The organism is Acidovorax sp. Root568 (assembly GCF_001427445.1).
GTDB lineage: Bacteria > Pseudomonadota > Gammaproteobacteria > Burkholderiales > Burkholderiaceae_C > Acidovorax > Acidovorax delafieldii.
The window spans coordinates 223,881-336,300 of sequence record NZ_LMGP01000001.1 but is presented as its reverse complement, the minus strand read 5'-3'; the positions used below and the strand labels follow the sequence as shown (position 1 = coordinate 336,300).

Sequence of the window (112,420 nt, the reverse complement as noted above, 5' to 3'; positions counted from 1 at the left end):
TGGCCAGCAGATCGCCGCGCACGCTGGGCAGCCAGTGGTAGTGGCGCAGCAGGGGGTCGTCGGCCAGGGCATCGACCAGCGCCAGCGCGGCTGCGGGCCCTTCGGCCATGCCCACGGCCACAGCGCGGTTGAGCGCTACGACGGGCGAGGGCGCCACCTGCAGCAATGCGTCGTACAGCGCCACGATGTGGGGCCAGTCCGTGTCTTGCGCCTGCCGGGCGCGTGCGTGGCAGGCCGCGATGGCGCCCTGCAATGCATACGGCCCCCAGGGTTTGCCGGTGCGCGCGAGCTGCTCGGCCTTGTCCAGGGCGGCCAGGCCCCGGCGCACCAGGAGGTGGTCCCAGCGCGCGCGGTCCTGGTCCATGAGCAGCACGGGCTGGCCTTGTGCATCAGTGCGTGCGGGCAGGCGCGAGGCCTGGATTTCGAGCAGGGCCACCAGGCCTTGCACCTCGGGCTCGTCGGGCGCCAGGCTGGCCAGCACCCGCACCAGGCGCTGGGCTTCGCCACACAGCGCGGGGCGCATCCAGTCGTCGCCCGCGGTGGCGGCATAGCCTTCGTTGAAGATGAGGTAGATCACCTCCAGCACCGAGGCCAGGCGCGGCGCGCGCTCGGCCGCGCCGGGCACTTCAAACGGCACCTGCGCGGCCGTGAGGCTGCGCTTGGCACGCACGATGCGCTGGGCCACGGTGGGCTCGGGCACCAGGAAGGCGCGCGCGATCTCGGCCGTGGTGAGGCCGCCCAGCAGCCGCAGCGTGAGCGCCACCCGCGCCTCGGTGGGCAGCACGGGGTGGCAGGCGGTGAAGATGAGGCGCAGCAGGTCGTCGCCAATGTCGTCCTGCTCGGCGTGCATCAGGGTGTCCACCACATCGGGCGCGTATTGCGCTTCGAGCGCTTCGAGGTCATGGCCCAGGACCTCGTGCTCGCGCTGGTGCAGCGCCTGCTGGCGCAGGTGGTCGATGGCGCGGCGCTTGGCGGTCGTCATGAGCCACGCGGCCGGGTTGGCGGGCAGGCCGTCTTTGGGCCAATGCTCCAGCGCTGCCACCAGGGCGTCTTGCGCCAGTTCCTCGGCCCGGCCCACGTCGCGCGTCATGCGCGCCACGCTGGCGATGATGCGCGCGGCCTCGATGCGCCACACCGAGTCGATGCTGCGGTGCAGGGCATCGCGGTCGGGCAGGGCAGAGTGGTTCACGCGATCAAAAGGTGTGAATGAATCCGGCGCATTCATTCACACGTTCTCAGCCCAGCGCCTTGCTGGCATCCACCATGTGCACAAACTCCCAGGTGTGGCCATCGAGGTCGTCAAAGCTGCGCGAGTACATGAAGCCCAGGTCTTGCGCCGGGCGGGGTGTGGTGCCGCCTGCGGCCACGGCCTTGTCCACCAGCGCATCGACCTCTTCGCGACTGCTGCACGAGAAGCACACCAGCACCTCCGACGTGGTACGTGCGTCGGCAATCGTTTTGTCGGTGAAGGTTTGATAGAAGCTCTTGACCAGCAGCATCACGAAGAGGTTCTCGCCCACCACCAGGCAGGCGCCCTGGTCGTTGGTGAACTGGGGGTTGAACTCGTAGCCCAGGGCGCGGAAGAACGCCTGCGAGCGGGCCATGTTCTCGATGGGCAGGTTCACAAAAATCTGTTGGTGCATGACGGGCTCCTGAAGGGTGAGGACGGTAATGGGAAACGGAGGGTTTGGCAAAGGTGGAGGGGCGGTGGACAACATTCACGTTGCGGGCTTCTGGGCCACAGCCTGCAGGTTGGCCAGGCCATCCTCAAAGTCCTGCCCCACCATGCGGTCCATGTTGAACACCAGGTGGGCGATCTTGGCCAGGTAGGGCACGGGGCCCTGCATGGCCCAGGTGACGCGGGTGGCCTCTGTGCCTTCGGGCTGCAGGGTGAATTCCACCTGGTTGTGGGCTTCAAAGGGCTTCACAAAGTCGAGCTTCATGCCCACGCGGCGGGGCGCAGTGGCCTCGACGATCTCCATGCTGCCCACGCCCACCTTCTCGCTCTGCCAGGCGTAGCGAGCACCGGGGCCGCTGGTGGCGGCGCTGTACTGGCCCTGGATGGCCGGGTCTTTGCGTTCATACGGGTTCCAGGTGTTGAACTGGCGCAGGTCGTGGATGAGCCCGTACACCCGCTCGGGCGGCGCCGCAATCACGCGGCTGCGCTCCACGCGGAAGGTGTCGGGGCGGGTGGCGGCAAACGCCAGCAGCAGCGCCAGGGCCGCCAGCAGCACGAGGGCGATGGTCTTGATCATGGGGATGTTGTCCTTCACGCTGGGCATCAGCCGCGCAGGGCTTCGAGGTCGCGGAACTGTTCGACGCCATCCACCCCGGCAAAGTCTTCCATTTCGTAGAGCTGGCGCACTTCGATCTCGGCATCCAGGCCCTCGCCGCGTGGATTGGGAAAACGGCGGGTCCATTCCAGCGCCTCGTCGCGGCTGCGCACCTGGATGAGTGTGTAGCCCGCGATCAGCTCCTTGGTCTCGGTGAACGGGCCGTCGGTGACGGTGCGGGTGCCACTGGCGCCGTAGCCCACGCGCCAGCCTTTGGAGGAGGGCTGCAGGCCACTGGCGTCCAGCAGCACGCCGGCCCGCGCGAGTTCTTCGTGGTAGCGGGCCATCGCAGTCATCAGGGCTGCGGTCGGCTGGCAGCCCTGCTCGGATTCGGCGGTGGCCTGGATGATGATCATGAAGCGCATGGGGTTCTCCTCAGGGTAGTAAAAATGCGGAAGCGCCGACGGTCCTTGCCAGGTGCTTCACAGTGACGACGAATGGGAGCGTCCGAAATCGACATCCGGATGTGCAAGCCCGGGCGAAACGAGGGTTAACACCTATCCCGACCGGTTGGCGCGCGGGGTGGGCGAGGGGCCGCCATAGGGAGACTACTGAGCGCCCGCACTGGGTTTTGCAACCCCTGGTCGATACAATTTGTAAAGACTGATTCATCGATCCCGGGACTTCGCCCCGCATCCTTCCGCCCGCCCGCCAGCGAGGTCCCCACGGGGGGACAACCGCCAGCCACACGCAGTGCCTTTGCCATGAAACGAGGATCGACCTATCGACAGCGGCCATACCGCCCATGGGTGGTATTGGGGCTGTGCGCTGGCATGGCGGCAGCCCACGCGCAGTCCGACATCGCCGCCATGGCCGACCTGCCGCTGGAGCAGCTCATGCAGATGCAGGTCACCACGGCCAGCCGGTATGCACAGACGGCCCTGGAGGCCCCGGCGGCCGTGAGCGTGGTGACCGCCGATGACATCCAGCTGTTTGGCTACCGCACGCTGGCCGATGTGCTGGCCAGCATGCGCGGGCTGTACGTGTCCTACGACCGCAGCTACCACTATCTGGGCACACGGGGTTTTGCCACGCCGGGCGACTACAACACGCGGGTGCTGCTGCTGGTCAACGGCGTACGCTTCAACGACAACCTCTACGACCAGGCGAGCATCGGCACGGACTTTCCCATCGACCTGGACCTGGTGGAACGGGTGGAATTTGTGCCTGGCCCCGGGTCGGCGGTGTATGGGGCCAATGCGTTTTTTGGCGTGGTCAATGTCATCACCTGCGATGGTCGCCAGCTGGGCGGGCCCCAGGTGAGCACCGAGGCCGGCAGCCATGGCTACGCCAAGCTGCGGTTTTCGGTAGGCGCCGTCGATGCGCAGGGAGGCGACTGGCTGATCGCGGCCACACGCTCCACCGCACGCGGGGCCGACCAGTACTACCCCGCGTTCGATGCGCCTGCCAGCCACCAGGGCGTGGCGCACGGCCTGGACTATGACCGCAGCACCCAGCTGTTCGCACGCATGCGACGCGATGGGCTGACGCTGACCCTGGCCCACGGCGAGCGCACCAAGGGCATCCCGACTGCAGCGTTCTCGCAGGTTTTCAACGACCCGCGCTCGCGGTACATCGACACCAGCACGCGCGTGGCCGCCGAATACACCGCGCAATGGCAGCCGACGCTGGCCTTCACTGCGCGCCTGCACGCAGGGCGCTATCAGTACGTGGGCGACTACGTGTACGACTACCCGCCCGTGACGGTGAACCGCGACGTCGGCACCGGCCAGTGGTGGGGCACCGAATGGCAATGGGTGAGCACGGCCTTGGCGCGGCACAAGCTGTCGTGGGGGCTGGACTACCGGCGCGACACCCGCATCGCTCAGCGCAATGACGACCTGGACCCGCCCGCGCAGTACCTTGACACACGCCGCAACGGCAATGTGCTGGGCGTCTATGTACAGGATGAGTTTGCACTGCGCCCCGACCTCACGCTGCACGCCGGCCTGCGCTGGGGGCAGCAGTCGGGCAGCGCAGGCGCCCTGCACCCCCGCCTGGGGCTGGTGTACTGGTGGGACGCGGCCACCGCTGTCAAGCTGCTGCACGGCACGGCCTACCGTCCAGCCAACGCCTATGAACGCGACTACCGCGTGAACCTGCCCGGCGGCGTGGTGGACACCACCAGCATCCGGTCCGAGCGTGTGCGCACCACCGAACTGGCCGTGGAGCATGCCCCGACCGGGGCCACGCGCCTGCTGCTGACGGCGTTCCGGTCGGGGGTGAGCGACCTGATCTCGCTGGACAGCCTGGGCCACTCGGACCGGCTCACCTTCAACAACACCCGCACCGTCAAAGTGCATGGCCTGGAGGCCGAGGCCGAACAACGCTGGGCGGGCGGGCGGCGCCTGCGCGTGGCCTATGGGTGGCAAAAGGCACGGGACCCGTCAACGGACGGAGCGCTGACCAACTCGCCCCGGCACCTGCTCAAGCTCCAGTGGTCCGACGTATTGCACACGCCTGCGAACTGGGGCTGGAACCCGGGCCGCTACGCCATCGAGGCCATCGGCATCGGCCCGCGCAACACCGTGCTCAACGCCCGCCTGCCCGGGCATGTGCTGACCCATCTGACCTATTCCACGCGCATCGCGGATGTGGATGTATCGCTGGGGGTGTACAACCTGTTCAACCGCCGCTACGCAGACCCCGCTTCGTTCGAGGTGCGGGAAGATGCGATCCGGCAGGACGGGCGTACCTACCGCATCAAGCTGACGTACGCGTTCTGAGCCATGGCCTATTTCCTGCGATTGCGCACGCTGCTGGCGATCTGCCTGTGGACGGTGTGTGGCGTGGGCACCAGTGCAGCCCGTGCCAACGAGCCCGTGGCAGACCTGGACCTCAAGGCCGCCTACATCTTCAACTTCATCCAGTTCATCGACTGGCCCGACAGCGATGGCGCGCCCGGCAATGACGTCACGGTGTGCGTGTCTGCCTTCAGCCCGCTCAAGCGCGCCCTGACTGCGCTCGATGGCAAACAGGCCACCAAGGGCCGCACCGTGCGCGTGCGGTTGCTGGATCTGCCGGCGATTCGTGGCTGCCGCGTGCTCATCATCCACAACGCCGAAGTGGAGCCTGTTCTGCGACTGCTGCGTACCCTGCCGCCGTCCCACGGCATCCTCACCGTGTCGGATGAAATCACCTTTGTGAATCCCGAAATCGTCATCGCACTGGCCCAACAGGAAGGGCGTGTGGTGTTCGGCATCAGCCCCGACGCCGCCAACAAGGCCGGCCTCATCATCAGCTCACGGCTGCTGCGGCTGGCCAGGGGAGGCCGGTGAAAACACGCCCCGCTGAAGCCGACACCGCAGCGCCCGCAAGCCCGGCGACACATGCCCTGCTGTCATCGCGCCTGGTGGTCACCGGCATCCTGGCCGCAGGCCTGGCGCTGCTGACCGTGGTGCTGGCGCTCACCGGCGTGGACTACTGGAGCACCCGCGCGTCCATGCTGCAAGACAGCCGGGTGGAAGCCGCCATCGTGGCCGACAACATCTCTGCGGCCGTGGTGTTCCGCGACACCAGCACCGCCAACGAAATGCTGGGCGCGCTGCGGTCATCGTCCATGGTGATCAGCGCCACGGTGTACGACAAGGATGGCGTGCTGTTTGCGCATTACGCACGCGACCGCGACCCGGACTTTCCCACCACGCTGCGTGCCACGGGACTGGACGGCGCCGCAGAGCGTGCTGGCTGGCGCATGCTCGAGATCGCCCGGCCCATCGAGGCGTCTGGCACCACCTGGGGCACGCTGTACATCCGCAAGTCGATGGCGGCGGTGTACATGCGGCTGGGCATCCGGTTTGGCACCGCCTTGTTGATCGCCATTTGCGTGATGGCCATGGCCACCGCCATGGTGCTGCGCAGCCGCGCTGCTGTGCGCGAGGCCGAGAACCGCTTGCACGCGCTGGCCCACACCGACGCCGTCACCGGCACGGGCAACCGGCACGCGTTCAACGAGCGGCTGGCCGCCGAGCTGCAGGGCGCACGCGGTGCGGGCTACCGGGTGGCACTGGTGTACATCGACCTGGACAACTTCAAGACACTCAACGACACCTTCGGCCATGCGGCGGGGGACGGCCTGTTGCGCCAGGTGGCCCGGCGCCTGCAATCCGTGGTGCGCAGCACCGACACCATCTCGCGCCTGGGGGGCGACGAGTTTGCGTTGATCCTGCGGCTGGACATGGATGACGCGGCGCTGGAGAAATACGCGCAGCGCATCGTCAGCGTCTTCCAGGCCGCTTACACCGAGGTCGGCCAGCAGGTCAACGTGACCTGCAGCGCAGGCATTGCCACGTTTCCCGACGATGCGATGGACATGGACGCGCTGGTGAGCAACGCCGACACCGCCATGTACCGCGCCAAGGAGATGGGCAAGAACCGCTGCGTGCGGTTTGATGCGTCGATGAACCTGGCCGTGGTGCGGCGCCAGGCCATTGAACAGGCGCTGCGTGCCGAGCTGGAGCAGGGCACCGGTTTGGCGCTGCACTACCAGCCCCTGTTTGCCGCCAGCGACCGGGCCCTGGTCGGCGCCGAGGCCTTGCTGCGGTGGACGCATGCGGAGCTGGGCTCCGTGTCGCCGCTCGAAGCCGTGTCGGTGGCCGAGGACTGCGGACTCATTGCCCCGCTGGGCTACTGGGTGATGCGCACCGCCTGCCGCGACGCCGCGCAGTGGAAAGGGGGCCCGCCCCTGCGCGTGGCCGTGAACATCTCGGCACGGCAGCTGGGTGACCCACAGTTTCTGGAACGCGTGATGGACATCCTGCGCGAAGAGGGCCTGCCCGCGCACCTGCTGGAAATCGAGTTGACCGAAACCGTGCTGATGGAAAACATGGAGGCCGGCGCCCACACGCTGCACCGGTTGAGCCAGCTGGGCATTCACCTGGCCATCGATGACTTTGGCACCGGCTACTCGTCACTGGCATACCTGCGCCAGTTGCCCATGCGGCGCCTGAAGATCGACCGCAGCTTTGTCAAAGACCTGCCGGGGCAGGAGCACAGCCGTGCCATCGTCACCGCCATCGTGGCGCTGGCGCATGGCCTGGGGCTGCAGGTGACCGCTGAGGGCGTGGAAACCCAGGAGCAGGCCGACTACCTGGTGCGGCAAGGCTGTGATGTGCTGCAGGGCTATGTGTTTGCACGCCCCATGCCTGCGCCGCAGTTTCTGGCGCTGCAGGCAGGCGCTTTGGCTTGATTCAATCCACCGCGCCGTGATAGCAGGGCGCCAGTTCGCGCACCTCCACGGTGGCCCACTCGGCGGCCGGGCATTCGCGGGCAATGGCAACGGCCTCATCGCGCGTGGCGCAGTCGATCAGAAAGAAGCCGCCCACCATTTCCTTGGTCTCGGCAAACGGCCCGTCGGTCAGGCAGGTCTGCCCTTCGCGCACCTGCAGCCGCACGGCCTGCTCGGTCGAGGCCAGCGACTCGCTGGCGCGCAACAGGCCCCGGGCCTGCAGACCGGCACCAAAACGCTGCATGCGGGCATAGGCCTCCTGGCCACCGGCCAGGCCCCGCTCGGCACGCTGGCCGTGGGGTTCCATGATGAGCAACAGGTAAGGCATGGGATCTCCTGAATCGGGGCCAATCGTGCCAGCCGCCATGGGCAGTGGCAGAGCTGGGGGCATTCAAGGGCGTCATGCTACCAGCCTCATTTGCTACATATTTGATAGCTAATTAGGCATATACAACAAGCGCCATAGCAGATTTCATGCAAATGGTTGCGCACCGCAGCATCACTGTGCTATCTTTGGCTTCCTATGCAACGCAGCATGTTCCTATCCACCCTATCGCTAGGCCTAGTGCCTGGCCGGGGTCTGCCTGCGTTCGCCACCGTTGCCGTTTCGCGCAACACCTGATCTCCCCCTGACCCCGGCCCGCGAACCAGCCTTTGCACACGCAAAGGGCTGCAGGGGATGTCATTCGTTTTGATTTCTTTCGATTCCGATTGACCCGTGCACCGTGCCTGATTGGCACACCGCACACACCGTTCGTGGAGCCCCTCATGATTGCCAAGCCCGCCACCAAATACCAACCCATCGCCCCCATTGCGCTCGGCGACCGCCAATGGCCCAACCGCAGCATCACCCAGGCGCCCGTGTGGCTCTCCACCGACCTGCGCGATGGCAACCAGGCCTTGTTCGAGCCCATGAACGGCGAGCGCAAGATGAAGCTCTTTCACGAGCTGGTGCGCATCGGCTTCAAGGAGATCGAAGTCGGCTTTCCGGCCGCGTCGCAAATCGATTTCGACTTTGTGCGCCGCCTCATCGACGAAAACCTCATCCCCGACGACGTGACCATCATGGTGATGACCCAGTCGCGCGAGGACCTGATCGCACGCACCGTGGAGGCCGTGAAAGGCGCACCCCGCGCCATCGTCCACTTGTACAACGCCACCGCGCCCGCGTGGCGCCGCATCGTTTTTGGCATGAACGTGACGCAGGTGATGCAGCTCATCGCGCACCATGTGGGCTACCTCAAGCAGCTCACCGACGCCCAGCCCGAAACGCAGTGGACCCTGCAGTACTCGCCAGAAACCTTCAGTGCCACCGAGCTCAGCGTGTCGCTCAAGGCCTGCCAGACGGCGGTTGCCGCATGGAACGCCGGCCCCGGCCGCTCCATCATCATCAACCTGCCCACCACCGTGGAAAACGCCACGCCCAACGTGTTTGCCGACCAGATCGAGTGGATGGATCGCCACTTGTCGCCACGCGAGCACATCGTCTTGTCGGTGCACCCGCACAACGACCGGGGCACAGGCGTGGCGGCGGCCGAGTTGGCCATGATGGCCGGTGCCGACCGTGTGGAAGGCTGCCTCTTTGGCAACGGTGAGCGCTGCGGCAACGTGGACATCGTGACCTTGGCGCTCAACATGTACACGCAGGGCGTGCATCCGAACCTTGACTTCTCGGACATCACCTCGGTCGCGCGCATTGCCGAAGAATGCACCTCGCTGCCCGTGCATCCACGCCACCCGTATGCGGGCGACCTGGTGTTCACCGCGTTCTCGGGCTCGCACCAGGACGCGATCAAGAAGGGCTTTGCCGCGCAAGACCCGAACGCCTTGTGGGAGGTGCCCTATTTGCCCATCGACCCGGCGGACCTGGGCCGCACCTACGACAGCGTGATCCGGGTGAACAGCCAGTCTGGCAAGGGCGGCATCGCGTTCTTGCTCGAACGTGAACATGGCGTGGTGATGCCGCGCCGCATGCAGGTGGAGTTCAGCGCCGTGGTGCAGCGCCAGACGGACGCGAGCGAAAGCGAGATGACGGGCGATGCGTTGTGGAGCCTGTTCCAGGCCACTTACCTGCAGGCCCCCGTACACCCCACAGTACAGGCCGCCATCACCTGCCACAGCCACCGCATCGATGAAGACGGCCAGGGCATCGAGCTGGACGTGACCATCGACGGCACGCGCCAGACCCTGCGCGGCCAGGGCAACGGACCCATTGCCGCGACGGTGGACGCGCTCGGCCTGCCACTGCGGGTGGACCACTACGAGGAACGCGCCACCGGCACGGGCGCCAACGCGCAGGCGATGGCGATTGTGGAAGCAGCCATGGACGGCGTGGCAGGTTCCACCTTTGGGGCAGGCGCCAGCCACAACATCGTGACTGCCTCGGTGCAAGCGATTGTGAGCGTGGCCAACCGGTTGATGGCGCGGCGGCCTGCGTTGCATCCAGAAGCAACGTCCCTGGCCGAGTGACCGAAACCCGCATGGAAATTCTTACCGCATCGACCCGGGATGCGCCCGCCATCAGCGCACTTGCGTTGTCGGTGGCGCACTTCTTCACGCTGGACAAAGACGGGCGTGGTGCGGAGGCGTTTTTACAGACCCTGCGGCCGGAGGCGGTGGCGCTACGGCTGCAGAGTCCATCGTTCAAGACCTGGGTGGGGTGGACACGCAACAACGCCTTGGCGGGCGTCGTGGTGGTGCGGGAGGACAGCCACCTGTTCCATCTGTTTGTGGCCGAGGCTTTCCAGGGACTTGGCTACGGGCAGCAACTGTGGCAACACGCCCTGTCCCATATCGCTACCGGCCCTGCACCGGGCATCACAGTCAACGCGACACCCTATGCCCGGGGCTTCTATGAACGCATGGGTTTTTTGGCAACGGGTCCCAGGGTAGAGACCCACGGGGTTGCATTCATTCCGATGCGGCGCGCCAGCGATGCATCCAGCATGGCGTACAAACAGGCCGCAGGGAATACCCCGTTCTGACGGGGATCGACAGGGGGTTTTCTCAGGCACTGCCAGCGGCCTGTGCAAGGCTTGGCGCGCAAAGACCTTGGGAAGCCTGGGTAAAGTGCAGGGAGCTGTGCAAGTCCAGTAACCTCGGGCCCATGCGCGCCTTTCACAGCTTGAGCCTTGCTGCCTGCACCGCCGCCCTGCTGGTGCTGGCCGGTTGCAGTACATCGCGGCCTCCGTCCCCCTCGTCGCCACCGCAGGCTTCCACACGCACGGCGCCGCCGCTCACGCCGGAGCAGGCACACGACATCGCCATCCACGCGCTGGGCCTGGTGGGCACGCCGTATCGCTACGGCGGCAACACCCCGGACTCGGGCTTTGATTGCAGCGGCCTGATCGGCTATGTGTACCGCAACCAGGTGGGTACACCACCGCCGCGCACGGTGGCCCAGCTCAACACCTGGGGTTATCCCATCGACGGCAGCGAGCTGCGTGCCGGCGACCTGGTGGTGTTTGGCACGGGCCGCCAGCCCAGCCACGCTGGCATCTATGTGGGCGAAGGGCGGTTCGTGCATGCGCCGTCCACCGGCGGCACGGTGCGGCTGGACCACCTGCAGTCGCGCCACTGGGCGCGGCAGAATGCGGCGTTCCGCAGGCCGTAGCAGCTCCCCCTGAGTCGCCTTCGGCGCCTTCCCCCTGAGGGGGACGACGCACTCGCTGCGGGGCGGCCCTTGCTCTGCGTCACTCGCCTGGGCCGCGCCAGTCGTTCAGGATGCGCGCGGGATGGGCTGTCGCAAGGAAGCCCACCGCGCCGCGCGACAATCGGGGCCACCATGACCCACGCACACCGCTCCGCCACCCCCATCTCCACCCACGACACCACCCGCATTGATGACACGCGCATCAAGGCCGTGCGCCCGCTGATCACACCGGCGCTGCTGCAGGAATGGCTGCCCACGCCCGATGCGGCGCTGACCCTGGTCGAATCCAGCCGCGCTGCCATTTCGCGCATCCTGCATGGGCAGGACGACCGGCTGATCGTGGTGGTGGGGCCTTGCTCCATCCACGACCATGGCCAGGCCATGGACTATGCGCGCCAGCTGAAAGCACAGGCCGATGCACTGCAGGACGACCTGCTCATCGTGATGCGGGTGTACTTTGAAAAGCCGCGCACCACTGTGGGCTGGAAGGGCTACATCAACGACCCGCATCTCGATGGCAGCTTTGCCATCAACGAGGGGCTCGAGCTGGCCCGCCAGCTGCTGCTGGACGTGCTGGCACTGGGCCTGCCCGTGGGCACCGAGTTCCTGGACCTGCTCTCGCCGCAGTTCATCAGCGACCTGGTGAGCTGGGGCGCCATCGGCGCGCGCACGACCGAGAGCCAGAGTCACCGGCAGCTGGCCAGCGGCCTGTCGTGCCCCGTGGGTTTCAAGAACGGCACCGATGGTGGCGTGAAGGTGGCGAGCGATGCCATTCTGGCGGCCAGCGCCGCGCACGCCTTCATGGGCATGACCAAGATGGGCCAGGCCGCGATCTTTGAAACGCGCGGCAACCAGGACTGCCACGTAATCCTGCGCGGCGGCAAGCAGCCCAACTACAGCACCGCCGATGTGGATGCGACCTGCGCCGTGCTCAAGGCCGCCGGCCTGCGCGAGCAGGTGATGATTGACGTGAGCCACGCCAACAGCAGCAAGCAGCACCAGCGCCAGATCACCGTGGCGGCAGAAGTGGCACAGCAGATTGCCGCAGGCGACGCACGCATCACCGGCCTGATGATCGAGAGCCACCTGCAGGAAGGCCGCCAGGACATCGTGCCCGGCCAGCCGCTGGCGCATGGCGTGTCGGTGACGGATGCCTGCATCAGCATGGCGCAAACCGTGCCGGTCCTTGAAGGACTGGCAGCAGCAGTGCGGGCGCGGCGCCAGAAGGCCTGACGCATCCGACGCACCTTGTGCTCGGCTGGCACGCCTGGCGTCAGGCTGCGCTATGAGCCCTGGGGCGGCCTCGCGGCCCCCATGTCGATGTTGCGCGCCGTGGCCAGCAGCGTAGCGCACAGCCGCTGCTGGCCGGCGGCATCCACTGCCCACACGTCGGCGGCACAGACGGTGAGCAGGCGCCCCGCATCCACCACGCGGCCCCGCGCCCGCAGGCACTCGCCCTGGGCAGGGGCCACAATTTTCAAGGTGGTGTCCACCGTGGCATTGGTCCAGCCAGGTGGCAACACGCTGCCTGCTGCCGCCACCGCCGCAAAGTCGGCCACCGCAAACACGGCCGTGGCCTGCAACTGGCCGGGGCGAAAGCTGAAGGCCTCGCTCACCGGTATCTCCACCTCCACCCGGCCGGGCTCGGCATGGACAAAGCGCAGCCCCAGCGTGCGGGCCATGGGCATGGCCAGAACCATGCCTTTCAAGGCTTCCATCGTGGCTTGGGGAGGGTGGGACTCGGTATCGCTGGACTGGGGTGTCGGTGGAACAGTCATGGTGGTTGTCTCCTGGTGAGGGGGTTGTGCGAGGGCTAGGGCTTGCGGGCTGCTGGGCCGCGCACACGCGGCCAGGGTCTGGCGGGCGTGGCGGCTGTGCCCGAGCGGGTTTGCCGTGCCACAGATGGCGACCGTGACGGCTGCTGGCGCAACGGGTTGCGCAACCAGGCCTGGTGCGCCTGCACGGTGGATTTTTGGGACTGCTGCGCAGCGATCTGCTGGTCGATCGCGTCCACACGCGCCTGCAAGGCCTGCACCATGTCGTCAATGCCGAGGGTGCCGGCGCGGTATTCATCCAGGCGAAGGGCAATCTGCGGCAGGCTGAAGCCCAGCTGGCGGGACATGGCGATGAACACCACCTCGCGCCGCATGCGGGCCGGATAGTCGCGGTAGCCGTTGGCCCGGCGGTCGGGGTGGATGAGCCCCAGCCGCTCGTAGTGGCGCAGCGCGTGGACGGACACCGAGGCCTGTTGCGCGAGTTCGGAAATCTGCATGGGGCCACGTTAGCAAGCCTCGTGCTGCGCGAAGGTTGCCTGGGTGACTGCCCGAGGTCAAAACACTGTGTTTTTTGGGACAAACCCCCATAGGCGCACGTCGCAAGCAAGGTCTGTGCGGTGTAGCATTGACCCTCTTTGCCACAGTGCCTGTGGCGCTGTGGTCCCATGCGCGCGTTGCGGCAGCATTGCACGCACCCACCTATTGCCCGATTGCCTTGCCGAAGTTGCTCCGCCCCACTCCTGATGGCCTAGTCGCACTGACCAGGCTGGATGGGTGCGCGCGCAGCGGTGCCACGGTGGATTGACCATGCCACCAGCGCAAGCCACCGCAGAAGCCGCCCGGCTCCAGGCACTGCAGTCTTACGCGATCCTCGACACCCCGACGGAAGACAGCTTTGACCAGCTGGCCACGCTGGCTGCGCGTGTATGCCAGTGCCCCATGGCGGTGGTCAACTTCGTGGACAGCGACCGGCAATGGTTCAAGGCCGCAGTGGGTGTACCTTTCAAGGAGACCGAACGCGCGATTGCGTTCTGCGCGCATGCACTGAGCGGCAGCCGCGAGCCCATGGTAGTCAACGACACCCACAAGCACCCGGTTTTTGCCCACAACCCGCTGGTCACGCAGGACCCCCATGTGCGCTTTTACGCCTGTGTGCCGCTGGTCACCCCAGAGGGGCAGGCGCTGGGCACGCTGGCGGTGCTGGACTCCATTCCCCGGCACATCGAGGCCGAGCAGCTGGAGGGCCTGCGCATACTGGCCGAGCAGGCCATGGTGCAGCTGGAGCTGCGCCGCCAAAAGCAGGTGCTGGCCGACCTGGTGCAGCAGCGCGACAAGATGCATGCCGAACTGCTGGCCCAGAGCGAGACTCTGCGCGTGGCCGGGCAGATGGCCCGCATTGGCGGCTGGATCGTGGAGCTGCCCAGCCTGCAGCTGAACTGGTCGCAGGAGATCGCCGCCGCCTTCGGCATTGCGGGACGCATGGGCTCGGTGGAACAGATCATGGAGCTGTACCTGCCCCCGCACCGGCAGGCCATGCAGGCAGCGTTTGAGAGTTGCATCCGCCACGGCACACCGTTTGACCTGGAGGCCGAACTTGTCACACCGGCGGGTCGTCACTTCTGGGTGCGCACCACCGGGCAGGCGGTGCGCGACGCCGAGGGCCGCATCGTGCGGATTCAGGGGGCGTTTCAGGACATTTCGGCCCAGCACCAGGCCCGGCAGGCCCGCCGTGAAAGCGAAGAGCGCTTTCACCTGGTCTCGCGCGCCACGGCCGACGCGGTGTGGGACTGGAACCTGCACACCGATGCCATGTGGTGGAACGAAGGCATGCAGACCCTGTTCGGTGTGCCACTCGACCAGTTGCCGCCCGACAGCACCTCGTGGACCTTGCGACTGCACCCCGATGACAGCGAAGAAGTGCTCGACGGCATCCATGCCGCCATCGACGGCACGGCCAACCACTGGTCGGACGAATACCGCTTTCGCCGCCAGGACGGCAGCTATGCCTGGGTGCTGGACCGGGGCTTCCTGATCCGCGACCTGCAGGGCAAGGCCGTGCGCATGGTGGGCGGCATGACCGACATCAGCGCGCAAAAGCTGGCCGACCTGGACGCCCAGCGCGACGCACAGAACCATGCCGAGCTGCTGCAGGTGCAGCAGCGCATTTCGTCGCTGGACATGCCGCTGCCCGAGGTGCTGCAGCTGGTGGCCAGCACCGTGCTGCGCCAGACCGAAGCGCGCGGCGCCATGGTGGAGCTGCTGCAAGGCCGCCAGCTGGTGGCGCAGGCGTCAGCCGGCGACCACGTGCGCCCAGTGGGCAACCCGCTGGCAGTGGACCAGAGCCTGCTCTGGCCCGCACTCAGCAAGGGCCAGACCGTGGTGTGCAACGACACCGAGGCAGAGGGCTGGGACATGGCTTCAATGCCCCACCGCCACGGCGTGCGGTCGGTCATGGCGGTGCCGCTGCGCAGTGGCGACGCCATCGTCGGGTCGCTCAAGGTCACATCGGACAAGGTCAATGCATTTTCGCGCCGCGATGTGGCGCACCTGGAGATCCTGACCGAGTCGCTGGGTGCCATGGTGCAGTTGCGGCATGTGGCGGGGCAGCTGCATGCGTCCGAGCAGCAATACCGCATGCTGTTTGACGAGCACCCGCACCCCATGTGGGTGTACGACCGTGAAACCCTGCAGCTGCAGGCCGTGAACCGGTCGATGGAACGCCACTATGGCTACACCGAGTCCGAGCTGCTGACCATGTCGATGCTGGACCTGTGGCCGGCCGACCGGCGCCCCAACGTCGAGGCCAACATCCGCGCCGTTCCGATGGAACAGCGCAACGCGCCGGTCATCAGCCGCCACATCAAGAAGGATGGCAGCTTCATGGATGTGGAGATCACGGCGGGCAGCATCAGCTTCAACGGGCGCCCGGCCCGCCAGGTGCTGGCCACCGACGTGACCGAACGCCTGCGCACCGAGCGCGAGCTGGCGCGCATGGGCCGTGCCCAGCGCCTGCTGAGCGCATGCAACGAAACCCTGGTGCGCGCCACGTCCGAGGCCACACTGCTGCAGGCCATCTGCCAGATTGCGGTGGACATCGGTGGCTACCGCATGGGCTGGGTGGGGTTTGCGCTGGACGACGAGCGCAAATCCATCCGCCCGGTGGCCCATGCGGGCTACAACCAGAACTACCTGGAAAACCTGCAACTGAGCTGGTCGGCCGACGACCCCTATGGCCGGGGCCCGGCGGGCATTGCGGTGCGCACCGGCCAGCCGGTGATCGTGCAGGACATCCGCACCGAAGGCGACTTTGCCGACTGGACCGAGCGCATGCTGGAGCATGGCTTTCACGGGGTGATATGCCTGCCGCTGCGCGAGCATGCGCGCGACCACGCACAGGACCGCAGTTTTGGCCTGTTGTACCTGTACGCACCCGACGTGTTGCAGATCAGCCCCGAAGAAGCCGCGCTGCTGCAGGAGCTGTCCAACGACCTGGCCATCGGCATCACCAGCCTGCGCGCGCACAAGGCGCAGCAGCGGCTGCAGGCTTCGGTGCTCAAGGTGGCGGCGGCCGTGTCGGCCAGCACCGGCACCGAATTTTTTGTGCAGCTGGTGCGCAACATGGCCGATGCGCTGGATGCCCAGGGCGGCTGCGTGGTGCGGCTGCTGCCGCATTCGCAAGACCAGGCGCCCCGGGTGGTCACGCTGGCGGCTGTGCTTGACGGCCAGATGCTACCCAACGACGAATACAGCCTGACCGGCACGCCCAGCCTGTTGCTGATGTCGCAGCGTACCCATGTGGTGACCGACAAGGTGCAACAGCTGTACCCCGAAGCCCCCGTGCTGCGCGCGGTGGGTGCCCAGGCCTATGTGGGCCAGCAGCTGTGCAATGCCGACGGCGAGGTGGTGGGCATCGTCTTTGTGCTGTTCCGCCACGCGATTGCCGACACGGACTTCATCACCTCCACGCTGCAGATCTTTGCCTCGCGCGCGTCGGCCGAGATCGAGCGGCAGCTGGCCGATATCCGCATCCGCCACCAGGCCTCGCTGCTGGACAAGGCCCAGGACGCTATCCTGGTGCGGGACCTGGACCACCGCATCATCTTCTGGAACAAGAGCGCAGAGCGTCTGTACGGCTGGTCGCAGCTGCAGGCGCTGGGGCAGTCCATCGAGACGCTGCTCTACGAAGACCCCACGCACTTCCGGCACGCCACGCAGACGGTGCTGGAGCAGGGCGAGTGGACCGGCGAGATCGTACAGCGCCACCGCGATGGCAGCACCATCGAGGTGGAAGGCCGCTGGACGCTGGTGCGGGGCGATGACGGCCAGCCACAGTCCATCCTGGCCATCAACACCGATATCCGCCAGCGCAAGGCCAGCGAGCGCGAGATCCAGCGCCTGGCGTTCTACGATGCGCTCACCGGCCTGCCCAACCGCATGCTGCTCATGGACCGCATGCACCAGGCCCTGGCCACCGCGCAGCGGCGCCAGCAGGGCGGGGCGTTGCTGTTCATTGACCTCGACAACTTCAAGACCCTGAACGACACCCTGGGCCACGACCAGGGCGACCTGCTGCTGCAACAGGTGGCGCAGCGCCTGAACACCTGCGTGCGCAGCGTGGACACGGTGGCCCGGCTGGGGGGTGACGAGTTTGTGGTCATGCTGGAAGAACTCAGCCCCAAGCCGCACGAGCTCGCGCTGCACGCCCGGGGCGTGGGTGAAAAGATCCTGGCCATGCTGGCCGTGCCCTATGCGCTGCAGGGCTACCAGTACCGCAGCACGCCCAGCATCGGCATTGCGCCGTTCACCGGCGAACACACCACAGTGGGCGAGCTGCTCAAACAGGCCGACCTGGCCATGTACCAGGCCAAGACGGCCGGCCGCAACACTTTGCGCTTTTTTGACCCCGACATGCAGGCCGTGGTCACGGCGCGCGCGGGGCTGGAAACCGACCTGCGCTCCGCGCTGATGCAGGAAGAGTTCCTGCTGCACTTTCAGCCGCAAATCCACCAGTCGGGCCGCTGTGTGGGGGTGGAGGCGCTGGTGCGCTGGGCCCACCCGCAGCGCGGCATGGTGTCGCCCGCGCAGTTCATCCCGCTCGCTGAAGAGACGGGCCTCATCCTGCCGCTGGGCCGCTGGGTGTTACACACCGCATGCAAGCTGCTGGCCAGCTGGCAGAGCGACCCGGCCCTGTCGCACCTGACCATGGCCGTCAACGTGAGTTCGCGCCAGTTCCGCCATGCCAGTTTTGTGGACGACGTGGCCCGCGTACTCGCCATCACCGGCGCGCCCTCGGCCCAGCTCAAGCTGGAGCTGACCGAAAGCCTGCTGGTGGAAGACATGGAGACCACCATCGCCACCATGACCGCGCTGCGGTCGTACGGGGTGGGCTTCTCGCTGGACGACTTTGGCACGGGCTACTCCAGCCTGAGCTACTTGAAGCGCATGCCACTCGATCAGCTCAAGATCGACCAGAGCTTTGTGCGCGACCTGCTGACTGACCCCAACGACGCTGCGATCGTGGACACCATCATCGGCTTGTCGCGCAGCCTGGGGCTGGAAGTGATCGCCGAAGGCGTGGAAACCCCCGAGCAATGCGCGCTGCTGGCCCGCGCGGGCTGCCAGCTCTACCAGGGCTACCTGTTCAGCAAGGCGCTGTCGGTGGACGTTCTGGACAGCTTCCTGCGCACCTCGCAGGCATAAGCGGCGCCCGCCAGGTGTTCCTGGCTCTTGTCCACATCCAAGGCGCCCTTAATTCCTAACTCCCTCCTGAGGGCCCCAGAAGCTCCGTGAGGAACCTGTGGGTACGTTTCGGCCCCCTGGGCCTGCTTTTGCGCCTAAGGCCCTCCACGGCCTTCTGGACGTCTCCAGATCCCCTCGTTCATCCCGGTTGGGGCGGGTACACCCGGTATGTCGGTGCCCCTCCATTCACCCCCGCCGTGTGCGTGGCCCCAGTTGTTCTCTGTCTTCTTCTTATTTCTTTTATAAATACATAGTCGTAGTAGTAGAGGGCGGCCTGGCGTGTGGACAACTGTATTTTTGCCAGCGCTGGCAAGCACTTAGCCCGCTGCCAACCCTGTGCACCCAGCCCTGCTCCCGTTGTCGCCCGAGCGGGGACAAAAGCGGCGCATCGCACTTTTCTGTGGATAAGCCCCCGGTTGTGCCAAAACTATCCCCAGTTTTACGCACCGGGCGCGTGGGCAGCAAGAAGTTCAATCAAAACGACCCGTAGCGCTACGGCCGTATGCCTTTTTTGCTCTCTAATTGATAGCATTGAGGCAGATGTGACGCTCCGCTTCCGGTGCTGCAGGGGCTTGGGGGGCGCCAGTGAGGCGGTCAGAACCTGCCCAGACGATGGTCGATGTAGCGCACAGGACCTTGGCACAGCACATCCCTCGTACCAGGCCGCAAAGCCGTTTCGTGCAGTCAACGACCGCCTGTGGGTTCCCAAGAGGACCTGAGTGATCCGCAGGGCAGGCTGAGCTGTCGTCACCACGGCCTGGTGGTGATGTCCGTGCAGACAGGCCCCCACAAGCAGAACCGCACGTCGCAGGCGTGTGATGGGTACCCCGGAGTTGGAGTTCTGGTTATTCTTTAATAGCTTTATATATAAATAGCAGTAGTAGTAGAGAACGCCTGTTTGTGTGGACAAGCGTCTTTTCTTCAATGCTGGCGCGTACTTGCGTCGCTGCAAAGTGTGTGGGGCGGCTCGCACAAAGTGCGGGGCTCACCGACAACAACTTTCGGGTGTCGGATTTTTGTGTGGATAACTGCCCGGTTGTGCCAGAACTGTGCCCAGAGTTATCCACAGCTGCGTCGCATGCTGCCATTCGCTGCTCCCCATGGGCTGGCCACCACAACAAAAAAACCCGGCGTTCTGTGAAGAACGCCGGGTTGGCGGGTGTGCGCCTTAGCGCCTGTCAGCCTGGCCGGGGGGCCTTATTTGGCCGGAGCGGGGGCCGGACGGCCTTCGCCCCCGCGCATGCCGCCGTGGTGGTCGCCGTGCCCGTGGCGGCCCTCGCCACCCCGCATGCCACCCATGGGGTGGCCCCGGTGGGCCTGGGCGTCAAAGGTCTTTTGCTGCTCGGGCGTCAGCGTCGCATAGAAGGCCTTGGTGGCCTCGCCACGGCGGTCGGCTTCGGCAGCGTGCTGAGCGCGCAGGGCCCGCATGCGGTCGATGCGTTCCGGCGTGGTCAGCTTGTCCATGTCCTGGCGGTCCAGGCGGGCGGGGCGTTCGCCGGGTTGCATGGCGGTGGTGAAGGTGGTCCAAGCGGATTCCTGTGCAGGCGTCAGCTTGAGCTGGGCCTTGAGGTCTGCCAGCCGCTTGGCATGGCGCTGGGCCATGTCGCCATGGTGGCGTTCATGGCGGCCTTCGGCGGCCTTGGCGGGGGCTGTGGGGGATGCCGCAGGCGCAGCTGGGGGCTGCTGGGCCAGCACAGGCAACGCCATGGCGGCGAGCAGGGCGGTGGCGGCAATGCGGTGAGAGATGTGGTGGGAGAAACGGGATGCCATGGTGGGAGTCCTTTCGCGGTGGTGAGCTCGCTGCAACGACCGTTTCAGCGATTGGAGTCCAGTGTCTGCCGCCCACGTATCGCCACGGTGCGCGTTGGGTGAGGCTGTGTAAAGTTGCAGCGAACGCTTGCAAAGTGGCCTCCGAGATAATTTTGAGCAAATAGTCGGCGATGCGCCAGTGGCATATGCCTTGTTTGCTATTGATTGTGTAGCGTTTTTAGTCCCTCAAGGGATGCCTGTGCCCTAGCGGCCCGGCGCCTGGGTGGCGACCGCCGACAATGGCGGGTTCCGTGTCCGTGTCGTTGTCCGCAGCGACCCCAACCAAAGGTTTTCCGTGTTCAAGAACATGATCGTGTACCGCATTGCTCCGCAATGGCAGGTCGAGCTGACGCAAGTAGAGGACGCCCTGGCCAAGGCCCCGTTCCAGGAATGTGGCGCCACGCAAGAGAAGTCGCTGGGCTGGGTGCCCCCCCGGGGTGAACTACATGGCCCCTTGGTCGAATCGGTGGGCGGGCAGTGGATCCTGCGTTTCATGGTCGAGACCAAGGTGTTGCCCGGCAGCGTGCTGGCGCGCAAGGTCAAGGAAAAGGCCGAACGCATCGAAAAGGAAACCGGCCGCAAGCCCGGCAAGAAGGAGAGCAAGGAGCTGAAAGACGAGGCCAAGCTGGACCTGCTGCCCATGGCCTTCACCAAGCAGGGCTCGATGTGGATCTGGATCGATACAGCCTCGCGCCTGCTGGTGCTGGACACGTCAGCCCAAGGCCGTGCCGATGAAGTGGTGACCTTGCTGGTCGAATCGCTGCCGGGTCTGTCGGTGTCGCTGCTCGACACCCAGACCAGCCCTCAGGCCGCCATGGCCCACTGGCTCAAGGAGCAGGAGCCACCCGTGGGCTTCACGGTGGACCGCGAGTGCGAACTCAAAAGCGCCAACGAGGAAAAAGCCGTGGTGCGCTACGCCCGCCACCCATTGGACATCGAGGAGGTGCAGGCCCACATCGACGCCGGCAAGCTGCCCACCAAGCTCGCCCTCACCTGGGACGACCGCGTGAGCTTCATGCTCACCGAAGGCCTGCAGATCAAGAAGGTGTCGTTCCTGGACACGGTGTTTGAAGGCACCAAGGCGGACGAGGGCGGGTTTGACACTGACGTGGCGATTGCCACGGGCGAGCTGGTCAAGCTGATTCCGGACCTGATCGAGGCGCTGGGGGGGGAGACCGAGAGTGGAGTGGCTGGTGCGGCGCAGGCGGTTGCGTCGGAAGGGGAAGCCGTACATGCGCCTCGGGCAGTTGTGCGAACTGCGGCGTCAACACCGTCACGCAAGGGCGGCGGCGTGATAACTGGGCCGGAACAGGCGCCGGTGGATTCAGATCCAGATGCGGCGCCCTTTTGACAAACATCCAGCTGATCCGCCTATCGTTTAGGCCATTGGCGTAGGTATTAATGCCAGAAGATTAATTAAAAATGGATAATTCTCAATATCAGAAAAATTCTTCCATAGAGACGCTAAGAGCTTTAGCTGTCGCTTTGGTTTTTGTGCACCATCTTCACTCGGGCGCTAACATAACCTTCCTGCCTTTTTTTGCACATCTTGGTGGGTGGCTGGGGGTGCAGATATTTTTTGTCATCAGTGGATATTTAATTATTCTCAGTGCTATCCGGTATTCGGCAAGAGATTATTTTATTCACAGATTTTTTAGAATTTATCCGGCGTATATTTTTTGGTTTTTGGTGTTTTCTTTGGTATTCAATCAGTTGACGCTGGAGGGGCTTGATATCAAAGCGCTGTTGGCGCATCTGAGCTTCCTGCAGCACCTGTTTCCTGATTATTACTACAAATACAATGCGCTGTTTGTTAGCTGGACACTGACCATAGAGTTGGCGTGGTATGTCATCGCCTTCCTATGCGCTGCAAATTTCGCGAAGCACCCTTTGAAAATGACATTCCTGTTCATGGCAATTTCATATGGATGGCTTTTTCTGGGATGGTCCGACCTGTCGATCTACAAAGGGCTGGATTCGAACGCCAGGTTCTTCTTCGTTAACAACAGCTTCATCAGCCAGTTGCCGTTTTTCTTCTTCGGTGCCTATATTGCCATCAAGAAGCCGAAGTTCGACAAGGCAGGATTGTTTGCAGTCTTCTTGATCACCGTGGTTTTGTCATCATCCTGGAAGCAGCATTTTCCGGATCCGGTGTTCATCACTGGTTTTGGGGTAACGGCGCTGTTTCTGATACTTAAGGATACAAATTATCAGAATCCGAAATTTGTCAATGTTCTGTCTGATATTTCCTATTCGTTTTACCTGATTCACTATCCAGTTATAGTCTCTGTAGCGCAGGTGGTCGAAAAGAGATCAATGGTGGTAATTATTTCTGTTGTGATTACCGTTGTGCTTGCTTATCTAAGCCATCGATTTATTGAGCAGCCTTTTATAAGAATGGCAAAGCGGCGCACTGAGAAGGTCGCTTAAAAAGAATGTGCAATCAACCCGATTGCACATCAATTTGACGGTATTAGATGTGTATTTACTTTGACGCGGAAGACCCTGATTTCACTGTCTTGTTGATTTCGCGTACAAACAATTTTCTCCAAACATCCCGGGTTTCGTCTTCCACCAACTGTGGCATGAAGCCGAAGGCCAAAGTTCTTTCACCTTTCACCATGATCCCCTGCTCTTTCTGCAGAAGCTCCGTAGCGACCAGCGTGTAGCCAGCGCGCGGAGTAATGGACGCATAGCTGGTGTACAGAGTCTTCGAAGTTTTGAGCCGGTAAACCTTTCCATCGATAAGAAAGATACCCCCCCGCTTTTTCCACTCAACATTGGCAATCCCAAACACCTCATGCATCCAGTCAAAGGTGGGTTTGCCATTTTCGTCAAACTCACCCAGACGCATGTCCTGAATGAGTGCTCCGCCATTTTTCCAGTAAGTGGTGAGTTTGGCCTTGATGCTCTGTGGCATGGCCGCTTGGTGGGGGACCAGGATGGCGTCGAGTTGCTGGATGATGGGGTCGTCCTGCAACAGGTTCTTTTCGCCGATGATGTGAACGTCCATCCCTGGCTCTTGGCTCAGGATTTTGTAGGACGCGAACAGCGCATCGCGGTGGGGGTTTCTGCCAGCGCTTCGTTCTCCGTGCCACACATGGAAGTTGGTGGTGGAGCCGAGGATGCCGATCTTGATTTGCCCGACGGGCTTGCCGGATGTGGCGGGGAGGGGCTTGGGAGTGGAAGCATTGAGCTTGACCATCTCCAGACTGGCCAGCGCGCCGCCATTTGCCTGGTGCTGGAATCCCCCGATCTCATACCCTATCACGTGGGCTTGCGATAGCGACTGGGCAATAGAGCGTCGGATGACGGGCATCAGCTCTTGGGTTTTCTTGGCGGCCTCCCAGCGTTCTGCATAGGCGCCGACCATGACTTTCTTGTAGCCCAGCGAACCCATGTAGTTGGCCAGCGTCGGCAATACGTCGGAATCGGCCACCAGGCCATAGCCATCGTAGAAATTGAAATCGATGACGGCGATGTCGATGCAGGGGGCCAGTTTTTCCACGATGCCGGTGGCGTAGATGGCGTCGTGCGATGTGAAGGTTTCAGCAAAATAGCCGATGGCCTCTGCGCCTTTGCTGCGGATCACGTTGGCATAGGCGCAGGTGGCTTCCTGCAGGCGGGCCTCTCGGAATTCCTTGTGGGCATGCAGCAGTGGCTCTGCCTTCGGCACGCCTGCGGCTATGTTGTTGTTGTAGTTGATGACCGGTTGCTTGGCGTTGTATTTTTTGGCGAACGCTTGCTGTGTGGAGTCTTTGTAGTCTCTCCACTGGTAGCCCATCTGGCCGTACTTGATTTCGTGTTCTTCCTGAAGGCCGATGGCGTAGCCCAGCACCTTGCCTGGGTAGCGTTTGGAAAAATGCTCTACCGTTTGCGCGATGAACGGGTCAGCGTACTTTCTGACCGCAGGATCTGCGAAGTCGGGCTGCCAGCTTGCCTCGCCTGAGAAATTGCGCATGGCCATGTCCGGGTGTGCCGCAACAATCCATCGGGGCACGGTGGACAGGTTGGGGACGATCTGCCCGGTTTCGTCCTTGTAGGGGCGTCCGCCCATGTCTATCACCAGCAGCAGCGACAGTCCGCCCTGGACGATGGCATCCACATAGCGGTGGTAGTGGGCAAAGTCGTACTGTCCCTTGCGGCTCTCGATGTCGGACCAGTTGAGATACACCGTTGCATGGCTCACACCCTGGGCCTTGAGTTCACTGGGCAGGTTCTTGTTCTGGTTCAGGTCCCACGGCATCACGATGATGCTGGACACGGGAGATGCCGGAGCCGCATGGCAGACCGAGGCAACCAGAGAAAACAGGACGGCTGCGGTACGAAGGATTTTTTTCATGGAATCACTGGCGAAAGGACCCGGGCGCTTTGGTGGCCGCGTGGGACCCGGAGAGAGGAGTCCGTCGGTTGAGCCAGGCATTCTGGTCAACCGGGGCGATTTTTCCATTGTTCCATGAACTGCTGGCCGGCCTGGGGCACACACGGCCGCGATGGCTCCCTTGCACAGACCGGTCAGCGGGGGGCTTTCAGTGTGCGGCCCGCACCATGGCGGATAGCCTGTGTACGTAGGGATCGGTGATTCCCAGCACCCCACACTGCCGCACCAGCTGCTCCAGGTAGTCCCGGTTGCTGCCGATGCGCCCGCAGGCGGTGGCAATGATCGCGGCCGTGGCCTGCAGCGACAGATTGGCCCGGTAATGGGTATGGGCCGTGTTGGCGACCAGCACCAGCGCCTGCACCTCGCCCTGGGGCGTTGGCAGGGGCAGCAGTTGCGGGCAGTAAGCGCCGGTGATCATCTCGCGCCGCCACAGCATGCGGGACTCGTCCTCCACCAGCGGCGCCGGGATGCGGAATGCCAGGCCTTCGCAGCCCTTTGGGTCTTCTTCGCCCGTGCGCTGCAAGGTCAGCACCAGGCCCGGGCAATCAGGGGTGCCCCGGCCGATGGTGGTGCTCAGGGCAAAGCGGCGTGCAAAGCCGGGCAGGCAGGCGCGGCGCACTTCGCCAAAGTGAAAACCTGGGTTCCACATCAGCGAGCCATAGGCAAACACCCACAGATCCTGCTGCTCGGAGGTGATGGTGGAAAGCACCTCGCGGCGGGATTGCTCAACCTCGTTATCTGGCAGGCGCCAGTGGGCGGGCAGGCCCTGACAGCGCGCCTGGGCGTCCCACTCGGCCAGCACCTCGTCGGTGAGGCGCAGGCCTGAGGCATGGGCAGGGGTCAGCCGGCCTTGCAGCTCGGGCAGGTGAAGGAAGGCGTTGTCGGGGGTCATGGGGGCAGTTCCGTGCGCTGGTGTTGGGCGTCAGGTGTCTTAACGCCGCGCCAGGTCAAACACCAGCACCTCGGCGTGGTGGCCGTCGTGCAGGGTCAGCGTGTTTTCGCCGTCCAGCAAGGCGCCATCGCCACCAGACAGTGCGATGCCGTTGACCTGCAGCATCCCCCGCGCCACGTGCACATAGGCCAGGCGTTCAGGGTTCAGCGCTTGGGTGGCAGTTTCGCTGCCGTCCAGCAGGCCTGCCCAGATGGAGGCATCGGCGTTCATGGTCACCGAGCCGTCCTCTCCCCGGCGCGAGGCAATGCGCACCAGGCGGCCCCGGCGGTCTGCGGGCGGGAAGTGTTTTTGTGCGTAGCTGGGGCGGATGCCTGTGAACAGGGGCTTGATCCAGATCTGCAGGAAATGGGTGGGCTGGTCGGGCAGCGCATTGAATTCGCTGTGGCGCACGCCCCAGCCGGCGCTCATGCGCTGTACGTCGCCCGGGTGCAGGATGCCGGTAGGGGCCTCCGCCGAATCAGCCCCTGGCGCCCCCGAGGCCGCTGGGCCGCCAGGTTGTTGGCCGGTGCGTTCGTGCAGGTTGTCCTGGTGGGCCAGGGCGCCGTCGAGTACGTAGCTCACGATCTCCATGTCGCGGTGCCCATGCGTGCCAAAGCCTTTGCCGGGCGCCACTGTGTCATCGTTGAGCACCAGCAGGTTGCCATGGCCCTGGTGGCGCAGGTCGAAGTAGTCGCCAAACGAAAAGCTGTGGGCGCTGTGCAGCCAGCCGGTGGAGGACCGGCCCCGTTCGGAGGAGGGGCGGACGGTGATCATGGGGATTTGTCTTTTGCGCACCCAGTGGTGACACTGCGTGAACTGTAGACGGCCTCGGCGCCGGCATAAACCCGGGGCGGGCAAACGGAGTGTTCTGGAATCGTGACCAATGCCTGCGCAGGGCGGCCGTGGCGCAACAGGGGTTGTGGAGAAGGAGTGTCGGACTACCGCCCCACAAACTGCGGGCTCTGGCGCTGGTGAAACGCCTCCACCCCCGCGCGGAAGTCCTCGGTGCCCGCGCAGTGCACAAAGGCGTCTTTTTCAGCGGCCAGTTGCTCGGGCAGCGTGTGGTCCATCGACGCGCGCATCAGGCGCTTCATCGCACCGTAGGCCAGTGTGGGGCCGCTGGCCAAGCGCTGGGCGAGGGCGGTGGTGGCACTGTCCAGCTCGGCGCCGGGCACCACGCGGTTGACGAGGCCCAGGCGCAGCGCATCGTCCGCGGTGAAGGCCTCGCCCAGCAGCGCAATCTCCAGCGCTTGGCGCACGCCCACGATGCGCGGCAGCGCCCACGATGCACCCACGTCGCAGCTGGTGCCGAGGTTGATGTAGGCCAGGTTGAAGCGTGTGCCTTCGGCAGCGATCACGTAGTCGGCCATCAGCACCAGGCTCAAGCCCGCACCGGCGGCCGCGCCGTGCACCTGCGCGATGACCGGCGCGTTCATCTGTGCCAGCAACTGAAGGGCGGCATTGAGCGGTGTGAGGATGTCGATGGCGCCCTGCACCGGGTCGGCGCGCAGCGTGGCCAGGTCGCCCCCGGCCATGAAGCCACGGCCGTTGCCACGCAGCACCACGGCCCGCACGCCGGGGTCGGCAGCGATGGACTGCACGGCGGCGAGGAAGGCATTGGCCATGGGCACGTCGATGGCGTTGAGTGCCTCGGGCCGGTTGAAGCGCAGCGTGGCGACGGCGCCGTGGCGCTCCAGCAGCAGGGGCGGCTGTGGGGCGGGCGCGGACGGTGCGGTAGCGGCTGCTGCAGGGTCTGTGGCGGTATTTTTCATGTCAAATCCGCTTCAAGCGCTAGTGGATATTGCGCTATCAGCTCCTGTTTTGATAGTAAGTGGATTCCAATGCGCCGAGCCCTGGGCTATTGGTACAGCGCCTCGATCTCGGCCGCATAGGTTTTGTAGATGCTTGCGCGGCGCACCTTCATCGTCGCGGTCACCTCGCCGTCGTCGTGGTCCAGCTCCTTGGTCAGCAGGTGGAACTTGCGGATCTGCGAGACCTGTGCGAGGCGCTGGTTGCCCTGGTTGATTTCGGCATCGATGAGGCCACGCACCTCGGGGTGCTCCACCAGCGAGCGAAAGTGCGTGAACGGAATGCGCCGCGCCTCGGCCCATTTGCCCACGGTCTCGTAGTCGATCATCACCAGCGCGCCGACGAACTTGCGCGCCTCGGCCACGATGATGCATTCCTTGATGAAGGGGCTGCCCTTCATCGTGTTCTCGATCTCGGACGGCGTGAGGTTCTTGCCACCCGCCGTGATCATGATGTCCTTGAGGCGGTCCACGATCTGGATCTGGCCTTGCGATTCACGCACCACGTCGCCCGTGTGCAGCCAGCCATCCACGATGCTGCTGGCCGTGGCCTCGGGGTTCTTGTAATAACCCGCAAACACCATGTCGCCTCGCAATTGCAGCTCACCGTTGTCCGCAATGCGGTGCTCCACGCCCTGCGTGGGCACGCCCACGGTGCCCACCACCACATGATCGAGCCGGTGGCCCGTGACCATGCCGGTGGATTCGGTCAGGCCATACACCTCGATGAGCGGCACACCCAGCACGCGAAAGAACCGCACCACGTCGGGCGGAATGGGCGCGGCCCCCGTGAGCGCGACGTGCGCATTGCGCAGGCCGATGAAGTTCTGCAGCGCGCGGAACACCAGCCAGTAGCTGGCGGCAAAAGTCAGCTTGTCGGCAGCGCTCCAGGCACTGCGCGGCTTGTCGGCCAGCGGCTTGCAGGCGTTGTAGGCCTTGTGGAACAGCGCGCGGCGCAAGCCACCGGTCTCTTGCAGCTTGATGTGGATGGCCGCGTGCAGCTTTTCCCAGATGCGCGGCACGCCCAGGAACATGGTGGGCGCGACTTCGCGCAGGTCTTCCTGCACCGTGCGGATGGACTCGCCAAAGTTCACCTGCGAGCCGATGTACACCGGCACAAAGCTGGTCAGCATCTGCTCGGCCACATGGCACAGCGGCAGGTACGACAGGTGGGTGGTGCCTTGCGACAGCTCCAGCCGGTCCACGATGCCCGGCACCACGCCCCGGATGTTGCGGTACGAAATCATCGCGCCCTTGGGCTTGCCGGTGGAGCCTGAGGTGTAGATCATCAGGCCCACATCGTCGAGCCGCTGGCGTGCCAGAGCATCGTCGATGATGGCTTGTTGGCCCGACGCCTCGCCCAGCCGTTCCACCTCGTCAAAGGTGGTAATGAACTGCCGCACCTCGGGCGCAAAGCTGCGCAGGCCCTTGGTCTCCATGACCACGATCTTTTTCAGGCGCGGCAGATCGGGCAGCGCGGCCAGCAGCTTGTCGGTTTGTTCCTGGTCTTCGCAGACCATGATCTCGATGTCAGCATGGCCGACCACATAGGCCACTTCGTTGGTGGGGCTGGTGGGGTACACACCCACGGTCACGGCGCCCACCAGGCCTGCGCCCATCTGTGCCAGCACCCATTCGATGCGGTTCTCGGAGATCACGCCCACATGCCCGCCCGCAGGCAGGCCCAGAGCGCGCAGCCCCAGGCCGAAGTGGCTGGCACGCTGGTGGTACTGCGCCCAGGTGAAGGGCTTCCAGATACCGAAGTCCTTTTGCCGGATGGCAATGCGCTGCGCGTCGGTGCATGCGCGCTCGCGCAGCATCTGGGGCAGGGTGAGGTCGGGGAGTGTGCTCATGACAGCCAGCGTTTGCGACGCTTGTAGTGCTTGATGTCCTTGAAGCTTTTCGCCTCGCCACCACCGCCCATGCCAAGGTAGAACTCGCGCACGTCCGGGTCGTTGGCCAGGCGCTCGGCCGTGCCGTCGATCACGATCTTGCCGTTCTCCATGATGTAGCCCCGGTGCGCCACGGCCAGGGCCACGGTGGCGTTCTGCTCCACCAGCAGCATGCTGGTGCCGCGCTCGGCATTGATGCGCGCGATGATGGTGAAGATGTCTTCGACGAGCTTGGGAGACAAGCCCAGCGAGGGCTCGTCGAGCAGGATGAGCTGGGGCTGCGCAATCAGCGCGCGGCCAATCGCCAGCATCTGCTGCTCGCCACCCGACAGGTACCCGGCCAGGCCCTTGCGCCGCTCATGCAGGCGCGGAAAGTAGCTGTAGACCAGGTCGAAATCGGGCGTTGCACCGCTGCGCCCCGTGAGCGCATAGGTGGCGGCCACCAGGTTCTCTTCGACCGTCAGGTCTTCAAACACGCGGCGGCCTTCCATCACATGGCTCAGACCGTTGCGCACCAGCTGCTGCGGGGCCACGGCGGCCGTGGGCTGGCCATTGAAGTGGATGCTGCCGCTTTCGACCACACCATCCTCCAGTGCCAGCAGGCCCGAGATGGCCTTGAGCGTGGTGCTTTTGCCCGCCCCATTGCTGCCCAGCAGCGCCACGATCTGCCCGCGCGGCACAGCCAGCGACAGGCCGCGCAGGGCCTGCACTACCTTGTTGTAGATGACCTCGATATTGTTGACTTCGAGGACGTGGGCCGGGGTTGGCTGGGTCATGGCGCAGGCAGTGTCAGAGTTTGATCCAGTCCGATGCCGCGACCATCTTCTGCGCCTTCATGTCGGCGCGGTACACACGGCCCACGGGGATCGAATTCCCGCTGATGGTGATTGGCACGCCGATCAGCCCGCCCGTGTCGAAGTCCTTGATGGAGTTGAGCGCGGCCTTCAGGTTGGGGCCTGTGAGGGGCTTGCCAGCGTCCAGCGTGCGCTTGGCTGCCTCGGTGAACAGCATCGCGGCCAGGAAGCCCTGGATGTAGGCCGTGCTCTGGTACTCGGGCCGCAGGGCGCGAATCTTCTCCAGCATGGGCGCCTTCTCGGTGTCGTAGTAGTAGCGATACGGCATTACACCCATGAAGCCGTCGGCGGCTTCGCCCATCTTCATGACGGTGGAGCTGTCCATGGTCCAGAAGGTGCCCATCCACTTGCTGGTCATGCCCTGCTGCTTGCCCTGGGTGATGAACTCGGGGATGGGCGCGAGGATGTAGCCGTGAAAGATGGTGTAGTCCGGGGCTGCGCGGCGCAGCTTGATGACCTCGGTGGACACGTCCACGCTGCCGGCGGGCGTCATGATCTTGATGGGCACTGACAGGCCCAGCTGCTTGGCCATGGCTTCGCTGGACTCGATGGGGTCGCGGCCGAATTCCGAATCGGAGTACACGAAGGCCACCTTGGCACCAGGCTTTTCCTTGGCGATGTGCTTGAGCAGGATGCCGAACATCTCGGTGTAGTCGGGGCCCACGAGGAACTGGTTGGGGTACTTCTTGGGGTCGTTGAGTTCGGTGGCAAACGACGCGCCGGCCATCAGGATGTTGCCGTTGCGGTCCAGCTCGGGGTTGATGGTTTTGGAGAAGCCCGTGGAGTCGCCGTAGTACAGGTTGACCTTGTTCTGGCTGGTGATCTTCTTGAACGCGGCCACCGACACATCGACCTTGTAGCCCGTGTCCTCGGGCACGTACTTGACCTTGCGGCCCTTGATGCCACCCGCGTCGTTGAGCATCTTCACGTAGTCGCCCATGCCCGCGTTGATGCCCACGCCCGCAAACGCGAACACGCCGGTGAGCGGGATGGAGCCGCCGATCACGATCTCTTCGGCGCCTTGGGCCAGCACCGACAGCGGGCTGGTGAGGGCGGCGGCGCCGGCAGCTGCCAGTAGGGTGCGACGGCGTGGGGAGGTGGGGGTGGGCTGCATGCGTGTCTCCTTGGGGGTTAGTTTCTGAAAGGCCAGAGATGGAAGAAACGACGGACGCGCCGCCACACTTCGGCCAGGCCATGGGGCTCGAAGACGAGAAAACCGATGATGAGCAGGCCAAAGATGACCGTGCGCACGGGCGAGAGGAACACGGTGAGTTCGCTGCCGCCGGGCATCAGGTCCACCACGAGCTTGAGCAGCTCGGGCACCATGGTCATGAACACCGCGCCCAGGATGCCGCCCAGGATGGAGCCCATGCCGCCGACGATGATGGCCGCGAGGAAAAAGATGGACATGAGCAGCGGAAAGCTCTCGGGCGTGACCACGCGAAAGAAGTACGCCCACAGCCCGCCCGCTACCCCCGCATAGAACGACGACAGCCCAAACGACAGCAGCTTGTAGCGCAGCAGCGGTATGCCCAGCACCTCGGCCGAGATGTCGCGGTCGCGAATCGCGATGAACGCACGGCCCACGCGCGTGCGAAACAGGTTGGCCGCGCCCAGCAGCATGAGGAGGGTGACCGGCACGATGAGCCAGTACAGGCGGAACGAGGTGTCGAGCGCCATGCCAAACAGCTTGGCGGGCGGCACGCTCAGGCCGCCGGTGCCGCCAGTGAACTTCCAGTTGGCAAAGATGAAGTGCGCGATGAACGATGCGGCAATGGTGGCAATCGCCAGGTACAGCCCTTTCACGCGCAGCGATGGAATGCCCACGACGATGCCGCCCAGCATGGCGACAAAGCCACCGGCCAGCAGGTTGAGCACAAAGGGCGTGCCCACCTTGGTTTCCAGCACGGCCACGGTGTAAGCCCCCAGGCCCATGAAGGCGGCCTGCCCCAGGCTGACCAGCCCCGTGTAGCCCGTGAGGATGTTGAGGCCCGTGGCGCTGGCCACATTGATGCTGACCAAGCAGGCCAGGTAGAGCCAGTAGTCGCTGGCCATGAAGGGGAATAGCACCAACAGCGCAGCGCCCACGGCCAGCCACACTTTTTGCGTGCGCGAGTCGAACAGCGCCGCGTCGGCGATGTAGGTTTCCTTGAGGGTTCCGATGCGCATGGGTCAGGCCTGCCGTCGGGCCGCCCCAAGGGAGGCCTGCGCCCCCTTGGGGGGCAGTGAATATACGAGGTGATGAACGTGGGGGTTCATGTTTTTACAGTCTCTCGATTTCGTGGGTGCCGAACAGGCCGTAAGGCCGCACCAGCAGCACGGCCACCAGCACGATGAACGTGGCCAGCAGCTTGTATTCGCCACCCAGGTAGGCCCCGGCCAGCGCCTCGATCAGGCCGATGAGGATGCCGCCGACGAGCGCGCCCAGCACGCTGTCAAGCCCGCCCACGATGACCACCACCAGCACCGACAGACCGAACACGCCCATGCTGGACGAGATGCCGCCAATCGAGCCAACGATGATCCCGGAGATGGCAGCCAGCATGGCCGAGGCCACCCAGGCCAGCGAGAACACGCGCGGCACGTTGATGCCCACCGAGTACGCGGCGGCCTGGTCGCTGGCCGTGGCGCGCAGGGCCACGCCGCCGCGCCAGAAGCGGAACACCACCAGCACTGCCGCGATGAACACGATGGCGATCACGGCGCCCCAGAACACCTTGGGCGCGAGGAATGCATCGCCCACCATGATGGGCTGCGTGGGCATGAAGTCGGGCAGGCGGCGCTGGTCGGCCGTCCAGATCATCTCGACGAGGCCCACGAGCACCGAAGCCAGGCCCACGGTGACCATGAACACGGAGATCGGTGGCTCGCCCAGCAGCGGGCGGATCATGGTGCGCTCGATCACCGCGCCCAGCAGGCCCGTGCCCAGCACGGCGGCGGGGATGGCGAGCCACAGCGGCAGCGCAAACATTGATGCAAAGGTGAAGAACAGGTAGGCACCCACCATCAGCAGCTCGCCAATGGCAATGTTGACCACGCGGGTGGCCTTGTAGACCATGACGAAAGCCAGTGCGGCCAGTGCGTAGAGACCGCCGCCCGCGATGCCGGTGAGGCTGATTTCAAACAGGTAGGCCCAGTCCATCATGCGGCTCCCTGCGGGTTGGCGGAGTGGCTGCTGGCCCGCAGCCTGGCGCGCAGGTCGCCCACATCGCCAGCGCCCAGGTAGGCGCGGATGACCTCGGGGTCCGCCTGCACCTGCGCGGGCGTGCCCTGTGCGATGACCTGGCCGAAGTTGAGCACCACCACGTGGTCGGACAGGTCCATCACCATGCCCATGTCGTGCTCCACCATCAGCACCGTCACGCCCCACTCCTCGCGCACGTCGAGGATGAAGCGCGCCATGTCTTCGGTCTCTTCGCGGTTCATGCCGGCCACTGGCTCGTCCAGCATCAGGATCTGCGGCTGCATGGCGAGGGCGCGTGCCATCTCCACGCGCTTTTGCAGGCCGTAGGGCAGGGCCGAGACGGGTGCGTGGCGGATGTGGTCGATTTCGAGGAAGTCGATGATGCGCTCCTCGATGTCGCGGCGCAGTTCGGCCTCTTCGCGTCGGGCGCGGCCGAAGTACAGCAGCGCGTCGAGCACGTTGGTTTTGAGGTGCGCGTGGCGGCCCAGCTTGATGTTGTCGAGCACCGTCATGCCGCGAAACAGCGCGATGTTCTGAAAGCTGCGGCCCAGGCCCAGCTTGGCGCGCTGGGGCGCGGGCACGCGGGTGATGTCCTGCCCCTGAAAGCGGATCGAGCCCTGGCTGGGCCGGTAAAAGCCCGAGATGGTGTTGAACAGCGAGGTCTTGCCCGCACCGTTGGGGCCAATGACGGCGGTGATGGAGCCGGGCTGCACGTTAAAGCCTACGCCGGTCAGCGCCTTCACGCCGCCGAACGCCAGGGTCACGCCCTGCACCTGCAGCAGGGGCGTGGCAGCAGCGGGGCCGGAAGGGGTTGTCTCCATTGGCTTTCTAATACGGGTTGACTGCAGCTTTTGACAGAAATTTCGATGGAACCCAGCGCAAATTTCCTACTTGTGCGTAAACTGTTTACTCGCAAGTAGATTCTGGAAGCCGCGACCCTCATCAGCATCCGTACTTTCCCGAGGAACTGCCATCCATGCCCCACGCCAAAGTGGCACCCCGCCGCCGCAGCGCCACCGCCACCGCCGCAGCCCCGTCTTCGCCACCCGCTGCCAAGCGAGCCACGCCGGTCAAAGCGGCCAAGCAGGCCAAGGCCACGCCCGCCCAGGCCGCAGCCGCTTCTCCCTGGCCCCCGGTGTCGCACCGCGAGCGCCAGCGCGAGGCCAAGCGCAATGCCGTGCTGCAGGCGGCGGCCCAGCTGTTCAACGAACGCGGCTTTCACGCCACCTCGCTCGACGACATCGCCGCGCGCCTGAACGTGACCAAGCCCACGCTGTATTACTACGTGAAGAACAAGGACGAGATCCTGCTGCAGTGCGTGAGCAAGGGGCTCACGATGATGCTGGAGGGGATTGACGCCTCGCGCGCTGCGGGCGGCAAGGCCATTGACCAGCTCATGACCTGCATGCAGGTGTACGCGCGCATCGTCACCATGGACTTCGGCATGTGCCTGATCCGCGTGGGGGACGAGCAGCTGCCCCCCGAAAGCCGCAAGGAACTGCGCCGCCTGAAGTCCGCCATCGACCAGGAATTTCGCCGCCTCGTGGCCGAGGGTGTGGCCGAAGGATCGCTGCAGCCCTGCGATCCGAAGATGGCGGCCTTTGTGATTGCCGGAGCGCTCAGCTGGATCGGCCGCTGGTACCAGCCAGATGGCGAATACACGCCCGAGCAGGTGGCGCAGCAGTGCATTGCGACGCTGTGCGATGGGGTGCTGCGGCGGTCTGCGACGGGCATCGCCGATGGTGCTGTTTCAGCGCCAGTCCCCCAACCAAAGCCCGCCAGCGGCAAGGCAAAGACCCGTGCCCAACGCGGTGGAGGCTAGCGTGTTGTATCTACCGATGGATTGAGCGAAATTGGCTTCTGGCGTCGTTGGATAGGCGCTGAAAGCTATCTATCTGTTAGTGTTTTCAGGGTATTGAGCCTGTATCTCCGATGCTTGCTTGACGTGCTCGTTTGGGCTGAGCTTGTCAAATCCTCACGCTGTGCCTTGGCAAGTTCAGCGGGACCGGCTTTCGTCAGCGCATTGCCTTTTTCACGTGATGTGAGCGAGCGGCTTCTTGTGGCTGGCTTGTTTAAACAGGTTGTTTAACTCGCTATCGTGTTCTTTGTGCGGTTTTGGGTTTTATAAGTCGTTGATTTATATGAAATATTCTGCGGCATAAAGCATTGCTTTACCTCTAGGTATTGCCAGTTGGCTTAAAGACGGCTGCATCTGACAGATACCAACGGGCCCAGCGCCGCTGGCCGAGAACATTGATCACCCCTTCATTGCGCAACTCCTCCAGGAGCTTCTGTACGGCCTTCATGGGAAGGGTCGGCAGCACTTGTCTGAACTCGCTCAGTGGCGCACCGGCTTCGCCTTGGTCTTTGAGATGCTGCAGCAGCAAAGCCTTGTTGGTTCCATGATCCAAGCCCCGCTTCCGGGTATAGGTGCCTTTGCTGCCCAGCGACGCATACAAGGCGGCCACAAGGATGTACTTGGCGGTTTTGCCCCTACCGATAGTTTCTACGGCACCCACTTCCGCAAGGGCGGGCAACCGGTCCAGCAGCTGGGGTGCCAAGGGCCGACCCTGTTGCAGGCATTCCAGCGCCAAATAGTCCAATGTCGAAAAGCTGCGCAGCGTCTCCTCTCCCAGCCGCTCCATGAACCGTACAAATGCCGGGTTGCGTACGCCACCCTCCAGCGTCAGCCGCACCTCGTGCGCGGCGGTGCCGGCAAAGCTGGGCAGGGGCTTGCCTTGACGCACAGCACTTTCCATCATTAGGTTCAAGCCCTGGCCGGACCGTTCGATTAGCCCGCAGCGCCCCAGGGCTTCGGCCAGTCGGCGGTTGCGCGGGTATTGCTGGTCGATGATGTTCTCAGGCGTGATGCCAGGCGGCAGGCCGCCGGGGCTCACTACCTCCAATCGCTTGGCAAATTGCCGCACAAAGACCGAGCCGCCCAGGCGGTAGTCGCGGTGGGCCACCGCGTTCAGGATGGCCTCGCGTACAGGCACCTCGTCAAAGGTGGGCAGGTCCATGCGAAAGAAATCGTCCTGGTAACTCTGCCGGTCGTTACGCAGGTTGATCTTTTTCCACAGTGCGTCTTGCCAGGCGAAGAAGCCTGCGCGGTATTCTTCGCGGTCGGCCGCCGGGCCTGCGGATTCCGAAGAGCGGTATTCAAACACCAACTCGGCCTGCGCCAGCCACCGCGTGAGTCCTGTGCGCGTGCCAAACAGGATAAGCGCCGCGTAGCTCACTTGGTCGCCGTCCACCATCAGTTCGGCATCGCGCAGCGTTTGCAGGTCGCTCAGTTCGCGCCTGCGCGTGTCACCGCTCTTTTGGGCCCAGCGTTCCCGGAACAGTGCAATGGACGTCGGCTCCAGGTCGGCCAGCGTGGCACCGGGACAGGGCTGGGCTGAAAAGTCAGGGCCCGTTTCGGCGAACATCTCTCGCAGTTCCTGGCCACTAAGAGCAGCCAGATCGTCGCCCGCACGCTTGAAATAGCGGCCATCGATCTCCCACGCCGTACCCGGCAGGCGTGGTGGAACGTGAACGATTAGTACGCGCCCTTCGGGCAACAGCAGCTCTTCCACTGGAATGCGGTGCCCCAGCCGCTGGTGTAGCCCAGCCTCAGTCCGTTCCGGTGGGTCAAACGCCTGGGTTCCCACGATGCTCCGTGGGCGTTTGTCCGTCACGCCCAGCACGATGGTGCCGCCGCCCTCGTTAGCCATTGCCACGCAGTACTTGAGCAGCTTTTCAAAGTCGTAGCGCTGCTTGGCCTCTTTGAATTCCAGGCGTTGGCCTTCGGGTTCAAGCAGCCATTGTTGAAGCTGGGCGACAGAGGTGGGCATGAGGCAGGCAGTAGCAGGCAGTGGGAACGCCTGAGAGTCTGCCATGCGGAGCCGCCGGGGCCTAGTGTGAGCAGTTTTGGAGCTCTTTGTGTCCCAAGCGCTACCCGATCATGCGCAAGCAGCTATTGATTTGATAGCGTCTTGCGCAAGGCCCGGGGTGTGTGGTGTTCTGCCTGCCCGGAGGCCAGATCGTCCAGGATGGGGCAGTCCGGCCGGTCGTTGCCCTGGCAGCAGGACACCAGCGTTTGCAGGCTGCGCTGCATGGCCTGCATTTGGGCGATGCGTTCGCTCAGGTCGTCGATGTGTTGCTGTGCGATGCGCTTGACTTGGCTGCTGGCGCGGCTGCGGTCGTGCCACAGGCCCAGCAGTTCGGCGATTTCTTCCATCGAAAAGCCGAGGTCGCGGCTGCGGCGGATGAAGTGCAGGGCGTGCACGTCGGCCTCGGTGTACTGGCGGTAGCCGCTGTCGGTGCGCGCCACGCCGTTGATGAGGCCCAGCGATTCGTAGTGCCGCACCATGCGCGCCGAGATGCCTGCGCGCTTGGCAGCGACGCCGATGGGCACGGGCCAGGCGATGGGGCGGGGTGCTGTGGCCTTGGCGCGCGTGGTCGGCGCGGCATCGGGGGAATGGGGCGTGGTCATGGTGTGGCCCTCGCTGGGTGCGTGGTGGCGTGGCGCTCAGGCCGCGACGGTGTAGCCTTCTTCGGCAATGGCGGCGGCCAGGGCCTCGCGGGGGGCGGTGCTGTCCACGTCCACCTTGCCGCTGGCGCGGTCGATGCGCACCTGGGCGTTGGGATCTACCTGCTGCACGGCCTGGGTGACGGCGCGTTCGCAGTGGCCGCAGGTCATGCCCTGCACTTGGAAAGTCGTGGTGGTGGTTGCCATGGGGTGTCCTTGTTGGGTTTGGAAATGTGGCCGTGGATGCGACCGAAGCGAATGTTGAAGCTTGACATCGTGGCAGAGTCAAACACCGTTCAAGACACTCATGATGTGAGGGTTGATCAATATCAATGCTTGACCTTGCCATCACGTCAAGGATCAGCATCCCGGCCATGAACACCATCACCACCCCTTCCAACACCGCGCCCGGGTCTGTGCACTCGCTGGACCTGGGCATTTCTGGCATGACCTGCGCAAGCTGCGTGGGCCGTGTGGAGCGCGCGCTGCGCAAGGTGCCGGGCGTGCAGGAGGCCTCGGTCAATCTGGCGACCGAGTCTGCGCGCATTGCCTTTGTCACGCAGGTGGGCGCTGATGCTGCGGCCATGGAGGCGGTGCTGCGCCGCGCGGTGCGCAATGCGGGCTACGAGCCGCGTGCGGCGGGGCAGGAGGATGCTCCGGAGGACTTGTCGCCCTGGGCCGGCTTTTTACCTGTGGGCATTGGCCTGCTGCTGTCGGCGCCGCTGGTGCTGCCCATGATCGGTGACCTGTTCGGCCAGCACTGGATGCTGCCGGCCTGGGTGCAGTTTGTGCTGGCCACGCCGGTGCAGTTCATCCTGGGGGCACGGTTTTACAAGGCGGGCTGGCATGCGGCCAAGGCGCTGAGCGGCAACATGGACTTGCTGGTGGCGCTGGGCACCAGTGCGGGCTGGGGCCTGTCGATGTGGCTGTGGCTCACGGCGCCCTCAGACCACCCGGGGCATGTGCCGCATCTGTACTTTGAGGCCTCGGCCGTGGTGGTCACGCTGGTGCTGCTGGGCAAGTGGCTGGAGGCGCGCGCCAAGCGCCAGACCACGGCGGCCATCCGTGCGCTGCATGCGCTGCGGCCCGATGTGGTGCATTTGCTGACCAAGCAGGGCGAGGTGGATGTGCCGGTGTCTGAGGTGCTGGTGGGCGACCGGCTGGTGGTGCGGCCGGGTGAACGCATCCCGGTGGATGGCACGGTGCATGAGGGCCACACGCAGGTGGACGAATCGATGTTGACGGGCGAGCCCCTGCCGGTGGCGCGCGATGTGGGTGCAGCGCTCACGGGCGGTTCGATCAACGGCGATGGCCGCATCGTGATGGCGGTGACGGCCGTGGGCGCCGAGACGGTGTTGGCCCAGATCATCCGGCTGGTGGAAGACGCCCAGGCGGCCAAGGCGCCCATCCAGCGGCTGGTGGACCAGGTGTCGGCCATTTTTGTGCCGGTGGTGCTGGTGGTGGCGCTGGTGACCCTGGCGGGCTGGCTGGCCATGGGTGCGGGGCTGGAGGCGGCGCTGATCCACGCCGTGGCCGTGATGGTGATTGCCTGCCCCTGTGCGCTGGGGCTGGCCACGCCCGCGGCCATCATGGCGGGCACGGGCGTGGCGGCTAAACACGGCATCCTGATCAAGGACGTGCAGGCGCTGGAGCTGGCGCACAAGGTGGACACGGTGGCCTTTGACAAGACCGGCACGCTGACCATGGGCCAGCCCCGGCTCACGGCGTTTGAGGTGGTGCCCGGCCTGGATGACAGCGCGGTGATGGCGGCGGTGGCCGCTGTGCAAAGTGGCAGCGAACACCCACTGGCGCGCGCAGTGGTGGCGGCTGCGGGCGAGCGGCAGATCAACGTGGCCACCGCGCAGGACGTGCGCGCCGTGCCCGGGCGCGGCACCGAGGGCGAGGTGGACGGCCAGAGCTACCTGGTGGGCAGCCTGCGCTGGATGCAGGAGCTGGGGGTGGCACTGGGCCCGTTGTCAGACCGCGCGGAGGCGTTGCAGCGCGAAGGCGCCACGGTGTCGGCGGTGGCCCAGCGGGTCACAGACGGGTTGGCATTGCGCGCGGTGATGGCCTTTGGCGACGAACCCAAGCCCGGTGCGCGCGAAGCTTTGGCGGCGCTGAAGGCGCGGGGCATCCGCACGGTGATGGTGTCGGGCGACAACCGGGGCGCGGCCGAGGCCATGGCCCGGCGCCTGGGGCTGGACCCGGCCGCAGGCGAGGTGATGGCCGAGGTGCTGCCGGGCGACAAGGCGGCCAAGGTGGCTGCGTTGCAACAGGGCACTGATGGCAAGCACCATCATGTGGCGATGGTGGGCGACGGCGTTAACGATGCCCCCGCGCTGGCGGCGGCCGATGTGGGCATGGCCATGGGCAACGGGACTGATGTGGCCATGCACGCAGCGGGCATTACGCTGATGCGCGGCGACCCGATGCTGGTGGCGGCGGCGCTGGATATTTCGCACCGCACGGTGATGAAGATCCGCCAGAACCTGTTCTGGGCGTTTGCATACAACGTGGCGGGCATTCCGCTGGCGGCGCTGGGTTACCTGAACCCGGTGGTGGCGGGCGCGGCCATGGCGCTGAGTTCGGTCAGCGTGATGGCGAATGCCCTCTTACTCAAGCGGTGGCGCATGTGATAAATACGTACAGCACGGTCATCGATGTCTGGCAAACTGCAACGATTTGTTGCGAATCCGTCGCCTCGGGGGAGGTGCGGCGACCGCATTGGCATAGCTATATCAAGGACGACAGATCATGAATCTCTTCTCGCTCATGCGGCAGTTCACCATACGTTTGCGCATGCTGGGTGCCATTGGCGTGGTGCTGGGCCTGCTGGGGCTGCTGGGGGGCGCGGGCATGCTGGGCATGTTCCGCATCCACAACATGAGCCAGGACTTCATGGACCACTCGTTCGCCGAGGTGGGTTACATGGCCGAGCTGCGGGGCGAAATGGGTGCCATCCGCCAGTTCGAGAAGGACATGATCATTGGCTACGAGAAGCCCGAAGCCGTGAAGGCCGCGTATGCCAAGTGGGTGGAGAGCCAGGACAAGGCCAAGAAGATTGCCAACAAGTTCCTGGAAGGCGAGGAGGACTCTGACAACCCGGTGGTGCGCAACATCGTCAAGCGCCTGGACAGCTACCGCGAGCTGTTTGCGCACGTGGCGCGCCAGCTGGAGGCGGGTGGCTATGACACCGCCACCATTGCCAACCGCATGAGCGGCAAGGCCGTGGCGGAGTTTGCCGAGGCCGACAAGCTGATGGCCGAGCTGGACTCGGTGCTGCGCGCGGAGGTGGCCAAGTCCGTGGCGCAGCAAAGCGAAGTGTCCAACCAGACCAAGTGGCTGTTTGTGCTGGCGGTACTGATCACCGTGGTGGTGGTGGTACCCACCACGCTGATGAACATGAACTCCATTTGCAAGCCGCTGGAAGACGCACGCAAGATGGCCCAGGCGATTGCGGGCGGCGACCTGTCGCAGCACATTGCTGCCGAGGGCAAGGACGAAGTGGCCGATTTGCAGCGCGCGCTGCGCGACATGCAGCAGGGCCTGAGTGCGCTGGTGGCGCAGGTGCGGGATGCCAGCGGCAACATCGCCACGGCCAGCCAGGAGATCGCCACGGGTAACCAGGACCTGTCGCAGCGCACCGAGCAGACGGCCAGCAACGCGCAGGAGGCCGTGTCCTCGCTGTCGCAGCTCACGTCCACGGTGCAGCAGACGGCATCGTCGTCGCAGATGGCGAACCAGCTGGCCGCGTCGGCCTCGCAGATGGCGACACAGGGTGGTGGCGTGGTGCAGCAGGCCGTGGCCAGCATGCACGAGATTTCGACATCGAGCCGCAAGATCGGCGACATCATCGGCCTGATCGACTCCATTGCCTTCCAGACCAATATCCTGGCGCTGAACGCTGCGGTGGAAGCCGCCCGTGCGGGCGAGCAGGGCCGGGGCTTTGCCGTGGTGGCCAGCGAGGTGCGCAGCCTGGCGCAGCGCAGCGCAGCGGCGGCCAGCGATATCAAGGGCCTGATCCAGAGCAGCGTGACGGCCGTGGACGGCGGCGTGCGCCATGTGGAAGAAGCCGGCACGGCCATGAAGGACATCGTGAGCAGCGTGCAGCGCGTGGGCGACATCATTGGCGAGATCACGGCGGCTGCGTCCGAGCAGTCGGCTGGCATCGGCCAGGTGAACAGTTCGGTGGGCGAGATCGACCGCATGACGCAGCAGAACGCGGCGCTGGTGGAAGAATCCGCCGCCGCTGCCGAGTCGCTGCGCGAGCAGGCCGCGCGCCTGTCGCACGTGGTGCAGCAGTTCCGCCTGGCCGAATCGGCAGCCGGCTACGGCCACGGCGGTGCGGTGGCCGCACCGTATGCAGGGCCGCAAACCCAGGCGCTGGCGACAGGCGCCGCGCAGGCGCGCCTGACGCACTGACCGCACCAGGCCTTTTCTTCCGATGAGCCCCGCAGGCCTGGTCTGCGGGGCTTTTTTTGTGGGCAGAGCTGCCCGGCGGTTTATTGACCTGCGTCATGGGCGCACCCGTGCGCGCGTGGCACCCTTGGGGCCTTGTTGAACCTGGGGAGTGCGCCATGCCGTCGATCAGTCTGCGAACCATTCGCGAAGAGCATGCGTCGCTCGCGGCGGTGCTGCACTCGCTGCGCCTGATGCTGGACCAGGGCCCGGGCGACGAGCCCGCTGCGTTCTTTGACGTGATGCGGGCGATGCTGTTCTACATCGACGAGTTTCCCGAGCGCCAGCACCACCCCAAGGAGTCGCAGTGGCTGTTCCCCAGGGTGGCCGAGCGCTCACCCCAGGCGGCCGAGGCCATCGCCCAGCTGGAGCGTGACCATGAGGGCGGCGAGGCCGCCGTGCGCGAACTGCAGCACCTGCTGCTGGGCTGGGAGCTGATGGGTGACGCGCGCCGCGAGGCGTTTGCGCTGGCGCTGGAGCGCTACATCCGCTTTTATCTGGAGCACATGCGCCTGGAAGAAACCGTGGTGCTGCCCGCCGCCCAGGAGACCCTGCAGCCGGGCGACTGGACCGCCATCGACGCGGCCTTTGCCAGCAACACCAACCCGCTGGCCCCGGGCAAGCCGCGCGACGCGGCCTATGACCGGCTCTTCACCCGCATCGTCATGCGGGCGCCCAGTCCGATCGGGCTCGGCTCACCCTCCTGAGCGACTGCGCCGCTTGGTGCTGACTGCGGCAGGCGACTGCTGGCCCGCGCGGCGCCAGCTGCAGCCGGTGCGGCCCCATGGGGCCGTTCCGGCGCGGTGCGGACTCAGGCGCTGAGCGCCGGGTAGTCCGTGTATCCCTCGGCCCCGCCGCCGTACAGCGTGGCGCGGTTTACCTCGTTGAGCGGTGCGTTGGTTTTCAGGCGCGCCACCAGGTCGGGGTTGGCGATGAAGGGGCGGCCAAAGGCCACGATGTCGGCACCCTTGGCCAGGGCGGCATCGGCCAGCTCGCGGGTGTAGGCGTTGTTGACCATCCACGCACCCTTGCCGCCCGCTGCACGGTAGGTGGCCTTGAGCGCGGCGTAGTCGAAGGGGCGGCCTTCCACCTCGCGCGGGCCGCCGGTGGCGCCTTCGATGACGTGGATGTAGGCCAGGCCCAGCGGGCCTAGGTGGCGCACCACGTGGTCGAACAGCGGCTGCGGATCGGCGTCCACGATGTCGTTGGCGGGCGTGACAGGCGACAGGCGGATGCCGGTGCGGCCGCCGCCGATTTCCTCGACGATGGCGCGGGTCACTTCCAGCAGCAGGCGCGCGCGGTTGGCGATGCTGCCGCCGTAGTCGTCGGTGCGCTGGTTGGCACCGGTCTTCAGGAACTGGTCGATCAGATAGCCGTTGGCCGCGTGGATTTCCACACCGTCAAAACCCGACGCAATGGCGTTGCGCGCGGCGTGGCGGTAGTCCTGCACGATGCCGGGGATCTCTTCGGCGTCGAGTGCGCGGGGCATGGAGGTGGGGGTGAAGGTGGGCACGCCGTCCTTGATGAGCACGGTCTTGGTGTTGGCCTGCACGGCCGAGGGTGCGACGGGTGCGGCGTTGCCGGGTTGCAGGTCGGTGTGCGAGACACGGCCCACATGCCACAGCTGCACCACGATCTTGCCGCCGGCATCGTGCACGGCGCGGGTCACCTTCTTCCAGCCGTCCAGCTGCTCGGTGCCGTACAGGCCGGGCACATCGGCATAGCCCTGGGCTTGCGGGCTGATGGCTGTGGCCTCGGAAATGATGAGACCGGCACTGGCGCGCTGCGCGTAGTAGGTGGCGACCAGGTCGGTCGGGATGGCCTCGGGCGAGCGGTTGCGCGTGAGCGGCGCCATGGCAATGCGGTTGGCCAGCTGGAGGTCGCCCGCGCGGGTGGGTTCAAACAATGAGGTCATGGTGAGTGGTCCTGAAAAGCTCAGTGCAAAAAAAGCAGCAAAGAGCCTGTTGACGATCTCCCAGGGGTCGCGCAGCGGTCTTTGCGGGATGGGATGCAAGGCGCGGTGCGCAGTGGATAGCCCCGCTATCCACAAGCGCCGCAACGCCGCAGACCGCCCGCAAAGGCCACTGCCCGAAGGGTTGGAGCGAAATCGGGTGATTGGACGCCCCAGCTGCTTGCATGGGCATGAGCCCATGCGGCACATCCGAAGCATCCACTCATCCCGATTGCGCTCCAACGCGATCCCCTGCGAGATCGCCAACAGGTTCTTGGAGCTTAATGCTGCAGCGCAAAACGTGCAGCGCACTGGCGTCAACAAGGGCACCGGTTTTGTGTTAACCCATTCGCTCAAGCCCGTCACGTCCGCAGCATCGTGGCCGTTGTATGAGAATGAAAGGCCATGCCCTTGCCACCGCCCCCCGCACCGTTCCCTGTCTCCCCGTTGCGCAGCCTGTGGCTCGCCGTGGCCCTGTCGATGGGCGCCGCCATCTCGCTGGGCATCACGCGGTTTGCCTATGCCCTGTTGCTGCCGCCCATGCGCGAAGACCTGGGCTGGTCGTACACGCTGGCAGGGGGCATGAACACGGCGAACGCGCTGGGCTATCTTATGGGCGCTCTGGCCACGCCCTGGCTGTTGCGGCGCGCGGCCCCGGGCTCAGTGCTGTTGGTGGGCGCCGTGATGGCCACGGTGTTCATGGGCCTGAGCGGGTTTTTCACGCAGGCAGCGCCCTTGCTGGCGCAGCGCCTGCTGGCCGGTGGGGCCAGTGCGCTGGTGTTCATTGCCGGGGGGCTGCTGGCGGCGCGGCTGGGTGCCCAGGTGCCGGGGCGCAGCGGTTTGCTGCTGGGCCTGTACTACGGTGGCACGGGTTGGGGCATCAGCCTGTCGGCTTTGCTGGTGCCCGCCGTGCTGGGTGTGGCGCCCGCGCTGCATGGCTGGACCTGGGCCTGGTGGGCCTTGGCGCTGGCCTGTGTGGCGGCCACGGTGGCATTGCTGTGGCCGGCGCGGGTGTTGAACGGGCTGGCTGCGCCTGTGGCCACCGCATCCGGGACCCCACCGGAGGCATCAGTGCCCGACCGCGTGCGCTGGCGGGCCCTGGCCCCTGCACTGCTGGGTTACGGCCTGTTTGGCGTGGGCTATATCGGCTACATGACCTTTGTGGTGGCGCTGCTGCGCGAGCAGGGCCGGGGTGCGGGCGAGGTGACGCTGTTCTACGCCTTGCTGGGGCTGGCCGTGGTGCTGTCGTCGCGCATCTGGGCCGGGCTGCTGGACCGCAGCCGGGGCGGCGAGGCCCTGGCGCGGCTCAATGCGCTGCTGGGCGTGGCCACCATCCTGCCCGCCATCACGGGCGCGTGGCCCGTGGTGCTGGCCTCGGGGCTGCTGTTTGGCGGGGTGTTTTTGTCGGTGGTGGCATCGACCACGGCGCTGGTGCGGCACAACCTGCCGCAGGCGCTGTGGGCCAGTGGCATCAGCGCGTTCACCATCGTGTTTGCCGCGGGGCAGATCGTGGGGCCCACGGTGGTGGGCTGGATTGCCGATGGCCCTGGAGGCCTGGCGCGCGGGCTGGTGTTCTCGGCCTGCGCGCTGTGGGTGGGGGCGCTGGTAGCGTGGCGGCAGAATCCGCTGTAGCACAACTGGAGTTTTGGCCGCGCGTCGAGCTACGTGCCCCCAATCGATACTGGCGGGGCCTAGGCCAGGAACGCCGAGCAAGGGCCGCCCCGGAGCGAGGGCGTTGTCCCCCTGCCCGCGTAGCGAGAGCGGGGGGAAGGCGCGCAGCGCCTCAGGGGGGTGTCCCTATTTCAGCAGGCCTTCGGCCTTCATGGCCGCCTGCACTGCGGGGCGGGCACCCACGCGTTCACGGTAGGCCGCCAGGTTGGCCAGGCCGGAGATATCGAGCTTGGTGGGCTGGGTCCAGTTGGTCACGGTGAACAGGTAGCCGTCGGCCACGGTGAACTGGTCGCCCATCAGGTACTGCTTGCCGGCGAGCTGGCCATCCACCCACTGCAGGCGTTGCAGCAGGCGCTCGCGCACCATGGGCTTGTACTCTTCGGGGGTGGCGGGGTTGAACAGGGGGCTGAAGCCCTTGTGCAGCTCGGTGCCGATGAAGGTCAGCCACTCTTGCAGGCGGTAGCGCGCCAGGGTGCCGTTGGCAGGGGCGAGCTGCTTGTCGAGCACCTGGTCGGCGATGTATTGCACGATGGCCGGGCCTTCGCGCAGGCGCTCGCCGTTGTCCAGCTCCAGCACGGGCACGTAGCCCAGCGCATTGATGGTGTAGTAGTCGGTGCCGTCCTGCAGCTTGTGGCTCTTGGTGCTGGCCAGCACGGGGGTATAGGCCAGGCCGGCCTCTTGCAAGGCGATGTGGGGGGACAGGGAGCAGGCGCCGGGGGAGTAGTAAAGCTTCATGGATCGGTCCTTGAAAACGGTCGGAAACCGCCGATCCTATGCGCTGCGCCGGATTCTTGCAGGCGCCGGGGCGCAACCCCGGCACCCGCTGCGTGGTGCAGCGGGGAGGGGTCGCGTCAGCTGTCGTATCCAGGCAGGTCGCGCTGCACCTTGCGCAGCAGCGCGGGCCAGGCAAAGGCGCCGCCCAGGCCGCCGGTCTGCACGCGCATGGCCTGGGCCACGCCGCTCACGATCTGCGGGTTCACCTGCGTCAGTTCGCCGCCGGCCTGTGCGTCGATCTGGATGCGGCAGGTGTTCTCGAAGGTGTACATGGACAGGAAGGCGTCGGCAATGGTCTTGCCCACGGTGAGCAGCCCGTGGTTGCGCAGCATGAGGAAGTTGGCTTCGCCCAGGTCGGCCTGCAGGCGCGGCTTTTCTTCGTCGCGGAAGGCCACGCCTTCGTACTCGTGGTACGCCAGCGAGCCCAGTACAAAGGTGCTTTGCTGGCTGATGGGCAGCACGCCGCCCTTTTGCGCGCTGACGGCCACGCCGGCGCGCGTGTGGGTGTGCAGCACGCAGCCCGCCTCAGGCCGGGCCTCGTGCACGGCGCTGTGGATCACGAAGCCGGCAGGGTTCACGGGGAAGGGCGAGTCGTGCAGCTTGTTGCACAACATGTCCACCTTGATCAGGCTCGACGCCGTGATCTCGTCGAACATGAGGCCATAGGGGTTGATGAGGAAATGGTGCTCGCCCGGGCCTGACACCGACTCGGGCAGTTTGGCGCTGATGTGGGTGAAGACCAGGTCGCTCCAGCCGTACAGCGCGACGAGCCGGTAGCACGCGGCCAGGTCGCAGCGCAGCTGCCATTCTTCAGGGCTGACGCTGCCTTGCAGCGAGGGGATGTTGAGCATGGTGGTGTCTCCGCTTTTTGTAGAGGTGGGAAACGCCACTGTAGGACGGTCTTGCCCGAGGGTCTGTCAGGCAGGCTACACCTGACGCACAACGGACGGAATGGTCGCCCCTGTGGTCCAGGAGCAGCCACACTGCAGTCTGACCGCCTGTGCGTTCAGCGTCAGCGCGTCAGTACTGCTGACGCTGCCGAAGTTGCCGCCGCCCGAGCCAGCCCAGTCCCAGCGCCGCCAGAGCCAGCATCCAGGGCTCATTGACAGGAATCCCCGTGGCTAGGGCCGTCACATTGATGTTCAGCGTGATGACCGAGGACAGGCCATTGGCATCTGTGACCTGGATGACCAGCACGTAGCTGCCGGGAGCCGTGGGTGTGCCGACCAGCATGCCGCTGGCGCTGAGCGACATGCCTGGTGGCAGCGTGCCCGAGTTGATGGCAAAGGTGTAGGGACCTGTGCCGCCAGTCACCTGTATCTGTCCGCTGTAGGGAATGTTGACAAGGAGTGCGGGGGGCGGGGTGATGACCAGCGTGCTGGTCACGGCGCCCGTGCCTGTCAGGTCCAGTTCGCGGCCCAGGAAGTCGGACACCGTGATGGTGAAGCTGTAGGCCGCTGCGGTAGTAGGGGTTCCCGTGAGGGCGCCACTGGCCGACAGGCTCAGGCCGACGGGTAGCACACCGGTGCTGACCAGGAACTGGTACGGCGCCACACCATTGCTGCCCACGAAGGTCACGCTATAAGGCACACCCTGCACCGGGACGGGAATGGAGGAGGGCGTGACGTTGATGCTCTGGGCTGCGGCGGTAGCGCTCCACAGCAAGAGGCCTGCGGTCCCTGCTCCTGCCAGGAGTTGTCGGCACCAGGTGGCCGCAGCCCGGGCTGCGCGGGCCATCATTGCGCACCTCCGCGCTTGCGTTGGAGCTGCCGTTCCAGGACTGAGAGGCGTTCCGCCAAGGCCAGGAGTTCCTCATCCTTGGCAGCCAGCTTCTGGTGCAAAGCCTGGACTGTCGCGGCGGCCAGACCCGCGACATCGCTGGGTGCAAGCGTCTGCGGGCTAGCCCCCAGCTGGAAGCGGTGGTGCACGTCTTCGGCCATGGGGCCCAGGTGCAGGCTGGCGTTGAGGTCGCTCAGGTAGCGCCAGGCATACAGCGGCAGCTGCGCCACCTCGCCCAGAATGACATGGACCGGCGCCGCTGTGATGTCGTGCTTGAGCGTGCGGCTGGAGCCCTGGCTGAGCGTACCGGCGATCACCAGGCCGCCGCTCGACTGTACCGACAACGCGTTGCTGCCGCTGCCGCTCGGTGCCAGGCTGACACTGGACGTAGTGGTGTGCTGGGTCCAGTACGCTGAGCCCGTGCCATGCGCCAGGCGCGCTGCGATGGAGCCGTTGTTCTGTAACTCCATCTGCACGCGCGTGGCGGGGGCCGCCGCGCTGTTGTCAATCAGCAAGGTGCCGGTGCCGTCGCTTCGGCGCAGGTTCAGCGACGCCACGGGGCGGGGAGTCCCCAGGCCGACGTTGCCGCTGCCGGCGATGTCAAGGCTGGAGTGCGGTGCCCCAGGCCGGATGCGCAGGGGCAGGCGCGAGCCGCCCGTGACGTCGCGCACGAAGAAATTGGCCTCGTTGCCGGCAATGTCCCAGGTCTGGGCTGTGAAGCCGCTGGTGTTGCTTTGCTCGAGCCGTACCCCTGGGGTATCGGTGGTCAGCATGTGCAGGTCCAGCGCGGGCACGGCCGTTCGGATGCCCACGCGCCCCTGTGGGCTCACGTGAAGACTGTGTGCCGGTGCGCCGGCCATCCAGCGTGCGGGAAGTTTGGCGCCCGTGGCATCCTCGATGGCCATGTAGCTGGCCCCACCACTGGAGGTGTCATTGGCGACCAGGGTCCATCTGTTGTTGGGAAATGGCGTGAGCCGGGTGTCCCAGAAACCGATGCGGGTGTTGTTCTCCTTCAGCCGCAGGGTGTCATCGCCAAAAACCTCGTTGTTGACGCAGTCGAGTCCTGTGCAGACGCTGCCCTGGACGATGTGGTCGTCGGCGACCACTTGGTCCTTGGTGGTCATGCGCGTGCTGGCCCGGATGGCGGCAGGTGCCGTGGTGGTGCTGTCGGCCGCACCGACCTCGCCACGCGGCGGTGCCTGAGGCGGCAGCACGAAAGAGCCACCGGCCACGGTCACGTAGCCGCTGAACTGGGCACCTATGGGGCTGGCTGCGGGCGCTGCTGGAGCTACAGCGGCATCGTCACGCCGCACTGCGTTGGTGGCAGGTGCGAGTGTCAGTTCGTAGACGTAGCGCCCGTCGGGCAGAGGGGTGTCCTGCAGGGAGAACACCAGCGGGCTGCGCAGCACGAAGTCCTGGGGCGTGCCGCCGTCGCGCGCGACGCGCAGCACGGCACGGCCATGGGGCGCGGCGGGTGTCCACTCCAGCCGCTGGGCCAGCAGGCGGACTGTGACAGCGGCGGCGCTGGCGGCGGCCTCCGGTTGTTGTGCCTGCACGCTCTGGCACAGCAGCGACGCTGCGAGTGCCGTGGCCATCATCAGCAGGGCGGCAGTGCGCGGTTGTGGCCGGCTCTGCGAGGGGTTGTGGTGGTGCATGGCTGGCGACCCCTTCAGCGTACGGGCTTGGCGGGGACCGCCATCTGGGCTTCGAGCAGGGAGATGCGGGCCCGGATCGCCGCAATGTCGGCCTCGCGCTCTGTCACCTTGCGAGCCAGCTCCTGCACGGCCCCAAGGGTCACGCCCGCGAGGTCGCCGGGCGCCAGGCTCTTGTCATCCTGGCCGAGCTGGAAGATCTTGCGGAAGTCTTCAGCCATGGGGCCGACGTGGCGTTCCTGTGCGGGGCTCGCGGTGTAGCGCCAGTGGTACAGCGGCAGGCTAAGCACTTTGGCCAGCAGGCTGCTGCCGTTGATGGGCTCGATGCCCGTCTTGAGCGTGCGGCTGGAGCCGGTGCTCAGCGTTCCGGTGATGGCCAGGTTGCCGTTGGCCGCCAGCGTGAGCTGGGGGGTACCCGCGCCCTGTGTGGCCAGTGTGAGCGTGGTGCTGGCTGTCATGTCCCAACCGGTGGCCGCTGCCGTGGTGAAGCGCAGCGTGGCCGGGCCGTTGTTGGTCAGGTTCAGCAGGGTGCGCTGTGCGGCTGTGCCGCTGGTTTCCTGGACCAGGACTTGGGCCGTGCCGTCGGTGCGCAACACATGCAGTGCAGCGGCTGGCGACGCAGTGCCCAGGCCGACATTGCCCGATGCCGCGATGTCCAGGCTGCTGGTGGGTGCTCCAGGGCGTATGCGCAGCGGCAGGCGTGAGCCACCTGTGACGTCGCGCACGAAGAAATTGGCCTCGTTGGAAGCGATATCCCACGTCTGCGCCGTGAAGCCGCCCGCCGAGGACTGCTCCATGCGGACCCCTGGCGTGTCACCCGTCAGGGCATGCACGTCCAGCACCGGCGTGGCGGTGCGCAGGCCCAGGTCGCCGCCGGAGCTGACGTAGAGGCTGTTGGTGGGGGCCCCGGCACTGACGCTGAAAACCTGGTTGCCGGTGGCCGCATCCTCGATGGCGAGGTAGGAGGCGCCGCCCGAGGCAGCGTCGTTGGCCCGGATGCGCCAGTCGTTGGTGGGAAATGGGCTTACGCTCGTATCCTGGAAATGGATGATGGGGTTGGCGCCCTTGAGCCGCACCGTGTCGAAGGCGAAGGACTCGTTGTTCACGCAGTCGAGCCCGACGCAGAGGCTGCTCTGCACGATCAGGTCGTCGGCAACCACCTGGTCCTTGGTGGAGAACGTGGCTGCCGCCTTGGTGCGTGGCGCCGGCACGCTGTATTCGGTGCCGCCCACCTGTAACTGACCCTGGTCCACGACAAAGGAGCCTGACACGATGCGCTGGGACAGCGTGGCCTGGGCCAGGGCGGGGTCCATGAGCGGAGGCGGGTCCAGACTCAGTTCATAAAAGTAGCGTCCGTCGGCCAGGCCCGCGCTGCGGGGTTCCAGCACGATGGGCGCGCGCGCGAACGCCAGATCGGTGGTGCTGCCGTCGGGGCGCGCCAGCCGCAGCTTGGCCGCGCCGTGGGCTGTGCTGGGGGTCCAGGTGATGCGATCGGCCTGGCGGGTGGTGGCGATGGACGGGGCAGCGCTCTGGGCAGCGCAGGTGGTGGCGATCAGGCTCGCCACCAGGGCCATCGAGGCTCGGTGCAGAAGGTTCATGGCGGTGTTCTCGAAAGCGCGGGCGGAGAAGGGCTCCCAGGAGCACCGACACGGTCAGGGTGGCGTGTTCGCCGCGTGCTTGCCGTTGGTTACTCGTAGAAACAAATTGAGTCTGAATGACCAGTGCTGATGCGTCAATCGAGAAATGCGCGAGGGTGATTGTTGTTTTTGTGATACATCATGCGGGCGGGTTGGCGGGTGCGTTCTCGCCGAGCGCGCCGCCGCTTTGCCGCCCTGCCGAGCGCGGTCAGGCTGCTCCTGGAATCGGTGCGCGCATGCCCGCGTTCAGCAGGTTCCAGGCGTTGATGATGGCGATGGCAAAGCCCAGGTCGGAAATCTCGGCGTCGGTGAACAGGGCCTTCAGCTTGGCGTACTCGTCATCGCTCGCGTCGCTGTGGGGGGTGGCGGTGATGATCTCTGCCCAGCGAAACGCAGCGCGTTCGCGCTCGCTGAAGAACGGTGCCTCGCGCCAGCCAGCCACAGCGTTGAGGTGGCGCGGATCGGCGCCGTCCTTGACGAGCGCGCTCCAGTGCATGTCCATGCAGTAGGCGCAGCCGTTGATCTGCGAGATGCGCAGGAACACCAGCTCGGCCAGCCGGGTGCCCAGTGGGCCTTTCTTGATGGTTTCAGAGACGTTGACCAGGCCCATGAAGGCCTTGGACGACAGTTGGTGGTAGGGCAGGCGGGCGCTGTGTTGCGACATGGAAAACTCCTGGTGTGAAAGGGTGTTGATAACGGCGGTGAAAGACGGCGCTCGTGTGTAGCCTTGTGGCCTTGCTACCGTATGGCCACACTGCCGTCTTCCATACCCTTCAAGACGCTGCACCGTGCCAGGTTGTGACAGGTGGCCTGCGTTTTTTCTGCCCTGGCGCACTCGCCGGAGCTGCCCGCGTGATGGTCTGCGCAGACGGCGCTATGCCCGTGTCTTTACAGCGGCAGCATGGCCGGGATGCCGGCCAGCTTGTCCGGGTTGCGCACGGCGTAGATGGCCACGATGCGCTCGCCATCGGTCACAAACGCCTGGGCCGACTCGATGCGCCCGTCCACATAGCGCAGCAGGCCCGGCTCGCCGTTGATGAGCGCCATGCGATACACCACCTGCGTGCCCAGGCGCCGGAACACCGCCCAGTACAGGTTGGTGATGCGAAACGGCCCCACCAGCGGCTTGGGAAACGAGGGCACGATGCCACCGCCATCGCCGATGAGCTGGGCGTCTTCGCTCAGCAGCGCCTCGATGGCGTGGCGGTCCCCGCTCTGGGCGGCATTCATGAAGCGTTGCAGCAGCTGGTGGTGCACCGCCTGCGGCACCTCAAAGCGGGTGCGCGCCTGCTGCACGCGCTCGCTGGCGCGGTGCACCATCTGGCGGCAGCTGGCCTCGGTCTTGCCCAGCTGGGCGGCGATATCGGGGTAGTCGTAGTCGAACACCTGGCGCAGCAAAAAGGCCGCGCGCTCCTCGGGCCCCAGCCGCTCCAGCACATACATGAACGCCACCGACAGCTCGCCCGCCAGTTCCGCCGCCGATTCGGGCGTGTAGGTGTCCAGCTCCACCAGCGGCTCGGGCAGCCACCAGCCCACATAGGCCTCGCGCTCGGCCTTGGCCGCCCGCAGCCGGTCGATGGACAGCCGCGTGACGATGGTCACCAGCCAGGCCTCGGCCGACTGCAGAGTGCTGGCGTCGGTGCGGCTCCAGCGCAGCCAGGCGTCCTGCAGCACATCCTCGGCATCGGCCCGCACGCCCAGCATGCGGTAGGCAATGCCAAAGAGGCGAGGGCGCAGGGTGGTGAAGGGGTCGGTGGTGGTGGTCATGGCAATGGCGGCGGTGGAGTGCTTTCAGTGAAGCACAGACGGCGCACACCTGCAGTTTGTGACAGCCTGGCTTGGAACTATCGTTTTTATAGCTGCTAGTGCATGTGGCACTAGCGCTTGAGTTCACTTTGGGGCTTGAAACGCCTGCAGTGTCCCTCCGTGGCCCCGCGAAACAGACTACGGGCGCGCGGCCGGCTGCGTGAGCGATTCCAGCCGGGACAGGTAGTGCATGGCGTGTGCCTGGCTGCTGCCGCACATCTCGGCAGAGGGCGTCAGCCCCGCGCACACCGCTGGGCGTTCGGGTTGGCCAAAGATGCGGCAGCGCGCATCGTCCGCCAGCTGAATGCACCGCACCCCGGCCGGCTTGCCCAGTGGCATGCCGGGGATGGGCGAGCTGATGGAGGGGGCGGTGCAGCAGGCGCCGCAACCGGGGCGGCAGTCCACGGGCGCGCCGCCTTATTGGCCGCCAGCGGGCTGCAGGCGGCTGGCGCCCCACAGCACCTGGTCCACCACGGCACGCACGCGGTCGCGGTGGGCTGGCTGGACGAGGGCGCCGCTGTCGTCAAACGCGCTGCCTGCCGAGCCCAGGGCAAATGCCTTGGGCGCCAGCCAGCATTCGGCATTGATCAGCAGGGGTGCCAGGTGGCTTTGCGAGCGCAGGCCACCCAGGGCGCCGGGCGAGGCACTCAGCATGCCCACGACCTTGCCGCGAAAACTCTTGCCACCGTCCTGCCAGTCGGGGTTGCCCTTGACGGGGCTGGAGGCCCAGTCGATGGTGTTCTTGAGCAGGGCGGTGTAGCTGCCGTTGTACTCGGGCGAGCAGATGATCCAGGCCGGGTGCTGCCAGAGGATTTCCTTCAGCCGGATCACGTCGGCAGGCGTGCCCTGGGCTTCGAGGTCGGCGTTGTACAGCGGGATGTTGAAGTCCGACAGCTCCATCAGCGTGACGCTGGCCCCTGCATCGCGCGCGATGGCAGCGGTGGCGTGGGCCAGTTTGCGGTTGAAGGATTGCTGGCGGGTGCTGCCCGCGAAGATGAGAAGTTGGGTAGTCATGCGGGCCATTGGAGCACAAAGCCGCGGCAGGAATACTGCAAGCTGCCGCCCTCCGGCGTGTGGGGGCGGGCGTTTGTTTCACGTGAAACACCTGCCCAAGGCCGCAGGCGCTGGTAGCGCTGCGGATGGGTGGCGCTACCGCTGTCACCAGGGCTTTGCACAAAAAGCATGCAAAGGTGGGAAAATCGTGGGTTTCCCCTTGCACCCTTGCCGCCCCGATGGGCTGGTGAATGATGCATCCCGCCCCAGTGCGACCCGCCCTCGTTGGGCCGTCGCAGGAGGGCGGGCGGTTTTGAATGTCGGGCCCCCCGGGCCCCGGAGCACCCCCATGTTGTACCCCCAGGAATTTGATGTGATCGTTGTCGGCGGTGGCCATGCAGGCACCGAGGCCGCGCTGGCCGCTGCCCGTATGGGCAGCAAAACGCTGCTGCTGACCCACAACATTGAGACCTTGGGGCAGATGAGTTGCAACCCCAGCATTGGCGGCATCGGCAAGGGCCACCTGGTGAAAGAGGTGGATGCGCTGGGCGGGGCCATGGCGCTGGCGACGGACGAGGGTGGCATCCAGTTCCGCATCCTCAACAGCTCCAAGGGCCCTGCGGTGCGCGCCACGCGCGCCCAGGCCGACCGCATTCTGTACAAGGCTGCCATCCGCCGCATGCTGGAGAACCAGCCCAACCTGTGGCTGTTCCAGCAGGCGGTGGACGACCTGATGGTGGAAGGCGACCGCGTGGTGGGCGCCGTGACGCAGGTGGGCATCCGCTTCCGCAGCCGCACCGTGGTGCTCACGGCGGGCACCTTTCTGGACGGCAAGATCCATGTGGGTCTGAACAACTACGCCGCGGGCCGGGCAGGGGACCCGCCGGCGGTGTCGCTGTCGGCGCGCCTCAAGGAGCTGAAGCTGCCGCAAGGGCGCCTCAAGACCGGCACGCCGCCCCGGCTGGATGGGCGCAGCATCGACTTCTCGAAGTGCACTGAGCAGCCCGGCGACGGCATGCCCGGAGGCGTGAATGAGGGAACGGTGCCGGTGTTCAGCTTCATGGGTAATGCACAGATGCACCCGCGCCAGATGCCCTGCTGGATCACCCACACCAACGAACGCACGCACGAGATCATCCGCAGTGGCTTTGACCGCAGCCCCATGTTCACCGGCAAGATTGAGGGCGTGGGCCCGCGCTACTGCCCGAGTGTGGAAGACAAGATCAACCGCTTTGCCGACAAGGACAGCCACCAGATCTTTCTGGAGCCCGAAGGCCTGACCACACACGAGTTCTACCCCAACGGCATCTCCACCAGCCTGCCGTTCGACATCCAGTACGACCTGGTGCGCAGCATGCCGGGGCTGGAGAACGCGCACATCCTGCGCCCCGGCTACGCCATCGAATACGACTACTTCGACCCGCGTTCGCTCAAGAGCAGCTTTGAAACCCGCCAGATCCAGGGTCTGTTTTTTGCCGGCCAGATCAATGGCACCACCGGTTATGAAGAGGCGGCGGCCCAGGGCCTGTTTGCCGGCATCAACGCCGCGCTGCAGTGCCGGGGCGATGCGCCCTGGCTGCCCGGCCGCGACGAGGCCTACCTGGGTGTGCTGGTGGACGACCTGATCACCAAGGGCGTGACCGAGCCCTACCGCATGTTCACCAGCCGGGCCGAGTTCCGCCTGCAGCTGCGCGAGGACAATGCGGACATGCGCCTGACGGAAGTAGGGCGCCAGATGGGTCTGGTGGACGATGCGCGCTGGGATGCCTTCAGCCGCAAGCGCGATGCGGTTTCACGTGAAACAGAGCGCTTGAAGGCCACCTGGGTGAACCCGCGCAACCTGCCTGCCGCTGAATCCGAGCGGGTGCTGGGCAAGAGCATCGAGCACGAATACAACCTGTTCGAACTGCTGCGCCGCCCCGATGTGAGCTACGCCAACCTGGTGTCGATGGACGGCGGCAAGTACGCATCGGCCGATGTTTCACGTGAAACCCTGGGTGACCTGAGCGACCCTGTGCTGGAGCAGGTGGAGATTGCCGCCAAGTACGCAGGCTACATCGACCGCCAGAAGGGCGAGGTGGAGCGCGCTGCGCACTTCGAGAAGCTGCGCCTGCCGCCCGACCTGGACTACATGCAGGTCACCGCACTGAGCATCGAGGCGCGCCAGGTGCTCACCCGCCACCGGCCCGAGACCCTGGGCCATGCCTCGCGCATCACGGGCATTACGCCTGCGTCGATCTCGCTGCTGATGGTGCATCTGAAGAAGGGTGGGTTCAAGGAGTTTGCCGTGGCACCCGCCATGCCATCCAAGGCAGAAGGCGAAGTGGCGGCATGACGATGGCGGTGAACAGCAACCACGACAGCCTGCGCCAACAATTGCAAGCCGGGGTCGACGCCCTGGCGCTGGGCCTGAGCGATGCGCAGGTTTCCCTGCTGATGGACTTCCTGGCGCTGCTGCAGAAGTGGAACAAGGTCTACAACCTGACCGCCGTGCGTGACCCGCAGGAGATGATGACGCACCACCTGCTGGACAGCCTGGCCGCCGTGGCGCCGTTGCGGCGGCATGTGGCGGGCCTGCAGCAGGGTGGGGTGGCGGCGGTGAAGCTGCTGGATGTCGGGTCGGGCGGTGGGCTGCCCGGTGTGGTGTTTGCCATCTGCTGCCCGGATGTGGACGTGAGCTGCGTGGACACCGTGGGCAAGAAGGCAGCGTTCATCCAGCAGGCAGCAGTGGCGCTCAAGTTGCGCAACCTGCACGGCGTGCATGCGCGGGTTGAGACGTTGAGCATGCCGTTCGATGTCATCAGCTGCCGTGCGTTTGCCTCGTTGCCAGACTTCGTGACCTGGTCGCGCAGCGCACTGGCCGCGCCCCATGGCGTATGGCTGGCCATGAAGGGCAAACATCCCCAGGAGGAAATCGCCGCCCTGCCTGGGGATGTGGCAGTGTTTCACGTGGAACAGCTCACGGTGCCGGGTCTGGACGCGGAGCGCTGCATCATTTGGATGAAGCCCGCCTGATGGCTCTGTCCTCAGTGCGCCGACTTTTCGGCGGGTGGGGCAGGGGGCTCGCGTAAACTCGGCTCCTCAACCGGGTGCATCTTTCGGTCGCACCCTCCCCGCGCACCAGGAGAAACCATGTTCGGCATCGCAGACTACGGCGCCTTTGTCGCCGCCATCGTGTTGTTCCTGCTCATTCCGGGCCCTGGCAATCTGGCGCTCATCACCTCCACCAGCAAGGGCGGTATTCGCGGCGGCATGGCGGCCACCATGGGCGTGATTGCGGGCGACCAGGTGCTGATGTGGGCGGCAGTGGCCGGTGTGGCTGCGTTGCTCGCCACCTACCCCACCGCCTTCCACGCGGTGCAGTGGCTGGGGGCCGCCTATCTGGCGTGGCTGGGTTTCAAGATGGTCACGGCCAAGCCGGGCGCCCAGCCCATCCTGAACATCGAGCCACGCCACTATTTCAAGCAGGCCGGGCTGATCACCTTGCTCAACCCCAAGGCCATCGTTTTCTATATGGCGTTCTTTCCGCTGTTCGTCGATCCTGCACGCCACCAGGGCATGCTGACCTTTGGCGTGATGGCGGCCACGGTGGCGGCACTGACGTTTCTCTATGGCCTGACTGCCGTGCTGCTCACGCACCACCTCGCCGAGCGCATGCGCGCCAACCCGCGCATCGGCCGCGTGCTGGAGAAAGTGGCAGGCGTCTTCCTGATCGGCTTTGGCATCAAGCTGGCCATCTCCAAATAACACCACACGAACTGCAGCACCCACATGGCCAAGATCTTTTGCGTTGCCAATCAAAAGGGTGGGGTGGGCAAGACCACCACCACCGTCAACCTCGCCGCCGGCCTGGCCAAGATCGGCCAGCGCGTGCTGATGGTGGACCTGGACCCGCAGGGCAACGCCACCATGGGCTCGGGCGTGGACAAGCGCAGCCTCGACCTCACGGTGTACGACGTGCTGCTCGAATCCGCCTCGGTCAAAGAGGCGGCCGTGCTGTCGGACAAATGTGGCTACTGGGTGCTGGGCGCCAACCGCGAACTGGCCGGGGCCGAGGTGGAACTGGTGGCGCTGGAGCACCGCGAAAAGCGCCTCAAATCTGCGCTGGCCGAGGCTGATGGTGACTACGACTTCGTGCTGATCGATTGCCCTCCGTCGCTGTCGATGCTCACCCTCAACGGCCTGTGCAGTGCCCACGGCGTGATCGTGCCCATGCAGTGCGAATACTTCGCGCTGGAAGGGCTCACGGACCTGGTCAACACCATCAAGCAGGTGCACGCCAACCTCAATGCCGACCTGCAGATCATCGGCCTGCTGCGCGTGATGTTCGACCCGCGCATCACGCTGCAGCAGCAGGTGAGCGACCAGCTCAAGGGCCACTTTGGCGACAAGGTGTTCAACAGCGTGATTCCGCGCAACGTACGCCTGGCCGAGGCGCCCAGCTATGGCCTGCCCGGCGTGGTGTTTGACCCGGCCGCCAAGGGCAGCCAAGCCTTTGTGGAGTTTGCGCAGGAGATGGTCGAGCGCGTGCAAACCATGCCTCCAGCAGCCTCTTCCATGGCCAAAATGGCCGCAGGCGCTTGAAGAATATGCGGTAGCAGCTATTAATTTGATAGTAATGAAGGCCTCCAACATCCTGCTGCTGCCTGGCTGGCAGAACTCTGGCCCCGACCACTGGCAAAGCCGCTGGGAGGCCGCGCACGGCTACCAGCGCGTGGAGCAGCACGACTGGATGCGCCCGTTGCGCGGCGACTGGTCTGCGCGCCTCGAAGAAACCGTGGCCGATGCGGATGGCCCCGTGGTGCTGGCGGCGCACAGCCTCGGTTGCATCCTCACCGCCTGGTGGGCGGCGCACACCCGCCACGCGGCCAAGGTGCGCGGCGCGCTGCTGGTGGCGCCGGGCGATGTGGAGCGGCCCGACCTGGCTGCGCAGATCCACGGCTGGGCGCCCATTGCGCGCCAGCCCTTGCCGTTTCCGGCGGTGCTGGTGGGCAGCCGCAACGACCCGTACTGCAGCTTCGAGCGCGCCGAAGGTCTGGCCCAGGCCTGGGGTGCGCGGTGTGTGGACTATGGCGAGCGCGGGCACATCAATGCCGAATCCGGGCTGGGTGACTGGGACGAGGGGCGCGGCTGGCTGATGCAGCTCGCCACCCCGGCATGAGCCGCTGGGCTTTTTGGCGCAAGCGCCCGGATACGGCGGGTGTTGCACAGAGCCAATTACCCACGATGGCGCAGCGTCCTGTGGCGCTCTACTGGCCGCTCGATGCGCTGCAAGTGGTGCTCGCCTGGCTGCTGCCCAGCGGGGCGGTGGTGGTGGGCGCGCTGGGGCAGTTCATGCTGGCCCTGGTGCTGCTGGCCATCGGGTTTGGTGTGTGGCTGCGCCTGTGGCGCAGTCGCAAGCGGCGCCGCGTGGCGAGCCGCTCTGCGCGTTGATGTTTTGAACCCTTGTTGCCGACCCATGACCAAGATCAGCCTGCCCGCCCTTGCCGACCAACTGCCCCGCGCCTGGAACTCCACGGTGGTGGGCCAGGCTGCGGGCGCCAACGTCAAGGTGCTGCGCATGGACGACGCCGCCTACCCCGACGAATCGCACGACTTTGACGAAGCCCTGTTGGTGCTGGACGGCTGCATGCGCCTCGCCCTGCAAGGGCAGGTCACCGAGGTGAACGCGGGCGAGGTGTTCATCGTGCCCGCTGGCGTGCCCCACGCCGTGGCGCCCGGCAGCCACGGCACGCTGGTCATCATCGACCGCTGATTCTTAGCCCTTTCCTTTTCCTTTCGCGAGACGCATTTCATGGTCACCAAAAAACCCAAGGGCCTCGGCCGAGGCCTGGAAGCCCTGCTGGGCCCCAAGGTCGAAGACAAAGTGGAGCAGGCCCAGGCCGCCGAAGCGGGCCTGCCCAGCAGCCTGCCGCTCTCCGAGCTGGTGCCGGGTGTGTACCAGCCGCGCACGCGCATGGACGAGGGCGCGCTGTACGAGTTGGCCGAGTCCATCAAGGTCCAGGGCGTCATGCAGCCCATCCTGGTGCGGCGCCTCACGGGGGGTGAACACGCGGGCAAGTACGAAATCATTGCGGGCGAGCGGCGTTTTCGGGCCTCCCGCCTGGCGGGCCTGGCCGAGGTGCCGGTGCTGGTGCGCGATGTGCCGGACGAGTCGGCCGCCGCCATGGCGCTCATCGAAAACATCCAGCGCGAAGACCTCAACCCGCTGGAAGAAGCCCAGGGCCTGCAGCGCCTGGTCAAGGAGTTTGGACTGACGCACGAGCTGGCTGCCCAGGCCGTGGGCCGCTCGCGCAGCGCCGCCAGCAACCTGCTGCGCCTGTTGAATCTGGCCGAGCCCGTGCAGACCATGCTGATGGCGGGCGACATCGACATGGGCCATGCGCGTGCACTGCTGTCGCTGGACCGCGCCGCGCAGATCACGGCGGGTAACCAGATCGCGGCCAAGAAGCTGTCGGTGCGCGAAGCCGAGGCCCTGGTCAAAAAGATTGGTGCCGAGTTCAGCCTGGTGCCGCAAAAGCCCCAGAAGGAAAAGTCGCGCGACCTCAAGCGCGTGGAAGAAGAACTGTCGGACCTGCTCATGGCCGAGGTCGAAGTGCGCGTCAAGAAACGCGTCAAGCGCAACGGCCGGGTGGAGGACATGGGCGAGCTGGCGATCCAGTTCGGGTCGCTGGAGGCTTTGAACGGTCTGATCGACCGCCTGCGCGGCTGACCCTCTCATCGCTCCGGGGCGCGGGGTTGTTGCGGCGCAAGATGGCGTGAAATAGCGCACACAAACGGTTTCCACAAGTAACTTGCAGGGGCAAAATGCGTCCTTGCGGGGCCTACACTGCGCTGCGTTCAACACACCCGGGTTGACCGCAAGGCCTCTTCACAGGGCGGCGACGACGCTGCTTTGCGGCCCATGATGGTTTGCCGGGTGATCCATGTATCTCCTGGAGCAGACCTGATGACAACCCCTTTGCGCTACCTGACCCCCGCCTGCCTGGCCGCTGGCCTGTGCATTGCCAGCCTGGGCGCCCAGGCCCAAAACACCAAGGCTCCCAAGGTGCAGCTGTGGATGGACCTGTCCACCGGCACCATGGTCGGTATGCCCGAGATGGACAGCCTGCCCGGTGGTGGCGGCATGCTCGGCGGCCTCATGGGGGGCATGGGCGGCGGCGCTGCGCCGGGCATGGGGGGCGGCAGCAACACGTCGTATGGCAACGCCCGCGCCATGTCCATCATGCCGCCGCGCGTCATCGATATCGCCTTGCACAACAGCCTGCGCCCCGGCGTCGAGGCCAGCCAGTCCATCCCGCCCGGCATGCGCATGGGCGAGTCCTTGCCGCTGATCCCGCCGCGTGCCCAGCCCACGCAGACCGAGCCGGGCGAAGTGCCGCGTGAGTACCAGCAACAGCAGCCCAAGGGCCGCATCCTGCTGTACTGGGGCTGCGGTAGCGCGGTGCGTGCGGGCCAGCCCCGCGTGATCGACCTGGCACGTGCCAAGCCCTCCGACTACGCCCAGGCCTTCGCGGGCCGTGCCGTGCCGGACCGGGGCCCGCGCGTGGGCCCGGCCTATGCGCTGTACCCCAACGAACGCAACCAGGTCAGCCTGTCGCGGGACAGCTCGGTGGTGGGCGAGCACCAGGTGCGTGGCGATGGCGTGCCTGCCTCCATGAAATTTACCCTGGGCGCGGCGCAGGACCTGATGCCCGCCATCGACCTGCGCACCACCGGCAAGCCGCAGGACAGCATGGGCACCAGCTGGCAGCCCGTGCGCAACGCGCGTGCCTATTACCTGCATGCCATGTCACAGAGCGGGGACGATCTGATCATGTGGTCCAGCGCCGAGACGCCGGACACCGGCATGGGCCTGTTCGACTACCTCTCGCCCGCCACCATCGACCGCTGGCTCAAGGAGCGCGTGCTGCTACAGCCCGAGACCACCCAATGCGCCATCCCGCAGGGCATCTTTGCGGGTGGCGGGCGCGATGCCACGCCCATGTTGCGCATGATGGCCTATGGTGGCGAGAGCCACATCGTGTACCCACCCCGCCCGGCCGACCCCAAGGCTGCGTGGGAGCCTGAATGGTCGGTGCGCGTGCGCGTGAAGTCGCACACCATGGCCATGCTGGGTGAAGAGATGCAGGGGCGCCGTGGCGGCATGGGCGCGGCACCCGGCGCACCGTCGGGCGGCACAGGCGCTTACTCCAGCGGCATGGGCGGTGCACCCGCAGGCCAGCCACCTGCGGGCGACGGCGGCACGGACGCGGGCAACGTGGTCAATCCCGTCAATCTGCTGCGCGGCATTTTTGGCCGCTGAGAACGGAACCATGCTGGCCCTGCGCATGCCCTGGCCCCTGCCCGCGCTGGCGGCGTGGGCGTGCGCATGGCTGATCTTTGTGGCGCTGCAGCGGGCGGTTCCGCCGGTGGCCGCTTTGCTGGTCGCCTGCCTGCTTGGCACGGCTGCCAGCGTGCTGGGCGACAGCTGGTGGCGGCGCGGGCTGATTGCCGCCGGGTTCCCGTTGTCGCTGGCGCTGCTGGGGGCGGCCAGCCTGCCTACCTGGGCGTGGCTGGTGCCGCTGTCGCTGTTGCTGCTGGTCTACCCGCTCAATGCGTGGCGCGATGCGCCCCTGTTTCCCACGCCGCGCCACGCGCTGCAGTCTCTGGCCGTGCAGGCGCCGCTGCCTTTGGGTGCGCGGGTGCTCGACGCAGGCTGTGGCCTGGGCGATGGCCTCAAGGCCTTGCGCCATGCTTACCCTGCCGCCCAGCTCGACGGGCTGGAGTGGAGCTGGCCGCTGCGCCTGCTGTGCGCCCTGCGCTGCCCCTGGGCGCGGGTGCAGCGTGCCGACATGTGGAAGGCCGACTGGAGCGCCTACCAGATGGTGTACCTGTTCCAGCGGCCCGAGAGCATGGCTCGCGCGGCCGCCAAGGCCCAGGCCGAGCTGGCGACCGGCGCGTGGCTGGTGAGCCTGGAGTTTGCGGTGCCGGGCTGGCTGCCCAGCGCCCAGCTGCGTGCGCCCGGCGGGCGGGTGGTGTGGCTGTACCGCATGCCGCGCCAGCAGCAGGAGGGATGACATGCACACCATGCTCCACTGTGCCGGTCCCTGTGTCCGTCTGCGTCACCGGCCCCACACGGTTACAGAAAAGATACAAGCTTTTGCTACATTGCGCGGCTGGCTACAACCCCATACACAACAACCAAGAAACTCACAGCCAGAGGGGGCCGCACACAGCACGTATCCGCGCCGGGAGGGGGCGCACGGGCTGCCAGCACCCGCCTTGACCGGACTTCCACCACGCACGCCGTATTCACAGCACCCTCCCTCTGGCGGGGCTGTTGCACGGCTGCGCGTGGTAAGCGCGGGGTGTTTCTGGTGAGCAACCGACCGATCTGCAAGGAGCATCCATGACCGCCCACCCACCCCGTTTCCGTCCGCGCCTGCTATGGGCCCTGGCACTGAGCGCGGCCCTCACCGGCTGCGCCACCATGCAGAGCCATGACAAGCTGGCCACCGACATGCAAACCGCCGGGCGCAGTGGCGGCATCCCCGCCGCGCTGGCCAGCCTGGAGAGCACGGCCAAGACTGAAGAAGAAAAAACGGCGCTGCTCTACAACATGGAACGCGGCGAACTGCTGCGCATGGACCGCCGCTACCCCGACAGCACCAACGCCTTCCTGCTGGCTGACAACAAGGTCAAGGAATGGGAAGAAACCGCCAAGACCAACCCCAGCAAACTCATGGGCACCGTGGGCGCGGCGCTGATCAGCGAACGCCTGAAGGTCTACGAAGGCCAGGATTACGAAAAGGTGTGGGTGACCACGCGCCTGGCGCTCAACCGCATGGCCGTGGGTGATTTTGAAAACGCCCGCGTGGACATCAAGCGCACCCACGAGCGCGAAGCCATCATTGCCGAATTCCGCGCCAAGGAAACGCTGGCCGCTGAAGAGGAAGCCAAGTCCAAGGGCGCCACATCGGGTGGCAAGGAGCTGAATGGCTACCCCGTCGAGACCCTCAACGACCCCGAGGTGCTGGCGCTCAAGAACGGCTACTCCAACGCGCTGAGCCACTACCTGGCCGGCTTCCTGTACGAAATGCTCAACGAGCCCGGCCTGGCCGCGCCCGGCTACCGCAAGGCCATCGAGCTCAAGCCCGACACCCCCGTGCTCGAAGAAGGCCTGCGCGGCCTGGACAACCGCACCGGCTTCACTTGGAAGCGCCGCCAGCGCATGACCGATGTGCTCTTCATCGTCGAGGCCGGTGACGCGCCTGCACGCAAGCCCAAGGCCTTCACCATCCCCGTTCCCACCGGCCGTGGCCTGGTCACCGCCAGCATTTCGTACCCCGTGATCGAGCCTTCCAAGGATGCGCCCCTGACGGTGGTGTCGGCCGCTGGTACCGACCTCAAGCTCGAAAAAGTGGTGGACGTGAACGTGATGGCCCGCCGTGCCCTCAAGGACGAAATGCCGGGCATGGTGCTGCGTGGCTTCACCCGCGCCGTGGCCAAGGGCGTGCTGCAGAACGAGCTGCAAAAGCGTGGCGGTCTGATCGGCGGCATCATCGGTGCCGCTGCCTCGGTAGCCACCGAGCAGGCCGACGACCGCCTGTGGCGCATGCTGCCCGGCCGCGTGTATGTGGCCCGTGGCTACTTGCCTCCTGGCGAGCACACCGTCACCATCAATGGCCGCCAGTTGCCACAGCCGATCAAGATCGACGGCCAGTATGCTCTGGTGCCCCTGCGCATGTATGACAACAGCGTGCTGATCGGCGACGTGGCCATGCTGGGCCAGCTGCCCACGGTGGCGGCCGCACCCCAGCCGGCTCCCGCCGCAGCAGCGGCACCCGCGGCCCCGGTGCGCACCACCAACAACAACCGCGCCCGCACCGTGCCCTCGTCCACCGTCAAGCCCACGGCCGCCCAGCCTGCAGCGGCTGCCAAGAACTGACCCCTGTTTCTGACCCCATTCAAGGAGCCTCTGGCATGAGAACCCGTTTTGTCCCCGCCGCGATCCCTGCAGTGCTGTGCGCGGCCCTGATGACCCTGGCTGGCAACGCCAGCGCCCAGTTGCACGATCCCGCCACGCCGCTGGCCGTGGCGGCCAAGGTGGCGCTGCGAGGCGAGGCCAACAGCATCGCCGTGCGCGAGATGCGCATCGTGCGCAAGAACGACATCCTGGTGGTGCAGGCCGACATGGCCAACATGGGCCGCACCGACCGCACCGTGTTCTACCGCTTCAAGTGGCTGGACAACGTGGGCAACCAGGTGGGCGATGGCGAGTCCTGGAAGCAGATGAGCGTGCTGGGCTTGGGCCAGCAGACTGTCAAGAGCGTGGCGCCTACCTCTGCGGCTGTCGATCTGCGCCTGGAAATGAATGTGGAGCCGCGCTGATCGCGCCGCACCAATCCCTGTTTGAGTGAGGAGTAAACCAACATGAACACCAAGAACCGCATCCAGCGCAGCGCGCTGATCCTGGCCTTTGCGGCCAGCACCCTGGCCCTGTCGGCCTGCCAGAACCTGTCGTCCCCCACCGTGCGTTTTGACCGCCAGGTCAACTACGGCGACGCCAAGGCCGTCGAGCTGGTGACCAACGAGTTCGGTTCCACCGACCTGCAGATGATTGCCGAGAAGATGACCGGCGGTTTGCTCGAAACCGGCATCTTCCAGGGCCGCCCCACGGTGACGATCTCCACCGTGAAGAACAAGACCAGCGAGTACATCGACACCACCAACGTGATGAACTCCATCCAGACCGCGCTGGTCAAGTCCGGCAAGGTGCGTTTTGTGCGCTCCATCAACGAGATGCAGGCCGGTGTGGACGAGCTGCAGCGCCAGAACCAGAGCGGCCTGTACAAGCAGGGCACCACCGCCAAGGTCGGTCAGATGACCGCCGCCAAGTACAGCATGGAAGGCGAGCTGACCAGCATCGTCAAGCAGAACAACAGCACCAAGGACGTGTACTACAAGTTCACGCTGAAGCTGTTTGATGTGCAGGAAGGCACGATCGAGTGGCAGGACGAGAAAGAAATCAGAAAGACCAGCAAGCGCTGATCTGCCCCAAGGAGCACACCATGCAACGCAGAATCACCCTCCACACGGCCCTGGCCGTGATCGCGGCCACCACGCTGGCCTGGGGCACGGGCGCGCAGGCGCAGCAGCCCGGCGCCGCGCCCAAGATCGCCGTGACCGACCTGGCCTATGCCCAGCGCGTGTCCGAATACTTCCTGGCCGGCACCTACCAGCGCAGCAGCCAGATGAGCGCCCAGGGCAGCCAGGGCGGCAGCCACAGCCATGGCATGTACGGCGGCGGGGGCTCGTACTCCGGCCAGCAGTCCATGCAGGCGTCCGAGCAGGCCAGCGGCACCTATGTGGCCGGGCGCTACAGCTACATCGAGCAGCGCGAGCTGGGCGGCTATACCAACGACATCAAGGGCGCCATCCTGCAGGGCACGTACTTCCGCCTGGTGCAGGGCAAGGGCTTTGACGCTGGTAAGCCCCAGCCCAGCAAGGCCGAGCAGGTGCTCAACCAGGTGCAGGGCGGCAAGATGGCCACGCCCCAGGCACAGCCCCAGGTCAATGACGTGATCACCCGGATCAAGAAGGGCGAGTTCAACGGCGCCGACTACGTGCTGTTCGGCGTGGTGTCCAGCATCGAGTTCACCGACGCGCTCTCGCCCCTGCAGGGCACCACCAGCGCCACGCGCCAGTACGGCCTGCAGCTGCTGGCCGACTTCTCGCTCATCAACACCAAGACCTACGAGATCAAGGCCGCGTTCTCCGCCCAGGGCGAAGGCAACGACACCAAGATCCTGTCGATCCGTGGCGACATTGCGCCCCCCAACCGGGCCAAGGTGATGCGCGAAACCTCGCTGTCGCTGGCGCAGGACGTGTACCAGCAGCTCGCGGTGCAACTGGGCTACACCGACGCCAACCTGGCGCGCGGCGTGCGCCCACCGGTGGTTTACCAACAAGGCGGCCAGCCCATGCCCGTGCCGCAACCGCAGCAGCCCGAGCAGGTGCTGATCCTCAAGTAGCCGAGATTTTTGACAACCTCTTGAGGATGACGCACTGCTTGGCCCCTGCGCCGCACATTGCTGCGGCAAACAGGGCGCCTCGGTCCGCCCAGGCCAGCCATGTGCTGGCTTTTTTTATGCCTGTGCTGATGGGTATGGCGGGCGTGCTGGCCGGGTGCACGCAACCGCCCCAGACCTTCTATGCGGCTGCGGCCTCTGAATCGCTGGTCCAGGTGTATGGCAACGATCCGTCAGGTGCTGTAGCAGCGCGAACCGTAGCGCCGGACCCGGATGCCATGTCGCCCTCCACTTTCACTTCCCGGCCTCTGCCGGGTGCACAAGGGGCCATGCTGCAGGCACTGCAACGCAACGGGCGCACGCCGCCGCTGCGCTACCGGGTGATCGTGATCCCGGGCTCCGGCTGTGCAGGCATGGGGCCCATTGCGGAGCGCTACTTTGCGGGGTTGCTGCATGCCCAGGTGCTGGTGCTGCACAAGCCCGGCGTAGACCCTCAGACCCGCACGGCATCTGCAGACTGCGGGCCCGACTTTGTGCAGCAAGACCGGTTGTCGGCGTGGGTTGCGCACGCCCGCGTCGCGCTGCAGGCCGATGCCCTGCAGCGCGAACGCGATGGTGCCCCGGCGCTGCCGCAATTGCTGGTGGGCATTTCGGAAGGTGCGGAGCTGTTGACGGCCCTGGCGCCCGAGGTGCCGGGGCTCGCTGGCCTGGTGGTGCTGGCTTCCAGCGGCCTGGACCCGCAGGAAGCGGGCGCGCTGCAGGCGCAACGCCTGGGTGCCCAGGCCGATTGGGATGCGCTGGGACGTTCCCAGCGGGGGCGCATGCCCGACAGCACCGTGCTGCAAGGCCGCAGCCTGGGCTACTGGCGTGACCTGTGGAACTGGCCACTGGCCCTGCCGCTGGTGCAAAGTCCCTGGCCGCTCCTGCAGGTGTGGGGCGGGGACGATGCCCTGGTGCCGCAGGTGGCGTACGAACGCTTTGCGGTGCTGGCATCCGCCCGTACTGAGCCCTATTGTGCGCGGCGCATCGACGGCGCCGACCATGGACTGCAACGCCGCCATGCCAGCGAGGGGACAGAGGATGGTGTGCAGCAGGTGTGGGCCTGGACGGAGCAGTGGGCGCGGGCCCCTACAGCAGGTCTGTGTGCTTCGCTGCTGGGCGCCCAGGGCGTCATCAAGCCTGCGCAGTGACGCCTGCCTCGCCCGGCCAGGTCACCTACCCTGAACGGGCCTGGGACTCTGTCGGCGGTTTCTCAAGGCACGGCGTAGATTTGCCCAAACGTTCCGCGCTCCAGCATCTCGCTGGGTGAGGTGCCATAGCCCGCAAATACCTGCGTGCCGCGCAAGCCCGACACATCGGCAGCTGCCAGGATGGGCACCATGTGGCTGCCCAGCGTGGCGGGGCTGGCTGCGGGCAGGTTCCCGTCCGCTACAGGCACCCAGCCTCCGGGCGACAGCGCAAACAGTCCCGCGCCTGGCACCAGGGCTGCCACGTACAGGCCTCCGGCGCGCCCGGCGTCGGGTGCCGAAACCTGGATCGCCGCCCACAGGTTCAGCTTCTGCAGTGGACCCGATGTGGAAGCTGAAAACACAGGGGTGGCACTGGTGTACGGTACCCGCGCACTGTCGCTGTAAAAGCCGGGTTGGGCCATGACCGGACTGAGGTCCACCGCCTCGAAAGCCGTGTGCGGCACGGACTGGACCTGCGAGATGGTGGCATCGCTCCACAGGCGGCTGGGGTCGCCGGTGATGTACATGTCCGAACCACCATCGGCGATGTACATGCCGTAGGTCTTGAGTGCCTGCAGGATGGCCCGTGCCTGCACGCTGTAGGTCTGAGGCACGGGGTAGTCCGCACGCAGCCGGAACAGCTGGCCCATGGGGGGCTTGCTGGCCGAGGCGTCCCCATTGCGGGTGAGGTGCCGTGCGGGCCAGGTGTAGCTGGTTCGGATCTTGTGACTCTGGATGGTGAAGCGAAGCGCATGGCGGATGTCGCCAGCGCTCGCCTCGTCGGCCTTGAGCAGCAGGGGCAGTATCGGAAACCCGGCCGCGTCTGCTGAAGTCCATCCCGCAGGCCGCAGCGCGTTGGACCGCAAGTCGAAGGCGGCGCTGCCGTAGATGTCCCAGCCCCCATCGGGCCGGGCGTAGCTCAGGTAGCTTTCCCACAGCGTGCAGGTGTCGGTGTCCACGGTCAGGATATGGTGGTCGTTGTAGACCGCCTTGTTGCCGCTGATACCGCCCTCCACCAGGGGCTGCGGCGGAATGGGCAGGCGTGCGGGCTCGCGCAGGCCGGCGCAAGGCCGCGCGAGGCTTCCGTCACCCCGCGCGCAGTCGCTCTCGTCGGGGGCTCCATCGCCATCAAAGTGCACCGTCGGCCACCCGAAGCTGCGGCCTTGGACCACGTTGTACGGGATGCCCCAGTACTCGGGGCTGCGCATGTCCTCGCTCTGGCCCAGGTCCAGGTGCAGGCGTCGTGGGGTACTGCTGATGGTCTGCAGGAAAGCTGCCGACTGAGGGTGCACCGGAAAGTTGTCGATGGGCGTATTGAAGAGGTGGTCTGGCGGTAGCACCGGGCAGTTGCCGATGAGCGGTGGTCCAGCCATGGCCAGCGGCACCAGGGCGGCCGACAGGCAGGCAAGGGTTGCACGTACGAACTTCATAGGGTCTCCGGCCGAGGGGGGAGGGCAACAGCCTCCCGACAGGCGGGTATAGCGCAAACCTCCAGGGGATGCCAGGGCTATCGCGTGACAGCCTGTTACCTGCTGGCCGCAGTCAGGGCCGGGGCCGATACATCCTGAACAGCTGCTCTGGCCCCACAGTGAAATAGTCCGCCGGCCCGCCGCCGCGCAGGATGTGCCCCGCGTTCGCGGTGTCGTACACGCCGTCCTTCAGCAGCGCCTGATCGATGTGCACGGCCACCACCTCGCCCAGCACCAGCCAGGTATCCACCAGGGCCCCGTCCACCCCCTGCAGCTGCAGGATCTGCGTGCTGCGGCATTCAAAGGTGACCGGGCTTTCGGCCACGCGCGGGGGGCGCACGCGGGTGGAGGGCAGGGGGGTCAGACCGGTCAGGTTGAACTCGCTCACTTCAGGTGGCACGGCCGCGCAGCTCTGGTTCATCACCTCGGCCAGGTCGCGGGTGGCGAGGTTCCACACAAACTCGCCCGTGGCCTGCACGTTGCGTACGGTGTCCTTGTAGCCAATGCTGGCAAAGCCCACGATGGGGGGCACGTAGTTGAAGGCGTTGAAAAAGCTGTAGGGCGCGAGGTTGGTCGCTCCCGTGGCGCTTTGCGTGGAGATCCAGCCGATGGGGCGGGGCCCCACGATGGCGTTGAACGGGTCGTGCGGCAGGCCGTGGCCCAGGCGGGGTTCGTAGCTGTGGAAGGTGCGTGGGGGCTGTGGAGTGGTCATGGGGCTCGGCAGGGTGGGGCGAACAAGCGGACACCTTAGCGGCAGACGCGGCGCGCTGCAGTCATCGGGGTATCTGCATGCTCACTTTTTCATAGCTGTCCGGGCATATGGTTCTAGCGCACAGGGGCAACAGGAGGCAGATATCGGCCTACAGAGCTCCCGTATGCCCTGGTTAAGGCTCAGCACGGCGTGGTCATGCCGTAACGCCCGGCAGCCTCGGTAGCACGCACCGCACGGGGCTACGGGACCACGGCTGCCGGCTGCTGCTGCCCCAAAAACCGTCCCGGCGGCTGCCCCACCGACTTGCGCACCATGGCGCTGAAGGCGCTCGCGCTGTAGCCCAGCTCGGCGGCGATCTGGCCCATGGGCATGCGGCCGGCGGCCAGCGACACGGCCTTGGCCAGGATCACCTGCTGGCGCCATTGGGTGAAGGTGCTGCCCAGTTCGGAGCGGAACAGGCGTGCCACCGTGCGGGGGCTGGCGCCCGTGTCCTGCGCCCAGTCGGCCAGGGTGTCGTGGCGCGTGGGGTCGGCCAACACGGCCTCGCACAGGTGGCGCAGGCGCTTGTCCTGGGGCAGGTCCACGCCCAGCTTCACGGCGGCGGCACGGGCCAGTTCGTCGCGCACCAGGGCGCTCAGGTGCTGCTCGCGTCGCAGGTCGGCGGGGCTGATCGCGGCGCCGCCATCGGGTGCGGTGGGCATCTCGCGCACCAGGGCGCGCAGCAGGTCGGACACCTCCAGCACGCGGCACTGGCGCCATGCGTCTTCCTGGTCGCGCGGCACGCCGGGGCCGCAGCGCCCCCGGGGCTGGTGAAAGTACAGCGTGCGCAGGTCGGCGTCTTCCACCATGGTCACGGCATGTTCCACACCGGGCGGAATCCACAGCGCGCGCGAGGGCGGCACGATGTAGGTGCCGTGGTTCACCGTGAGCCTGATCACGCCCGTGGTCGATATTGCCACCTGCGCCCAGGGGTGGCTGTGGGGCATCACCTGCGTGTCGGCGGCCAGCCAGCGCAGCTTGGCGCGCACCGGGCGGGCGGCGGTGGGCACAAACAGCTCGGGCGTGAGCGAGTCCACGTACGACATCCCGCGCGGCTTGCCGGCCTGGGCGCGAGGCACGACCTCGGCGGCGAAGTGTTCCACCACCGGTTCGGTAGGGGTGGGGGGCCTGGTGGGTGGGTTTGGCATGTTTGCGATAGAAATTGGCCGTCTATCGTAAACCTGCCGAGGGCATGCTGCCTAAGATCCAACCCATGACTGCTTCCACCTCCGGCGCTACCGCCACCACTGCCAACCCCGTCCCCCTGCGGCAGGACGCCCGCACCATCGGCCTGATCGGCCTGGCCCACGGCAGCTCGCACTTCTTTCACATGCTGCTGCCGCCGCTGTTTCCGTGGCTGATCGGGGAGTTCGGCTTCAGCTATTCCGAGCTGGGCCTGCTGGTGTCGGTGTTCTTCGTGATCTCGGGCGTGGGCCAGGCGCTGTCGGGTTTCCTGGTGGACCGGGTGGGCGCGCGACCTGTGATGTTTTTTGCGCTGTCCAGCTTTGCCGCGGCGGGGCTGGCGGCGGGCACGGCGCAGGGCTACACGGGCCTGCTGCTCGCGGCGGCTTTGGCGGGGCTGGGCAATGCACCGTTCCACCCGGTGGACTTCACCATCCTCAACAAGCGCGTGTCGCCCCAGCGCCTGGGGCATGGCTTCTCGGTGCACGGCATCAGCGGCAACCTGGGCTGGGCGACGGCCCCGGTGTTCATGGCGGGCATTGCTACCGCTACGGGCTCGTGGCGCACGGCCTGCCTGTGCGGCGCGCTGCTGGCCCTCACGGTGCTGGCCATCATGGTGTGGAACCGCGATGCCATTGATGACCGCCAGGGAGCCTGGGCCCACCAGGCCAAGGGCGGCGCGGCGGCGGCGAAGCCCGAGCACCCCATGGCCTTCCTCAGGCTGCCTTCGGTGTGGCTGTGTTTCTCGTTCTTCTTCTGGAGCACCTGCGCACTCAGCGCCATCCAGAGCTTTGCCAGCCCGGCGCTGCAGTCCATGTACGGCCTGCCGTTGAGCGTGACGGCCATGGTGGTCACGGGCTACATGCTGTGTGGCGCGGCGGGCATGCTGGTGGGCGGCTTTCTGGTGGGGCGTGTGCAGCGGCTGGAGAAGATCATCTCCGTGTGCCTGCTGGGCTCGGCCGCGCTGCTGGTGGTGGTGGCCTCGGGGCTGCTGCCCGGCATGGCGGCGCTGGTGGTGGCCTCGGTGGCGGGGCTGGGCACGGGCCTGGCGGGCCCCTCGCGCGACATGCTGATCAAGCGCGCCGCGCCCCCCGGTGCCACGGGCCGCGTGTATGGCACGGTGTACTCGGGGCTGGACCTGGGCTTTTGCCTGGCGGCACCGGTGTTTGGCGCCATGCTGGACCACGGCATGACGGCGGGCATCTTCTACGGCTCGGCCGTGACGCTGGGCCTGAGCGTGCTGTCGGCCGCGCTCGTGGGGGTGGGCGTGGCAGCACGGGCGGCACGGCCCGTGCCTGCAGCGGCCTGAAGGGTCCACGGGGCGGGGGCTCTGTACGGCGCCCAGCACGCCGCGCGGGCCTGTGTTGCAATCGCGGTCGGTGGCGCCGGGGCCCTGTTTGGCAGGGTTCGCAACGGCGCCCTTTGTTTTCAACGCACTTCCAGGACACCGCCCATGACGAACCCCATGTACAACGCCAGCATCCCCGTCTTTCGCCAGATGCTGGGCTCGCTCCAGGACATCCTGGCCAAGACCGAGGCCCATGCCACGGCCCGCAAGATCGAGCCGGACGCATTGCTGCTGGCCCGCCTGTTCCCTGACATGTTTCCCATGGCCCGCCAGGTGCTGATCGCCTGCGACTTTGCCAAGGGCGTGGCCGCGCGCCTGGCCGGTGTGGAGGTGCCTTCGCTGCCCGACGCCGAGCGCCCCGGTTTTTCCGACCTGACCGAGCGCATCCGCACGGTGCTGGCGTTCATCGAAGGCCTGCCGCAGGCAGCCTTTGCCGAGGCCGCCACGCGCCAGATCACCATCCAGCCCGGCACGCCGCGCGAAAAGCAGTTTGTGGGCGAGCACTACCTGCTGCACTACGGCCTGCCCCAGTTCTTCTTCCACGTGAACGCGACCTACGCCATCGCCCGCCACAACGGCGTGGAACTGGGCAAGCGCGACTACATGGGCAAGTTCTGACCCTGGGCCCTGTCCTGGGGCGCCAAGGTGCCCCGGGTGCTGCCGTGTGGGGCCAGGCATGCAAATATGGGCAAAAAATGGCCCGTAGCGCTAGTGAAACATGCCTGATGTGCTATCAAATTTGTAGTATTGAACACGACGCCTAGTGCGGATAAAAAAGACAACGGAGACCCGACCCATGCCCACCCCCCGTGCCACACCACGCACCCTGCCAGCCTTGGCGCTGGCCGGCGTGACCTGCCTGCTTTCTGCCTGCGCGCCGGTGCCCACACAACCACCAGCTTCGGCGCCGGTGAGTGCCACGGCCGAGGCCGCGCCCACGGCCACCCCGTGCCCCAAGGACCTGGCGCCCATCGCCCGCTGCCTGTCGGGCAAGGACTCGGCCGGTGCGTATTACTTGGTGGCGGTGCCTCAGCAGTGGAACGGCCACCTGGTGCTGCACGCCCACGGCGGCCCGGCCCTGGGCGCGCCGAAGATGGAGCGGTCGGTGGAGGACCTGGAGCGCTGGGCCATCATGGTCCGCGCGGGGTACGCCTGGGCGGGCAGCACCTTCCGCCAGGGCGGTGTGGAGGTGCGTGCCGCGGCTGAGGACACCGAGCGGCTGCGCCAGATCTTCGTGCGCCATGTGGCCCAGCCGCAGCGCACCATCCTGCACGGCCAGTCCTGGGGCGCCAGCGTGGCGGCCAAAGGGGCCGAGATGTTCCAGACCACGGCCGATGGCAAGCGCCCCTACGACGCCGTGCTGCTCACCAGCGGCGTGCTGGCGGGCGGAACGCGCTCTTACGACTTTCGCACCGACCTGCGCGTGGTCTACCAGTACCTGTGCAACAACCACCCCCGGCCCACCGAGGTGCAGTACCCGCTGAACATCGGCTTGCCTGCCGATGCGGCGATGACCCAGGCGGACCTGGCCGCACGCGTGAACGAATGCCTGGCACTGAACAAGCCGGTGGCCGAGCGCACGCCCGAGCAGCAGCGCAAAGTCAAAACCATCGTGGATGTGGTCCGCATCCCGGCCAGCTCCATCCAGGGCCACATGAACTGGGCCACCTTCCACTTCCGCGACGTGGTGCAGCACCGCACGGGCGGCGCCAGTCCGTTTGGCAACCGGGGGGTGTCGTACCGGGGCTCGCCCGACGATGGCGCGCTGAACGCCGCCGTGGTGCGCTACCGTGCAGACCCTGCCGCTGTGGCCCGCTTTGCGCAGGACACTGACCTGACCGGCCGCATCCCCGTGCCCGTGCTCACCGTGAAAGGCGTGGACGACCCAACGGCCTTTGTCGAGCTGGACGCGGCCTTCCGGGCCACCATGGTGCAAGGCGGCAGCGCGGCGCGCCTGGTGCAGACCTTCACCCAGCACAACACCCACAGCTACCTGAGCGACCCCACCTACCCCACGCTCATGACCGCGCTGCTGCGTTGGGTGGACGCGGGTGACAAGCCCACGCCCGAGGGCATTGCGCAGCAGTGCGCAGGCATGGAGGCCACGTTTGGCAAGGGCTGCGCCTTCCTGCCTGGCTATGTGCCGGCGGCGCTGAACACCCGCGTGGCCGATCGCGAGCGGCCTTAGGTTATTTCTGTTGCGGTTCCCGCCGCGCCATGAAAAAAGGCCCCGCAGAGCGGGGCCTTTTTCATTTGCCGCTGCAGCACAGGGCCGCAGCAGCGGTGGGGCCGGACTCAGGCCGCCACGGCCTTGAGGGCTTCGTTCAGCGTCTTGCTGGGGCGCATCACGGCGTCCAGCTTGGCCACGTCGGGCAGGTAGTAGCCGCCGATGTCGGCGGGTGCACCCTGCACGGCAGCCAGTTCGGCCACGATGGTCTGCTCGTTGTCGGCCAGTTGCTTGGCCAGTGGGGCGAACAGTTGGGCAAGTTCGGCATCGGCCGTTTGCGTGGCCAGCTCTTGCGCCCAGTACAGGGCCAGGTAGAACTGGCTGCCACGGTTGTCCAGCTGGCCGGTCTTGGGCGAGGGATTCTTGTTGTTGTCCAGCAGCTTGCCTGTGGCGGCGTCCAGCGTCTGGGCCAGGATCTTGGCCTTGCCGTTGCCGGTCTTCAGGCCCAGGTCTTCCAGCGACACGGCCAGCGCCAGGAACTCACCCAGCGAATCCCAGCGCAGGTGGTTTTCTTCCACCAGCTGCTGCACGTGCTTGGGGGCCGAGCCGCCCGCGCCGGTTTCGTACATGCCGCCGCCGGCCATCAAAGGCACGATGGACAGCATCTTGGCCGAGGTGCCCAGTTCCATGATGGGGAACAGGTCGGTCAGGTAATCGCGCAGGATGTTGCCGGTGGCGCTGATGGTGTCCAGGCCCCGGATCACGCGTTCCAGCGTGTAGCGCATCGCACGCACCTGGCTCATGATCTGGATGTCCAGGCCGGTGGTGTTGTGCTCGTGCAGGTACATCTTGACCTTGGTGATCAGCTGCGCTTCGTGCGGACGGTACGAGTCGAGCCAGAACACCACGGGCATGCCGGAGTTGCGGGCGCGGTTCACGGCCAGCTTCACCCAATCGCGGATCGCGGCGTCCTTCACCTGGCACATGCGCCAGATGTCGCCTTGCTCCACGTTCTGGCTCAGCAGCACTTCGCCGGTGGCCAGGTCGGTGATGTTGGCCACGCCGTCTTCGGGGATCTCGAAGGTCTTGTCGTGGCTGCCGTATTCCTCGGCCTGCTGGGCCATCAGGCCCACGTTGGGCACCGTGCCCATGGTCTTGGGGTCGAACGCGCCGTGCCATTTGCAGAAGTTGATGATCTCCTGGTAGATGCGGGCAAAGGTCGATTCAGGCATCACGGCCTTCACGTCCTTCAGGCGGCCGTTGGCGTCCCACATCTTGCCGCCGTTGCGGATCATGGCGGGCATGGAGGCGTCCACGATGATGTCGTTGGGCGAGTGGAAGTTGGTGATGCCCTTGGCCGAGTCGACCATGGCCAGCTCGGGACGGTGCTCGTGGCAGGCGTGCAGGTCGCGCTTGATCTCGTCGCGCTGGCTTTGCGGCAGGGTCTCGATCTTGGCGTACAGGTCCACCATGCCGTTGTTCACGTTCACGCCCAGCTCTTCAAAGGTCTTGGCGTGCTTGGCGAACGCGTCCTTGTAGAAGATGCGCACGCAGTGGCCGAACACGATGGGGTGGGACACCTTCATCATCGTGGCCTTCACGTGCAGCGAGAACATCACGCCGGTCTTGCGTGCGTCTTCGATTTCCTTCTCGTAGAACTCCAGCAGCGCCTTCTTGCTCATGAACATGCTGTCGATCACTTCGCGGTCGAGCAGGCTGACCTTGGGCTTCAATACGATGGCCTTGCCGCTCTTGGTGATCAGCTCCATCTTCACGTCACGGGCGCGGTCCAGCGTCATGGACTTTTCGCCGTGGTAGAAGTCGCCGGCGTGCATGTGCGACACATGCGAACGCGAGGCCTGGCTCCACTCGGCCATGCTGTGCGGGTTCTTGCGGGCGTATTCCTTCACGGCCTTGGGCGCACGGCGGTCGGAGTTGCCTTCGCGCAGCACGGGGTTCACGGCCGAGCCGGTGCACTTGCTGTAGCGGGCCTTGATTTCCTTTTCCTTGTCGTCCTTGGGCTGGTCTGGGTAGTCGGGCAGGGCGTAGCCCTTGGCCTGCAGCTCGGCGATGGCTGCCTTGAGCTGCGACACGGACGCGGAGATGTTGGGCAGCTTGATGATGTTGGCATCGGGCTGCAGCGTCTTCTTGCCCAGCTCGGCCAGGTTGTTGGGCACGCGCTGTTCTTCGGTCAGGTAGTCGGGGAACTCACCCAGGATGCGCGCTGCCACCGAGATGTCGCTCTCCAGCACGTTGATGCCTGCCGGTGCCGCGAACGTGCGAATGATGGGCAGGAAGGAAGCCGTGGCCAGACGGGGTGCTTCGTCGGTCAGGGTGTAGATGATGGAAGGTTGCTGGGTCGTCATGGCTTGTCTCACGAAACAGAGTAGGTAGATGCCCCTGGCTGCGTCGCAGCGGGGCCAAACGCGGATGCTCTCTGATTCTCCTTGCTCGGGGCTGTCACTGCCCGCTGTTTTTGCAATCGAATCTCACAATGCAAAATTATCATAAGCCCAGGGCACTTTTTTTCACCAAATAGGTGGTAATCACCCTGCGGCCTTCTGCAGTTTGAACCCGTTAGCGCTCGCGCGCCACCCCCCGCAGACCCTAGGAACTCCCCCCAGGAACAGCTACCACGCGGCCAGGCAGGACGGCAAACTGCGTCCAGTGCGCGGGCAGGGTGTCGGGCGCCGTGCCGGTGAAAGCCCCGAAGGCGGGCATGACCAACTGTCCGTCGCCCCAGCCAAAGCAGGGCGCCCGCAGCGCATCGCGCGCCGGGCCCCGCAGCCGCAGCGTGGGGTGCAGATGCCCGGCGAGCACCGTGTGGCCTGCCACAGCCTGAGGGTGGTGGCAGGCCAGCACCGGCGCATCGGCACAGGGCAACCAGGGCTCGTTGACCAGCGCCACTGCCAGCGCGGCCGGCGGGTCGCCCGCATGCAGGTCATGGTTGCCGCGCACCAGGGTCATCGCCACACGGGCATGGCGCTGGCGCCAGGGCAGCAGCTGCTGCCACAGCGCATCGGCCGCGCCGCTGCGCGCGTGCAGGAAGTCACCCAGAAACACCAGGTGATCGGCGCCGGTGGCAGCGAGCACCGCGTCCAGCCGCGCCAGGTTGTCGGCCGTGGTGCCGTGGGGCACGGGCTGGCCCGCGCGGCGGAAAGTGGCCGCCTTGCCGAAATGCACATCCGCCACCAGCACCATGTGCGCGGCGGGCCACCACAGGGCGCGCTGGGGCAGTAGCTGCAGTGCGGTGCCGCAGGGCAGGGCAATGGCGTGCGCACCGATGGGGGGCGTAGGGACAGCCGGCGTGCCGAGGACTGCCGTGTGAAGGGGGAGCGTGGTCATCGTGCTCAGAATCCGTGGCGTCTGCGGGTGCGGCGGGGGGTGTCCCCGCCCGCTGCACGGCGCGCGCGTTGTGTGCGGGCGCCGGAGCTATCGGGCAGGTCCCACGCCATATCTGTGGACTGCACCGCGTGCTGCGCCAGGTGGGTGCCCGTGGTCGCGTCGGCCGCCTGCTCCAGCGCCTGCACCATGCGCGCCAGCCGGTCGGCCAGGGTCTCAGTGCTCAGGCGCTCGCGAAAGCGTTCCACCATCAGCGGCAGGGCAAACGGGGTGGGACGCTCCAGGGCATGAATGGACAGGGTCTGCGCCTGCATGCCGCGCAGCGTGCGGGCCAGTCGCTCCATGTCCAGCTCGTTCGCTAGCAGCTCGGCACGGGCCTGGGCCAGCAGCAGGTTGCCCGGGTCGTACTGGGCAAACACGTCGTAGTACAGCGACGACGAGGCCTGCAACTCGCGGCTGCTGCGCTGCTCGCCCGGGTGGCTCTGAAAGATCAGGCCCGCGATGCGCGCGATCTCGCGAAAGCGCCTGCGCGCCATCTCGGTGGCGTTCAGGCTGGCCAGCACTTCGTCTTCGAGCCCGCGACCGATGGTGGTGTGCGTGCCTTCGCCAATCAGCCGCGGCAGCAGCGTGGCCCAGTCCACCGGCTTGGCCGACAGCAGCTCCAGCCCATAGTCGTTGACCGCGATGGAGAAGGTGTTGGGCACCTGCTGCGATGCGCGCCAGCCCAGCAGCCCGGCCAGGCCCAGGTGCACCAGGCGCCCCGCCAGCGGGTACAGGTACAGGTGCCAGCCCTCGCGCGTGTGCAGGGTTTCGGCCACCAGGCGGCCCGGGGTGGGCAGGGCCGACCAGGCCTGCTGCAGCTCCAGCAATGGCCGGGCGCAGCGCATCTCGGGCGTGGCGAACTGGCCGCGCTCCGCCTGCGCCAGCTGTTCCAGCATCGCATCGGCCAGCGTGTTCGACAGCGGCATGCGCCCGCCGCTCCAGCGCGGCAGCGCAGCGCTGCCCCTGGGGGCGATGCGCACATAGGCCGTCATCTGCTGGGTGCGCACCAGCTCCAGCAGCCGGCCTGCAAACATGAACACATCGCCCTTGCGCAGCCGGGCGATGAAGCTCTCTTCCACCGACCCCAGGCGCCCGCCGCTCACGAACTGCACCTGCATGCTGGCGTCGCTCACGATGGTGCCGATGTTGCTGCGGTGGCGGCGCGCCAGGCGCGCATCGGGCACGCGCCAGATACCTTCGTCGTCGGGCACCACGCGGTGAAAGTCCGGGTAGGTGGCCAGCGATGCGCCGCCCTGGCGCACGAACTGCAGCGCCCATTGCCAGTCGTTGTCGGCCAAGGCAGCGTAGGCGGGTGCGCGGCGCACCTCGGCCAGCAGCGCATCGGGCACAAAGCCGCCGCCCAGCGCCACGGTGACCAGGTGCTGCACCAGCACATCGAGCGGCGCACGCGGCGTGTGCCGGTCTTCAATGCGGCCCTGCGCCAGTGCGTGGCGCGCAGCGGCTGCCTCCACCAGCTCCAGGCTGTGCGTGGGCACCAGCGTGATGCTGGAGCTGCGCCCCGGCGCATGGCCCGAGCGGCCTGCACGCTGCACCAACCGCGCCACGCCCTTGGCCGAACCGATCTGCAGCACCTGCTCCACCGGCAAAAAGTCCACGCCCAGGTCCAGGCTCGATGTGCACACCACGGCCTTGAGCTGCCCGGCCTTGAGGCCTTGCTCCACCCAGTCGCGCACCTCATGCCCGAGCGACCCATGATGCAGCGCAATGGTGCCAGCCCAGTCGGGCCGTGCCTCCAGCAGCGCCTGGTACCAGCGCTCTGCTTGCGACCGGGTGTTGGTGAACACCAAGGTGGACGCCGCCGCTTCGATCGACTGCACCACCTGCGGCAACAGGCTCAGCCCCATGTGGCCCGCCCAGGCAAAGCGGTCGGCCCGCGCGGGCAGCATCACCTGCACCTCCAGCCGTTTGTCGATGAGGCCTTGCACCAGCACGGCGGGCGGTGGCTGTGACCCGTCCAGCACGGGCTGCGGCAGCAAGGTGTGCAGCGCCTCCTCCAGGTTGCCCAGCGTGGCCGACATGCCCCACACCTGCAGCGCCGGGTTCCAGCCCGACAGGCGCGCCAGCGCCAGCTGCACCTGCACGCCGCGCTTGTTGCCCACCAGCTCGTGCCACTCATCCACCACCACCAGGCGCACGCTGGCCAGGCGCTCCCGCGCATCGGCGCGGGCCAGCAGCAGCGACACGCTTTCGGGCGTGGTCACCAGCAGCGTGGGCAGGCGGCGGTCTTGCGCGGCGCGTTCGCCGCTGGCGGTGTCGCCGGTGCGCAGGCCGCTGGTCCAGGTGGGGGCCAGTTCGGTCAGCGGTGTCTGCAGGGCGCGCAGCGAATCGGCAGCGAGTGCACGCATGGGCGTGATCCACAGCACGGTGAGGGGCGGTGCCGCAGCGCGGCGCGTGCGCAGGGCGGTGCGGGCGTTGGATGCTTCTGCAGGCGCAGGTGCAGCATCGGCCTGCGCCAAGTGCTGCAGCGCGCCCAGCCACACCGCATAGGTCTTGCCCGCGCCCGTGGTGGCGTGCAGCAGGCCCGAGCGGCCCTCGCCCATCGCGCGCCACACGTCTTGCTGGAAGCCGAAGGGCTGCCACCCGCGCGCCGCCATCCAGGCGGCTGCGGCACTCGGTGCCACCGGGGGCAGGGGCTTGCGCGGGCGGCGGGTGGTGCTCATGCCGCAACGTCCTGCCCTGGCAGCAGTGCCATCAGCGTTTGCAAGGTATCGGCCTCGGCCACGGGTTTGTCTTGCCGCCAGCGCAGCATGCGCGGAAAGCGCACCGCAATCCCGCTCTTGTGGCGCGGGCTGCGCGCAATGCCTTCGAAGCCCAGCTCAAACACCAGCGTCGCATCCACGCTGCGCACGGGCCCGAAGCTCTCGCGCGTGGTCTTGCGGATGATGGCGTCCACCTGCGCAATCTCGGCATCCGTCAAGCCCGAATAGGCCTTGGCAAAAGGCACCAGCTGCCGGTCTGGGTCGTCCTGCGGCCCGGTCCACACGGCAAAGGTGTAGTCGGTGTAGAGGCTTGCGCGGCGGCCATGCCCACGCTGGGCGTAGATGAGCACCGCATCCACGCTCATGGGGTCGATCTTCCACTTCCACCACACGCCCACATCCTTGGTGCGGCCCACACCGTACTGCGCGCTGCGGTGCTTGAGCATGAAACCCTCGGTGCCCATGCTGCGCGCGGCCTCGCGCTGGCGTGCCAGGTTGTGCCAGTCGGCGCCATGCAGCAAATCGCTCAGGCGCAGGGCCTGGTGCGGTGCGGGTGCGATGGTGGTTTCATCAGGCTGTTGCAGCGTGGCCTCCAGCAGCGCACGGCGGGCCTGCTGCGGCTCTTGGCGCAGGTCCTGCCCGGCGTGTTCGAGCAGGTCGTAGGCCACCAGCACCACGGGCAGCTCGCGCAGCAGCTTGGGGGTCAGCGTCTTGCGGCCCAAGCGTTTTTGCAGGTCGGCAAAGGGGCGGGGCTGGGGCTCATCGGGCAGCCACACCAGGATCTCGCCATCGACCACCGAGCCATTGGGCAGCCGCGCCATCGCAGCCTCGGCCAGTTCAGGGAAGCGGTCGGTCACCAGTTCCTCGCCGCGCGACCAGATCCACACCGCGCCCGCACGCCGCACGATCTGCGCGCGGATGCCGTCCCACTTCCACTCCACCAGCCAGTCGCCGGGCGTGCCCAGCAGTGCGGGCATCTCAGCCACAGGCTGGTTGAACGGGTGGGCCAGTAAGAACGGGTAGGGCTGGCCCGCATCGGCAGCATCCGGCGTATTGGAATCGTCGTCCACCGGCGCGATCAGCGCCTGGTAGTCGCTGGCCTGCGGCTGCCGGCCGATCTGCGTGTAGCCCATCAGCCGGTGCGCGATGCGTTTGGGGTCCAGCGCGCTCACCGTGGCCAGCGCGTGCGTCACCTGCAGGCGCGACACCCCCACGCGGAAGTTGCCGGTGATGAGCTTGAAGTACACAAAGCGCTGCTCAGGTGCCAGCCTGTCCCATTGCGTGCGCAGGCGGGCGTCGGCCTCACCCTGCGGCAGGGTGCGCAGGGGTAGCAGCTGGGCCATCCATTCGGCCAGTGTCAGTTCGGTGGGCTGGGCGGGCGGGGGTAGCAGCAGGGCCAACGTTTCGGCCAGGTCGCCCACGGCCTGGTAGCTTTCTTCAAACAGCCACTCGGGCAGGCCAGCGGCCTCTTGCGCCAGCGCTTTCAGGCGCTTGGTGGGCACCATCTGGCGGGGTTTGCCGCCTGCGAGAAAGTGCGTGGCCCAGGCTGCATCGGCGGGCGGTGCCACGCGCAGGTAAGCCACCAGGGCCGCGAGTTTGGCCGACTGCGCGGTGGTGGCGTCGAGCGCCTGGAACAGCTGGGCAAAGGCCTTCATGCGGCTGCCTCAGGTGTGGGTGTGCTGCCTGGCACCTCAAGCGCCGCCCCTGCATCGTCCTCGTTGTCATCGGCGCCGTATTCGGTGGCGAACACCTGGGCGTCCAGCCCTTGCTCGCACAGCCAGCGCACCATCACGGACGTGCTGCCGTGCGTCACGATGACGCGCTCCGCGCCCGTGGCACCAATGGCTTTTTGCAAGCTGGGCCAGTCGGCGTGGTCGCTCATCACAAAGCCCCGGTCCACCCCCCGGCGTCGGCGTGCGCCGCGCACCAGCATCCAGCCGCTGGCAAACGCGTCGGAGTGTTCTCCAAACCGCTTGAGCCAGGGTGTGCCCGCTGCCGAGGGCGGCGCCAGCACCAGCGCGCGTTTCAGGTCGGCCTTGGTGAGGCCAGGGTCCGTCACGCGCAGCGTGGGCGGCAGGTCCACGCCCGCCGCGCGATACACGGCGTTGAGCGGCTCCACCGCCCCATGCACCACGATGGGCCCCATGCTGGCATCCACCCCGTGCAGCAGCCGCTGCGCCTTGCCGAAGGCGTAGGCATACAGCACGCTGGCCTTGCCCGCCGCTGCATTGGCAGCCCACCAGGCATTGATGTCGGAAAACAGCGCGGGCTGCGACGGCCAGCGGTAGATGGGCAGGCCGAAGGTGGATTCGGTGATGAAGGTGTGGCAGCGCACCGGCTCGAACGGCGGGCAGGTGCCATCGTCTTCCAGCTTGTAGTCGCCCGAGGCCACCCACACCTGGCCGCCTTGTTCGATGCGCACCTGGGCCGACCCCAGCACGTGCCCGGCCGGGTGCAGCGAAATGCGCACGCCATGGTGGTTGATGACCTCGCCGTAAGCCAGCGTCTGCAGCGCGATGTCCGCCCCCAGCCGGTTGCGCAGCGTGCCCGCGCTGTCGTGGTGCGCCAGGTAGTGGGCCGAACCCATGCGCGCATGGTCCGAATGCGCGTGCGTGATCACGGCCCGCTCCACCGGCCGCCAGGGGTCGATGTAGAAGTCGCCGGGTGGGCAGTACAGGCCTTCGGGGCGGTGGACGATCAATTCGTTGCAGGACATGCGTGTGGCATCGTAGGCGGCAAGGCAAAGCCGGTGGGGCTGCCCGGGTTTGCCCGGTGGGGTGTTGCAGGCACTTTTGACGTCCAATCTGCCACAAGCGCCGGTGTTGTGTGTCTCATTTGCTATCAATAATGAAGCATATTGAGCTGTTGGGCCGTGCCGCTGAAGGCGCGTCTCTGCCCATCATCCCGCCATCGGTTGCGCCGTCTGCAGGACTGCGCCGCGTTCTGCGCAAGGTCGGCTGTCTTTACGGCAGAAAACCACGCCCGTACGATGGCGGTCGCCTGCGGCCCAGATCCGCAGCCAGGGACTCATCCATGCACTTGTATCCGTCGTATCGGTCGCTTTTTGTCGTGCTCTACGGCCCGGTTTTGGGCCTCGTGGCCGCATCAGCCGCTGCCCAGGTCTCTCCGGGCGCCGCGCCGCGCACCAACGCCTTCAACGACCCCTTCGTCCAGGTCACCCAAGCCATCCCGCAATGCCCCGTGCCCGAAGGGCCTCTGTACACCGAGGCCGAGGTGCGCGAACTGGCGCATGTGCGCTCTCAGCATGGCGGCAGCTGCCACCGCGTGGGGCGCTGTCGCCTGCCCAACTCCTACCTGTACGACGCCGAGATCATCCCGCGCGTGCAGCGCTACATCCAGCAGGACGGCCGCTTTGACGACACCAGCGTGTGGGTGCTGGGCGAGCGGCGGCTGGTGACGCTCAAGGGCTGCGTGCAGTCGCAAGCGCAGTCTGATGCGCTGGAGAAGGCTGTGTGGCTGGTAGACGATGTGATGGGAGTGATCAACCTGCTGCAGGTGGGGACGGATGCGGCGGCGGCGCGGTACCCGTTGGCTGTGCCGCAAAAGCCGTGACATGCTGGGCCAGTTGGCTGTGCCTATCCCAGGTGCAGTGATTGCGCAATGGTCCTGGCGTCAACGATGAATCGCCAGCACCACACTAGCGCGCCAGGCGCTTTGGCTGGTGCACGTCCTGCTGCATATTGCCGGTTCGTCATGCTTCATTCTTCACGAAGGACTTTTCATGCCATTCAAGTTCTCATTGCCGGTGGTAGCCACCCTGGCCCTGGCAGTTGTTGCATCTCCTGCCGTGTTGGCTAAGCCGTTCAAGTGGTCCGGTTCCAGCGACATCCAGACCATGGACATCCATTCGCAGAACAGCGCGCTGGGCAACGGCATCCATGCGGCGGTGTACGAGTCGCTGGTCATGTTCAACAGCCGCACGCTCAGGGTAGAGCCGCTGCTGGCCACGTCGTGGCAGCAGGTCAGCCCCACGCAGATGCGCTTCAAGCTGCGCCAGGGCGTGAAGTTCAGTGACGGCTCTGCCATGACGGCGGACGACGTCGTGTATTCGCTGCAGCGTGCGATGAGCAAGACCTCCACCTACGCCATCTACACCCAGGGCATGGACCGCATCGCCAAGGTGGACGGCGAGACCCTCGACATCTTCCTGAAGAACCCCAACCCTGTGCTGCTCAACCAGCTGACCGAGCTGCGCGTGATGAGCAAGGCCTGGGCCGAGAAGAACAACTCGGTGGAGCCCAAGGACATCAAGGCCAAGGACGAAACCTATTCGCACCGCAATGCCATGGGCACCGGGCCGTTCGTGCTCAAGGAATGGGTGCCCGACCAGAAGATCGTGTTTGCCGCCAACCCCCACTGGTGGAATGCCGGCAAGGCGGAAGGCAATGTGACCGAGATCACCTATACCCACATCAAGTCCGAAGCCACACGCATTGCCGCGCTGCTCTCGGGTGAGGTGGACATGGTGCGCGACACCAGCATTCAGGACTTGGCCCGCCTGCGTGCCCACCCCAGCCTCAAGGTCATGGAGATGGTGGAGAACCGCACCGTGTACCTGGCCCTGGACCAGTTCCGCGATGAGCTGCCCGGCAGCAACATCAAGGGCAAGAATCCGCTGAAAGACCTGCGCGTGCGCAAGGCGCTGTACCAGGCCATCGATGGCGCAACACTGCAGCGCGTGACCATGCGCGGCATGTCAAAACCCACGGGCGCGATGGTTTCGCCCCTGGTCAACGGGTGGACCGAGGCGGTCGACAAACGTTTGCCCTATGACCCCAATGCCGCCAAAGAACTGCTGACGCAAGCCGGCTACAGCGACGGCTTTGAGGTGGACTTTGCCTGCAGCAACAACGCCATCGTGCAGGACGAGCAACTGTGCCAGGCGATCACCGCCATGTGGTCGCGCATCGGCGTCAAGGCCAAGCTGCGCACCATGCCCGCCGTGAGCTACTACCCTATGGCCCAGCGGCACGAGGCCAGCATCGCGCTGCTGAGCTGGGGCGTGCCGACGTTTGATGCGCTGTACACACTGCAGTCGCTCACCCGCACCAAGACCACGGGGGGCGATGGCAACTACAACCTGGGCCGCTACAGCAACGAGCGCATGGACTACATCGTGGACCGCGTGAAGACCGAGACCGACCTGCCCGTGCGCAACCGGCTGCTCACCGAAGGCCTGCAGCTGCAGAACGACACCGTGGCCCATATCCCCCTGCACAACCAGATGCTGGCTTGGGCCATGAAGAAAAACGTGGAGCTGGTGCAGCGGCCGGACAACCGCATCGATTGGCGGTTGATCAAGGTGAACTGAGTTGCTTCCTGAGGTGCCGGTCAGCGCCTTGCCCCCGGCGCATGTCGGCGTCAGCGCGCAGGTTGCAGCATGATGATCGCCATGCCTGCCAGCGCCACCAGCACGCCCGCTACATCCCATGGCGTGGGGCGGATGCCATCCACCGCCCACAGCCATACCAGTGCCACCCCGATGTAGACCCCGCCGTAGGCTGCATACACGCGGCCTGCGCCTGCGGTATCGTGCAGCGTCAAGAGCCATGCAAACAGGGCCAGGCTCGCTGCAGCAGGCAACAGGAGCCACGCGGGCTTGCCTTGCTTGAGCCAGAGCCAGGGCAGGTAGCAGCCCACGATTTCGGTGAGGGCCGTAGCGATGAAAAGCAGCAGGGTATTCAGCATGGTGCGGGGCCTTGTGCGGCACTGGAGTTCGGGGCATCCGTGTGGGTGGCCAGCCACTGGCGCAGCGCCAGCTCGCCCTTGGGGGTGAAGTGCACCACGCGTGAACCCTGCGCGCGGTGTGCCCATCCCCCTTCGAAGAGGCGCTGCAGCAGCGCCGCGCCCAATGCGCCGCCCAGGTGGTGGCGGCGCTCGCTCCAATCCAGGCAGGGGCGGCACACCATGCGTCGCTGCTGCGCCAGTGTGGATGTGTCGATACCCACGTGCGCAAACCACCGCGCGCCAGCGGGCGTGATGGTCGTCCCCTGGGGCGTGGCCTGCAGCATGCCCTGGCGCACCAGCGCTTCATAAAACTGCACGCCCACCTCGCCCGCCAGGTGGTCGTAGCACATGCGCGCGCGGCGCAGTGCTGGCTCCCGGGGGCTGGCGCGCAGCCGCACGGCACCGGCGCGAAACGCCACGTTCATCAGTGACTCCAGCAAGTGCGCCACATCGCGGTCTGCCAGCCGGAAGTAGCGGTGCCGACCCTGGCTCTCCACGGCGATCAGGCCTGCATCCAGCAGCTTGGCGAGGTGGGCGCTGATGGTCTGCTTGGTCACGCCTGCAATGTCAGCCAGCTCGGTGGCCGTGAGCGCGCGGTCGGCCATCAGGGCGGTGAGGACTTCGGCGCGTGCGCTGTCGCCGATGAGCGCGGCAATGCGCGCGATGTGGGGGCCGTCTTTCATGGTTCGATCTTGGGCGAACCATTGATGGCCGTCAACCGCCTATCGTGAAGCCCTTGTCCACCAACCTCTCCTGAACGCCATGATCACATGCTTCATTCGCTACGAAATCGATCCCTTTCAGCGCGAGCTGTTCGCCGAATACGCACGCCGCTGGGGCCAGATCATTCCCCGCTGCGGTGGCCATCTGCTGGGCTACTTTCTGCCGCATGAAGGCAGCAACTACGAGGCCTGGGGCCTGATCGGCTTTGAGTCACTGGCTGCCTACGAGGCCTACCGTGCGCGGCTGCGCGCAGACCCGGAAGGCCGTGCGAACTTTGCACTGGCGCAGGACGGACACTTCATCCTGAGGGAGGAGCGCACCTTCACCCTGGCCGTGGAAGGCACGCTGGGCCTGCCCGCACGGTGACGCAGCCGCCTGAGCCCGGACCTGGCGCTCCACCTCCTTGCGGAGGCCGACGGGAGTGAGCGTGAAAATGATCAGAACTGCGAGGCTCTGTCATTTCGCGACGTGGTACGTGCTGGCGGGCATGGATGTGACCACATCTGAAAGATGTTGCCCGCAGGACTCAGGGCCATGGGCAAGTTGGGTGTTCTGAACTCATCTCAGACCCATCGGGAGGAAGCGATCTGCCGTGCGAGTGATCACCAGATAGCCGGGAATACTCTTGGCACGGGCTAAACGCACCCTCTCCATAAAGGCTGCAGCCCTGTGCCAGCCGTCGTAGAGAACGATATCGCTGAGCTGCTGCGATGGATTGTCCGAAACCAGTGTTGCGGCGCAGAGGAGATATCCCTTGCTCGCCCCTTCCCCTGGGTCATGGATCAGCCGCTGAATATGGGCGGCTGATTCGCTGTCGTCCTGCGCCGTACCGGCTTGCCAGGATTCGACGGATCTCCCGTCTGCAAGAACGAGATTTCCGATATCGACCGCGTTCATTTCAACCTCAAAGACAGCCTGCGGTTCGCGCAACAGTATTCGCGCTATGTACGGTGATCTGGACAGGAGTGCGAATTCTGTGCACACCATGGGATTTGTGGCGTCAACCTGGATTTTTCCTGCCAGCCGACCTTGGGCCTCGTGCTCTCCCCAACGAGCTAGCGCATTCGTGAGCGTTTGCCGTGACTTGATTTGCATGCATGTCTTCTTATGTCATCACCGACCCCATTGACGGGATGAGTCGGGTGGATGGATGGCCCTTGAGATCGCGGAATTTGTTTGTTGTAGTGGCGCGAAACTGGCTGAGGCCTGGTGGGTGAACTGCCGACGGTAGTTTGCCTCAGCGTCTGCCAGTGCGATGCAGGCGAGGGGTTCGCACATGCGACGTTGTCCGAACCAAGATACCTGTCTCACGGCCTTTGACTTCACCGCCTCATCGCCTTCAACGGGGAGGGGAAAATCCCGCTCGACGGGACAACAGTCACTGTCCCTATGTTGCCGTCGCTTCAGCTGCTGCTGGCTGCTGGAGGCCCCAGAGGCTTCGAGCCCGCCAGCACCGTCATGTGTTGGCGGCACTATCGACGGGGAGGCTATGCCTTGACCGCAATCAACTCCATGCAGACGCGGTAGCGCTGACTGATGCCATAGCGCACGGGTTGGAAGCCCGACTCAGTGAGAAGTGCATAGAGTCTGTCACGTTCAAAATTGTGATAGTGCTCAATTTCTCCCCAGTAAGGGTTCGCGTTGTTTGCATCCAGCGCTTTCCAGACCGGCGACCCCATGTTGGGCAACGAAATTAGCAGGACTCCGCCAGGGTGAAGGAGCCGGTGGGCTGCGTGCAGACCGACCTTGGGAAATGGCATGTGTTCCAGCACGTCCGCCATGCTGATCACACTGGCTGGGTGGGACAACTGGAATTCGGCAACGTCCTGGCAGTGTGCGGCTACACCCCATTTGCGCAACTCGTGCACGGATTGCGATCGCAGGTCCAGGCCCACTGGCTCGAAACCATATTCTTGTGCCGTCAACAGCAGCGACGCATTGCCAAAGCCCACATCCAGCCAGGTACCGTGGGTCTGGTAGGCAAGGACCTTTTCGATCATTTGTGCGGAGACATAGCGTTGCCGCTCCAAGTCGTAGCCCACCACCTGCGACTCATTCGTACCACGAAAAACGATATTCAGTGCTGCATCGGAATAGTAGCCGCTACGGAACACGTGCCGGCAAGCCGCGCACTGACGCCAGTGCATGGTGCGCGAGAGCTCGGGGCTATAACGCGGATGGTGGGAGCAATCAGCACTGCACAGCGGCCCGAATGCTTTGCTTTCGCACAGCGGACAGGCCAGGTAGTCGATCAGTTCACCCGCCATGGCTGCCGGCGGAGGCGTGGCAGGGCGGTATGTGGTCTGCACCGGCACTGCGGGGATGTTGTACTTGATCATCCGGCCATTCTAGGTGCCAGGTGTCGCCATCGCCCAATGCGGCTACAGCGCAAAGATCTTGCCCGGGTTCAGGATGTTCTTCGGGTCCAGCGCCCGCTTGATGGCGCGCATCATATCCACCGCGCCGGTGCCGGTTTCGTCCAGCAAAAAACCCATCTTGTGGATGCCCACGCCGTGCTCACCGGTGCAGGTGCCGCCCATGCTGAGGGCCCGGGCCACCAGGGTGTGGTTCATGGCTTCGGCCTTGGTGCGTTCTTCGGCGCTGTTGGGGTCGATGAGGTAGCCAAAGTGGAAGTTGCCGTCGCCCACGTGGCCGACGAGGAAGTAGGGGATGCCGCTGGCTTCGACCTCGTCCACCGATTCGAGCAGGCAATCGGCCAGGCGGCTGATGGGCACACAGGTGTCGGTGCTGATGGCGCGGCAGCCGGGGCGGCTTTGTACGGCCGCGAAGTAGGCGTTGTGCCGCGCGGTCCACAGGCGCGTGCGCTCTTCGGGCGTGCTGGCCCATTCAAAAGCCTGGCCGCCGAATTCGCTGGCAATGTCCTGCACCATCTCGGCCTGTTCCTTCACGCTGGCGGGTGAGCCGTGGAACTCCATGAGCAGCATGGGTTCTTCGCGCAGATTGAGCTTGCTGTGCGCGTTCACCATGCGCACGGTGTGGTGGTCGATCAGTTCCACGCGGGCGATGGGCACACCTAGCTGGATGGTCTGGATGGTGGTGCGCACGGCAGCCTCGATGCTCGGGAACGAGCAGATGGCCGCGCTCACGGCCTCGGGCAGGGGGTACAGGCGCACGGTGATCTGCGTCATGATGCCCAGCGTGCCTTCGCTGCCCACCAGCAGGCGCGTGAGGTCGTAGCCCGCGCTGCTCTTTTTGGCGCGCGTGCCGGTGTGGATGACCTCGCCGCTGGCGGTCACCACCTCCAGCGCCAGCACGTTCTCGCGCATGGTGCCGTAGCGCACGGCGTTGGTGCCGCTGGCGCGGGTGGCGGCCATGCCGCCAATGCTGGCGTCGGCGCCGGGGTCGATGGGGAAAAACAGGCCGGTGTCCTTGATCGCATCGTTCAGTGCTTTGCGCGTGATGCCGGGCTGCACGGTCACCGTGAGGTCTTCGGCGTTGATGCTGAGCACCTGGTTCATGCGGCTCACGTCGATGCTGATGCCGCCCTGCACGGCCAGCAGGTGGCCTTCAAGCGACGAGCCCGCGCCGTAAGGGATGACGGGCACTTTGTACTGGCTGGCCAGCTTCACCGCGTCGGCCACATCCTGCGTGCTTTCGGCAAACACCACGGCGCTGGGCGGCGGGGCCTGCAACGAGCCCTCGTCGCGCCCGTGCTGCTCGCGCACGGCCTGGGCCAGCGAGCATTGCGCGGCAAAGCGGGCCTGCAGCGCATCGATGAGGGCCTGGGGCACGTCGCGCAGCTTGATTTCGGGCAGCAGGTGGGCGGCAGCGGTGGGGGCGTTCATGGTGTGTGTCTCCGGTGGGTGCGGTCAGTGAGAAGCATTCTAGGTTCGGCCCCGTGGCTGGGCCCTGGGTGATCCACCTTGGGCCCGGGTGGGGATGCGGGTATTCACGGGCTTGCTGGTCAGCGGTGGTGTAAATACATTACGTTCGAAATGTATATTGTGAAAGCGCCATGAACCACCGTGTTTCCCCCAAGGCCGGGACGCGCCGCACCCATGCGGAGCGCAGCGCCGCCACCCGCCAGCACCTGATCGCCACGGCCATCGACGTGATCCAGCACCGCAGCCTGGAGGAGATGTCCATCCACGAGCTGGCCAAGTCGGCGGGCATGACCTCGGGCGCGGTGCAGCACCACTTCGAGTCGAAGGCGGTGCTGATGATGAACGTGCTGAGCGAGCTGATCGAGTCCACCGTGCGCTCGGGCGAACTCTGGCCCAGCGCGGCACTGCAAGCGCGCGAGCGGGCGGCGAAGTTTGTGCAGGCGGTGTGGCGCCTGGTCTACGCGCAGCCGCGCTTCATCGTGGCCTGGAACATCTACTTGGGCTGCCGCAACCAGCCCGAGGTACTGGGCCACATCGCCGAGCTGCGCCAGAGTGTGCAGACGCGCATGCACGAAGGCTTCTTCACGGCCTTCCCCGAGCTGGCGGCAGAACCCGACCGCGATGGACTGCTGGGCCTCGTGCTGTCGTCGCTGCGCGGGCTGGGGCTGCTGCAGCTGTTTGCGCCTGCACCGCCCACCGTGCCCGATACCGTCCAGCAGGCACAACTGGCTTGCCTGGCCGACTGGATTGCCACCCGGTGCGAAGCGGCTGTGCCATCAACGGCCGCCGCTGTGTCCACCAAGACACGCACACGCCGTCGCTGACCCCTTTTGTCTGCCTGCTTGTCGTGCGGCATCTCCCGCCTGCACGCCACGCATCGCGGACATCCATCGAAGAAAACATTACCAGGAGACACACCCATGACCTCAGCTTTTACGCGCGTTCCAAGCATGGTCGCGCTGGCTGCACTCGCCTGCCTGGCCGGTCGCGCCCAGGCGCAGCAGCCTGCTGCCTACCCGGTCAAACCCATCCAGCTCATCGCCCAGCAGCCGCCCGGCAGTGGCTCGGACGCGATGACCCGCGTGTGGGCCGACTGTGCCGCGCGCGAACTGGGTCAGCCCGTCGTGGTGCAGAACAAGCCCGGGGCCAACGGCATCCTGGCTGTCAACTACCTCAAGGCCCAGCCTGCAGATGGCTATAACCTGCTGAGCATCGGCATGTCGCAGATGACCATCACGCCCTACGTCTACAAGCAGCAGCCCTACGATCCGTTGCGCGACTTTGACGGCGTGGCCGTGCTGGGCACGTCGCCGCTGGTGCTGGCCGTGCCCGCAGGGCAGGGTATTGCCAGCCTGGCGGATCTGCAAAAGCTGGCGCGGTCCACGCCGGGCGGGGTCAACTTCGGGTCGCCGGGCAAGGGCAGCCCAGCGCACCTGCTGACCTCGGCGCTGGTGGAGAAGCTGGGTGTGCCCGGCACCCATGTGCCTTTTGTGGGTGAGGGCGCGGGCCTGACCGCGCTCATGGGCCAGCAGATCCACGCGATGACGCTGGTGATTGGCACGGCGGCCGCACAGGTCAAGGCGGGCAAGCTGGTGCCGCTGGCGCTGTTTGGTGCGCAGCGCTCGCCCTTGCTGCCCGAAGTGCCCACCATCGCCGAAGCCTTGCCGGCCGCCAGCGACCTGGCGCGGCCCGCGTGGATCGCCGTGGTGGCCAAGGCCGGCACGCCCCCCGAGTTGCTGAACCGGCTCAATGCGGTCACTGAGAAGTGTCGGGGTGGCGATTCGCAGTACAAGGCTCGCCTTGAAGCCATGAACGTCACGCTCACTGCCACCGCACCTGCCGATGCGCGCACCTGGGCGGCGCGTGATGCGGCCGTGTGGCGCCCGCTGATCGACAAGCTGGGCCTGGCCACGGAATGACGACGGGCACTGCAGAGCCTCAGGTCACGCTGGCCCACGGTGGGCAACTGCGCGGCCTGTGGGAGGAAGGCGTGCGTGTGTTCCGTGGCATGCCGTACGCGCAAGCGCCACGCGGCGCGCTGCGGTTTGCGGCGCCGTTGCCCACATTGCCGTGGTCTGGTGTGCGCGATGCCACCGCGTTTGCGCCCATGGCACCACAGCTGGCCCGCACCGCGCGTGCCGATGCGCCCATGCTGGGGGGCGACGACTGCCTGGCGGTCAATGTGTGGGCGCCAACCGCCGAGCCAGGAGCCCACCTGCCCGTCATGGTCTGGGTGCATGGCGGAGGCTTCTTTCGCGGCGCGGCCAGCGAGTCGCTGTACGACGGGACAGCGCTGGCGCGGCGCGGCGTGGTGCTGGTGTCGGTGCAGTACCGTTTGGGCATTGACGGGTTTTTGCACTTCGAGGGCGAGGAGCACGCTGCGCCCGCCAATCGCGGCCTGCTGGACCTGCTGATGGCACTGCAGTGGGTGCGCGACCATATCCACGCCTGGGGCGGAGATGCAGCGCGCACTACGGCGTTCGGCCAGTCGGCCGGTGCCGGGGCCTTGGCCTGTCTGATGGGCATGCCCGCGTCGCGTGGGTTGTTCCAGCGCGCCATTTTGCAAAGCCCCAGCGTCGCCTGCCAGACCTTGCAGGAGGCCGCTGCGGCGCGCCATGCCGTGGCCGTGCTGGCGGGTGTGAAGTCCACCTTGGCTGCACTGGGCGCGGCGCAGCAGGCTGCTGTGCTGCACGCCGTACACCGGCTGGCCTCCGAGCCCGCCCTGCGGCAACAGCACGGGCTGGGCGGACGCAACTTCTTTCCCTTGCGGCCCGTGGTGGATGGCCAGATGCTCACCGCACCGCCGTTGGAGGCGCTTGCGCAGCAGTGGGCGGCCCAGCCGCCCGACCTGCAGGTGCTGGTGGGCAGCAACGCGCAGGAGATGCGCCTGTACCACGTGCCCGGCGGTGCCATTGACCGGGTGACAGAGGCGCAGGTCCATGCCTTTGCGCAGGACGTGGGCTTGAATGCCTCCGCCGCACAGGCCCTGCGAAACATGCTGCCACCCGCGCAGCAAACGCCTGGCGAGTGGCTGTGTGCGCTGCAATCCGACTACTACTACCGTGTGCCCGCGCAGCGTATTGCCGCGCTGGCCCACCGCTGGGCCCGCAGCGCCCATGGTTATGAATTCACCTGGCCCTCGCCGCAGTGGCGCGGGCGCTTGGGCGCAGCGCATGGGGTGGAGCTGCCGTTTGTGTTCGGCAATCTCCACACGCCCACAGGGCAGGAACTCACGGGGCCGACGCCGCCCGCTGTGCTGGCCGAGGCACTGCAGCAGCGCTGGGTGGCGTTTGCGCGAGATGGCAACCCTGGATGGGCGCCGTATGCCGGTGCACAGCCACCGGTCCAGCATGTGGGCGAAACGCTGTTTTGTGCGCCCCACACGCAGCCGGAGCGGTTTGCGCTGTGGGAGGGAGTTCTGTAGCGACCCTCTCTCAGGGCTCACCCGTCAGGGGTACCACAGCGGCCGTTGGCTCGCTACACTGAGCCAGCGCTTGCGCGCGACTGACCAACTACAGAGAGAGGGATTGCCATGGCTTCAGCCAGTGTGGGAGATTGCCTGTCGGGTGCCTGGGGCACCTTCAAGAAAAACGTCCTCACCCATGTGGTGTGCACCTTGCTGGTGATGGTGGTCGCCGGCATCAGCGCCGGCCTGCTGGCCGGGCCCATGATGGTGGGCTACATGCGCATGATCGAGCGCGAGACGCGCGGCGAAGCGGTGCAGATCGGCGACGTCTTTCGGGGCTTTGATGACTTTGTGCCCGCCTTTGTGGCGGGGCTCATCAGTTCGCTGGTGGTGTCGTTGGGCTTCATGCTGTGTTTCATCCCCGGCTTGCTGGTCATGGCGCTGCCCCCGGTGGCACTGTTCCTCGTAGCGCGCGGCGAGCGCGATGGCGTCGCGGCTTTCAGCCAGGCCTGGACCATCGTGACCAAGAACCTGGGCTCGGCGTTCTTCTGCTCGCTGGTGCTGGGCATTGTGGGCTCGCTGGGTTTCCTGCTGTGCTGGGTGGGTGCGCTGCTGACGCTGCCGCTGTCCACCATCGGCTCCTACTACATGGCACGCCAGCTGGTGGGCGATGAGCCGGTGGCCCTTCCTCCCCTCTGACCCCGGCCCCGCAGTGGTGCCGGTGGGCAGCCCACCCGCCTGGCAGCCTTTGGGCGGGGGCGATCGGCGGCAGCGACTGGCGTTGGGCCTGGGCTGGCCGCTGGCCATGGCGGCCACACCCTGGTGGCTGGGTCAGGGCGGGCTGGGTCTGGGTTGCGGGTTTCTTGCGCTGACGGGCATACCCTGCCCGCTGTGCGGCGGCACTCACGCGTGTGCGGCCCTGGTCCAGGGCGATTGGGCGGCCGCCTGGGCGGCCAACCCGGGTGCGCTGATGTTGCTGCTGTGGCTGCCGCTGCTGGCGGGCCAGGCGGTGGTCGAAGGCGCTCAGGGCCGCCGCCGCGTGGCGCGCTGGCCCTGGTGGCACCCGGCAGTGTTTGCCGTGTTGGGCAGCGGGTTGGTGCTGTCCTGGCTCTCGCGCCTGGTCGGGCTGGTGTAGCCGCCCGGGGTCTTGGTACTTACCTCTTCGTGAGGCAACCGCCTTCTATGGCCGTCTGAGTGCCCTGCGCAGCCGGTGGTCCGCCAACGCCAGCGCCTGCACCACATCCATGCACCAGCATCCCCTTGGGTCAGGTTAGCGCAGCCCCGCGCATCGTTGCGGGGCAGACTGCCCCATGGTGCACAGCCTCCGTGCGCCAGGCTGGTGCATTCAGCTTGTATACCAGTTGGCACGGAACCTGCGATACCGCAGGCAATGACCACCGCCACCGAGATCAGCAACCGCATCATCGAAGCCGTAATGGCCCAAAAGCTCGCGCCCGGCTCCCGCCTGGGCGAGCAGCAGCTGGCCATGCTGTTCGACTGCAGCCGCACCATCGTGCGCGAGGCGCTCACGCGGCTGGCCACACGGGGCATCGTCACCGTCAGTGCCCGGCGCGGCTGGTATGTGATCGAGCCGTCTCAGGACGAAGCGCGCGAGGCCTTTGAGGCGCGCCGCGTGATCGAGCTGGGCCTGCTGCACCAGCTCAAGGTGGTGGACAAGACGGCGCTGCGCCAGCTCAAGAGCCATCTGCAACGCGAAAAAGCCGCGCTGGCGGGCACCGATGTGGGCATGCGCAGCTTCTTGCTGGGGGACTTCCATGTGTGCCTGGCCGAATGCCTGGGCAACAGCCTGCTGGCCGACACGCTGCGCGACTTCACGGCGCGCACCACGCTCATCGCCATGCTCTACCAGTCATCGCACGATGCGGCTCAGAGCTGTGCCGACCATGTGCGCATCGTCGAGGCGCTGGAAGCGGGAGATATTGCCGGCGCCGAGGCACTCATGTCCGAGCACATCGGCACCGTGCAGTCGGCCCTGCGCCTGCAGGCCAGCAGCGACCCGCTGGCCGGGCTGCGCGACGCGCTGGCACCGGTGCGCAAGAGCCCCGCACCAACCACCGCACCAGCCCGCGCGCGCAAGCCCCGCGCCGCCACCAGTTCCATCCCCCCAGCGTCTGACCCAGACGCAACTGCCGACGCATCCACCTACCTAGGAGCCCTGCTATGACCACCGTCCGCACCGTCACTTCGTCCACCCGCCGCCTGACCCTGGGCGTGCTTGCCGCCACCGGCCTCGCAGCGGCCCTGATCGCACCTGCCGCCCACGCGCAGAATGCGCTGGACAACATCCTCAAGGCCAAGGAAATCAAGATCGCCATTCCCACCGACTACCCGCCCTACGGCTTTGTCGGCACGGACCTCAAACCCCAGGGGCTGGACGTGGAGATGGCCAACTACATCGGCACCAAGCTGGGCGTCAAGGTCGAGCTGATTCCCGTGACCAGCGCCAACCGCATCCCGTACCTGCAAACGCAGAAGGCCGACCTCGTGATCTCCACGCTGGGCAAGAACCCCGAGCGCGAGAAAGTGATCGACTTCACTGCGGCCTACGCACCGTTCTTCCAGGCCGTGTTTGCGAGCAAGAGCCTGAACATCAAGAGCTTTGCCGACCTGGCGGGCAAGACGGTGGCCGTGACGCGCGGCGCCATGGAAGACCAGGAGCTGGCCAAGGTCGCGCCTGCCGGCGTGGACGTGAAGCGCTTTGAAGACCACGCCGCCAGCATTGCGGCCTTTGTGTCGGGCCAGACGCAGGCCATTGCGACCAGCGCATCGACGGCGGGCACCATCATGGTCAAGAACCCCAACCTGGCCACCGAATACAAGCTGCTCCTCAAGGACAGCCCGAACTTCATCGGTGTGGCCAAAGGCGAAGACAAGCTGCGCCTGCGCGTGAACGAAATCATTGCCGAGGCCCGCAAGTCGGGCGACATCGACAAGCTGTCCAACAAGTGGCTGGGTCGTCCTGCGGGTGACCTGCCCCTGTGATGCGGCGCACAGGATGAATTGCTGAAACCCAAGGGCCTGCGGCGCGACAAGCGGCGCAGGGCACAAGCATGCTGATTGCGCTCGATTTTTCTGCCGTCCTCGCGTCGTGGCCGTTGCTGGTGCGTGGCGTGGTCTGGACCATAGCCCTCACCATCGTGGGCACCGTGCTGGGCCTGCTGCTGGGCACGGTCTGCGCCTGGGCGCGTGCACGCAATCTGGGCCACCGGCCCACTGCGCTGCGCTGGGCCGTGGCCAGCTATGTGGAGCTGGTGCGCAACACGCCTTTCATCGTGCAGCTGTTCTTCCTGTTCTTCGGGCTGCCCGCGCTGGGGCTCAAGCTCTCGCCCGAGTTCGCGTCGGTGCTGGCCATGGTGATCAACCTGGGCGCGTATTCCGCCGAAATCATCCGCGCAGGCATCGAGGCCACGCCACGCGGCCAGATCGAAGCCGCGCACAGCCTGGCGCTGACGCCGGGCCAGACCTTCCGCCGTGTGGTGCTGCCGCCGGCGCTGCAAAAGGTATGGCCCGCCATGGTCAGCCAGATCATCATCGTGATGCTGGGGTCGGCCGTGTGCGGGCAGATCTCCACACCCGAGCTGAGCTACGCCGCCAACCTCATCTCCAGCAACACCTTCCGCGCCTTCGAGGCCTTCATCCTGGCCACTGCTATGTACCTGGTGCTGTCGATGTTGACTCGTCGTCTGCTGGTGTGGGTGGGGACCCGATTCTTGGTGGGGAGGTAAATCGAGATGGTTGAATTTTCCCTGTGGGACATCCTGCGCAACCTGCTGCTGGCAGCGCGCTGGACGGTGTCCCTGTCCCTCATCGCCTTCATCGGTGGTGGCCTGGTGGGCCTGGTGCTGTTGGTACTGCGCCTGTCCAAAGTGCGTGGCGTGGATCGCGCCGTGGGCGCCTATGTGCAGGTGTTCCAGGGCACGCCGCTGCTGATGCAGCTGTTCCTGGCCTACTTCGGCATTGCGCTGTTCGGTATCAAGACCTCGCCGTGGACGGCCGCTGCGGTGGCGCTCACGCTCTACACCAGTGCCTACCTCACAGAGATCTGGCGCGGCTGTGTGGCCTCCATCCCCAAGGGGCAGTGGGAGGCGGCGCAGAGCCTGGCGCTCAACTTCGGCGAACAGCTGCGCCATGTGGTGCTGCCGCAGGCGCTGCGCATCGCGGTGCCGCCCACGGTGGGCTTTCTGGTGCAGGTGATCAAGGGCACGGCGCTGGCTTCGGTCATCGGCTTTGTGGAGCTGACCAAGGCGGGCAGCATGATCTCCAACGCCACCTACAAGCCCTTCCTCGTCTACGCCTGCGTAGCGCTGCTGTATTTCGTTTTGTGCTTCCCGGTGAGCCTGGTGGCGCAGTCCCTTGAAAGGAAACTCCATGGCCATCGCCGCTGAAGCCTCCGCAACCAAACCCACCCCTGCGCACGACGGCATCGTGGTGGGTGAGCCGCCCATTGTGGACATCACTGCGCTGCGCAAGTCCTACGGCAGCAACGAAGTGCTCAAGGGCATCGACCTGAAAGTGCAGCGCGGCGAGGTCATCGCCATCATCGGCAAGAGTGGCTCAGGCAAGAGCACGTTGCTGCGCTGCGTGAATGGGCTGGAGGAGTTCCAGGAAGGCGCCCTCAGCGTCAACGGCCAGAAGCTGCTGCACGACAGCCCCGCCGCCATGCGCGCGCTGCGCCAGCAGGTGGGCATGATCTTCCAGAGCTTCAATCTGTTTCCGCACCTCTCTGTGGGCCGCAACATCATGCTGGCGCCCACGCTCGTGAAGGCGCGCGATGCCACAACTGCCGAGGCGCAGGCGCGCCAGCTTCTGGCGCGCGTGGGGTTGGGCGAAAAGTTTGACGCCATGCCCGACCAGCTCTCGGGCGGGCAGCAACAGCGCGTGGCCATTGCGCGCGCACTGGCCATGGAGCCGCAGGTGCTCCTGTGCGACGAGATCACCTCGGCGCTGGACCCTGAACTGGTGGGTGAGGTGCTGCGCGTGGTCGAATCGCTGGCGCAAGAAGGCATGACGCTGATGATGGTCACGCACGAAATGGCGTTCGCCCGCAAGGTGAGCGACCGTGTGATCTTCATGCACCAGGGGCGGGTGCATGAGCAGGGCACGCCTGCCCAGCTGTTTGGAAGTCCGCAGACGCCTGAGCTGCAGCAGTTTTTGTCATCGTTGCACGACTGACCTGACCGACTGCGCAAAAATCCCGCCCGTGGTCTGGAGGTTCCAGTACAGGCGGGCGCGGGAACGATGGGCGGCTATGTCAAACCATGGGGCTGATGGGTTTGAGTACCCAAGCCGCAACCTGGAGGCTGGGTGTCAGGACAGCAAGCCTTTCTCGAACTCGGTGGGCGAGAGGGTGCCGTTGTGGTCAGCGTCCAGTTCCTTGAATCGTTGGCTGATCGCAGGCAATTGGGCGGCTTCCTTCTCGCTGAGCTTGCCGTCCTTGTCAGCGTCTGCGCGCTGGAATGCGGTGGTAGCCGCCTTGGAAGGATTGCCAGTGCCCGGGCCGTACGAATAGGGGACCTCTGTCGGAGAGGCGGTTTTTCCAGGTGAGGCGGTCTGTGCCTGCAAGGCACCCACACCACCCAGAGAGAGGGCGGCGAAGAGCATCACGCTGCGTGTGTCGAACGAGTAGTGGCGTCGTTGCAGTGCTTTCATGGTGAGCCTGGCTCCTTTGAAGTTGAACAGGCTTGCATTGCACCGCAGCAAAGCGTGCCGCGCCAGCACTCTTGCCTGCTGTTGCCTCACTCAACATTTGCCAGCGCGGTGTAACGCGGCACGCCTGTTGTGTGTAGATGTCCGCACAGTTTGTAGCCAGACGCAAGCGTCCCCTGGTGCGCGTTCACACCCCACCTGCTCAGGCGCTTGGCCTGACCTGCAGGCCCGTGAACGTCCTACAAGCGGGGTCGGGGCGCGACAAAACAATGCATCCAAGCATTTCGCTTGATCGTACGTTTTCCTGAAGGAGTTCTCCATGCAAAAGCAAACCGTCTTCGCCGCTCTGGCCGCACTGGCATGCACCGCTGCGCTGGCCCAGGCCCCCGCCAACAGCAATGCGCGCCCTCCGTCCGAGGTGAACCCTTCTGCATCCGGTGGTGCGGCGGCGTCCAAGGCACAAAACAAGGTGGACACGCGCAGCGCCAACAGCAGCGCCATGCCTGCCAACCCCGCAGCTGGCGACGGACGTGCGGCGCCGGTGGCCGAGATCAACCCCAGCGCTTCAGGCGGCAAGGCCGCAGCCAAGGCCGATGCACGCGTCAATGCACGCCTGATGGACACCAACGGCGACGGCATGGTGTCGCGCCAGGAGTGGGACACCTACCACGCACATGCATGGGACACCATGAAGCCCACCAACGCTGGCGTATCCACGGCAGACATCGACAAGCTCAACCGTGCCCCCGCTGCGCATTGATCTCGCCGTACGCAGCGCCTTGATAGCGCTGCGCCGTCGCCCTGTGGCACACCATGTTGTGTGCCACAGGGCGTGGGTTCGCGTAGCGGGCATGCTGCGTGTGGTGGGCGGTCAGTGCTCAGGGCGCAGTGCGTAGGGGGATTGGAGGCGAAACGCTTGCACCCGCGTGGCGGTGGCGGAGAATCCGGGCAGATTCACTGCGGTGGCTTGTGCCGCGCAGAAGCTGGCATCCATCCTCCCGTTTCCTCATCAAGGCTCCCCATGGGCAACCGACTCACAGAAATCGCAACCCGCACCGGCGACGCAGGCACCACCGGCCTGGGCAACAACCAGCGTGTCTCCAAGAACAGCTTGCGCATTCACGCCATGGGGGATGTGGATGAACTCAACTCGCACATCGGCCTGCTGCTGTGCGAGCCGCTGCCCGATGAAGTCCGCACCTTGCTGGTCGAGGTGCAGCACCAGTTGTTCAACTTGGGAGGGGAGCTGTCGATCCCGGGCTTCGAGCTGCTCAAGGCCGACGCCGTCTTGGCATTGGACGAAGCCCTGGCCCACCACAACGCCGCGCTGCCGCGCCTGCAGGAGTTCATTCTGCCCGCGGGCACCCGCGCCGCGTCACAGGCCCACGTGTGCCGGACCGTGGCCCGCCGCGCCGAACGCGCCGTGGTCGCCCTGGGCAACGAAGAGGCCCTGAACGACGCGCCGCGCCAGTACCTCAACCGCCTCTCCGACCTGATGTTCGTGCTCGCCCGCGTGCTCAATCGCATGGATGGCGGTGATGACGTGTACTGGAAAAGCGAGCGCCTGGCACAGCAAACCGCTACAGAATAGATAGCTACCAGCGCATATTCTTCTGGCGCTTGGGGCCGATTTCATCAAAAACACCCCCCAGCCTTTGCCACGGGCGCTTCCCCAGGCCAGGACCGCCGCGCAAGGGCCGCTCCGCCGCGCTGGCGGTGTCCCCCATCCCGGATCGCGCTAGCGATGCGAGAGAAGGGGGAAGGCGCGAAGCGCCTCAGGGGGATGCCCACTAGCGGGGTGCGAGGATCGCCATCGTCAGCCGCGACACACAGGTCAGCTCACCGGCTTCGTTGTGCAGATCGATGTGCCACACGTGCGTGGTGCGGCCGATGTGCACCGGCTTGGCCGTGCCGGTCACCCAGCCGCTGGTCGCAGAGCGCAGGTGGTTGGCGTTGATGTCCAGGCCCACGGCGCGGTAGCCCTCGGGCAGGGCGTAGTAAGCGCCGGTGGAGCCCATGGACTCGGCCAGCACCACGCTGACACCGCCGTGCAGCAGGCCAAAAGGCTGGATGGTGCGGTGGTCTACCGGCACCCGGGCGCGCAGAAAGTCGTCACCCACCTCGACAAATTCGATGCCCAGGTGCTCTACGGCGGTGTTGCGGTTGGCGGCCTTCAGTAGGGCCAGGTCGATGGGTTTTTTCCAGATGGGCATGGTGGTCACGGGGCAGGGCCTAGTCAGTGCAAGCCGCTGATTGTGCCAACGCCTGTGGTCCCGCCCTGTGCCGCAGGCTCCTAGCTTCAGCCCACAAACTTTCCGTTGGCGCCCATCACACCCAGGTCCAGAAAACGCGAGCCCACATACGGCGCGCCGCTGGCGTAGTCGATGGACAGGCCGCCCAGGTCGTTGCTGCGGATGCCTGCGAGGGCGTTGCGCAGCTTGGCGCGGGTCAGGTCGCGGCCAGCACGCTCCAGGCCCTCGGCCAGCACGCGGGCGTTCACATAGCCTTCAAAGCTGCGGGCCGAGAACTCCTGGTAGCCCAGTGCGCGCATGGCCTTCTGGTAGTCGCGCACCACGGCAAAGCTGGTGCGGGCCGCGTCGGGCAGCACCATCGACAGCGCAATGCCCGAGGCCTTGCCGCCCAGCTGGCGCAGGTTGTCGCCCGACAGCGCCACGCTGGTGGCGGCCAGCGGCGTGCTGGGCGACACTTTCTTGAACTCGTTGACCAGCGTGGCGGTGATGTCGCCCGCCGTGCCCAGCAGCACGGCGTTGGGCTTGGCGGCCACGGCCTTGCCCACCACATCCGCCACCTGGGCGCCTTGGGCGTCGAGCTTGAAGGCTTTGGGTGCGGGCTGCTTGGCGGCCGCCATGGCCTTGGTCACATCGGCCAGAAACTCGCGGCCAAAGGCGGTGTCCTGGTACACGACGGCCAGCTCGGTGATGCCCATGGACACCAGCTTCTGGGCCAGGCGCTGGGCCTCGTCGGTGTAGCTGGCTCGCACGTGGAACACCGAGCGGTACTCGGCCTTGCGCAGCGAGGTGGCGCCGCTTTGCGGGGCCACGTAGGGGATCTGCGCCTCGTCCACCAACGGCAGGATGCGCTGGTTGTTGGCCGTGCCCATGCAGGAGATCAGCGACACCACGTTGGCATCGGCAATCAGCTTGCGCACGTTGTCTTCGGAGCGCGCGGCGTCATAGCCGTCGTCCATGGCCAGCAGCTTGATCTCGCGGCCGTGGATGCCCTTGGCCTGGGCCAAGCCTGCGTCCAGCCCCTGCTTGAGTTCCTTGCCCAGGCTGGCCAGGGCGCCGGTTGTTCCCAGCGAGCAGCCAATGGTCACGCTCTTGGCGTCCATGGGGTCTTGCACGCCCACGGCGCGCGACGAGGGGGCAAGCAGCAGGCCGGCGCTGGCGGCCATGAGGGATTGGGTGAACTGACGGCGTTGCATGGTCATCAAAAAACTCGCAGACAAAATGCCACCAGCCCCGCATGGGGGCTGGTGGGGGTGGACGGGGGAGGTCGAAAGACCTAGGGTTAACCCTGATTTTATCTGCGCAGGCTGGCAATTGGCTGTCAAAGGCTCCAGCAGGGCCTGGGGCGCGCGCCGCGTCCCCTTGTGCCGGATTTGCCCTTTGTGGCCCTTGCGCCCTTATGCCGCGCTCGCCGGGCCTGCTGGCGCGCGCATGCTGCCCGTCTCCACATACCGCTGGTGCCACGACAAGGCCTCGTTCAGCAGGTGCGGCGTGTGCTGGCCCACGGCGCCGCGTTTGGCGCGGGCCACATAGTCGTGCAGGGCGGGGCGGAAGTCCGGATGCGCGCAGCGGTCGATGATGATTTCGGCGCGCTGTGTGGGCGAATGGCCGCGCAGGTCGGCCAGGCCTTGCTCCGTGACGAGGATCTGCACATCGTGCTCGGTGTGGTCCACATGCGAGGCCATGGGCACGATGCACGAGATGCTGCCGTTCTTGGCCAGCGACGGCGTCATGAAGATCGACAGGTAGGCATTGCGCGCAAAGTCGCCCGAGCCGCCGATGCCGTTCATGATGGCCGAGCCCATCACATGCGTGGAGTTCACGTTGCCGTAGATGTCGGCCTCAATCATGCCGTTCATCGCGATCAAGCCCATGCGGCGGATCAGCTCGGGGTGGTTGCTGATCTCCTGCGGGCGCAGCACGATGCGCTGCTTGTAGTAGTCGATGCGGTCGTTGAAGTCCTGCATCGCCGCCGGGCTCAGCGACAGCGCCGTGGCCGAGGCGCTGGCCAGCTTGCCCGAGCGCAGCATGTCCAGCATGCCGTCCTGCAGCACCTCGGTGTAGGCCGTGAGGTTGTCGAACGGGCCGTTGTTCAGCCCTGCCAGCACTGCGTTGGCGATGTTGCCCACGCCCGACTGCAGCGGCAGCAGGTCTTTGGGCAGGCGGCCCTTTTTCACCTCGTGCTGCAGGAAGTCGATGATGTGGCCCGCGATGCGGTTGGAGGTGTCGTCGGGCGCGGCGTACACGCTGTTGCGGTCGGGCTGGTTGGTCATCACCACGGCGATGACCTTGCTCGGGTCGCAGCGCAGGTAGGGCTCGCCAATGCGCTCATCAGGCCGTGTCATGGGGATCGGCTTGCGGTGCGGCGGTACATCGGTGCCGTAGTAGATGTCGTGCATGCCCTCCAGCTGCGGGTTGTGCCAGGCATTCACTTCCAGGATGACCTTGTCGGCCTGGTCCAGCCAGGTCTTGTTGTTGCCCACCGAGGACGAGGGGATCAGGCGCCCGTCGGGCAACACGCCCGCCACCTCGACCACCGCCACATCCAGCTTGCCCAGAAAGCCGAACCACACAAACTGCGCCACGTGCGACAGGTGGATGTCCACATACTGCATCTGCCCCGCATTGATCTGGCGGCGCACCGTGGGGTCGGACTGGTAGGGCAGGCGCATCTCGATGCCGTCCACCTGGGCCAGCGCGCCGTCCAATTCGGGTGCGGTGCTGGCGCCTGTCCACAGCCCGATCTTGAAGCCATGGCCCTGCGCGTTCAGGCTTTCGATGCGGCGCGCCAGCGCGCCGGGCACGGCCTTGGGGTAGCCCGCGCCGGTGAATCCGCTCATGCCCACATGGGCACCGGCAGGGATCAGGGCGGCCGCCTCGTCGGCGGTCATGGTGCGGGAGAGAAAGTCGGGGTACAGCACCCGATCGGCCAGGGACATGAACAAACTCCGCAAAAAGAAAAAGGCCACCCGCCCGGTGAGCGGATGGCCCTGTGGACAAAACCCAGGATGCTAGCCTTCGTTCCTTACAAATTAAGGGTTAACCCTTGCAAATGCGGTTCGGCCCGGCCACATCCACAGATTACGCCGCTTTGCGGTTGAGCAGCGCGTACAGCAGGATCGCCCCGAACGTAGCGGTGCCGATGCCGCCCAGCGCGAACTGGCCGAACTTGAGCGTGAAGTCGCCCGTGCCCAGGATGAGGGTGATGGCCGCCACGATAAGGTTCTTGTTCTGCGAAAAGTCCACCTTGTTGTCCACCCAGATCTTGGCGCCCGCCACCGCGATCAGGCCAAACACCACGATGGACACACCACCCATCACCGGCAGCGGGATGGTCTGGATCAGTGCGCCGAACTTGGGGGAAAAGCCCAGCACCAGCGCAAACACACCCGCCAGCAGGAACACGGCGGTGGAATAGATCTTGGTCGCCGCCATCACGCCGATGTTCTCGGCATAGGTGGTCACGCCCGTGCCGCCTGCGCTGCCACTCACCATGGTGGCAATGCCGTCGCCGATGAACGCGCGGCCCATGTAGCGGTCCAGGTTCTGGCCGGTCATGGCCGTCACGGCCTTCACGTGGCCCAGGTTCTCGGCCACCAGGATGATGGCCACGGGCGCAATCAGCAGCATGGCATTGCCGCTGAACTGCGGGGCCGCAAAGTTCGGCAGGCCAAACCACGCAGCGTTGGCCAGTGCGGTCAGGTCCATCGGCTTGCCCAGGCCCAGGCCGTTGGTCAGCACTGCATAGATGATGCTGGCCACGATCAGCCCCACCAGGATCAACAGGCGCTGCACCATGCCGCGCGTGAGCACGGCCACCAGGCCCACGCTCACAAAGGTCACCACCTGCATCCAGCTGTCAAAGTTGCTGGCCGCCATGTTCTTGATGGGAATGCCCGCGAGGTTCAGCCCGATCACCGCCACCACCGAGCCGGTGACCACGGGCGGCATGAAGCGTTCGATCCAGCCCGTGCCAATCGCCTGCACCAGCGCGCCGATGAGGGTGTAGACCAGGCCACACGCAATGATGCCGCCCAGCGCCACGCCGATGTTGGCATTGGCCCCTTGGCCCGCATAGCCCGTGGCCGCAATCACCACGCCAATGAACGCAAAGCTGGAGCCCAGGTAGCTGGGCACCTTGCCGCCGGTGACGAGGAAGAAGATCAGCGTGCCGATGCCGCTCATCAGGATGGCCACGTTCGGGTCAAAGCCCATCAGGATGGGCGCCAGCACCGTGGCGCCAAACATCGCAATCACGTGCTGCACGCCCATCACCGCCGTCTGCGGCCAGGGCAGCCGCTCGTCCGGCGCGATCACGCCGCCTTGTTGCAACACATCAGCGCTTTTCACACGCCAGTTCATGAATCCCATGTGGTTGTTCCTTGTGGTTGAGGCGCGAATGCTAGTGGATGCGGCCAGGGTGGGGGACGAGCATCCCGGGCGGGTTACGATGCCCCCGCCCCCGCGAGACACCCCGCACCGCTGCCCAGACCCTCACTGCCATGTTTCCTGCACCCACTTGCCCCTCGTGCCGCCAACCCATGCAGGCACACCGCTTTGCCAGCAACCTGGGCGATTCGCTGGAGCTGGACATCTGCTTTGCTTGCCAGGGCCTGTGGTTTGACCGGCACGAGAACCTGAAGCTCACGCCCCAGTCCGTGGTCGAGCTGTTTCGGCTGCTGCACGAGCACCGTGTGGACCAGCACCAGGCCCTGGCCGAGAGCATGGCCTGCCCGCGCTGCAACACCAGCCTGGCCAAGGGTTACGACGTGGTGCGCAGCGGCCGCTACATGGTGTACCGCTGCGGGCGACAGCATGGGCGCTTCAGCACCTTCTCGTCCTTCATGGTCGAAAAAGGCTTTGTGCGCCACATGACGCGCCCCGAGATCGACGACCTCGCCAAGCGCGTGGGCGCCATCTACTGCACCAGCTGCGGCGCGCCCGTGGACATCCGCAAGGACCACGCCTGCCCCTACTGCCGCGCCGCGTTCTCCCTCATCGACCCCCAGGCCGTGGTGCGCGCCATGGAGGGCTATGCCGCCGCGAGCGCCAAGGCACCAGCGGCGCCGGCATCGCCCGTGGACATTGGCGACGCCCTGGTGGCCCTGGAGCGCGACCGCACCCGGGCCGAGCGTGAGCGCCAGAAACGGGCGTTCACCACGGCCAGCAGCGACGCCAATGACAGCTCGTTCACCGGGGACCTGCTGGCCGCCGGGGTGGCGCTGGTGTGGGCGCTGGTGAAGGACTAGGGATTCAGCGTCGCGCTGGCCGCAAGCCCCGCCAGTGCATTGACATACCGCAGCACGCGCTGCGGTCATTCACGACAGACTGGAGCAGACCGTTCAGAATGGTCCAAGAACCTGTTCTGAGGTCCCGAGGCCCTTGCCCTGGGCCACCCACGCAACCGTGGCGCCCGCAGCCACTGGAGGAGCGCCCCGTGCCGCAGTCCCCCACCAGACGCCCTGTCCGATCGCCGCGCAGCCCTGCGCCACCGGCGCGTGCGCTCCACCGCACCGGCAGCCTGCTGCAGCGCGCGCAGCTGCCCCCCGTGCCCAGCACCTTGCTCATCCCTTTGGCCGCGCGTGCCCACGGCGGGCGCTATTTCCCCTGGCTCGACTGCCACGATGCCGTGGCCCAGGCCTTGCTGACCCAGTTGGGTGCCGATGTGAGCAACACCCTGGACGACCTGCCCACGGTGCTGCATGTGCTGTGGCGCACCCGCGCCATCAAGGAGGCGGGGCGCGCCTTTTTTGCCGAGCACCCGCAGGCCCTGGGCGTCAACCTGGGGTGTGGCCTCACGCACCACTTTCAGTGGCTGGACTCGGGGGCCAACCAGTGGCTTGATGCGGACCTGCCTGCGGTGATGGCGCTGCGCAAGCCCCTGTTGCCGCCGCAGTGCCCGCGCATGCGCCATGCCGATCTGGACTTGTCGCAAACCGGCTGGTGGCAGCGGCTCGGGCTGCCCGCGCAGCGTACCGCCCTCCCGGTGCTGCTGGTGTGTGAGGGCGTGTTGATGTACCTGCCACCCGCGCAGGTGCATGCCGTGCTGGCCGAGTTTGCGCAGCACGCGCCACCGGGCTCGCGCATGGTGCTGGATGTGATGACGCGCCAGGCCGTGGGTTGCGCGGCCCGCCACGCCAGCGTGGGGCCTACGGGCGCGGAGTTTCGGTGGGGGGTCGGCCGCATGGCAGAGCTGGCGGCCGTGCACCCGCGCCTGCAGCTGCTGCGCGAGCAAAGCGTGGCGGAGGGCTACGGCTGGGCCGGTATTGCCATGGACATGTGGTGGCGCCCCTGGCTCGGTGCGCCGCTGTATGGCCTGGCCACGCTGGGGGTAAGGGACGGCCCCCCCTGAGTCGCTTCGCGTCGTCCCCCTGAGGGGGACGCCACCGGTGGCCTGGCAAAGCCAGTTCCACGGTGGCGCTGGCGTAGGGCGCGCCCGTTGCAGAGGTTGGCTACGGCCTGAGCGTCAGTGCGCGCATCCATTGGGGTGCCTTGCCCGTCAGCTGCCCCACGATGGCCGCCTGCAGCGGTGGCAGGCGCCGCGCGCCCTGCAGCACCAGTTGCCGCAGCAGGCGGGGCACCGGGCGGGCGTCGGTGTACAGGCGCACGATGGCGTTGGTGCCCTGGTAGATGGGCCAGGCGTGGCGGTGGTGGCCCTGGGCGTAGGGGGTCAGGGCGTCGGCGCTGCCAATGTCCTGCCCGCGCTGGCGGGCGCTGACCAGCGCGGCCGTGAGCCGCTCCACCCCCGCCAGCCCCAGGTTGTAGCCATGCGCCGTGACCGGGTGCATGCCCACGGCGGCGTCGCCCAGCAGCGCGCAGCGGTGGCCCGCAAAGCGCTGGGCGTACACGGCCACCAGCGGGTAGGCGTGGCGTTCGCCCACCAGCGCCATGGGTCCCAGCCGGTCGTTGAACTGGGCCTGCACCTGGGTGGCAAAAGCCTCGGGGCTTTGGGCCATCAGCGCGGCCGCGTCGGCCGCGCCCGCCGTGACCACCACCGAGCACAGCGCTTGTCCCGTCTGTGGGTCATCGGGCAGGGGCAGCACGGCCAGTGTGCGGTCGTAGCCAAAACATTCGTGCGCAACGTTGCCGTGGGGCAGGGCGTGGCGCATGCGGCAGACGATGACGGTGCGGCCAAAGTCGGTCATGTCTGCGCCAAGGCCCAGTTGGCGGCGCGTGGCCGAGAAGCGGCTGTCGGCGGCCACCAGCAACGGGGCGGTGAGGCGCTGGGGCGTGGCGTGGTCGCCAGGGCCCGTGTGGGAGGGCTCGCAGTCTAGCTCGGCATGGCCGGGCAGCGCGGCCACGCGGGTGACCTGGGTGCCGGTGAGCAGGCGCACGCCCGGGGTGCTCGCAGCCACCGCGTGGGCCGTGCGTCGCAGCGCGTGGTTGGGCACGATGAAGCCCAGGGCGCCGGGAGCTGACACATCGCCGTGGGTGCCGCTGGCCGCGTTCAGTTGCAGCGCGCTGTGGCGGCCCAGCGGGCCGTCGTGCACCTGGGCCTCGGCAATCTGGCCCACCTCGTGGTTGGCCAGGTGCGCCCAGCTGCCCAGCCGCTGCAACGTTGCCCGGCTGGGGTGGGTGAGGGCGATTTCGCGGCCGTCAGGTGCGGGCTGGGCCAGTGCGCGGTCGCCCTGCTGCTCCACCACGGTGGCGGTGAACCCGGCCTGCGCCAGGGAGATGGCCAGCGACAGGCCCGCCGGGCCTGCGCCGACGATGAGCACGTCGCTGTGGTGGGTGGTCATGGCGGGATGAATACAGGGTGACAAGGTGCCCGCCCCGGGTCGGGGAGGCCGCGCGCCATTGTGGGCGGGCGGGTTGGGGCACGCTTTGCCCTGCGTCAAGCCATGGCGTGGTGATGCTATCCAATTGATAGCTGCTAAGGCATATGGTTCTAGCGCCTGAGGGCTAAACAATCGAAAATTAGTCTCTAGTTGCCTTGCGCGGGGCTTTGCTGGACTTCTTTTTGGCCGGGCCTGCCTTCTTGCCGCGCAGGTGCAGCACCCAGGTGACCAGCAGCCACAGGTAGCCCGCCGGGATGCTGTACGCCGCAAAAGCCGCCAGCGACAGTGGTGGTGCGGTGATGGAGCGCGGGTTGGCAATGGTCTCCAGCAACTGGCGCGTGCCGGTGCCCAGCGTGGGCGTGGCGTGCTGGCTGCCCGAGCGGGCCATGAGGGCGCCCATGAAGGTGAAGAACTCCATCAGCAGCGCGCCGATCAGAAAACAGGCCAGCAGGGCCATCAGCTGTGCAAACGCCCGCCGGTTGCCCTTGGCCAGGAACACGATGGCCGACACCAGCCACAGCGCGGGCAACAACAGGACCAGGGCGGGCCAGGCGGACAGAAGAGTGGACATGGGAGACACGGCAGGTAGCAACAGGCAGCAGGGGCCGCTGGTGTGGGCACCAGCGATTCATCGGCAGGGCGCCTCCAGGAAGGCGGTCGAGTGCGGATGATAGAGGCTGCCTGTCACCGGCTGATTCCGGCGGGTCGCGCGACCCGTCTGCCACCGCCGGCCGGCGCTTACGCCGCCACAAAGTCGGCCACGGCCTGCAGCACCTCCGCCTGCTGCAGGATCTTGCGGTGCCCCAGCCCCTCGGTGGCCAGCAGCGCGGCACCCGGAATGTGGTCGCGGTACGCCTCGCCGTCGGCAAAGCGGTTGATGCGGTCGCCCCGGTCGTGCACCACCAGCGTGGGCAGTGCAATGCGC

The 112,420-nt window shown here is 66.2% G+C and carries 102 protein-coding genes (2 of these 102 only partly in view); 50 read left to right on the top strand and 52 right to left on the bottom strand.

Annotated elements, in window-relative coordinates:
* The 4 genes from ASD75_RS01525 to ASD75_RS01510 all read right to left on the bottom strand — a co-directional run.
* Positions 1-1,189 carry the 5' portion of an RNA polymerase sigma factor gene (locus ASD75_RS01525; RefSeq protein ID WP_162251072.1) on the bottom strand. Its footprint begins 104 nt before the window's first position, so only the first 1,189 of its 1,293 coding nucleotides appear in the window; its start codon is at positions 1,187-1,189; its stop codon lies beyond the left edge, outside the window.
* A gap of 46 nt (positions 1,190-1,235) precedes the next feature.
* Positions 1,236-1,643 carry a VOC family protein gene (locus ASD75_RS01520; RefSeq protein WP_056056889.1) on the bottom strand — a complete coding sequence of 136 codons (408 nt, stop codon included), beginning with the start codon at positions 1,641-1,643 and terminating at the stop codon, positions 1,236-1,238.
* Positions 1,644-1,718: 75 nt separating this feature from the next.
* Positions 1,719-2,255: an SRPBCC family protein gene (locus ASD75_RS01515; protein WP_056743173.1), complete on the bottom strand. Its 537-nt coding sequence runs from the start codon at positions 2,253-2,255 to the stop codon at positions 1,719-1,721.
* 26 nt (positions 2,256-2,281) lie between these two features.
* Positions 2,282-2,698 (bottom strand): YciI family protein, encoded by a 417-nt coding sequence (locus ASD75_RS01510; RefSeq protein WP_056742540.1) that lies wholly within the window; start codon positions 2,696-2,698, stop codon positions 2,282-2,284.
* 408 nt (positions 2,699-3,106) lie between these two features.
* Here ASD75_RS01510 and ASD75_RS01505 point away from each other — a divergent pair, with 408 nt between their 5' ends.
* The 3 genes from ASD75_RS01505 to ASD75_RS01495 are packed head-to-tail and all read left to right on the top strand — an operon-like array spanning position 3,107 to position 7,521.
* A complete protein-coding gene (locus tag ASD75_RS01505; RefSeq protein ID WP_056742538.1) occupies positions 3,107-5,059 on the top strand; it encodes a TonB-dependent siderophore receptor in 1,953 nt (650 codons plus the stop codon).
* Between the two features lie 3 nt (positions 5,060-5,062).
* Positions 5,063-5,611: a YfiR family protein gene (locus ASD75_RS01500; protein WP_056742536.1), complete on the top strand. Its 549-nt coding sequence runs from the start codon at positions 5,063-5,065 to the stop codon at positions 5,609-5,611.
* Entirely contained in the window at positions 5,608-7,521 is a 1,914-nt protein-coding gene (locus ASD75_RS01495) for a bifunctional diguanylate cyclase/phosphodiesterase (protein WP_056742534.1), read from the top strand. Before ASD75_RS01500 ends, ASD75_RS01495 begins: the two co-directional genes overlap by 4 nt.
* Position 7,522: 1 nt before the next feature.
* Here ASD75_RS01495 and ASD75_RS01490 read toward each other — a convergent pair whose 3' ends face one another.
* On the bottom strand, positions 7,523-7,888 hold the full coding sequence (locus tag ASD75_RS01490; protein ID WP_056742532.1) for a YciI family protein: 366 nt from the start codon (positions 7,886-7,888) through the stop codon (positions 7,523-7,525).
* A gap of 440 nt (positions 7,889-8,328) precedes the next feature.
* Here ASD75_RS01490 and leuA point away from each other — a divergent pair, with 440 nt between their 5' ends.
* The 4 genes from leuA to ASD75_RS01470 all read left to right on the top strand — a co-directional run bounded on the left by leuA (position 8,329) and on the right by ASD75_RS01470 (position 12,445).
* Positions 8,329-10,029: a 2-isopropylmalate synthase gene (gene leuA, locus ASD75_RS01485; RefSeq protein ID WP_056742530.1), complete on the top strand. Its 1,701-nt coding sequence runs from the start codon at positions 8,329-8,331 to the stop codon at positions 10,027-10,029.
* 11 nt (positions 10,030-10,040) lie between these two features.
* Positions 10,041-10,544 (top strand): GNAT family N-acetyltransferase, encoded by a 504-nt coding sequence (locus tag ASD75_RS01480; protein ID WP_056742528.1) that lies wholly within the window; start codon positions 10,041-10,043, stop codon positions 10,542-10,544.
* A 122-nt stretch (positions 10,545-10,666) separates the two neighbouring features.
* A complete protein-coding gene (locus ASD75_RS01475) occupies positions 10,667-11,173 on the top strand; it encodes a C40 family peptidase (protein ID WP_056742526.1) in 507 nt (168 codons plus the stop codon).
* Between the two features lie 171 nt (positions 11,174-11,344).
* A complete protein-coding gene (locus tag ASD75_RS01470; RefSeq protein ID WP_056742520.1) occupies positions 11,345-12,445 on the top strand; it encodes a 3-deoxy-7-phosphoheptulonate synthase in 1,101 nt (366 codons plus the stop codon).
* Between the two features lie 50 nt (positions 12,446-12,495).
* Here ASD75_RS01470 and ASD75_RS01465 read toward each other — a convergent pair whose 3' ends face one another.
* Both ASD75_RS01465 and ASD75_RS01460 read right to left on the bottom strand, forming a co-directional pair.
* Entirely contained in the window at positions 12,496-12,930 is a 435-nt protein-coding gene (locus ASD75_RS01465; RefSeq protein WP_056742519.1) for a PaaI family thioesterase, read from the bottom strand.
* 95 nt (positions 12,931-13,025) lie between these two features.
* The gene (locus tag ASD75_RS01460; protein ID WP_056742516.1) at positions 13,026-13,484 is read right to left on the bottom strand and encodes a MerR family DNA-binding transcriptional regulator; all 459 of its coding nucleotides are present in this window, start codon (positions 13,482-13,484) and stop codon (positions 13,026-13,028) included.
* 310 nt (positions 13,485-13,794) lie between these two features.
* Here ASD75_RS01460 and ASD75_RS01455 point away from each other — a divergent pair, with 310 nt between their 5' ends.
* Positions 13,795-18,687 carry an EAL domain-containing protein gene (locus ASD75_RS01455; protein WP_056742514.1) on the top strand — a complete coding sequence of 1,631 codons (4,893 nt, stop codon included), beginning with the start codon at positions 13,795-13,797 and terminating at the stop codon, positions 18,685-18,687.
* Positions 18,688-19,923: 1,236 nt separating this feature from the next.
* On the opposite strand, the gene ASD75_RS01450 is transcribed toward ASD75_RS01455, so the two are convergent.
* Positions 19,924-20,496 carry a Spy/CpxP family protein refolding chaperone gene (locus tag ASD75_RS01450; protein WP_056742512.1) on the bottom strand — a complete coding sequence of 191 codons (573 nt, stop codon included), beginning with the start codon at positions 20,494-20,496 and terminating at the stop codon, positions 19,924-19,926.
* A 334-nt stretch (positions 20,497-20,830) separates the two neighbouring features.
* On the opposite strand from ASD75_RS01450, the gene ASD75_RS01445 reads away from it, so the two are divergent.
* Complete coding sequence (locus tag ASD75_RS01445) at positions 20,831-21,886, top strand: recombination-associated protein RdgC (protein WP_056742511.1); 1,056 nt, start codon at positions 20,831-20,833, stop codon at positions 21,884-21,886.
* Between the two features lie 71 nt (positions 21,887-21,957).
* The gene (locus ASD75_RS01440) at positions 21,958-22,965 is read left to right on the top strand and encodes an acyltransferase (RefSeq protein WP_082564841.1); all 1,008 of its coding nucleotides are present in this window, start codon (positions 21,958-21,960) and stop codon (positions 22,963-22,965) included.
* Between the two features lie 55 nt (positions 22,966-23,020).
* On the opposite strand, the gene ASD75_RS01435 is transcribed toward ASD75_RS01440, so the two are convergent.
* The 10 genes from ASD75_RS01435 to ASD75_RS01390 form a co-directional block, all read right to left on the bottom strand.
* Entirely contained in the window at positions 23,021-24,877 is a 1,857-nt protein-coding gene (locus tag ASD75_RS01435) for a beta-galactosidase (RefSeq protein WP_056742506.1), read from the bottom strand.
* A gap of 187 nt (positions 24,878-25,064) precedes the next feature.
* Positions 25,065-25,808, bottom strand: coding sequence for a gamma-glutamylcyclotransferase (locus tag ASD75_RS01430; RefSeq protein ID WP_056742503.1), 744 nt, complete (start codon positions 25,806-25,808; stop codon positions 25,065-25,067).
* 39 nt (positions 25,809-25,847) lie between these two features.
* Entirely contained in the window at positions 25,848-26,621 is a 774-nt protein-coding gene (locus tag ASD75_RS01425) for a pirin family protein (protein ID WP_056742501.1), read from the bottom strand.
* Between the two features lie 164 nt (positions 26,622-26,785).
* Positions 26,786-27,619 (bottom strand): enoyl-CoA hydratase/isomerase family protein, encoded by an 834-nt coding sequence (locus tag ASD75_RS01420; RefSeq protein WP_235511517.1) that lies wholly within the window; start codon positions 27,617-27,619, stop codon positions 26,786-26,788.
* An 86-nt stretch (positions 27,620-27,705) separates the two neighbouring features.
* The gene (locus ASD75_RS01415) at positions 27,706-29,508 is read right to left on the bottom strand and encodes a long-chain fatty acid--CoA ligase (protein ID WP_056742499.1); all 1,803 of its coding nucleotides are present in this window, start codon (positions 29,506-29,508) and stop codon (positions 27,706-27,708) included.
* Complete coding sequence (locus ASD75_RS01410) at positions 29,505-30,323, bottom strand: ABC transporter ATP-binding protein (RefSeq protein WP_056742497.1); 819 nt, start codon at positions 30,321-30,323, stop codon at positions 29,505-29,507. The genes ASD75_RS01415 and ASD75_RS01410 overlap by 4 nt, the downstream gene beginning before the upstream one ends.
* Positions 30,324-30,336: 13 nt before the next feature.
* Positions 30,337-31,515: an ABC transporter substrate-binding protein gene (locus ASD75_RS01405; protein WP_056742495.1), complete on the bottom strand. Its 1,179-nt coding sequence runs from the start codon at positions 31,513-31,515 to the stop codon at positions 30,337-30,339.
* Positions 31,516-31,532: 17 nt separating this feature from the next.
* Positions 31,533-32,570, bottom strand: coding sequence for a branched-chain amino acid ABC transporter permease (locus ASD75_RS01400; protein WP_015011893.1), 1,038 nt, complete (start codon positions 32,568-32,570; stop codon positions 31,533-31,535).
* A gap of 94 nt (positions 32,571-32,664) precedes the next feature.
* Positions 32,665-33,546, bottom strand: a complete 882-nt coding sequence (locus tag ASD75_RS01395) for a branched-chain amino acid ABC transporter permease (RefSeq protein WP_056742493.1) — start codon at positions 33,544-33,546, stop codon at positions 32,665-32,667.
* Positions 33,543-34,406 carry an ABC transporter ATP-binding protein gene (locus tag ASD75_RS01390; protein ID WP_056742491.1) on the bottom strand — a complete coding sequence of 288 codons (864 nt, stop codon included), beginning with the start codon at positions 34,404-34,406 and terminating at the stop codon, positions 33,543-33,545. Before ASD75_RS01390 ends, ASD75_RS01395 begins: the two co-directional genes overlap by 4 nt.
* Positions 34,407-34,561: 155 nt before the next feature.
* Between ASD75_RS01390 and ASD75_RS01385 the strand changes: the two genes are divergently transcribed.
* A complete protein-coding gene (locus ASD75_RS01385) occupies positions 34,562-35,407 on the top strand; it encodes a TetR/AcrR family transcriptional regulator (RefSeq protein ID WP_056742490.1) in 846 nt (281 codons plus the stop codon).
* A gap of 355 nt (positions 35,408-35,762) precedes the next feature.
* Here the strand turns inward: ASD75_RS01385 and ASD75_RS01380 are convergent, their stop codons facing one another.
* From ASD75_RS01380 to ASD75_RS01370, 3 genes are all read right to left on the bottom strand, one after another.
* On the bottom strand, positions 35,763-37,418 hold the full coding sequence (locus tag ASD75_RS01380) for an ATP-binding protein (RefSeq protein WP_056742488.1): 1,656 nt from the start codon (positions 37,416-37,418) through the stop codon (positions 35,763-35,765).
* 122 nt (positions 37,419-37,540) lie between these two features.
* Positions 37,541-38,059 (bottom strand): Cu(I)-responsive transcriptional regulator, encoded by a 519-nt coding sequence (gene cueR, locus ASD75_RS01375; protein WP_235511516.1) that lies wholly within the window; start codon positions 38,057-38,059, stop codon positions 37,541-37,543.
* Positions 38,060-38,095: 36 nt separating this feature from the next.
* Entirely contained in the window at positions 38,096-38,302 is a 207-nt protein-coding gene (locus tag ASD75_RS01370; protein WP_056742486.1) for a heavy-metal-associated domain-containing protein, read from the bottom strand.
* Between the two features lie 167 nt (positions 38,303-38,469).
* Between ASD75_RS01370 and ASD75_RS01365 the strand changes: the two genes are divergently transcribed.
* From ASD75_RS01365 to ASD75_RS01355, 3 genes are all read left to right on the top strand, one after another.
* A complete protein-coding gene (locus tag ASD75_RS01365; protein WP_056742484.1) occupies positions 38,470-40,731 on the top strand; it encodes a cation-translocating P-type ATPase in 2,262 nt (753 codons plus the stop codon).
* Positions 40,732-40,849: 118 nt separating this feature from the next.
* Entirely contained in the window at positions 40,850-42,517 is a 1,668-nt protein-coding gene (locus tag ASD75_RS01360) for a methyl-accepting chemotaxis protein (RefSeq protein ID WP_056742482.1), read from the top strand.
* Positions 42,518-42,672: 155 nt separating this feature from the next.
* Positions 42,673-43,260, top strand: a complete 588-nt coding sequence (locus tag ASD75_RS01355; RefSeq protein WP_056056944.1) for a hemerythrin domain-containing protein — start codon at positions 42,673-42,675, stop codon at positions 43,258-43,260.
* 104 nt (positions 43,261-43,364) lie between these two features.
* On the opposite strand, the gene ASD75_RS01350 is transcribed toward ASD75_RS01355, so the two are convergent.
* Positions 43,365-44,468 (bottom strand): alkene reductase, encoded by a 1,104-nt coding sequence (locus ASD75_RS01350; RefSeq protein WP_056743167.1) that lies wholly within the window; start codon positions 44,466-44,468, stop codon positions 43,365-43,367.
* A 441-nt stretch (positions 44,469-44,909) separates the two neighbouring features.
* Here ASD75_RS01350 and ASD75_RS01345 point away from each other — a divergent pair, with 441 nt between their 5' ends.
* Positions 44,910-46,136, top strand: coding sequence for a YbfB/YjiJ family MFS transporter (locus ASD75_RS01345; protein WP_056742480.1), 1,227 nt, complete (start codon positions 44,910-44,912; stop codon positions 46,134-46,136).
* Between the two features lie 165 nt (positions 46,137-46,301).
* Here ASD75_RS01345 and gstA read toward each other — a convergent pair whose 3' ends face one another.
* From gstA to ASD75_RS01300, 9 genes are all read right to left on the bottom strand, one after another.
* Positions 46,302-46,910 carry a glutathione transferase GstA gene (gstA, locus tag ASD75_RS01340; protein ID WP_056742478.1) on the bottom strand — a complete coding sequence of 203 codons (609 nt, stop codon included), beginning with the start codon at positions 46,908-46,910 and terminating at the stop codon, positions 46,302-46,304.
* A gap of 116 nt (positions 46,911-47,026) precedes the next feature.
* Positions 47,027-47,800: a class II aldolase/adducin family protein gene (locus tag ASD75_RS01335; protein WP_056742476.1), complete on the bottom strand. Its 774-nt coding sequence runs from the start codon at positions 47,798-47,800 to the stop codon at positions 47,027-47,029.
* A 169-nt stretch (positions 47,801-47,969) separates the two neighbouring features.
* Entirely contained in the window at positions 47,970-48,689 is a 720-nt protein-coding gene (locus tag ASD75_RS01330; protein WP_082564840.1) for an Ig domain-containing protein, read from the bottom strand.
* Positions 48,686-50,383: a tail fiber domain-containing protein gene (locus tag ASD75_RS01325; RefSeq protein ID WP_056742470.1), complete on the bottom strand. Its 1,698-nt coding sequence runs from the start codon at positions 50,381-50,383 to the stop codon at positions 48,686-48,688. The genes ASD75_RS01330 and ASD75_RS01325 overlap by 4 nt, the downstream gene beginning before the upstream one ends.
* 14 nt (positions 50,384-50,397) lie before the next feature.
* Positions 50,398-51,978, bottom strand: coding sequence for a tail fiber domain-containing protein (locus ASD75_RS01320; RefSeq protein ID WP_082564839.1), 1,581 nt, complete (start codon positions 51,976-51,978; stop codon positions 50,398-50,400).
* A gap of 247 nt (positions 51,979-52,225) precedes the next feature.
* A complete protein-coding gene (locus ASD75_RS01315; protein ID WP_056742467.1) occupies positions 52,226-52,681 on the bottom strand; it encodes a carboxymuconolactone decarboxylase family protein in 456 nt (151 codons plus the stop codon).
* Between the two features lie 224 nt (positions 52,682-52,905).
* Positions 52,906-53,784 (bottom strand): RNA polymerase sigma-70 factor, encoded by an 879-nt coding sequence (locus ASD75_RS01310; RefSeq protein WP_056742464.1) that lies wholly within the window; start codon positions 53,782-53,784, stop codon positions 52,906-52,908.
* 177 nt (positions 53,785-53,961) lie between these two features.
* The gene (locus ASD75_RS01305; RefSeq protein WP_056742462.1) at positions 53,962-54,228 is read right to left on the bottom strand and encodes a YkgJ family cysteine cluster protein; all 267 of its coding nucleotides are present in this window, start codon (positions 54,226-54,228) and stop codon (positions 53,962-53,964) included.
* Between the two features lie 12 nt (positions 54,229-54,240).
* Positions 54,241-54,837: an NADPH-dependent FMN reductase gene (locus ASD75_RS01300; protein WP_056743165.1), complete on the bottom strand. Its 597-nt coding sequence runs from the start codon at positions 54,835-54,837 to the stop codon at positions 54,241-54,243.
* 328 nt (positions 54,838-55,165) lie between these two features.
* Between ASD75_RS01300 and mnmG the strand changes: the two genes are divergently transcribed.
* The 15 genes from mnmG to ASD75_RS01225 all read left to right on the top strand — a co-directional run bounded on the left by mnmG (position 55,166) and on the right by ASD75_RS01225 (position 69,019).
* Positions 55,166-57,151, top strand: a complete 1,986-nt coding sequence (gene mnmG / locus ASD75_RS01295) for a tRNA uridine-5-carboxymethylaminomethyl(34) synthesis enzyme MnmG (protein ID WP_056742460.1) — start codon at positions 55,166-55,168, stop codon at positions 57,149-57,151.
* A 2-nt stretch (positions 57,152-57,153) separates the two neighbouring features.
* Entirely contained in the window at positions 57,154-57,831 is a 678-nt protein-coding gene (gene rsmG / locus ASD75_RS01290; RefSeq protein ID WP_056742458.1) for a 16S rRNA (guanine(527)-N(7))-methyltransferase RsmG, read from the top strand.
* 117 nt (positions 57,832-57,948) lie between these two features.
* Positions 57,949-58,563: a LysE family transporter gene (locus tag ASD75_RS01285; protein ID WP_056742455.1), complete on the top strand. Its 615-nt coding sequence runs from the start codon at positions 57,949-57,951 to the stop codon at positions 58,561-58,563.
* A gap of 24 nt (positions 58,564-58,587) precedes the next feature.
* Entirely contained in the window at positions 58,588-59,400 is an 813-nt protein-coding gene (locus ASD75_RS01280; protein ID WP_056742454.1) for a ParA family protein, read from the top strand.
* A gap of 34 nt (positions 59,401-59,434) precedes the next feature.
* Positions 59,435-59,977 (top strand): alpha/beta hydrolase, encoded by a 543-nt coding sequence (locus tag ASD75_RS01275; protein ID WP_056742452.1) that lies wholly within the window; start codon positions 59,435-59,437, stop codon positions 59,975-59,977.
* A 65-nt stretch (positions 59,978-60,042) separates the two neighbouring features.
* A complete protein-coding gene (locus tag ASD75_RS01270) occupies positions 60,043-60,249 on the top strand; it encodes a hypothetical protein (protein ID WP_235511515.1) in 207 nt (68 codons plus the stop codon).
* Between the two features lie 25 nt (positions 60,250-60,274).
* Positions 60,275-60,571, top strand: coding sequence for a cupin domain-containing protein (locus ASD75_RS01265; RefSeq protein ID WP_056742448.1), 297 nt, complete (start codon positions 60,275-60,277; stop codon positions 60,569-60,571).
* Positions 60,572-60,610: 39 nt separating this feature from the next.
* Positions 60,611-61,528, top strand: coding sequence for a ParB/RepB/Spo0J family partition protein (locus ASD75_RS01260; protein WP_056742446.1), 918 nt, complete (start codon positions 60,611-60,613; stop codon positions 61,526-61,528).
* A 237-nt stretch (positions 61,529-61,765) separates the two neighbouring features.
* Positions 61,766-63,121, top strand: coding sequence for a hypothetical protein (locus ASD75_RS01255; protein ID WP_056742444.1), 1,356 nt, complete (start codon positions 61,766-61,768; stop codon positions 63,119-63,121).
* 10 nt (positions 63,122-63,131) lie between these two features.
* On the top strand, positions 63,132-63,875 hold the full coding sequence (locus ASD75_RS01250; protein ID WP_056742442.1) for a class I SAM-dependent methyltransferase: 744 nt from the start codon (positions 63,132-63,134) through the stop codon (positions 63,873-63,875).
* A 332-nt stretch (positions 63,876-64,207) separates the two neighbouring features.
* Positions 64,208-65,746: a COG3014 family protein gene (locus ASD75_RS01245; RefSeq protein WP_056742441.1), complete on the top strand. Its 1,539-nt coding sequence runs from the start codon at positions 64,208-64,210 to the stop codon at positions 65,744-65,746.
* Positions 65,747-65,781: 35 nt separating this feature from the next.
* Positions 65,782-66,189: a YcfL family protein gene (locus ASD75_RS01240; RefSeq protein WP_056056988.1), complete on the top strand. Its 408-nt coding sequence runs from the start codon at positions 65,782-65,784 to the stop codon at positions 66,187-66,189.
* A 42-nt stretch (positions 66,190-66,231) separates the two neighbouring features.
* Positions 66,232-66,849 carry a penicillin-binding protein activator LpoB gene (gene lpoB, locus ASD75_RS01235; protein WP_056742439.1) on the top strand — a complete coding sequence of 206 codons (618 nt, stop codon included), beginning with the start codon at positions 66,232-66,234 and terminating at the stop codon, positions 66,847-66,849.
* A gap of 20 nt (positions 66,850-66,869) precedes the next feature.
* A complete protein-coding gene (locus ASD75_RS01230) occupies positions 66,870-67,832 on the top strand; it encodes a hypothetical protein (protein WP_056742436.1) in 963 nt (320 codons plus the stop codon).
* A 101-nt stretch (positions 67,833-67,933) separates the two neighbouring features.
* A complete protein-coding gene (locus ASD75_RS01225) occupies positions 67,934-69,019 on the top strand; it encodes an alpha/beta hydrolase (protein WP_235511514.1) in 1,086 nt (361 codons plus the stop codon).
* A gap of 62 nt (positions 69,020-69,081) precedes the next feature.
* Here the strand turns inward: ASD75_RS01225 and ASD75_RS01220 are convergent, their stop codons facing one another.
* The 3 genes from ASD75_RS01220 to ASD75_RS01210 all read right to left on the bottom strand — a co-directional run bounded on the left by ASD75_RS01220 (position 69,082) and on the right by ASD75_RS01210 (position 72,426).
* Entirely contained in the window at positions 69,082-70,488 is a 1,407-nt protein-coding gene (locus ASD75_RS01220) for a hypothetical protein (protein WP_056742434.1), read from the bottom strand.
* A 112-nt stretch (positions 70,489-70,600) separates the two neighbouring features.
* Positions 70,601-71,239, bottom strand: a complete 639-nt coding sequence (locus ASD75_RS01215) for a flavin reductase family protein (protein ID WP_146870376.1) — start codon at positions 71,237-71,239, stop codon at positions 70,601-70,603.
* A 239-nt stretch (positions 71,240-71,478) separates the two neighbouring features.
* Positions 71,479-72,426 carry a helix-turn-helix domain-containing protein gene (locus tag ASD75_RS01210; RefSeq protein WP_056742430.1) on the bottom strand — a complete coding sequence of 316 codons (948 nt, stop codon included), beginning with the start codon at positions 72,424-72,426 and terminating at the stop codon, positions 71,479-71,481.
* Between the two features lie 65 nt (positions 72,427-72,491).
* Here ASD75_RS01210 and ASD75_RS01205 point away from each other — a divergent pair, with 65 nt between their 5' ends.
* The 3 genes from ASD75_RS01205 to ASD75_RS01195 all read left to right on the top strand — a co-directional run bounded on the left by ASD75_RS01205 (position 72,492) and on the right by ASD75_RS01195 (position 75,996).
* A complete protein-coding gene (locus ASD75_RS01205; protein ID WP_056743161.1) occupies positions 72,492-73,769 on the top strand; it encodes an MFS transporter in 1,278 nt (425 codons plus the stop codon).
* A gap of 144 nt (positions 73,770-73,913) precedes the next feature.
* Positions 73,914-74,426 (top strand): DUF1993 family protein, encoded by a 513-nt coding sequence (locus ASD75_RS01200; RefSeq protein WP_056742428.1) that lies wholly within the window; start codon positions 73,914-73,916, stop codon positions 74,424-74,426.
* A 178-nt stretch (positions 74,427-74,604) separates the two neighbouring features.
* Entirely contained in the window at positions 74,605-75,996 is a 1,392-nt protein-coding gene (locus ASD75_RS01195; RefSeq protein WP_056742427.1) for a hypothetical protein, read from the top strand.
* Positions 75,997-76,103: 107 nt separating this feature from the next.
* On the opposite strand, the gene ASD75_RS01190 is transcribed toward ASD75_RS01195, so the two are convergent.
* The 5 genes from ASD75_RS01190 to ASD75_RS01170 all read right to left on the bottom strand — a co-directional run bounded on the left by ASD75_RS01190 (position 76,104) and on the right by ASD75_RS01170 (position 84,795).
* Complete coding sequence (locus ASD75_RS01190) at positions 76,104-78,341, bottom strand: NADP-dependent isocitrate dehydrogenase (protein ID WP_056742425.1); 2,238 nt, start codon at positions 78,339-78,341, stop codon at positions 76,104-76,106.
* A gap of 241 nt (positions 78,342-78,582) precedes the next feature.
* Complete coding sequence (gene pdeM, locus ASD75_RS01185) at positions 78,583-79,320, bottom strand: ligase-associated DNA damage response endonuclease PdeM (RefSeq protein ID WP_082564837.1); 738 nt, start codon at positions 79,318-79,320, stop codon at positions 78,583-78,585.
* Between the two features lie 5 nt (positions 79,321-79,325).
* Positions 79,326-82,040, bottom strand: coding sequence for a ligase-associated DNA damage response DEXH box helicase (locus ASD75_RS01180; protein WP_082564836.1), 2,715 nt, complete (start codon positions 82,038-82,040; stop codon positions 79,326-79,328).
* Positions 82,037-83,734 carry an ATP-dependent DNA ligase gene (locus tag ASD75_RS01175; RefSeq protein ID WP_056742423.1) on the bottom strand — a complete coding sequence of 566 codons (1,698 nt, stop codon included), beginning with the start codon at positions 83,732-83,734 and terminating at the stop codon, positions 82,037-82,039. Before ASD75_RS01175 ends, ASD75_RS01180 begins: the two co-directional genes overlap by 4 nt.
* Positions 83,731-84,795 carry a ligase-associated DNA damage response exonuclease gene (locus tag ASD75_RS01170; RefSeq protein ID WP_056742420.1) on the bottom strand — a complete coding sequence of 355 codons (1,065 nt, stop codon included), beginning with the start codon at positions 84,793-84,795 and terminating at the stop codon, positions 83,731-83,733. Before ASD75_RS01170 ends, ASD75_RS01175 begins: the two co-directional genes overlap by 4 nt.
* A gap of 317 nt (positions 84,796-85,112) precedes the next feature.
* Here ASD75_RS01170 and ASD75_RS01165 point away from each other — a divergent pair, with 317 nt between their 5' ends.
* The gene (locus tag ASD75_RS01165) at positions 85,113-85,652 is read left to right on the top strand and encodes a BON domain-containing protein (RefSeq protein ID WP_056742418.1); all 540 of its coding nucleotides are present in this window, start codon (positions 85,113-85,115) and stop codon (positions 85,650-85,652) included.
* A gap of 169 nt (positions 85,653-85,821) precedes the next feature.
* Entirely contained in the window at positions 85,822-87,411 is a 1,590-nt protein-coding gene (locus tag ASD75_RS01160; protein WP_056742417.1) for an ABC transporter substrate-binding protein, read from the top strand.
* Between the two features lie 50 nt (positions 87,412-87,461).
* Here the strand turns inward: ASD75_RS01160 and ASD75_RS01155 are convergent, their stop codons facing one another.
* Both ASD75_RS01155 and ASD75_RS01150 read right to left on the bottom strand, forming a co-directional pair.
* The gene (locus tag ASD75_RS01155) at positions 87,462-87,788 is read right to left on the bottom strand and encodes a YnfA family protein (RefSeq protein WP_200947545.1); all 327 of its coding nucleotides are present in this window, start codon (positions 87,786-87,788) and stop codon (positions 87,462-87,464) included.
* On the bottom strand, positions 87,782-88,510 hold the full coding sequence (locus tag ASD75_RS01150) for a helix-turn-helix transcriptional regulator (RefSeq protein WP_056742415.1): 729 nt from the start codon (positions 88,508-88,510) through the stop codon (positions 87,782-87,784). The genes ASD75_RS01155 and ASD75_RS01150 overlap by 7 nt, the downstream gene beginning before the upstream one ends.
* 79 nt (positions 88,511-88,589) lie before the next feature.
* Here ASD75_RS01150 and ASD75_RS01145 point away from each other — a divergent pair, with 79 nt between their 5' ends.
* Positions 88,590-88,916: an NIPSNAP family protein gene (locus ASD75_RS01145; RefSeq protein ID WP_056742413.1), complete on the top strand. Its 327-nt coding sequence runs from the start codon at positions 88,590-88,592 to the stop codon at positions 88,914-88,916.
* 192 nt (positions 88,917-89,108) lie between these two features.
* Here the strand turns inward: ASD75_RS01145 and ASD75_RS01140 are convergent, their stop codons facing one another.
* The 3 genes from ASD75_RS01140 to ASD75_RS01130 form a co-directional block, all read right to left on the bottom strand.
* On the bottom strand, positions 89,109-89,645 hold the full coding sequence (locus ASD75_RS01140) for a hypothetical protein (RefSeq protein ID WP_156400923.1): 537 nt from the start codon (positions 89,643-89,645) through the stop codon (positions 89,109-89,111).
* Positions 89,646-90,037: 392 nt separating this feature from the next.
* Positions 90,038-90,889 carry a class I SAM-dependent methyltransferase gene (locus ASD75_RS01135; protein WP_235511513.1) on the bottom strand — a complete coding sequence of 284 codons (852 nt, stop codon included), beginning with the start codon at positions 90,887-90,889 and terminating at the stop codon, positions 90,038-90,040.
* A gap of 42 nt (positions 90,890-90,931) precedes the next feature.
* Positions 90,932-92,356 carry an FAD-binding oxidoreductase gene (locus ASD75_RS01130; protein WP_056742403.1) on the bottom strand — a complete coding sequence of 475 codons (1,425 nt, stop codon included), beginning with the start codon at positions 92,354-92,356 and terminating at the stop codon, positions 90,932-90,934.
* Between the two features lie 170 nt (positions 92,357-92,526).
* On the opposite strand from ASD75_RS01130, the gene ASD75_RS01125 reads away from it, so the two are divergent.
* The 10 genes from ASD75_RS01125 to ASD75_RS01080 all read left to right on the top strand — a co-directional run bounded on the left by ASD75_RS01125 (position 92,527) and on the right by ASD75_RS01080 (position 100,994).
* Positions 92,527-93,219, top strand: a complete 693-nt coding sequence (locus tag ASD75_RS01125) for a TetR/AcrR family transcriptional regulator (RefSeq protein ID WP_056742401.1) — start codon at positions 92,527-92,529, stop codon at positions 93,217-93,219.
* Between the two features lie 96 nt (positions 93,220-93,315).
* Positions 93,316-94,314, top strand: coding sequence for a tripartite tricarboxylate transporter substrate binding protein (locus ASD75_RS01120; RefSeq protein WP_056742399.1), 999 nt, complete (start codon positions 93,316-93,318; stop codon positions 94,312-94,314).
* A complete protein-coding gene (locus ASD75_RS01115; protein ID WP_056742397.1) occupies positions 94,311-95,819 on the top strand; it encodes a carboxylesterase/lipase family protein in 1,509 nt (502 codons plus the stop codon). Before ASD75_RS01120 ends, ASD75_RS01115 begins: the two co-directional genes overlap by 4 nt.
* 108 nt (positions 95,820-95,927) lie before the next feature.
* Complete coding sequence (locus ASD75_RS01110; protein ID WP_056643459.1) at positions 95,928-96,500, top strand: hypothetical protein; 573 nt, start codon at positions 95,928-95,930, stop codon at positions 96,498-96,500.
* Positions 96,472-96,936, top strand: a complete 465-nt coding sequence (locus tag ASD75_RS01105) for a DUF2752 domain-containing protein (RefSeq protein ID WP_056742396.1) — start codon at positions 96,472-96,474, stop codon at positions 96,934-96,936. Before ASD75_RS01110 ends, ASD75_RS01105 begins: the two co-directional genes overlap by 29 nt.
* A 255-nt stretch (positions 96,937-97,191) precedes the next feature.
* Positions 97,192-97,986, top strand: coding sequence for a GntR family transcriptional regulator (locus ASD75_RS01100; RefSeq protein WP_056742394.1), 795 nt, complete (start codon positions 97,192-97,194; stop codon positions 97,984-97,986).
* Positions 97,983-98,804, top strand: a complete 822-nt coding sequence (locus ASD75_RS01095; protein ID WP_056742391.1) for a transporter substrate-binding domain-containing protein — start codon at positions 97,983-97,985, stop codon at positions 98,802-98,804. Before ASD75_RS01100 ends, ASD75_RS01095 begins: the two co-directional genes overlap by 4 nt.
* 68 nt (positions 98,805-98,872) lie before the next feature.
* Positions 98,873-99,547 carry an amino acid ABC transporter permease gene (locus ASD75_RS01090; protein ID WP_056742389.1) on the top strand — a complete coding sequence of 225 codons (675 nt, stop codon included), beginning with the start codon at positions 98,873-98,875 and terminating at the stop codon, positions 99,545-99,547.
* 6 nt (positions 99,548-99,553) lie between these two features.
* Positions 99,554-100,207 (top strand): amino acid ABC transporter permease, encoded by a 654-nt coding sequence (locus tag ASD75_RS01085; RefSeq protein WP_056057035.1) that lies wholly within the window; start codon positions 99,554-99,556, stop codon positions 100,205-100,207.
* Complete coding sequence (locus tag ASD75_RS01080; protein WP_056742387.1) at positions 100,191-100,994, top strand: amino acid ABC transporter ATP-binding protein; 804 nt, start codon at positions 100,191-100,193, stop codon at positions 100,992-100,994. Before ASD75_RS01085 ends, ASD75_RS01080 begins: the two co-directional genes overlap by 17 nt.
* A gap of 135 nt (positions 100,995-101,129) precedes the next feature.
* On the opposite strand, the gene ASD75_RS01075 is transcribed toward ASD75_RS01080, so the two are convergent.
* On the bottom strand, positions 101,130-101,471 hold the full coding sequence (locus ASD75_RS01075; RefSeq protein ID WP_056743146.1) for a calcium-binding protein: 342 nt from the start codon (positions 101,469-101,471) through the stop codon (positions 101,130-101,132).
* A gap of 316 nt (positions 101,472-101,787) precedes the next feature.
* Here ASD75_RS01075 and ASD75_RS01070 point away from each other — a divergent pair, with 316 nt between their 5' ends.
* Complete coding sequence (locus ASD75_RS01070; RefSeq protein ID WP_056057040.1) at positions 101,788-102,228, top strand: hypothetical protein; 441 nt, start codon at positions 101,788-101,790, stop codon at positions 102,226-102,228.
* A gap of 261 nt (positions 102,229-102,489) precedes the next feature.
* A complete protein-coding gene (locus tag ASD75_RS01065) occupies positions 102,490-103,059 on the top strand; it encodes a cob(I)yrinic acid a,c-diamide adenosyltransferase (RefSeq protein ID WP_056742386.1) in 570 nt (189 codons plus the stop codon).
* A gap of 199 nt (positions 103,060-103,258) precedes the next feature.
* Here the strand turns inward: ASD75_RS01065 and ASD75_RS01060 are convergent, their stop codons facing one another.
* The 4 genes from ASD75_RS01060 to ASD75_RS01045 all read right to left on the bottom strand — a co-directional run bounded on the left by ASD75_RS01060 (position 103,259) and on the right by ASD75_RS01045 (position 108,088).
* Positions 103,259-103,681, bottom strand: coding sequence for a hotdog fold thioesterase (locus ASD75_RS01060; RefSeq protein WP_015011965.1), 423 nt, complete (start codon positions 103,679-103,681; stop codon positions 103,259-103,261).
* 86 nt (positions 103,682-103,767) lie between these two features.
* A complete protein-coding gene (locus ASD75_RS01055; RefSeq protein WP_056743144.1) occupies positions 103,768-104,913 on the bottom strand; it encodes an ABC transporter substrate-binding protein in 1,146 nt (381 codons plus the stop codon).
* Between the two features lie 201 nt (positions 104,914-105,114).
* Positions 105,115-106,656: an acetyl-CoA hydrolase/transferase family protein gene (locus ASD75_RS01050; protein ID WP_056742383.1), complete on the bottom strand. Its 1,542-nt coding sequence runs from the start codon at positions 106,654-106,656 to the stop codon at positions 105,115-105,117.
* Between the two features lie 142 nt (positions 106,657-106,798).
* Complete coding sequence (locus ASD75_RS01045; RefSeq protein WP_056742381.1) at positions 106,799-108,088, bottom strand: solute carrier family 23 protein; 1,290 nt, start codon at positions 108,086-108,088, stop codon at positions 106,799-106,801.
* A 131-nt stretch (positions 108,089-108,219) separates the two neighbouring features.
* Between ASD75_RS01045 and ASD75_RS01040 the strand changes: the two genes are divergently transcribed.
* Together ASD75_RS01040 and ASD75_RS01035 are read left to right on the top strand one after the other, a co-directional pair.
* Complete coding sequence (locus tag ASD75_RS01040) at positions 108,220-108,966, top strand: zf-TFIIB domain-containing protein (RefSeq protein ID WP_056742379.1); 747 nt, start codon at positions 108,220-108,222, stop codon at positions 108,964-108,966.
* 188 nt (positions 108,967-109,154) lie between these two features.
* Positions 109,155-110,069 (top strand): class I SAM-dependent methyltransferase, encoded by a 915-nt coding sequence (locus ASD75_RS01035; protein WP_156400922.1) that lies wholly within the window; start codon positions 109,155-109,157, stop codon positions 110,067-110,069.
* 100 nt (positions 110,070-110,169) lie between these two features.
* Here ASD75_RS01035 and ubiM read toward each other — a convergent pair whose 3' ends face one another.
* The 3 genes from ubiM to ASD75_RS01020 all read right to left on the bottom strand — a co-directional run.
* Positions 110,170-111,456 carry a 5-demethoxyubiquinol-8 5-hydroxylase UbiM gene (gene ubiM, locus ASD75_RS01030; RefSeq protein WP_056742376.1) on the bottom strand — a complete coding sequence of 429 codons (1,287 nt, stop codon included), beginning with the start codon at positions 111,454-111,456 and terminating at the stop codon, positions 110,170-110,172.
* A 178-nt stretch (positions 111,457-111,634) separates the two neighbouring features.
* Complete coding sequence (locus ASD75_RS01025; protein WP_056742373.1) at positions 111,635-112,066, bottom strand: hypothetical protein; 432 nt, start codon at positions 112,064-112,066, stop codon at positions 111,635-111,637.
* 167 nt (positions 112,067-112,233) lie between these two features.
* Positions 112,234-112,420, bottom strand: partial view of an alpha/beta fold hydrolase gene (locus ASD75_RS01020; RefSeq protein ID WP_056742372.1) — the final stretch only. 710 nt of this gene lie beyond the right edge of the window; the window shows 187 of its 897 coding nt (coding positions 711-897); its start codon lies beyond the right edge, outside the window; its stop codon occupies positions 112,234-112,236.

What these genes read in the sequence shown, in the direction of transcription:
- ASD75_RS01165 (WP_056742418.1), top strand. Translation starts at nt 85,113, where the DNA reads ATGCACTTGTATCCGTCGTATCGGTCGCTTTTTGTCGTGCTCTACGGC.
- ASD75_RS01045 (WP_056742381.1), bottom strand. Translation starts at nt 108,088, where the DNA reads ATGGGATTCATGAACTGGCGTGTGAAAAGCGCTGATGTGTTGCAACAA.
- ASD75_RS01500 (WP_056742536.1), top strand. Translation starts at nt 5,063, where the DNA reads ATGGCCTATTTCCTGCGATTGCGCACGCTGCTGGCGATCTGCCTGTGG.
- ASD75_RS01285 (WP_056742455.1), top strand. Translation starts at nt 57,949, where the DNA reads ATGTTCGGCATCGCAGACTACGGCGCCTTTGTCGCCGCCATCGTGTTG.
- ASD75_RS01475 (WP_056742526.1), top strand. Translation starts at nt 10,667, where the DNA reads ATGCGCGCCTTTCACAGCTTGAGCCTTGCTGCCTGCACCGCCGCCCTG.
- ASD75_RS01135 (WP_235511513.1), bottom strand. Translation starts at nt 90,889, where the DNA reads ATGATCAAGTACAACATCCCCGCAGTGCCGGTGCAGACCACATACCGC.
- ASD75_RS01430 (WP_056742503.1), bottom strand. Translation starts at nt 25,808, where the DNA reads ATGACCCCCGACAACGCCTTCCTTCACCTGCCCGAGCTGCAAGGCCGG.
- cueR (WP_235511516.1), bottom strand. Translation starts at nt 38,059, where the DNA reads ATGACCACGCCCCATTCCCCCGATGCCGCGCCGACCACGCGCGCCAAG.
- ASD75_RS01385 (WP_056742490.1), top strand. Translation starts at nt 34,562, where the DNA reads ATGCCCCACGCCAAAGTGGCACCCCGCCGCCGCAGCGCCACCGCCACC.
- ASD75_RS01240 (WP_056056988.1), top strand. Translation starts at nt 65,782, where the DNA reads ATGAGAACCCGTTTTGTCCCCGCCGCGATCCCTGCAGTGCTGTGCGCG.
- ASD75_RS01470 (WP_056742520.1), top strand. Translation starts at nt 11,345, where the DNA reads ATGACCCACGCACACCGCTCCGCCACCCCCATCTCCACCCACGACACC.
- ASD75_RS01145 (WP_056742413.1), top strand. Translation starts at nt 88,590, where the DNA reads ATGATCACATGCTTCATTCGCTACGAAATCGATCCCTTTCAGCGCGAG.
- ASD75_RS01125 (WP_056742401.1), top strand. Translation starts at nt 92,527, where the DNA reads ATGAACCACCGTGTTTCCCCCAAGGCCGGGACGCGCCGCACCCATGCG.
- ASD75_RS01210 (WP_056742430.1), bottom strand. Translation starts at nt 72,426, where the DNA reads ATGCCAAACCCACCCACCAGGCCCCCCACCCCTACCGAACCGGTGGTG.
- ASD75_RS01280 (WP_056742454.1), top strand. Translation starts at nt 58,588, where the DNA reads ATGGCCAAGATCTTTTGCGTTGCCAATCAAAAGGGTGGGGTGGGCAAG.
- ASD75_RS01115 (WP_056742397.1), top strand. Translation starts at nt 94,311, where the DNA reads ATGACGACGGGCACTGCAGAGCCTCAGGTCACGCTGGCCCACGGTGGG.
- ASD75_RS01250 (WP_056742442.1), top strand. Translation starts at nt 63,132, where the DNA reads ATGCTGGCCCTGCGCATGCCCTGGCCCCTGCCCGCGCTGGCGGCGTGG.
- ASD75_RS01520 (WP_056056889.1), bottom strand. Translation starts at nt 1,643, where the DNA reads ATGCACCAACAGATTTTTGTGAACCTGCCCATCGAGAACATGGCCCGC.
- ASD75_RS01360 (WP_056742482.1), top strand. Translation starts at nt 40,850, where the DNA reads ATGAATCTCTTCTCGCTCATGCGGCAGTTCACCATACGTTTGCGCATG.
- ASD75_RS01060 (WP_015011965.1), bottom strand. Translation starts at nt 103,681, where the DNA reads ATGCCCATCTGGAAAAAACCCATCGACCTGGCCCTACTGAAGGCCGCC.
- ASD75_RS01070 (WP_056057040.1), top strand. Translation starts at nt 101,788, where the DNA reads ATGCAAAAGCAAACCGTCTTCGCCGCTCTGGCCGCACTGGCATGCACC.
- ASD75_RS01410 (WP_056742497.1), bottom strand. Translation starts at nt 30,323, where the DNA reads ATGACCCAGCCAACCCCGGCCCACGTCCTCGAAGTCAACAATATCGAG.
- ASD75_RS01140 (WP_156400923.1), bottom strand. Translation starts at nt 89,645, where the DNA reads ATGCAAATCAAGTCACGGCAAACGCTCACGAATGCGCTAGCTCGTTGG.
- ASD75_RS01260 (WP_056742446.1), top strand. Translation starts at nt 60,611, where the DNA reads ATGGTCACCAAAAAACCCAAGGGCCTCGGCCGAGGCCTGGAAGCCCTG.
- ASD75_RS01325 (WP_056742470.1), bottom strand. Translation starts at nt 50,383, where the DNA reads ATGCACCACCACAACCCCTCGCAGAGCCGGCCACAACCGCGCACTGCC.
- ASD75_RS01425 (WP_056742501.1), bottom strand. Translation starts at nt 26,621, where the DNA reads ATGATCACCGTCCGCCCCTCCTCCGAACGGGGCCGGTCCTCCACCGGC.
- ASD75_RS01085 (WP_056057035.1), top strand. Translation starts at nt 99,554, where the DNA reads ATGGTTGAATTTTCCCTGTGGGACATCCTGCGCAACCTGCTGCTGGCA.
- ASD75_RS01220 (WP_056742434.1), bottom strand. Translation starts at nt 70,488, where the DNA reads ATGAAGTTCGTACGTGCAACCCTTGCCTGCCTGTCGGCCGCCCTGGTG.
- gstA (WP_056742478.1), bottom strand. Translation starts at nt 46,910, where the DNA reads ATGAAGCTTTACTACTCCCCCGGCGCCTGCTCCCTGTCCCCCCACATC.
- lpoB (WP_056742439.1), top strand. Translation starts at nt 66,232, where the DNA reads ATGAACACCAAGAACCGCATCCAGCGCAGCGCGCTGATCCTGGCCTTT.
- ASD75_RS01460 (WP_056742516.1), bottom strand. Translation starts at nt 13,484, where the DNA reads ATGCAGATTTCCGAACTCGCGCAACAGGCCTCGGTGTCCGTCCACGCG.
- ASD75_RS01440 (WP_082564841.1), top strand. Translation starts at nt 21,958, where the DNA reads ATGGATAATTCTCAATATCAGAAAAATTCTTCCATAGAGACGCTAAGA.
- ASD75_RS01370 (WP_056742486.1), bottom strand. Translation starts at nt 38,302, where the DNA reads ATGGCAACCACCACCACGACTTTCCAAGTGCAGGGCATGACCTGCGGC.
- ASD75_RS01110 (WP_056643459.1), top strand. Translation starts at nt 95,928, where the DNA reads ATGGCTTCAGCCAGTGTGGGAGATTGCCTGTCGGGTGCCTGGGGCACC.
- ASD75_RS01455 (WP_056742514.1), top strand. Translation starts at nt 13,795, where the DNA reads ATGCCACCAGCGCAAGCCACCGCAGAAGCCGCCCGGCTCCAGGCACTG.
- leuA (WP_056742530.1), top strand. Translation starts at nt 8,329, where the DNA reads ATGATTGCCAAGCCCGCCACCAAATACCAACCCATCGCCCCCATTGCG.
- ASD75_RS01195 (WP_056742427.1), top strand. Translation starts at nt 74,605, where the DNA reads ATGCCCACCCCCCGTGCCACACCACGCACCCTGCCAGCCTTGGCGCTG.
- ASD75_RS01095 (WP_056742391.1), top strand. Translation starts at nt 97,983, where the DNA reads ATGACCACCGTCCGCACCGTCACTTCGTCCACCCGCCGCCTGACCCTG.
- ASD75_RS01350 (WP_056743167.1), bottom strand. Translation starts at nt 44,468, where the DNA reads ATGACCTCATTGTTTGAACCCACCCGCGCGGGCGACCTCCAGCTGGCC.
- ASD75_RS01215 (WP_146870376.1), bottom strand. Translation starts at nt 71,239, where the DNA reads ATGACCACTCCACAGCCCCCACGCACCTTCCACAGCTACGAACCCCGC.
- ASD75_RS01200 (WP_056742428.1), top strand. Translation starts at nt 73,914, where the DNA reads ATGACGAACCCCATGTACAACGCCAGCATCCCCGTCTTTCGCCAGATG.
- rsmG (WP_056742458.1), top strand. Translation starts at nt 57,154, where the DNA reads ATGGCGGTGAACAGCAACCACGACAGCCTGCGCCAACAATTGCAAGCC.
- ASD75_RS01315 (WP_056742467.1), bottom strand. Translation starts at nt 52,681, where the DNA reads ATGTCGCAACACAGCGCCCGCCTGCCCTACCACCAACTGTCGTCCAAG.
- ASD75_RS01435 (WP_056742506.1), bottom strand. Translation starts at nt 24,877, where the DNA reads ATGAAAAAAATCCTTCGTACCGCAGCCGTCCTGTTTTCTCTGGTTGCC.
- ASD75_RS01265 (WP_056742448.1), top strand. Translation starts at nt 60,275, where the DNA reads ATGACCAAGATCAGCCTGCCCGCCCTTGCCGACCAACTGCCCCGCGCC.
- ASD75_RS01180 (WP_082564836.1), bottom strand. Translation starts at nt 82,040, where the DNA reads ATGAGCACCACCCGCCGCCCGCGCAAGCCCCTGCCCCCGGTGGCACCG.
- ASD75_RS01405 (WP_056742495.1), bottom strand. Translation starts at nt 31,515, where the DNA reads ATGCAGCCCACCCCCACCTCCCCACGCCGTCGCACCCTACTGGCAGCT.
- ASD75_RS01130 (WP_056742403.1), bottom strand. Translation starts at nt 92,356, where the DNA reads ATGAACGCCCCCACCGCTGCCGCCCACCTGCTGCCCGAAATCAAGCTG.
- mnmG (WP_056742460.1), top strand. Translation starts at nt 55,166, where the DNA reads ATGTTGTACCCCCAGGAATTTGATGTGATCGTTGTCGGCGGTGGCCAT.
- ASD75_RS01490 (WP_056742532.1), bottom strand. Translation starts at nt 7,888, where the DNA reads ATGCCTTACCTGTTGCTCATCATGGAACCCCACGGCCAGCGTGCCGAG.
- ASD75_RS01480 (WP_056742528.1), top strand. Translation starts at nt 10,041, where the DNA reads ATGGAAATTCTTACCGCATCGACCCGGGATGCGCCCGCCATCAGCGCA.
- ASD75_RS01100 (WP_056742394.1), top strand. Translation starts at nt 97,192, where the DNA reads ATGACCACCGCCACCGAGATCAGCAACCGCATCATCGAAGCCGTAATG.
- ASD75_RS01515 (WP_056743173.1), bottom strand. Translation starts at nt 2,255, where the DNA reads ATGATCAAGACCATCGCCCTCGTGCTGCTGGCGGCCCTGGCGCTGCTG.
- ubiM (WP_056742376.1), bottom strand. Translation starts at nt 111,456, where the DNA reads ATGACCACCCACCACAGCGACGTGCTCATCGTCGGCGCAGGCCCGGCG.
- ASD75_RS01380 (WP_056742488.1), bottom strand. Translation starts at nt 37,418, where the DNA reads ATGCCCACCTCTGTCGCCCAGCTTCAACAATGGCTGCTTGAACCCGAA.
- ASD75_RS01055 (WP_056743144.1), bottom strand. Translation starts at nt 104,913, where the DNA reads ATGCAACGCCGTCAGTTCACCCAATCCCTCATGGCCGCCAGCGCCGGC.
- ASD75_RS01075 (WP_056743146.1), bottom strand. Translation starts at nt 101,471, where the DNA reads ATGAAAGCACTGCAACGACGCCACTACTCGTTCGACACACGCAGCGTG.
- ASD75_RS01395 (WP_056742493.1), bottom strand. Translation starts at nt 33,546, where the DNA reads ATGATGGACTGGGCCTACCTGTTTGAAATCAGCCTCACCGGCATCGCG.
- ASD75_RS01330 (WP_082564840.1), bottom strand. Translation starts at nt 48,689, where the DNA reads ATGATGGCCCGCGCAGCCCGGGCTGCGGCCACCTGGTGCCGACAACTC.
- ASD75_RS01505 (WP_056742538.1), top strand. Translation starts at nt 3,107, where the DNA reads ATGGCGGCAGCCCACGCGCAGTCCGACATCGCCGCCATGGCCGACCTG.
- ASD75_RS01160 (WP_056742417.1), top strand. Translation starts at nt 85,822, where the DNA reads ATGCCATTCAAGTTCTCATTGCCGGTGGTAGCCACCCTGGCCCTGGCA.
- ASD75_RS01170 (WP_056742420.1), bottom strand. Translation starts at nt 84,795, where the DNA reads ATGTCCTGCAACGAATTGATCGTCCACCGCCCCGAAGGCCTGTACTGC.
- ASD75_RS01465 (WP_056742519.1), bottom strand. Translation starts at nt 12,930, where the DNA reads ATGGAAGCCTTGAAAGGCATGGTTCTGGCCATGCCCATGGCCCGCACG.
- ASD75_RS01420 (WP_235511517.1), bottom strand. Translation starts at nt 27,619, where the DNA reads ATGAAAAATACCGCCACAGACCCTGCAGCAGCCGCTACCGCACCGTCC.
- ASD75_RS01320 (WP_082564839.1), bottom strand. Translation starts at nt 51,978, where the DNA reads ATGAACCTTCTGCACCGAGCCTCGATGGCCCTGGTGGCGAGCCTGATC.
- ASD75_RS01255 (WP_056742444.1), top strand. Translation starts at nt 61,766, where the DNA reads ATGACAACCCCTTTGCGCTACCTGACCCCCGCCTGCCTGGCCGCTGGC.
- ASD75_RS01275 (WP_056742452.1), top strand. Translation starts at nt 59,435, where the DNA reads ATGAAGGCCTCCAACATCCTGCTGCTGCCTGGCTGGCAGAACTCTGGC.
- ASD75_RS01335 (WP_056742476.1), bottom strand. Translation starts at nt 47,800, where the DNA reads ATGCTCAACATCCCCTCGCTGCAAGGCAGCGTCAGCCCTGAAGAATGG.
- ASD75_RS01510 (WP_056742540.1), bottom strand. Translation starts at nt 2,698, where the DNA reads ATGCGCTTCATGATCATCATCCAGGCCACCGCCGAATCCGAGCAGGGC.
- pdeM (WP_082564837.1), bottom strand. Translation starts at nt 79,320, where the DNA reads ATGACCACGCTCCCCCTTCACACGGCAGTCCTCGGCACGCCGGCTGTC.
- ASD75_RS01150 (WP_056742415.1), bottom strand. Translation starts at nt 88,510, where the DNA reads ATGAAAGACGGCCCCCACATCGCGCGCATTGCCGCGCTCATCGGCGAC.
- ASD75_RS01450 (WP_056742512.1), bottom strand. Translation starts at nt 20,496, where the DNA reads ATGGCATCCCGTTTCTCCCACCACATCTCTCACCGCATTGCCGCCACC.
- ASD75_RS01155 (WP_200947545.1), bottom strand. Translation starts at nt 87,788, where the DNA reads ATGCTGAATACCCTGCTGCTTTTCATCGCTACGGCCCTCACCGAAATC.
- ASD75_RS01050 (WP_056742383.1), bottom strand. Translation starts at nt 106,656, where the DNA reads ATGTCCCTGGCCGATCGGGTGCTGTACCCCGACTTTCTCTCCCGCACC.
- ASD75_RS01105 (WP_056742396.1), top strand. Translation starts at nt 96,472, where the DNA reads ATGAGCCGGTGGCCCTTCCTCCCCTCTGACCCCGGCCCCGCAGTGGTG.
- ASD75_RS01065 (WP_056742386.1), top strand. Translation starts at nt 102,490, where the DNA reads ATGGGCAACCGACTCACAGAAATCGCAACCCGCACCGGCGACGCAGGC.
- ASD75_RS01245 (WP_056742441.1), top strand. Translation starts at nt 64,208, where the DNA reads ATGACCGCCCACCCACCCCGTTTCCGTCCGCGCCTGCTATGGGCCCTG.
- ASD75_RS01205 (WP_056743161.1), top strand. Translation starts at nt 72,492, where the DNA reads ATGACTGCTTCCACCTCCGGCGCTACCGCCACCACTGCCAACCCCGTC.
- ASD75_RS01355 (WP_056056944.1), top strand. Translation starts at nt 42,673, where the DNA reads ATGCCGTCGATCAGTCTGCGAACCATTCGCGAAGAGCATGCGTCGCTC.
- ASD75_RS01080 (WP_056742387.1), top strand. Translation starts at nt 100,191, where the DNA reads ATGGCCATCGCCGCTGAAGCCTCCGCAACCAAACCCACCCCTGCGCAC.
- ASD75_RS01345 (WP_056742480.1), top strand. Translation starts at nt 44,910, where the DNA reads ATGCCCTTGCCACCGCCCCCCGCACCGTTCCCTGTCTCCCCGTTGCGC.
- ASD75_RS01365 (WP_056742484.1), top strand. Translation starts at nt 38,470, where the DNA reads ATGAACACCATCACCACCCCTTCCAACACCGCGCCCGGGTCTGTGCAC.
- ASD75_RS01025 (WP_056742373.1), bottom strand. Translation starts at nt 112,066, where the DNA reads ATGTCCACTCTTCTGTCCGCCTGGCCCGCCCTGGTCCTGTTGTTGCCC.
- ASD75_RS01175 (WP_056742423.1), bottom strand. Translation starts at nt 83,734, where the DNA reads ATGAAGGCCTTTGCCCAGCTGTTCCAGGCGCTCGACGCCACCACCGCG.
- ASD75_RS01415 (WP_056742499.1), bottom strand. Translation starts at nt 29,508, where the DNA reads ATGAGCACACTCCCCGACCTCACCCTGCCCCAGATGCTGCGCGAGCGC.
- ASD75_RS01270 (WP_235511515.1), top strand. Translation starts at nt 60,043, where the DNA reads ATGGCGCAGCGTCCTGTGGCGCTCTACTGGCCGCTCGATGCGCTGCAA.
- ASD75_RS01090 (WP_056742389.1), top strand. Translation starts at nt 98,873, where the DNA reads ATGCTGATTGCGCTCGATTTTTCTGCCGTCCTCGCGTCGTGGCCGTTG.
- ASD75_RS01300 (WP_056743165.1), bottom strand. Translation starts at nt 54,837, where the DNA reads ATGACTACCCAACTTCTCATCTTCGCGGGCAGCACCCGCCAGCAATCC.
- ASD75_RS01310 (WP_056742464.1), bottom strand. Translation starts at nt 53,784, where the DNA reads ATGACCACCACCACCGACCCCTTCACCACCCTGCGCCCTCGCCTCTTT.
- ASD75_RS01190 (WP_056742425.1), bottom strand. Translation starts at nt 78,341, where the DNA reads ATGACGACCCAGCAACCTTCCATCATCTACACCCTGACCGACGAAGCA.
- ASD75_RS01400 (WP_015011893.1), bottom strand. Translation starts at nt 32,570, where the DNA reads ATGCGCATCGGAACCCTCAAGGAAACCTACATCGCCGACGCGGCGCTG.
- ASD75_RS01230 (WP_056742436.1), top strand. Translation starts at nt 66,870, where the DNA reads ATGCAACGCAGAATCACCCTCCACACGGCCCTGGCCGTGATCGCGGCC.
- ASD75_RS01040 (WP_056742379.1), top strand. Translation starts at nt 108,220, where the DNA reads ATGTTTCCTGCACCCACTTGCCCCTCGTGCCGCCAACCCATGCAGGCA.
- ASD75_RS01390 (WP_056742491.1), bottom strand. Translation starts at nt 34,406, where the DNA reads ATGGAGACAACCCCTTCCGGCCCCGCTGCTGCCACGCCCCTGCTGCAG.
- ASD75_RS01120 (WP_056742399.1), top strand. Translation starts at nt 93,316, where the DNA reads ATGACCTCAGCTTTTACGCGCGTTCCAAGCATGGTCGCGCTGGCTGCA.